The organism is Paenibacillus sp. 05T425, assembly GCF_056396205.1.
This window is the reverse complement of record NZ_JBFTLA010000005.1, coordinates 334,768-431,206: the sequence shown is the minus strand read 5'-3', so window position 1 is coordinate 431,206 and position 96,439 is coordinate 334,768. Positions and strand designations below refer to the sequence as shown.

Genomic DNA, 96,439 nt, shown 5'->3' with positions numbered 1-96,439 from the left:
GAACAGGAGGCTGCTTTCTGCTTATCTAAAGAGATGTCTGGAGTAGATTTTTGTTAGACAAAGCACATCAAACACCAAACAGAAATAAAAGCTATAAAATATATGAACTAAAACAACAACACGATTGTGACACAAGCCATGTGAATGCAGCATTATCATAGGGATTTAACTATCTAGCCACATATGTATAAAATACGAGTTTTGTGAAGAAGTATTAGTGAGGAATAAGATGAGATAAAGTTTCCTGGATTTTTTTGCTGTTTCTCATTGTAGCTCATTTACTTCACTTTTGATTATTAATGCTTTCCTATTGTTCTATTTTAATCGATAATTGTTTTTCTCTCGGTCATTCTATCTTAGTGATTMTTTCTTTGTCTTTATTTCTGTAGTTATTTAATGACATCTCAGCAGCGACATTCGTTAAGTTCAAATTCATCTTACTGTGCAAACGTTCGTCAGATTCCATCATCCAATATTCAATATCTTATTATCATTATTTTACCAATTTACGGTAATTATTCGTTTGTCTAATGCTTATCCGTTTATTTTCTCAGCCACTGCGGTGCCCACCAATTCCATTTTCCTAGCAGCTTCATTAATGATGGCATCAGCAGCATTCGGATAATGGTTGCATCGATAAGGATTGCTGCAGCTATGCCAATACCGAGCTGTCTCACCCCGACAACATCACCGAATGCGAACGGTACAGTTACAGCGATGATGATTGCTGCTCCGCAGTTAATAATTCTGCTTATCGAGGACATTCCTATTAGGATGGCCATTTCATTGTCCTGCGTTCGCTCATATTCCTCGTAGATTCTTGATACGAGAAACACGCCATAATCCATGCTGATCCCAAATGCTAAGCCAAATATGAATACGGGTATCATAATGGCAATGCTGCTTGGCTCCATACCGAAGAGCCCTTCCTGATAGATCCAGCTTATAATTCCGAAGGCTGCCCCCATGCTCAAAAAATTCATGATGATCGTTTTCAATGGAATGAGAATAGAACGAAATGCGAGGAATAACACGATATAGTTGGATACAATCACAAATAGGAGCACATATTTCAAATTGTTGAAAACATCATCATACACCTCTTGCTGATACTTCGCTTCGCCGCCAAGTAAAAACGGGAAGTTGGATTGTTCACCTCTCCGCTCCCATTCCCTCAACCAGCTCCTAACTTTTTCTGAAGCAGGGTCTCCGTGCACCATAACTCGTATGAGCATTTCATGATCATTCACTTCTGGTTCGGCCATTACTGCTGCGACTAGTGGATCACTCGTTAATTGCTTTATAAGCTTAGATTTCTGTGACGCAGTGTCGTAACTCAACAGATCACTATTTCCTATAGCAACCAGATACACTTCCGAACTTCCTTGAGGATTGAATTGCGTTTGGTAGTCTTCATAGGCAATTCGGCTGGCATAGCCAGGCGGCAAAGAAGATGCATCCGGAATACTAATGGTCATGCGTGCTAGTGGTAGTAAACAAATGATCAATAGTAGTACAGCAACCAGGACATGCCGAATTGGTCGTTTAAGCACATAACGTGACATGAACAACCATTTATTGCCCTTGTTAAATATAGAAATATGCCGTTCTTCTTTTATAGCTGGCCACATAACGGTAAGAAGCGCTGGAACGAATGTTAATGCTATTAATAATGATATCGCTAATACAAGTGCAGCACTAATCGCAATCGAGGAGAACATCGTCAGTGGTACGAATAGCACTCCGATCAGTCCCAAACAAACGCATACACCGGAGAAAAAAACAGCTCTTCCTGCTGTCATCATTGTCATAACCAACGCCTGTTTGGCAGAGTACCATTGCAATTGCTCACGGAAGCGGCTGACAATCATCAGAGCAAAATCGATGCTAAGCGCGAATCCAACCATCGGGATAACGCTTAGCACAAAGTTGGATAACTCGGTTACCGTACCCAGTCCATACACGATACCCATCGTGCCCATTACCCCGATCATGCCGGCGATTATCGGAATAAGTGCAGAGCGTATGCCGCCGAAAGCTAGCAGCAAAATAACGAAGGCTGCGGGTAAGCCTATTCGTTCTGCTTTAATCAAATCCGTTAGGCTCACCTTAATCTCTCTATGACTAGGCAGTTGCTCACGAATCTGAGCGAACACAGCATTCATTTCATGGGTGCTTTGTTCGAAGGAAAGCAGCGCATATGCAAAATTGCCGTTAAACATCATTTCATTATTTACCGGTGACAGCAAGCCAATGAGCCCATCCAAACCCTGTAATTGGTTCAAGGATTGCTGAATATGTCGCTGAAAAGTCTGAGTAGAAACGTTTTCCTTTTTCTCGAATAGTAAAATAACGGGTTGTTCGGGGATATGAAAATCAGATGCCATTAGTTGTTCTGCTTCAATGAATGATCCATTAGGTACTAAGCCGTGATCATCCAGCACGCTAGGCAGTTTAGGCGCGAAATAACCAAAAAAGAGCATAAACAACATCCAACCTATAAGGATCGTTTTCGGAAATCGATACGCGACGACCGCGAGCAGTTGAAACATCAAGGCCAGACTCCTTTTTGCTTCGAATCACGTTAGACCTTCAATTCATTTCAAACGAGTAGCCTGAACCAACTTATAAGCCAGTCCCGGTGCAACGGGAGCTGCCGCAAGCATCAATCTCGGCAATATCGGCAAATCAAACAGCCATTGCAGCCTTCTTCCCCACTTCATAGGTCCATTGAAGTCTTTATGAATCGCTTGCGAGTATTGCTGTTCCCATTGTGCCAGCGTAATCTCACCTTTCAAGTAGCGGCCGACCAGCGGCGTACATAATCCAGCGGATCGCAAAGCCATCGACATTCCATCACCGCACAGTGGCGGTAGCATGATGGAGGAATCTCCGACACGAGCAATTGATTCCCATGTTAAAGGCTTCCGGCTTAGTCGGACGGGAGCGACGGCAGCTTGTGTTCCTGATAAGGGAACGGCATGAGCCAGTCGCTTGGCAAGCTTCGGATTTCGTCGACAAACTGCACGGATGAAGCCTAATATTGATTTATCTGAATCTACTAGATCAAATTCCTTTCGATCTAGCAGAGCAGCGACGTTAACCCGTCCGCCTTCGATCGGAGAAATGCCCAAATAACCGCCGTCAAAGAAATAGAGTTCAACAACAGAGTCCACGTCTATGCCGGTAAAATGTGATTTTACGCCAATATATTCGTTTTTAGAGTCATACACGTCATGTCTGCCAGGCAGTCCATTCCGATTCGTAGCTCCCCATGCCGCAATAACAGCACGTGCACGGAAAAGCTTCGGCACAGCACAGCCGGCTTGCCTCGTTTCTATCGAATAACAATTGTCACTAAACGTAAGAGCTGTCACGGTCGTTTGCGTATAAAGCTGAGCGCCTGAAGCAACAGCTGCATGGTGTAGTGCCGGATCTAGAGAGTAACGGCTAATCCCAATGGCTGAGCCTGGCAGTGCAATTTCAAGCGCTTGTCCATAACGAAAGTTTAATCGTGTTCGCTCAATGGACATCGGTCTTAGTTCTTCAACATACTGCTCCAAACCAAAGGATTGCAGCATACTTCTAGATTCTGGAGATAGAAATTCTCCACACACCTTATGCCTAGGGAATGCCTTCTGATCAAGCAACACGGTATCCAGACCCTGATCCGCCAATAGCTTGGCCAAGCTGCTGCCCGCCACGCCAGCGCCAAGGACTGCCACATCATGGATAGCCAACGTCATAGATGCTGCCTCCCAAGCTTAACCTGCTGCTCATGTCTAATAAGAACGGCATATCGGAACAACGGCCGCCATGAATAGGTCAAGTCTACCCCTTCGCCGAGTGATTCCTTTAATAGCTCCCAATCAGCGATTTGAAATCCTTTGGCCACGGATAGCGGACCGTCATTTACAATATAACGGTTGCTGGATATAAGGCGCGTCGTCACCCAAACGGCTGACCATGCCAGCCAGTGCCGATGAATGTCATTGATGACCACGCCGAGTCGCGAGAGAGATAACATTTTCAAGATTACTGCTGGCAGTTCTTCTTCCCCAAAATGATGCAGAAACTGCGTTCCGGTAACGATATCGACAGACTGTTCAGACATATCGAATAAATCGTATTGCAGCACGTTTACTCTTGGTTCATGACGGTAGAATTGCTTAGCTTCTTCACAAGCTTCCGTTGTTTTGTCGACAAGCGTAATTGATGCATCGATTCGGTTCATGTCTAACCATTGCAACAGCCGCCGATTAACGTCGCCTGAACCGGAGCCGATGTCCATGATGGATAGATGTTTCGGCTTATTCGCTTCGTTCCACAGCCTCTCGATTCCATACATAGTCGGCGCAGCAGCTGCGAAAATCCGATTCAGCCATCTAAGATGACGGAGCGCTTCCCGAAGCTCAATGCCTCCACTCGTGAAGTCGTCCATCAATTCCGGCGTTACAGCACGTTTGCTGCCTTTTTTAAGCATGAGCTTCAACTAATTTCACTTCTCTTCGTTGGTTGGATGGAACATAGCTGATTTGTACCATTTCACAAGTGAGTCCTGGCCCGAAAGCAAGTGCAAGACCGCTGGCAGGGCCAGCCCCTCGCTCTATTAAGTGCTGTCTCATCTCGTCCAGTACAAACAAAATGGTCGCCGATGACATGTTCCCGAAATCGCGCAGCACGTTACGGCTTGGCCTTGATTGCTCCTCCGTAAGCCCATAGCTATCAACTAGCGTATCGATAATACCTTTCCCACCGGGATGAATGGCCCACAATTCAGGCAACTTATTTTCACCGATGAGCTGCCCAATTTGCTCGGGGATCGTAGCGCCAATCAATTTGGGGATATTCGGTGAAAGATAAAGATCAAATCCGAAGTTGCCGACCTCCCACACCATTTCATCTGCACAATCCGATAAAAGAACGGATCGGTCCGTCCCTAATCGAAATACGCCCCTCGCATACTGTAGTTTCTCCTCTAACGACCCAATCACACATGCTGAAGCGCCATCACCGAAAAAAGACGCGCCAAATAACGCTTCGCGTTCGCTGGAGGGCTGAATGTGAAGCGTACATAATTCGACGCAAACCAATAACACTTTGGCCTTGGCATCACTTTCAATAATGTGCTTCGATAGGTTAATGCCTCTTAGCCCTGCGGCGCAACCGAGAAAGTTAAGCGGCAACCGGTTAACGGTGGCAGCTAACTCCAATTCTCTCACGATAACGGTATCCATACCGGGAAGAAATTGACCTGTACAGCTTACTGTTATCAAATGTGTAATCTCGGACGCCTGTAAGTTGGCAGCTTCCATAGCCTTTCTCGCAGCAACTATTGCAAGCGGGACGGATTCTCTCTTATACGTTTTCATACGATCAGCTGTCGTTGGAAGTTCTTCGCCGGACGCCTGAAGAAAGTAACGGCACTGATCAGCCGATTCCAATAAATTCGGCTCGCATGTATACCGTGTCTCTACGCCACATTGTTTAAATATTCGTTTGGCCCAGCGCGCAGAGTCGGGATATTCTCGTAGGGCCTCCGTCAAACGCTGGGACGTATTCGTTTGTTCAAGCTTATAAGCCGGTACGGCTGTACCTATTCCAACAATCGCAATCGCTTGGTTCAATTGGTTCATAGTCGTTCCATCCTCTCCATGCTCGCTTTGAATATATCTATTCGTCGCAGCATTTCAATATGATGGAAATCATAGAATCATATGGACGGATTTTGAAGTGCTGAAATCTTCGTTATTGACACCTCTGACCGATAAAAACAATCTCCAATGGGTAATATAAATAGTAAAAAAAGGAGGTTCAACACGTGCAGACAGTATGGAAAGGCGCAATAAGCTTCGGTCTTGTCCATGTGCCGGTGAAGATGTTCACGGCTACCGAAGACAAAGATATTCACTTTCGCACGATTCATAAGGAATGCGGTATGCCGATATCGAATGTCCGAACATGCTCCCATTGCGGCAAAAAGGTTGAGCAGGAAGATATCGTGAAAGGCTTCGAGTACGAGAAAGGAAAGTTTGTTATTTTCAACGAGGATGAGATCGAATCTCTGAAGCCTGAATCCGCGAAAGTGATTCAGATTCTGGACTTTGTTTCGTTGTCGGATATCGATCCGCTGTATTATCAGAAACCTTATTACCTCTCGCCCGATCTATCTGGCGCCGGAGCTTACAGCTTGCTTCTGGAAGCGATTAAGGACACAGGAAAAATAGGAATTGCCAAAATCTCGATCCGAAGCAAGAGCAGCTTAGCTGCGATTCGTGCAGTAGGCAACTGTTTATGTCTGGAAACGATGCATTATCCGGATGAAATCAGGCCAATCGCCTCGGTCCCGAATCTCCCCGAGCAAACGGTCGTGAACGAGAAAGAGCTTCAGATGGCGAAGCTGCTTATCGAGCAATTAACGGAAACCTTCCAGCCGGACAAGTATACAGATGATTATCGTATAGCACTTACGAACGCTATTCAGCAGAAAATCGCCGGCGAAGGCGTCGATAAAATAACGTCTCCGTCCGAGACTCGTTCCAATGTCATCGATTTGATGGCTGCCCTTCAAGCGAGCATCGAGGCGGCGAAGGCGCCGCCGGCATCACCACCAAAGCCAAAACGCAAAAGCTCGTCTAAACAAACGAAAGAAATCGTATGATTTAGATAAATCGCCCCCAATAAGCCTATCCCTCATAGCAGGCTTATTGGGGGCACTTTAATTGCTACTATTAGCAAGTTCAAGTATGTAAGTAATTTCATCCTTATGGGAATAGTTGTCCGATGTTGGTGTTTCCAATAGGATTGGAAGCTCACCGATGACCGAGGATTGTAATAGCTGCATCATCGCATTTGCTCCGATATATCCCTTGCCAACTTGAGCATGCCGATCCTTAAAAGAGCCGCTTGGATAGACCGAATCATTAAGATGGATCGCCTTCAGGTCGGCGAAATATTCTAATTGGGTCCCCTTCTCTACAAGATCAGCCCAATTATGTCCTGTCCATAATCCGCTGGCGAAGGCGTGGCATGTATCGAGGCAATAGCCGATTAGTTCGGGATAATCCGTCAGCTTGCGAATCTGCACAAGTTCTTCTAGCGTAATACCCATTTTCCCCCCTTGCCCAGCATTGTTCTCAATAAGAAGCAGTGTCTTCCCCTTATAGTTCATGAGCACATTGTTAATCATATTAATCATTAATTTATAGCCTGTAAGAGGATCTCCTGTCCCTTTATATTTGCCAAAATGGACGACCAATCCGATAGAGCCGCATGCATCGGCAATATCAAGATCGTTCTTCAGGGAGCGAATCGTTATCTCCTGCATTTCGGGGTCTTCGACCGAGAGGTTTGTCGGATAAGGCGTATGGGCAACGGAAACAAGACCTTGCTCTTGGCAATACGCTGCACATGCTTCTGCATCTTTGCGATTATAGTCCTTCACCGAAAGACTTCTCGGGTTTTTCGGGAAATATTGAAATGCCGTCGCGCCGATCTTAACGGCTTCCTTTGCTGCGTTAAGATACCCTTTGCTCATTCTCACATGACTTCCGAGCCTCACTTCACTTTACCTCCTCTGCCTATACCGTCTGACTTTTAGTTTTGTCCCCCGTCTCCTTTGTTATGCTGAATGCCACGTATGGGAAAGCTTGAGCTATACGTTTTTTGGGAGGTTATGAATGAATCTGAAACCTATTTCCCCATTTGAACCGATTAGTACAGCATTGCCCCCTGAAGGTGACGAGTGGATAGCCCAAATTAAGTGGGACGGCGTCCGGGTCCTGCTGTATGATGACGGCAGTGAAACAAAGCTTTACAATCGAAGGTTGAACGAAAGAACGTTGCAATATCCCGAGTTGCTTAGTCATAAAACGTTCTGTACAGCCGACTCCATCATTCTTGATGGAGAGATCATCGCGTTCGATCATCATAAACCTTCTTTTCATGAAGTGATGAAGAGAGACAGCTTAAGGCAGCCCGGCAGAGTCAAGCAAGCTGCCTCCCTTATTCCGATCACCTATATGATTTTCGACGTGCTGTACTATAATGGCGATTGGGTGACGGACAGAACATTACAACAACGTCATGCTTTGCTGGAGCAAATCGTCATACCGCAAACCAATGTTCAACTCGCACAAAACTTTGAGGATGGCCAAACATTATTCGAACAGATGAAGCAATATCAAATGGAAGGCGTCATATATAAGGAGCTTCAAAGTACGTATAGGATCAATGGCAAAGACGGTCGTTGGAGAAAACAGAAGGTTATGAAGGACTTGTACGCGGCGGTAGGCGGAGTTACATTCCGTGATAAGACGGTTAATTCTCTCTTGCTCGGTCTCTATACGAATGATCACGAATGGATTTATATCGGTAATGCCGGCACTGGAAAATTAACGCAGAACGATTGGTCGAACCTAACGGAATTGGCGAAACTAATGCAAGTCGACGAAAGTCCATTCACAAATGAACCGGTGCGGTCCAAAGATATCATATGGGTAAAACCTGCCATTGCCGTTAAAGTTGAATATTTAGAGCTAACCGCAAATCGAACGATGCGTCATCCCAGCATACAGGCGATTGTCAGTGTAGATAACACTTTAGAATGTACGCTAGAGCAAATAAAAGGTTAGGTTGAGGCCTAGCACCTTAACAAAGCGGAAGAAGATCCATAAACGGATCTTCTTCTTTGCTTATATGATGCTCGCGGCTAATGAGCACCTGAATAGGTAACCGCATCAGTTGTATCCGATGTTGTAACATTGTCAGCCGATTCCGCGCTCGCATCTAGCTTAGCCCGCCCCATGAACGAAGCGGCAAGCAAGGATAAGCCGACAGGAATGATTGCCCATGCGAATGTGCGAACGATAGAGTCGGACAACATGCTTGTAATCGTCTCGAGCAACTCACCAGGAAACAGCTGCCTCGTCTCAGGCGCAAGCAGCGCATGAGTATCTTCGAAGTTAAGCCCTTCCGGCAGCAGTGCGTCCGTAGATGTACCCTCTCCTGCCAAACTGCTCATTTTGTTCGAGAACGAATGGCTTTGAATTAAACCGAATACAGTGATGCCAAGTGTCATGCCAAGCGATCGCAGGAAGTTAAGCGTTGCGCTCGCCGATCCGCGTTGGCGGTAGGATAAACCATGAATGGCTGTGGTGCTTAACACCGAGAACGTTGCCCCAATGCCTAGACCGATCAATACCATATAGAATGTCACGAGAAGCCTCGATGAATCGGGAGTTAGCGTCGTGACGAGTGCCGTTCCTATACCGAGTAAAGCGAGTGTCGGAACGATGACGCTTCGATAGGAGATTTTCGAGATTAGCATTCCTCCAAGCGTAGCGGTAATGACCGTGCCGATCATCATCGGCAACAGGACGAGACCCGAGTTCGTTGCGGTGCCGCCAAGCACGCCTTGAATGAAAATCGGGATATAGACCGACGCCACGATGAATGCTGCACCGCTGAACAAAGCGGTAAGGATGCTCGTTGTATACAGTCTGTTCTTGAATAAGTTGAATGAAATAATAGGTTCTTCCGCTTTCCGTTCCGCCAGAATGAATGCGATCGCAAGTATCGCGAAGCCGGCGAACAATCCGATGATCTCCCATGAGCTCCAAGCGAATGTTTTGCCGCCAAGCTCAAGAGCGAAGATGAGGCACACAATTGCGCCAAGAAGCGCAGCCGCCCCTAGCCAATCGATCGGTTGTTTCGAGTGCTCATGCGATTCTTTGTAATTGAAGGCTACGAGCGCGAATGCGACTGCGCCAAGCGGCAGATTAATGTAGAAGATCCATTGCCAAGAAATGTGATCGGTAATATATGCGCCTAGTAGCGGACCGAATATGCTTGATAAGCCGAATACGGCGCCGAATAGTCCCATAAGACTGCCTCTCTTCTCGAGCGGGACAGCATCAAGCAAGATCGTGAACGCGATCGGTATAAGCGCGCCGCCGCCAATGCCTTGAATGGCTCTGTAGATCGCAAGTTCGGTAATCGTAGCTGCCGTTCCGCATAGTGCCGAGCCGATCATGAAGACGATAATGCCGAATACAAAAAAACGTTTGCGTCCGTACATATCCGACAGCTTGCCGAATATAGGCATACCCGCCATCTCAGCGACCATATAAGCTGACGTTACCCATACGAATTTGTCCATACCGCCCAGTTCGCCTACGATATTGCCCATCGCCGTTGCGACGATCGTGTTGTCCATGGACGCCATCAGAATGCTGAGCAGCAAACCGGCCATGACTAGCGATACATTTCTTTTCGATAATTGCTTCATTAGTTACCATACACTCCTTCGATTCCATTGGTTGTTTGTCTTGGGTTAAGTGTAAACAAAAAAGTATGACAACTGATTGTCATACTTCGGGATATAAACGGAACATATTTTCAATTTTATTTTTCATCTGCTGACGGAGTATCGCAGGCTCAAGCACCTCTACTCCGTCGCCGAAGCTAAGCAGAATTGGAATCAGCCACCGTTCGCCACGATTCGAGGGATAGCGCAKATCAATGATAAGCGAGCCGTCTTCCTTATACGTTTTGTCCGCGTTATAGAAGAAGTCCAGCGCTTTGGCTAGCGTCTCGACCTTGAAGTGCAGCAAAGCATGCTCGTATATCGTTTCCGTACGATTATACCAATGCCCGCTTTCGTCGGTAGACGGCGCTTCATGTTTGCGAGCGAAATACTCACCCAGCGCCATCAGCTCCGCGATTCGCGACAGCTTGAACTCGCGATAATCGCTGCGCGTTCTGCAATAGCCGAACAAGTACCAGGAATCATATTTGAACAACAGGCTGACCGGTTCAACATCTCGTTTCGCTCTTTCGCTCTTCGCATTAATATATTCGAACTGAATCACTTTTTGTTCCTTAATCGCATTGCGAATCAATCGAAGATTACCGTTGTAAGCCCGCTGCGAGCCGATATCCATTGACAGGCTCGGCATTCCGGACTCAGTTTGGAGAGTCTGCAGCTTATTAATCGTATCCTGCGCCTTGTCGTCTTCGAACACGGTAGACATTGTATGTAGAATCGTCACAAGCGAACCCACATCATGTGAGCCAAGCAAGCTTTTGTCCATTTTATACGTATCAATAATGCCAAACCCGCCGTTCACGCCTTGATACGATACAACTGGGATACCTGCCGCGCAGATCGTGTCAATGTCTCGATAGATCGTCCGCTGTGATACGTTATATTTGTCTGCTAGCGACGAGGCGGATACAATCTCGTTGTTCAACAGCATATAGACCATCGATATTAGTCTTTCCAGCTTCATGCTTACGCTCCTTCAAAAGTGTCAAAAACCACCGCGTTGTTAGAGCTGATGGCGGTGGTTTGTGATGTTGTGTATGCTATTGCTTGAGCTGAGTCGGATTCAAAATAAGCTTCATGCCTTCGACCTTAAGCTGATCGACACGAATGACCCAGTTTTTGAACGATTCATACGTTTCGTCCGAGAAGCCGAAGAGCTGCTGCATATCTCTGACGATTTGTTTCTCTTCATCATTATAGTCGCCGTCCGCGAAAATAAGCAGCAATATTTCAGCGAAAAAAATGTTCTTAATAGGTTCGTCTTTCAAGCCGCCTATAATATCGGCAAGCGGTCTCGCCTTTATGCCTTGCAGCTTGTTGGAATGCATGTCCATCTCACCCAAATACGTTCGCAAATATTCCTTTTCTCTACGGTTAACGAAGCCGTCGGCGTTGGCAACCACATGGGCTAATTCCAAAAACGCTTCCTTATGCTCATTCGATTGCAGGAAATGCAAAAACAAAGCGGTCCACTCCCTTGTAGGTTATCTAATTTATAAATCTTATCCCTTTACTTTCGACGGACAAGGAAGAATATCCTACAACGTATTTTGAAAAATATCAAACATTTTTTATTGATTAGGGGCTTAGGTGAGAAAAATACGGGTTGACATTGACGGAACGTAAAGGTGTACGATTAGCTTTGTCAGGAGGAATGACGATGGAATACACCGTTCAAAAGCTCGGTCAGCTTGCCGGAATCAGCACGCGGACGCTGCGTTATTACGATGAGATTGATCTTCTGAAGCCGGCCAGAATCAACTCGTCGGGATATCGGATCTATGGAAAGCAAGAGGTCGATCTGCTTCAGCAAATATTATTTTATCGCGAGCTTGGCGTTAGTTTGGAGTCGATTAAAGATTTGTTGACTTCCGAAGACTTTGATGCGGAGCATGCGCTGAAGGAGCACCGCCGACAGCTTCTGGAGAAACGCGAGCACTTGGATCGGCTTATCGAAACCGTAGACCTGACGTTAGCCCAAAGAGAAGGGAAGATTACGATGACTGACAAGCAAAAATTCGAAGCTTTTAAGCAAAAGCTAGTTGACGATAATGAGCAGCAATATGGTGCAGAGATCCGAGCCAAGTATGGAGATGAGCAAGTAAATCAATCGAATCGGAAAGTCAAGGGCATGTCAGAGCAACAGCATGCCGAGCTGGAGCGGCTCGCTGCCGATATTCACACGACGCTTGCCGCGGCGATTGCAACAGGCGATCCTGCTGGAGAGCTTGCTCAGAAAACAGCCGACATGCATCGCAGATGGCTAACGTTTTATTGGGATAAGTACAGCAAGGAAGCCCATGCCGGCGTTGCGCAAATGTATGTCGATGACGAGCGCTTCACCGCGTATTACGATAAGGATCAGCCAGGTGCCGCTGTATTCCTTCGGGATGCAATCTTCATCTATACAGGTACAGAGAAGAACGAATAGAGGTTATGCCAAGGCTGATGCAGCATGTGCATCAGCCTTGGTTTTATTTAGTCTACTTTTGCGGTTAACTCCGTTTGCTCCGAATCTCGGATTGAAGCTTCTCAATAAGCGAAGCTGCTTCCATTGTCTCGAGCACGTTCTCTCTTCGGCTTCTGACGGACAGCATCTTCGATTCTCTTTCGTTTCGGCCTAGCACGATTATATAGGGGATTTTCTCCAGTTGAGCCTCCCGAACCTTGAATCCAAGCTTCTCCGAACGAATATCGACTTGGACGCGGATACCAGCAGCTTCGAGCTGCTGCTTCACCTCAAACGCATAATCGATTTCATTGTCGGATACGGGCAACAGCTTAGCTTGCACGGGCGCGAGCCATAGCGGGAAGCTACCCGCGTAATGCTCCGTTAATATGCCGATGAACCGATCAAGCGAGCCATAGACGGCTCTATGAATAACGACGGGACGGTGCTTCTGATTATCTGCGCCGATATAGGACAGGTCGAATTTCTCTGGCATTTGGAAGTCGAGTTGTACCGTGCCGCATTGCCAGCTGCGCTTCAGCGCATCGTGAATGTGGAAGTCAATCTTCGGTCCATAAAATGCGCCGTCGCCCTCGTTGATCCGATACGGGAGTCCGCTGACATCGAGCACCTGCTGCAGAGACGACTCCGCTCGCTGCCACAACTCCTCAGAACCCATTGAATCGTCGGGGCGCGTCGAGAGCTCTATCGAATAGTCGAATCCGAACACCTTATACATATGGTCGATAAGCGAAATGACTCGTTTAATCTCATCCTCGATTTGCTCCGGAAGGACGAACAGATGCGCATCATCCTGGCAGAACGTGCGAACGCGCATCATGCCGCCAAGCGCGCCGGACGCTTCATGCCGGTGCACTTGGCCATATTCGGCAAGCCTTATCGGCAACTCCCGGTACGAATGCAAGCTGTTCTTGTAGATCAGCATGTGACCGGGACAGTTCATCGGCTTCAGTGCATATTTAATGTCGTCAACATTCGTGAAATACATATTGTCCTTATAATGGTCGTAATGCCCGGACATTTCCCATAGGGCATTGTTCATCATAAGCGGCGTGCGCACCTCTTCATATTCACGCTCCCGATGCAGCTCGCGCTCGAATTGCTCCAGCTCATTGCGGATAATCATGCCGTTGGGCAAATAAAACGGCATCCCCGGAGCTTCCTCGGCGAACATGAACAAACCTAGCTCCTTGCCGAGTTTACGATGATCACGTTTCTTCGCTTCTTCAAGCAAATGCAAATGTTGCTCCAGCTCAGACTTCTTAGGGAAAGCAGTCCCATAGATACGCTGCAGCATCTTGTTGCGAGCGTCGCCGCGCCAATAAGCGCCTGCAACGCTAAGCAGCTTGAATGCCTTGACTCTTCCAGTCGACGGCAGATGCGGCCCGCGGCAGAGATCAACGAATTCGCCTTGCGAGTAAAGTGAAATGACGCTATCTCCGGGCAAACCGTCAATAAGCTCCAGCTTTAGCGGTTCTTCCAAGTTAGAGAAGTAGGCTATTGCCTCCTCCCTATTCGCTACACGACGAACTATTGGCAAGTCTTCTCGTATAATGCTTGCCATCTCCGCTTCAATCGCAGCAAGATCATCTGTAGACAAAGGCTTCTCGATGTCGATATCGTAATAAAAGCCGCCTCCAATAACCGGCCCGATCCCAAGCTTCACAGCTTTATCGCCATACAGACGTTTGATCGCTTGCGCCATGATATGAGCCGTGCTGTGGCGGTATATTTCCAATCCATCCTTGCTGTCTTGCATGATCAATTCGAGTCTGCAGTCCTGCACAATCGGATGGTTCAGATCAACGAGCTTGCCGTCGATTTTGCCGGCGACAGCGTTTTTACCCACGCTTGATGAGATAGAAGTTGCGATTGCTGCAAGGGTCGTGCCTTGCTGATACCTCCTAATAGCTTGATCTGGCATTGTGACGTTGATTTCCATGATTGGCCTCCATTTCTGCATATTCGCTTCGTTTAATTATTTATGAACGCAAAAAAACGCATCTCTCCCGGAAAGGGACGAGTGCGTTCAAGCTCGTGGTTCCACCCTCATTCGATCATACGGACGAACAAACGCCTCGCGAGCGCGCTCATTGCCGGAATGATCCTTAGGTATCCTTTAACGGGGATAAGTCGGTGACCTATACTGTTCCAATCGCCTTATGAACGAGCGGAAGTTCCAGGTCACGGCTGCAAAGCGGTAATTCCACAATCGTAGCTGAAGAAGCTCACACCAATCGCTTCTCTCTCTGACAGCCCGTAAATGGGAATGTTGTCTTTGGTCAATGCCTCAATTTGTAATTCCGATCATAACGAATTGGTTTTGCTCATGTCAAGTGACATTTTCGGAACTTAATAAAATTGGCATGTGGTTGGCGCTTTATATTTAACATCATTAATCAATATTTAATTTAATCGCATTAAATAAATTCAAGTCCGATATACATAAGGGTCTTTAGGGGTGTCGATCTTATTCCACTCCGCAACTTTTAACACGGGTATCGTTTGTTTGAACGGTTGATACAGCTCCCAGCTCAGTTTGCCGGACACATGAACCCAATCATCATCTGCGAGCTGCGTGCCATTCGGAAACTCCACAAGCATGCCGAATACGCCGGAATCTGCGACGCAGTGAATGAATCCAAAGCGGAACACAAAATAATGGTTGCCGTCGACCTGAACGCCCTTATAGGCGAAACCGTCGAAACCGATTGTTTTGTTCATGAAAGCGGAGGGGTCATTGTAGATAGCCTCCATCCCCTTCAAATAATCGGCGTCCGTCAGTTTAATCATAGATCGGTTAATGAACTCCTCTCTCTCGCGCTGCGCGACATCCTTATAGCTGTCTTTATTGTAAAAGATGCTGGAGTCCGGCTTCAGGAATTGATGATTGCCGGGATTTAGCTCCACATTTTGCTCAAAAGTTGGAAACGAGAAACCTTTTGCCTTGACGAAGCTGGAATCAAGCGCATAAGCAGGTAAAAACAGTCCTGTGAAGATTGGTACGAACAGCACGGCATAACCAAGATATCGCTTGAGCTTGTTCGGCTCATCATGCGAATGACCATGATCATGTCCGTGGTCATCGTCATTATGATGGTCATGATGGTTATGATCCACCGTACAACATTCATTTTCCGATGCAGCGCGTTTCTCTTCGGCAACTTGCTTACGAGAGACGCGAATAAATTCGACTACGCCAAGAAATCCCATAATAACAATAGCGCTAATCGACAAATAGGCATATTTCATATTGATAAATTTATTGATATCGCCTGTATAATGCAGCATGAAGAACATGAAGGAAAATCCAATCAAAATGAAAAAACGAACCATTTAAAACAACCTCCCTACTACTAAAGAACCGGCTAGGGTGAAGCAAACGATCAGGCCAATCAATACGAGAACGAACTTGGTACTGAACGTGCCCAGCAGCATGAGCGTATTTTTGATATCTACCATAGGACCGAATACGAGAAATGCCGATAACGAGCCAACCGAGAACGTGCTGCGGAATGAGGCTGCAATGAAAGCATCCGCTTCCGAGCATAAGGAAATAAGAAAAGCAAGCGCGATCATGACAAGCGACGAAGTGAGCGGATTGCTTCCCAGGTGAAGCAAGTACGAGGTTGGCACGAACGTCTGCATGCTAGCAGCGATGAAAGCGCCAAGAACTAAATATTTGCCTACAGAGAAAAACTCCTCGATAGCATGGACGATGACCTCATATAGCTTCGTTCGCATAGGGATGCGCTTCTCTTCATCTGCTGCTTGCATGTGAGTTCCAGATGGAACGGTATCCTGATTCGTATGTTTGAAAGGGATTGTTTTGAACATATAGGATAAAAGAACGGCAACCGAGAAAGCGACTGCTGCGGCTAATCCTGCGCGAATCCCTACCATTTCCCAACTGTTGCCGAAGGCGATATAGGTTGAGAACAGTACGATAGGATTCAGAATGGGACCCGTCAACATGAACGCAATCCCCGCATGGAGCGGCATCCCCTTCTTCAGTAGTCTGCGTGTGATCGGAACGATACCGCATTCGCATGAGGGAAAGAACAGTCCTATTCCACAGCCGAYGAAGGCAGCAAGGAAACGGTTCCGGGGCATAATACTTGAAATGAAGCTTTCTTTAACGAAGGCTTGAATAAGTCCGGATATAAGCACACCTACGAGCACGAATGGAATGGCCTCCATAACCATGCTAATAAAAATCGTATTCAATTGGTAAAACGTTGTCACTCCATTCAACTCCACTAGTTTCAGTATTTCAAAAATAGGACTATCTATTAATATAGCTCTTAAACACTCGATAGGAAAGTCGGTTAAGAGAATAAAAAAGCGACATTCGTTAGGATCATTGATCTTAACGAACATCACTTTGATAATTGCATTTAGTCGATAGCTTGCAACTCCTGTTGGAGCCTTAACGGCATGATCGATACGGTCGATGTTTTGAAGCCGGGCATCTTGCAGTTTGGATCAAGCTCGGGGCTTGTTGCGCGATTAACGTTCTGAGCTCCGCCCCAGTGCATCGGTACGAACACCGTATCTTCGCGGATTTGATCGGTAATTCGGCTTCGTACGGTGAAGCTGCCCCGCTTGGATTGAACGACTACCCATTCGCCTTCCTCAATCCAATACTGCTTCGCTGTCTTCGGATGGATCTCGATGAAATTGTCCATGTTCCGAGCGGCTAATGTCTTGCTGCGGCGAGTTTGCACGCCTGTCAAATAATGCGACAGCACCCTGCCGTTCGTCATCGTCAACGGATATTGCTCGCATGGCGTTTCTTGCGGCTGTCTGCTCTCTACTGCCGTGAACACGGCTCTGCCGTCAGGATGAGCGAAGAAGTTCTGGAACATAATGCCTGCGCTTGGCTTATCAGGCGAAGGGCAAGGCCAGTAGACGCCGCCTTCCCTACGCAAACGATCGTAATTAATGCCGTAGTAATCGGCTAGACCGCCGCGGCTTGCTAATCGAAGCTCCTCAAAGATTTGCTCAGCCGTTTGGAACGGGAAGTAGCTTTCATAGCCGAGTAAGGATGCCAACTCGCACAGAATGGACCAGTCATGCTTCGTGCTGCCAGGAGCCACGACGTTCAATTCTCTGAGCAGTACACGTCCTTCCAGATTCGTGAGTGTACCGGTATTCTCGATATAGGAAGTGACGGGCAGAATAACGTCCGCCATACGCGCTGTCTCCGACATGAACATATCGGCGACGACGAGAAAATCGCATTTTGCAAGACCATCCTCGACTAGCGTTGCATTCGGATTGGAGACAACGGGATTGGAGCCCATTACGAAAAGCGAACGAATGACATCCTGATGGACGAGTTCCATCATTTCATAAGCAGAGACGCCTTTGCGGGGCAATCGCTCCGGCTCAATTCCCCATACCTTAGCCACATAGGCTCGATCATGCTCGTTCTCGATTGAGCGATAACCCGGCAACTGATCACTCTTCTGACCATGCTCACGTCCACCTTGTCCATTTCCTTGTCCCGTCACTGCGCCGTAACCGCAGCCAGGCTTGCCTATCTTGCCGGTAGCCAGCACGAGATTAAGGAAACCGCGAACAGCCATATGGCCGTCAGTCTGCTGCTCCACCCCTCTTGCCGTGAAAACAATACCTGTGTCAGCCTTACCGTAAGCAATAGCTGCCTTACGAATATCGGCTTCGCTAATACCCGTCAAAGCGGCAATGTCCTCGATATGGATCGTCGATAGATGTTTCTTCAGCTCATAGAAGCCGCTCGTCTTCTCTACAATAAATTTCTCGTTCAACAGCCCTTCTTCCTCAAGCGCTTTGAGCAGACCATTAGCAAGCGCGGCATCTGTACCGGGTCTTACTTGCAGATGAATATCGGCAATCGCCGCCGTTGCTGTTACTCGCGGATCAATAACGATAATGGTCGCGCCGTTTTCCTTCGCTTTCGTGAAGTAGGGCATGAGCGTTGGCTGGCATTCGGCGATATTCGTACCGGCAAGAATGATACAACGCGCCAGCGGAATATCTGCCAGTCGACACGTGAGTCCGCGGTCAACGCCGAATACTTTCGTTCCTGCCGATGCGGCGGCCGACATGCAGAAGCGGCCGTTATAATCGATATATTTGGTGCCTAATGCGATACGGGCGAACTTGCCGAGCAGATAAGCCGTCTCATTCGTCAGTGAACCGCCGCCATAGACGCCAATAGCGTCCGGACCGTACTTCTCGCTTGTCGCTTGGAATTGATCGMGAATCGTGCGCAGCGCTTCTTCCCAAGTCGCTTCGATGAACTGACCGCCTCGCTTAATGAGAGGATGCAGCAAACGTTCCGTGCTCGTCGCATGCTGGTGAGCATTCATGCCCTTAACGCATAAGCGGCCTTCAGAAGCAGCATTGGCTGCTCCTTCAATCGTATAGGATAGACGGTTCGAGCCTTCTGCTGGCTCCGTTATCGTTACTTGCATCTTGCATTGCACACTGCAGAAGGGACACTGCGTCTGTATGACGTTCAGTTTATCGCTGTTTGTTGCTTCAGTGACTAACGGCGGCATTGACTTCACCTATCCTCTCGGTTGATTCAAGTTGCAGATAAGGGCGATTCGCATGATCGAACAGTTCTCTTCTCGCTTCGAGATCAAGCAGCAATTCTCTAATATCTACGATTCCGTCGCGCTCGAGCCACTTCCATAGCGGCTCGCCGTAATACGCACGCTCACGATACAGCTGTATGCATGCGACGGATAATTCCAAGGCATCCATGTCGCTTTCCACGATACCGATCAATTGCCCTTGCTTTACGGGCAGCTCCATATGTCCGCCGGCATACAGCTCCCAGCCTGAAGGCGAGCCGGTTAGGCCGATATCCTGAACAAGGATACCGATTGGCGTCTTGACTCCGGAAGAAACAGCTGCTTTCAGAGGTGTAGGCATTGAAGCTTGCGACCACATCGAACGCAGCGCTTCACCAAGCCATACCGAGTTGAAGCCCTCTCCTTGACTCATAATCGCTGAGCTTGCGGAATGAATCGTTAGACGATTGTCTACTCCTGTAATGGCTGTAAATGATTGCGGATGTTTAAGCTCCATATAGTAATGAATGGCGTTATTGCAGAGACGGCAGCCGTTCATTTTACCCCAATTCAGTGCTAGCCTGACCGACTGCGCATTCGTAAATGAATGGCTTTGGATGGCGGTCTTAAGCGCCTGATGGCCGACTGTCGTACAACCGCAAATAGCCGGTTCTGTTGCTTGCGCCCCATCTTTGCCGCTGCGAAGCGCGAAACGGACGACTGCGCTAACCATCGGTCGGCATCCCCCGCAGGAGCTGGACGCTTTCGTCTTATCGCGAACTTGCTCCGCCGTATTCAATCCGTTCTCCAAGACCGCGCACATAATGGCTGATTTCGTAACGGCATTGCAGGCGCATACGGTCTCTCGAGGCGCCATGTTCTCTGCTTCGACATCAATCGGAGAGCTTCCGTCTTGCGCTTGACTGCTTGCAGCTTTCAAGGCGCTGATAGGCGCTTTTTTCTTAACGAGGTTAAGTAAAGTGGTCGCTTCATCGGTGTCGCCGTACAAAATAGCGCCGCATACTCTTCCGTATTGCATGGTCACTTTTTTGTAGGTGTTATGAATGCCATCGTATTGCTGGATTGCGGTATCTGCTTTATCCTCTTGAATGTCTCCGACGGAGAACACCTGCACACCTGATACTTTAAGCTGCGCATAAGGAATCGACCCTTCATAAGGAGGCGTTGCTTCGTCGCAAATCGTTCGAGCAAGCACCTTGCCCTGCTCATAGAGCGGAGCAACCAGCCCATAGGCGATTCCTCTGTGTTCGGCGCATTCACCTACGGCATATACGTTAGCGATATTAGTCCGCATGTAATCATCGACCATAATTGCGCGATTCGTATCGATGCCGCTGCGTTTGGCGAGATCAATGTTCGGCCKGATACCTACGGAAAGAACGATAAGATCGGCTTCAACGGTGAGGCCCGTCGTGAACCGAATGCCCTTCGCACGGTCACGCCCGATAATTTTGTCCGTTTCCTTGCCGAGCCAGAAGCGCATGCCCTGACCTTCCAGTTCCTTCTGCAGAAGCTCTGCTGATGCCAGGTCAAGCTGGCGATTCATTAAATAAGGCGCATTATGAATGACTGTGGCTTCCATACCGAGATTAAGAAGTCCCCTTGCAGCTTCAAGACCTAGCAATCCCCCGCCAATGACCGCCGCTTTGCGATATTTGCCTGCATAATCGATCATCGTCTTGCAATCGTCGATATTACGGAAGGAGATGACGCCGGGTTTATTAACGCCGATAATCGGTGGGATAAAGGCCGATGAGCCTGTAGCTATAATAAGGATATCGAACGGAATCCGTAGGCCGGATGCCGTTTCTACACTCTGTATATCGCCATGATGAATGCGTGTAGCGGTCTCGCCCGTATATAGCTTGATGCCTTTCTCCGTATACCATGACCAATCATTGATGACTATATCGTTAATGGAGGAATCTCCTTGCAGCACCTTGGACAATAAAATCCGATTGTAATTCGGATGTTTCTCGCTGCCGATCACCGTAATTTGGAATTGTTCAGCATTGATATTCAATATTTCCTCGACGCATTTGATGCCGGCCATTCCGTTTCCGATAACTACAAGCTGTTTTCTACTCATTATGTCCACATCCACTCGCACATTTTTTTCTATATCGTGAGCGATACCCATTGTACTTCTTGGCCGATAATAGCCCCCGTACCACCTGGCGGAATGAGAGCCAGCGCATTAGCTTTAGCGAACGCCGCGACATTTCCGGATTTATCGTTCGTCAGCGGTTCGACCATCCATTCTTTCTCTGAACGGTAGACGAATGCTCTTATATATCTAGGGTACGGGCAAGGCTTCAGTATGGAATCCATTAAGCGGCCATCCAGCCAGGTGGAGCGATATTCGGTTTTGCCGCTTGCTTTGAGAACAACTGGCTTAAGCAATAGCTCTAGTCCTGCGAAGCATGCGGAAGGATTGCCTGATAAGCATATAATCAATCGATTAGAACGTCGGAACGCTGAGGTTGGTGTACCTGGACGCATAATCGTTTTCGTAAAAATCGCTTCTGCTCCGATACGTTCCGCAGCTTCTTTCACATAATCGTAATCGCCTACCGATACTCCACCGGTCGTGACAACCATATCGGCCTTTGTGAGGCACTCCTGAATGGCAGCTTCTATCCGCTCTAGACAATCAGGCACAACAGGATAACGGATAACGGATGCGCCAAGCTCTTTCAAGCGAGCTCCTATCATATAACTGTTAGATTCGTAGATTTGGCCACCGCTTAGCTCTCGTCCAGGCGCGATTAACTCATCGCCGATGGGGAGAACGGCTACCTTCGGACGCTCGTATACTTCAATCTCCCATTGCCCGACAGATGCGAGAATGGCCACTTCTTTGGCCCTCAGCTCAGTCCCCCGATACAACAGCTTCATCCCTTGCGGAACGTCTTCGCCTTTCTCTGCAATATGCTGACCTATCGTACATGGCCGATCGAGTCTTATTCTGCGATATCCATTGCGCGCTTCGAGAGGTATTGCCGTTTCTTGGATGACGACTGTATCATAACCTTCCGGTACGGGCGCCCCGGTGAATATGCGAACAGCATCATTTAGATGAAGCGTTGAAGCAGTTGGCTGCTCATGCTGCGTTATATGTCCGGCACGCACTTCATCAATAATACGCAGCTCCACGGGGCGTTCCCTTGATGCGCCTTGCAGAGCTGCTGCCTGGACTGCATACCCATCCATCGCCGCTCTCCGGAATGGAGGCAATGAGACGATGCTTTCGAAGTCATTCGCAAGTACTCTTGCCCCAGCATCCTCTAACGAAACCGTTTCAATGGGAGGTTCTTTCACGCAAGCAAGCAGTTTCATCGAAGCTAATGATACGGAAGCTGTCATCGGATGCTGAACGTTAACGATTGCCATTATGATCCTCCCCTATCTTAACGTACATGGTTTTATAAACAGAAAATGCCCTCTCCCTGTTATTCAGGAAAAAGGCACCGTTGCCGAGTGAGCCAGCACAACGCTGTGCGAAGCTCTTATCATATGTTTAGAGTAGGTTATTTTTACGCTTATGTCAATATACATAACATAATTAAACATAAGCGAACAAAAAAATATTTCATGTTATATATATTGACATTAAGGTAACTCACCTCTATAATTCGAGTTGGGAACACCGTAAGACACTATAACGTAAACGACAGGCAGCACAATGACGTGCGCCGTTGGCAATGAAGCCGCGTTTCGCCCCTTTTTCAACAGGGCGAAGTGCGGCTTTTGTACATTTTAACCATTGAATGTGTTAGGCTTCACGAACGAAGCGTCGGTCCGGACCGAAACGCGAAAAAAAAAGAGAAGATAAAGGGAGAGATAGGCATGGAGAAAAAAAGTTTTTGGCAAAGCGGACACAAACCAACGTTATTTAGCGCATTTCTATATTTTGATATCAGCTTTATGATTTGGGTTCTCATTGGCCCGCTTAGCGTCATTATTGCTGCCGACTATCCGATGGACCCGGTTCAAAAAGCGAATCTTGTTGCTCTTCCCGTACTAGGCGGCTCGATCCTGCGTTTGGTGCTCGGCTTCCTAACCGATTATATCGGTCCTAAGCTTACGGCACAGATTGGCATGGTTTTGACGGTCATCCCTCTCGTGCTCGGCTGGCAATTCGTTCATTCGTTAGATCAGCTTTACATCGTCGCTATTCTGTTAGGCATTGCAGGCGCCTCGTTCGCGGCAGCACTTCCGTTAGCCGGTCAATGGTATTCCAAGGAACATCAAGGTCTTGCAATGGGTATTGCAGGGGCAGGCAACAGCGGTACGATCTTCTCCACGCTGTTCGCCAACCGCTTGGCGCAACATTTCGGCGGCTGGGAAGCCGTATTCGGCTTAGCTCTTATCCCGATCGTGCTTGTATTTATCTTCTTTACGATTTTCGCCAAAAACAGCCCGAACCGTCCCGCACCTAAGAAGCTTACGCAATACGGTTCTTTATTGAAACAACGCGACGCTTGGGTGTTCTGCTTGTTCTATTGCGTTACATTCGGCGGTTTCGTCGGTCTTACCAACTATTTGACGATCTTCTTCAATACGCAATACGGTCTCTCTCCAGTCAAAGCGGCTGATTTCACTACAATCTGCGTTATCGCAGGCAGCTTCTTCAGACCGGTAGGCGGTTACTTAGCCGATCGATTCGGCGGTACGCGCATGTTGACGGTTCTCTATGCTGTCGCAGGACTTATGCTGGCTTCGATATCAACGCTTCCGCCATTGCCTGTCGTTATCGTTCTCTTATTCATCGGAATGATGTCGCTTGGTATGGGAAATGGATCGGTATTCCAACTCGTACCGCAGCGTTTCGGCAACGAACTCGGCCTGATGACGGGTATCGTCGGAGCTGCAGGCGGTATTGGAGGATATGTGTTGCCGCTTATTTTGGGCAAGCTGTACCAATCGTCAGGTGCATATACGGCAGGTTTCCTAGTACTCAGCGGAATCGCGCTTGCAGCGCTTATCACTCTGTATGTCATTCAGTTCAGCTGGCGCAAACAGTGGATGGGAAAAGGCGGCAAGGCGCTTATCCAAACCAGCGGAGAAGGCTCCACGATTAATCTATAATCCTTACTGAGCGTTACGCATCGCTTGCGTTTTCATTGACCGCCCGACTTATCGCAACATGTCGATAAATAATTCATTCGAAGAGCAATAAGTGACAAACATCACGCATACAATCTGATAGTATGTTAATCATGTTGTCTCATCTTATGAATAGGAGCGTTGTCAATGAAAACAATTGCGAATGAAAATTTCAAAGACGAAACGATACAATTTGACGGATTCAACTTCGTCAGTTGCACGTTCACGAACTGTATCATTATTATCTCCACTCTAGATTTCAACTTCGAGCAGTGTTCGTTTTTCGAATCAACGCTGCACGTGAATCCGAAGCTGCCAATCTTTGAGATTTCGCATCGTCTCTCTCAATCTTCCTATGATAATGACACCAATTGCTATAGAAACGATTACAAATATCCGAGAACGACGATTCATCTTCCTGTCGTGACACCGCTCTAAAAGTCGTGCGCAGGCAAAATGAAACGAGCGAGCTGCCCGCAAAAATGCGGTAAGCTCGCTCGTTTTCGTTTACAACACATCAGTCAGTTGGCTTCGGCTATGGGTGTCAAGCTCCTGCCAATCGGCTATCTCGCAACGCTTGCCGTTAATATCGGTCAATATGACTCGATTGCCACCTGGGAACTGCAGATGCTCGTGCAGGTTGCGCATCGCCATGCTCGTCGGCCCGAGATTCGTCTGAAGCTCCCATATCCATAGATCGGATTTCTGCTTCACGCTCTCGACTCTCGTTACGGTTGGGAGAAAATAACGGTATCGCAGCTCCTGCTCAAGCTCCCTCTTGCTTTCGTCATCGAGTTTCTCTATGTCTTCGATGATGCCCAGCTCGTCGCCCTTCACATCTCTTACCGATATATAACGTGTCGTATACAGGAAAGGGAAGGAGCGGTGAATGACCAGCTCCTCATACGGCTTCCCTTCTACGATGCCTTGAAAGACGCCGCCGCCTCCCCTGCTGAACAATACATGTTCGGGGTCGAACACTTTGATGCTGTATTTGTCGTCCATCAGCCTTCAACCCCCTTAATCTTCGACAGCTCCTGCTGCGCTTCGACGAGCTTATGATAGGCGCCCTTCTTGTCGAGCAGCTCTTCATGGGTGCCGACCTCGACGATCTTGCCTCGCTCCAGAACGACAAGTCTGTTCGCGTTGCGAAGCGTTGAGAGACGGTGGGCTATGGCGAATGTTGTTCTGCCTTTAATGAGTCTCGTGATCGCTTCCTGGATTTGACGCTCCGTCTCGGTGTCCACAGAGGCTGTCGCTTCGTCCAGGATAAGGATGCGAGGATCATGAATGATCGCTCGCGCAATCGATACACGCTGCTTCTCTCCGCCGGAGAGGCGATGTCCGCGTTCGCCGACCCTCGTATCGTAGCCGTCCGGCAATCGAACGATGAAATCATGCGCATTGGCAATCTTAGCCGCTTGCATAATTTCAATCGGTGTCGCATTCGGCTTGGAATACGCGATATTCTCGGCAATCGTACCATCGAATAAGAAGGTTTCCTGCAGCACGACGCCAATCTGCCTGCGAAGGTCGCTCTGGCTTATACGGCGAAGATCGATGCCGTCGATAGAAATCGATCCTTCATCCGTATCGTAGAAGCGGCAGATCATATTAATGAACGTGGATTTGCCTGCTCCGGAATGACCGACAAGCCCGATCATTTCGCCGGCTTCCACATCAAGGTTAATGTCCTTAATGACCGGATGATGTTTCTCGTAACCGTATGTCACTTTATCGAAGCGCACATGGCCTTCAATCGTTCCTATTACGGCTGGATCCTTCACATCCGGCACCTCGGACGGCGTATCCATTATCTCGAATACCCTATCGGCTGCGGCAAGCGCATTGCTGGCCCAGTTGATCATTTGGCTAACCCATTGAAGCGGGCCGAATAGCATCGTCAGGTAAGCGATCAAAGCCATTAGTGTACCGAGTTGAAGCTCATTATGTATAACAGATTGCCCGCCGTTATACCAAATGAGCAGTGTGCCGATGCCAGCAATGAATGAGAATAATGGGAACATGCCTTGCCATAGGCCTTCAATTCTAATGTTGTGGCGCACAACCTCGCGGTTCGCGACCTCATAACGGGACATTTCCGTCTTTTCTTGACCGAATGCTTTCACGACCCGAACACCTTGCAACGAATCGCCCACCAAGACGTTCAGTCTGAATATCGCCCGCCATTGCTGATACCACCGCCGGCCTATCTTCGGCCATAGCTTCATTGACACCAGAACCATGAACGGCATCGGCAGCATTGCATACAAAGTAAGCTTCCAATCGAGGCCGAACATAATAATGAAGATCGCGATAACGCGCAGCGACTCGCCGCTTACCCAAATGACGCCGTCGGTCATGAATTGCCGCATGGCCTCCGAATCGCTGTTCACCCGTCCGATAAACTGAGAGGTCTGCCTTCGATCGAAGAACGCTAACGAAAGCCGCATTAATGAACTGTATACGTCTTTGCGCAAATCGCCCATCAACTTAGATCCAACCCATACGCCGATAAGCCCTCGTACCGTCTGCATAATGGTCATGAGCAATGCCGTTACACCTAGCCCAAGGACAACCATTAACAGCTTAGAACCTGTGTCTTTCGGTTGTAGAACATCATCGATCATTACTTTCGTCAAATAAGGCGGGATAAGCTCTACCAATGTCGTGATGACGAGCAGGAACCCGGCTGCCGCCATCTGAAGTTTATACGGTAAAGCATAGCTGAGCATACGCAGTATCACTTTTTTGTTGCTTTTGCATAGAGGGCATACTTGCGTGCCCTCGGAGAGCGGATTATTGCATTTCGGACAATATCTCGGAAATTCCTTCTCCGAGATGACGGGCCGTTCCTCTCCTTTGGCTAATGCGCCAATGAGCTTGGCAGCGAAGCTGAACACCGTTGTCAGGGCAGCGGTATACCGAGCGGCAACGACTGGCCCTTTCTTGGTATCGATCATAAGCATACCGCCGCCAACGCCGCCTGCGGCGCGTGCATCTGTTACATCACTAAGTGCGATGGATAACTGCTGCTTGCCTGCTTCGTTCCAAAGCATTAATTCCTGTTCCGTAATCGTCAGCCACTGTTCGCCGAAATGTCCATCCGTAAGCAAATCCGTTTTACCGCTGAACAACGGTTCGAGCTTCAGCTTCGATTGTATGGCAGTTGGTAATTTCTCTAAAACCGACAATTTAGCCCCCCCATTCGCAAGCGGCTCATTAACGAGCCTTTACGATTATTTTGCGAATGCTCTCGCCGGATAGGTGATATTTGCGCTCTAGGTCGGAAACCGTCCAGCCGTTTGTATAAAAGGAATAAATCTCGGCATTGCGCTCTGCGAGCAGCTTCCTCGTACCGCTTGCTTCGCCCCAGCCAATGCGTTGATTCGATGGTTTAGGGATGTAGATCAGATCACCTTGAATGTATTTCTGAAGCTCTTTCAATAAGCTAGGGGGAAGCACATCTCTCCCATTTTTGTAGTTCACGATAAACGTCCTCCTCGAACATGTTCAATTTTGTCGTATTTGCGTTACTGTTCATTTTTACTGCTGTAGCATTTTTCATTGCTTTACTGCCTCCTTTCGCGTATTTGGAATTCTTTTTTTAGAACAAAAAAAACCGTGGATGGTATTCCTCCACAGCAACGGGATACTACATGCCAATTGCGCGGCAGTCTTCTGCCGCTTGCTCGACTAACGCTGCTTCCTTGCAGCATAGATCGATACCGGAACGATACCGGCACTAGGAGATATTCAGTTAATATGCAACCACCATCATACCACCCAGCATGTTGTTCGACTCCTTTCGTCTCCATAATTTGTGTCGTGCACTTATTGATTATAATGAAAGCACTTTCACCTTACAAGAAAAATTTCTCAAATTTGTAGATTATTTTTTTCAGGTATTTCATCGTTATTACAAAAAATAGGGGGAGGCCTTTCGGCCTCCCGTTTATGGATGATTTCCGTCTATTGCTAGACGGAAATCACCTCAAGGTTGTGATACAAAATAGATCAACTCCTTTCCTAGTGATTCGTCGGCCCGACAACCATAGTATACTTCCATTTTATAGGATGGCGAAAGAGAAAGCATTTTTTATAAATAATCTTTACCAACCGTTGCAATCACTTCTGCCAATGTTAACTGTGTTTCGGTCGACGTATCGAGATCCTTCAACGTTGCTGTTCCGGTTGACTTCTCGTTTTCTCCAAGCAACAGGACGTAACGAATGCCGCTAGCCGATGCCGAAGCCAATGCTTTGCGAAGCTTGCGTCCGCTTCCATCTACGCGAACTCGAAGCCCGGCTTGACGAAGCACAGTAGCCGTTTCTAATGCATAGGACAGCGTATACCCAATAGGCAATAGTAAGAATGGAGGACTGGCTGGAGTGGAGATCCTCTCTGTCAATATAGCCATAATGGGCTCCATGCCGAACGATATGCCAACTGCAGGATAATCGATGTCATCTCTTCCAATGAGCTTGCCGATAATCGCGTCGTACCGTCCTCCCCCTCCTAGACTTGACGTATATTGACCAGTGCGATCGAATATTTCATAAACGGTTCCGGTATAGAAGGATAAGCCCCGTGATAAGAACGGGTCGAACCGGCATAACTCGTCTAATCTCGTTGCAGTTATCAAGGATTGCACGGCGATCACCTCATTTGCTCCCTCCGACTTCTCCAGACCATTCATGCGGACTAACTCCTCGAAGGTAAGATCGCTGCGTTCTAACCAGCTCCCTATCGTTTGTCTAACAGAAGGTGCAAGCCCTTTCTCCGCAAGCTCCTCTTGAACGCCTGCAGCGCCGATTTTGGCTGTTTTATCAAGCGTAAGCATGATGGAGGAAGCCTCCGCTTCACGTACACCGGCTGTAGCTAATAGCTCACTTAAAAACCGTCTGTTATTCCATCGCAGCTCGATATCGATATTCAGATCGGCAAATACATCCGCCGCAAGCTGCATGAGCTGGACCTCTGCTTCCGCCCCCTTCGTGCCGATCACGTCGGCGTCACATTGCAAAAATTCCCGCAGTCGTCCGCGCTTTACTGGTCCATCGCGGAACACTTTTCCGATTTCATATCGTTTGAAGGGAAGCATTAGCCCTGGATTCAGGGCTGCAACCTTGGCGAATGGAATCGTAAGATCATACCGAAGCGCAAGCGATCTGCCTCCTTGGTCGCTTAACTGATACATTTCCTTTAATATCTCATCGCCGCCTGCATATTTGGATGCCAGCAGCGACTGCTCATTCAGCATCGGTGTCACCATTGGATCAAAGTCGTAGCGCGCAAACCATTTCTCAAGCGTTCGCTCTACACGTTGTCTTGTAATTTGCTCCGTTCCGTAATAATCGTACGTACCTTTTACATTTTGCATAGCATTCATCCCTTTCGTTTAATTGAGAACATAAAAAAACGCGCAGGACCTCTTGGTCCTGCGCGTTGCTATGCCGCAGGGAGGCCAACGCGAAATGCGTTAGCCCGCCCTGATGTTCGATCAGGTGTGCTAACGCTGCTTGTGATGATGAAGTTGTGCGAACAGAAGTAAATTGGACATGTCGTTCGACTCCCTCAGGCTGTAAAGTAAACCCATTATAGCGAGTTCATCTCGAGATTGCAAATGAACTCCCTATAATTAATGCCGTTAAGCGATGTGATAGGCCTGCTTACTCCCTTTGCCGCGCTTCCACTTTAACAGTTCAGGTAAAGCTATTCCGATTAGGACGGTCGCAACGCCCGTCCATTGGAGCACACTAACGTACTCGTTCAGTACGAAGGCAGACATCATAACCGCAACAGGCAGCTCGGATGCGCCTAGAATGCCGGCCATCCCTTCTCCGATTCTCGGAACACCCACCGCGAACAGCACAGGGGGAATGAATGCGCCGAACAAGCCTAGCAAGAGTCCGATGACGAGCAAGCCTCCCCACAACGTTCCATCGAACAGAAAAGCTGGCGGGAAAATGACGAATACAAGCGTCAGTGCGCCAGCCAGCATCCATGCGCTGCGATACGCGGGGTGCGCGCTAGGAACGGCTTTGCCGCTAAACCATATGAATAGCGAATAGCTGATTGCGGACAGCAATCCCAAGATGACGCCAATGATATTGAATTGGGACATGCCCTGTTCAAGTATGCCCGCAGCCAGCAACGTACCGATAAGCAATACGCCTAGACCCAACATCATAGGACGGCTTGGCCGTCTGCGCTGGCGAACGGCTTGAGCAACGATGCTGATCCACGTGAACTGGAAAAGCAGAATAATGGCAAGCGAAGCCGGTATATGCTTCAGCGATTGGTAATACAGCAGCCCCGTCACGGCAGTCGGCATGCCTGCTGCCATAAGCAGCAGACGCTGTTTCCAAGTAAGACGTGATACGAGCGTCTTCTTTTCAGTAACATTTCTGCCTTTGCACTGAAGACGCTCCCTCCATTTCGTAAACAACGCTAATCCGCAAGCAAGAATAAACCCCATTAGCAATTGACTGCCTACTACTTCGCCAAGCTCATAGCCTTGGCCGTATGCATAGACGACGATGGTGGATAAAATGCCGTAGCTGGCGGCTCCTAAAAATACAGATAATAAATACTTCATGCGTAGTTGATGCTCCCTTCTAGCTGCTGCTTTTTCCTTTTGTACGCAAACAAAAAATCCTAACTCCGAATACGGTTTAATCGTGTGATTAACCGAAATTCGTAGTTAGGAAGTATAGGCTTCCAGTAGAGACCCTCACCCTGTTCCAGCTCATTAGCTGTGAGGTTATACGATTGATATGCGATTGTTTGCCGAACAGCAACAGTTCAAATCTTACACGACAAGTAAGATGTTGTCAATCGGTATTCGCTGTAAATTGCGTACTAAGCGGCCATAAGTAGGCCTGCTCCACTGCCATAGCTATACACTCCATGAGCAATCTGGCTTCGTCCTCTAGCATACGGCAAACGATTGCCGATGATACTCGACACCACTGCCGGTACAAGCTGCTCCTGTTGCATGAGCTCGATCAGCATCACAATATCGCTCATCTGATAGGCATTAGCCAGCGCTTGAATGAAATTCTTATCCGTGGCGGTTTCGCTGTTCCCAGACTCGCCCATTTTATCTTCTAGCAGCTCGCGCTTCACTTGCGTCAGCGTGTGGCGCGCACGATGCAAGGCTGCTTTGACCGCACCTTCGGTCGTACGAAGCCATTGTGCGGTCTCGCTTGTCGAGTAATCAAACACATCACGCAGTATGAACACCGTTCTTTGCAGGGGCGGCATATGCTTCAGCAAGGCTTGGAACAGCTGCTCGAGCTCGAAGAGACTGTCGCTATTGTCAACTATGGCCCCATTAGCGCTMATGGATTGATTTTTCAGCAACTTTAGGGTGACATCCTTCCGTCTAGTCTGATCGATCCACGTCGTCTTTGCTATTCGCAGAAGAAGCGCTTCCGGGTTGCTGTGCCCTTGTGTCCCGAGAATGGGCAGAGCCTTGAGCCATGTATCTTGAGCCAAATCCTCCGCATCATGTCCGGATTTCGTAATCGACAAGCAATATCGGCGTACGGTCGCGTGCAGCTGTTCCGTTGGAATTTCATTTGTGTGAATCGTTTCACTTATCGTAGAACATACGTGCTTGATGGACATGATGTGCCAGCCTCCTTGGCGCTAAATGCTAAATATAAAGGTAACTCGCCTACATTCATAGTGTCTTCTATATGGTAAACGATTGAACTCATCATAAGGATACGCCAAATAAAAATTTTTGTTAACCGTATCTTCGGCCGCATGCCATTCGTTTACGTATCGAAATCGAAAATACAGCCATATGGAGGTTATGAAAAATGAGTTCTTATGTACCTTATGTTGTGGAGCAAACGGGGCGCGGCGAGAGGTCGTACGATATTTATTCGAGGCTGCTGAAGGATCGGATTATTATATTGGGATCAGCTATTGATGATGGGGTAGCGAATAGCATAATCGCGCAGATGCTGTATTTGGCTGCCGAAGATCCTGACAAAGAGATATCGTTATACATCAACAGCCCAGGAGGATCGACGACGGCCGGCTTTGCTATCTTCGACACGATGCAATATTTGAAGCCGCCCGTGCATACGATCTGTGCCGGTCTGGCTGCATCATTCGCTGCAATTCTGTTGCTAGCCGGCGCTAAGGGCAAGCGATTCGCGCTTCCTAACAGCGAGATTATGATCCATCAGCCGCATGGCGGCGCTCAAGGTCAAGCAAGCGATATTGCCATTAGCGCGAAGCGGATTGTTGGTATTCGTTCTAGGCTCAACGCGATCGCAGCCGAACGGACCGGCCAGCCGATAGAACGAATCGAAAAGGATATGGACCGCGATACGTTCATGTCCGCTGAAGAAGCGCTTGAATACGGAATCATCGATAAGGTTATAACATCGTTATAGCCGTTATAATATCAGAGTGAATCGGGAAGCTGAGGCTTCCCTCCTTTCACTTCAATCGTAAATAAGCCATCAATTGAAGTGACTTCATAGATATCGTCAAATCCTTCGTCCCACGTCGGGGGCTGGAGTTTTTTCATGACGCTTTTGATCCCGATATCGGGAATTCTGGCTTTGCCTATTCGTCCTTCATTCCGTCTTATCGACTCCGCATAATCCGGGACGAAATAATAACATACAATACTAAATTGATGCGCTCGCGCTTTCTCGATATATCCTTGGCGTTCTTCGACCGTTGGATTCGTATTATCTACGACGAAAGGTTGCTTCGCATGCAATAAGGCGTCAAGCAGAATCGCTTCGCGATKGCGAGTTCGAAGCATATCCATATTGAGCCTCATATGAGTATCGTACCATTTTTCCTTAAAAAATGTGGATTTCCCCGCAGCTTGCAAGCCTACGAATAAGAGCATTTCCATCCTTATTCACCCTTATCCAGTTGTTGATTGGAATAAACGTATTGATTTATATAGGATCGGTCTTGCGAGAACACAGGCGTCTCGTGGTCTACCTCCCACCGGTTGCGAACAACTTCGCCTACCTGTATCGGTTGCTTTGTGATGCAAACACCGCGCTTTTTCCAAACCGGAAGCTCATTCCAGTTAATGCCCTTCTCGGTGAAAAGCTTGTCCTGCAACTGCTTACCATCGAGTCCTTGAAGCTCAGTTTGTGGGAAATGCGCCTGAGCTACCATCGAGATACTATTTTTGGTCGCATCCTGCTGCCGCCACAGAAAGTAGTTCGTTACTTCGTCCTCCGGAAGCACCCACGCGCGGCTGTCGAAGAATGCCAGTTCTTTGTTCGGATATACGCTGCGCATAATATCATTGAATTTTGCCGTTGCCATTGCTGCCGATACGGACACGATCTTCTGAATATTGTTATCGAACCAAGCTTGTGTCGTCAGCTTATCGTTATTCGTCAGCAAAATTGATATTTCATCGCTTTGGTGATAAATCAGCTTGCAGCCCATCATTTGTCCGGCCAAATATTTACTTGTCTCCCAGAACGCTTGCGTCAGTTTCTCGTCGAAAGGCTTGTMTAGACCTCTTGTAAACGTATGAAAATGACAGCCGTCAAGCCTTATCAACACAGGTAACCGTCTAGGTAAGCTGTAGCGAAACGTATACTCATACCCTTTCATCCGATTGCCGAAATCATCATTTTTCATCAACATATATCCTCCCTCTGAAGTTATACTCTATAATACTTCCAGTAAATGCAAATGGGAATACGTAATATGGATAGGCGCACTTAATTCGACAATGGCGTATATCCATTCAGCTCAAATAGAGTGGCCTCGAATGCATACTCAAATTACGGACCGTACGGCCCTTTAATAGTGATCTTTACGGCAAAAGTGAGTCGTAACGGACATGAGAGCCCTTATTTGATCACTGTTGGCGTTCAAGCGTATTCAAACGGTAGGTATGAATTAGTTAGTGTCCCTAGGGTCCGTAAAAGTTATATTAGTGCATTATAATGCCCGTTAGTGTCATCTGTGTCCGTATTGAAACGAGATGAAAGATTCGGAATAGGGATTTTTTCAAAAACCAAACAAGCCACCCCAACCTCTTAACGGTTGGAATGGCTCTCTGCTCTTATTATTTAACTACATAAATTAATCATGCAGCGCTGCTTGGCGTTTCATAAGATCCTCAAGTACGATGCATGCCATCGCTTCAATGACGGGTACGACACGCGGGCAAATGCATGGATCGTGGCGGCCTTCTGTTACAATAATCTGTTCTTCGCCGCGGACGTTCATCGTCTGCTGCGGCTTCGAGATCGAAGAGGTTGGCTTCACGACGACGCGGAAGACAATCTCTTCCCCGTTGCTGATGCCGCCGACGATGCCGCCTGCGTTGTTGGTCAGATACCCTTCGGCGTTCATTTGATCATTATGCTCGCTGCCCAGCATATCGGCTGCGCTGAAGCCAGCGCCGAATTCGATGCCTTTGATAGCGCCGATCGACAGCATCGCCTTCGCCAGCTCCGCATCGAGCTTATCGAAAACAGGCTCGCCAACGCCAGGTTTCACGCCGCGAATGCGGCACTCAACGATGCCTCCGCAGCTATCTCCTACTGCTGCCAGCTCCTCGATTCGCTTGACCATTTTCTCCGCGGCTGCTGGATCACAAGCACGCACAGGGTTTTTCTCGATTGAATCCTCGACGAACGATTCGCACTTGATACCGCCAATTTCCTTCGAGTAAGCAACGATGCTCACGCCTCTGCGTTCGAGCAGCTTGCGGGCAACCGCGCCTGCGGCTACACGTCCGGCGGTTTCCCGTCCAGACGCTCTCCCGCTTCCGCGATGATCCCTGATTCCGTATTTGCTCAAATAAGTGAAATCCGCGTGTCCAGGACGGAAAGCATGCTGGATATCGCTATAAGCTTCCGGTCGCATATCCTTGTTGTGCAGCATGATGAATAACGGTGTACCTGTCGTCTTGCCTTCGAATACCCCAGACATAATATTAATGATGTCATACTCCTTGCGCGGAGTCGTTACCGATGATTGTCCGGGCTTGCGACGGTCCATCTGGACTTGAATATAGGGCTCATCGATTTCTACGCCTGGTGTTACCCCGTCTATAATGACGCCGACCGACTCGCCGTGCGATTCACCGAATGTCGTTACTTTGAATGCTTCTCCATATGAACTGCCTGGCATAATATGTTGCCTCCTGTCGATGCTGCTTGATTTATAGCTCCATTATAATTTAGTATATGAAATAAATGAAATTCTAATTACGTAATCTTGCCATAGAGAGGATCTATATCATAATGCAAATGAATATGGAATGGTATCGCATCTTTCTTCATACAGCCCGTACGGGCAACCTTACCAAGGCTGCAGCCGAGCTGCATATTACGCAGCCGTCCGTCAGCTATGCGATCAAGCAGCTAGAGGAAGGTTTGCAGATTAAGCTGTTCGATCGGTTATCCAAAGGTGTTCAATTGACGGCTGAAGGTGCCGCTCTGCTCGATTATGTGGAAAAATCATTCCATTTGCTAGGAGCGGGTGAAGAGCGTATGCACGCTTTGCGTAAGCTGACAGCTGGCGAGCTTCGCATAGGAGCAAGCGGTCCGATTATGAAGCATGTGCTACTTGCGCCGCTGGACCGCTTCCATGCTCAATACCCGGATGTACGCGTCAGATTATCGCAGGGCAAATCTTCCGATATCCGCACGAGACTGAAGGAAGGCCAGATCGACGTCGGACTTGTCCATCTTCCGTTCGCCGATCCCGAGCTAATCGTTCGACCGCTCGTCTCCATCCAAGATTGTTTCGTCGTCGGCGACGCCTTCCTTAAGTGGACGACAGAGGTTAACGATCCGTCCGTCCTTACAAAAATACCGCTTCTGCTCTTAACGCAAGGAAGCAGCACAAGGCGGTTCGTTGACCACTGGCTGGCTTCTCAAGGTATACAAGCGGAAGCGGATATAGAATTAAGCAGTATCGATATGCTCATTGAATTTGCCTTGCGCGGCTATGGCGCAGCGTTCATTACGGAATCATTCGTACGGGATGAACTGGCTGAAGGTAAGCTGCACCTGTTAAAGCTTAACGTTAACCCGCCGCCGCGCGAGATCGGGATAGCCGTTAGAGCGGACCGTTCCATGCCGATGCCTGCGAAACGGTTCGTTGAATTGCTTGAGAACGACTAAAGGACTGGCGACTATCATCAACTAAAGCTACACGGTCTCCCAACGATGGCGATACTCCGCTAATCTTGCATGAAGCCTCTCAGGCTCAGACGAAATAAGGAGTCGAAGCTTCACGATCCACTCCTCGAAGGAGGAATACGAGGCGAACTGATTGGCAGTCTCCGGCGTCAAGTACAGAAAGTATGGCGCCGCATACGTCTCGGCAATATGCCGAAGGACGGAATCGATTGGCGTGTATTTCTTCCGCTTGCCGTCTAATCGATCGACGATAACGTCGCTTCTGCCATATTCCCGCTTCCATTCATGAAGCCTGTCTTCACGCTTGTAATAGGCGCTTACCGGCGACTTCGTCATCCGCCTAACGCTCTCTTCATGCAGCGGATACAGAACGAACTTCGCGAAAGCTTTGTCCCTGGCAACAGCTGCTGCAATCTCGAGTTCCTGATCACTAATCTGCTCGAAGGAATCGTAGAAAATAAGCGTCCCTTTCCTCGTCTCCGGCGGCGGCTCGTAGCCGAATGGAACTTTCATTGGATCGTTGCTCATTCATATCCTCCATCCTATCTTGTCTTGTCTATGCAACTCATTATACCCTATTAGAAGCAAATCATGGCAGTTCCGAGGCATGCGCTTTACTCACTTCTTCGTTCACCTCATGCGTAATTTGATTACCGCCTTGGTTATTCCAAGCAAATACAAATGGCTCGAAAGCATCGATGGACAGCTCCCCCGTTACTATTTTCAAATACGTTTCATTCTCAAGCTTCTGCAGCTCGGCCCAGCTCTTCTCCATCGTTGGCGTAGTATCGTAAAATAAACTTTCCACCTTGATCATCGGCTTTTTGCTGACGGCACCGCCCTGCAAGTACGCTTGGGAGCTGCTCCAAGCTTCAAGATTTTTGCGCGGGAGCTCAATCTCCTGCAGCAAATCATCATATAGCGACTTTGTCTCCGTATCGAGACTGTCCCGCTCCATTTCCCCATTCAACGCAAGAATTAATTGATCATGCCGCTTCACGACGGCATCCGGATAATCGAGCAGCAGATCAAACGGATAATAGTTGCGAAGCTGCGGTCCCAGCTGTTCGGCGATCGATCGGAGCTGTTCGGCCTCCTTCCAATCCGGGTCTTGATTGCGTTCCAGCTTCGTTAAGATGTTCAGCACCTTTAACGCGGCTTCCGGATAGGGGTAGCCTTTGCGAACAACGAGATAGCGGTCGGTAAGCGGCGCTGTCTTCGTGACGAACATCCCATCCTTATCAGTCGGCGCAGCATATACTCGCCATTCCGCCTTCGTATCGGTCGATACCGAACCGTTAAGCGGCCAATAAGGCGCCCACCAAGGCGCGAATACGACGCCGGCTTGATTGTTCGAGATTAGCTCCTGAATGTCTTTGCGCAGCAAAAATTGGGAGTCGACAATGCCCTCCTTATACCAGTGCGCAAGCTTAGCAAGCGCGTTCTTCGCCTCTGGTTGAATCGAACCGTATACGACGTTGCCCTGCTTATCGTATATCCAGCTTTGCGGAAATGAATGATAAGCCGCAAACACGCTATTAAGCCCGTGTACCCCCGTCTTCTCGCCATAGACGAGCGTTCTCTCTACGGGAATGCCCGTCGTGTCGGCTCTTCCGTTGCCATCGGGATCATCATTTACGAAAGCATGGACGATTTTCTCGATATCCTCGAGCGTGCTCGGGGGCTGCAGCTTCAGATCGTCGATCCAATCCTGTCTTATCCACAAGTATGAAGGGGCATCCGCTTCAATCGCCACGTTAGGAAAGGCGTACAGCCTTCCGTCTGCTGATGCTTCCCTTATTGCTTGACCGTCAGTCGCCTCATAAATTTCTTGCACGAGCGGCGAGGCATACTTCGGGTAGATATCAGTAAGATCCTCGATCAATTGCTGCTCTTGCAGCAGTCGGAACTGCTCGCGATTCACGATAAAAGCATCAGGAAGATCGTTGCTGCGGATTGCTAGATCAAGCGTGCTCTCATAGCTGTCTTCACCGCTTGCTTCCCAATCGTATTTGATGATTACACCTGTCTGTTCTTCAACATACCGTGTCAAAAAATTATTATCGCCATAATCGCCCTCAGGCAGCTCGATGTCTGAATAGGAATAGGCGACCCGCAACGTAACGGGCGGATTGAAGGCTGACTCTTCTGAGTCGCTATTCGTAGGCGAGGACTCGTTATTTTTGCAAGCTCCCATTAGTAGTAGCAAGGCTATGCAGCCGGCTAGAACCAAACGGTTCGCAGCTCGCGTTATTCGCTTCTCAATCATCAATGAAATCTCATCCTTCCGTCTTCGATAGCAGCCGGTATTTCAACGGAGAGTACGGTTCCTTGACCAGGTTCGCTTGTGATGTGGAGCAAATCGCCGTTGCCGTAGTAACGGTCGAGCAAGCGCCGTACGTAGTTAAGGCCTATGCCCATACCCCCTAGAACAGGTGTTCCCTCCCCCGTGTTAATGAGCCTCGTCAGCGTAGCCTCGTCCATGCCAGGACCGTTGTCGGCAACCTCCACGCGCATTTTCCCTTGCTCCGTCTGCTGAATGGTAATGCGGATGATGCCAAACTGTTCATTTTTGCCATGATAGATCGCATTCTCGACAAGCGGCTGCAGCAGAAACCTTGGAATTGGGATATGATTCGTCCGAGGATCAACGTCGATCTGGAAGTCTAGCTCCCCTTCGTATCGGATGCTTTGCAGCTCGATGTATTTTTGCAGCGCTTCGATCTCATCCCGTACCGTTACAATGAGTCCAGGCTTGCCCATATTGTAGTGGAGCACCTGAACAAGGAGCGTGACGATGCGGTCGATATCCTCCTGGCCATTGGATCTCGCTAACCATTGCACCGTATTCAGGGTATTGTGCAGGAAGTGCGGATTGATCTGGCTGAGCAGCTTCTCCGTCTCCAGCTGGCTCTTCATTCGTTCATTGCGGCCGACCTCGTGGATCAGCTCGTTCACGGTCGTCTTCATGACTTGGAAGTTGCCGAGCAGTTGGTCGAATTCCTCAATCTGCGTAAAGCTGACGGGCGCTTCCCGATCCCCGGTCATTTTGACGATTTCTTTGTTCACCTTGCGAAGCGAGCCATATACTTTGCGCCATATGAGCATCGCAATAAACACCGCTAACCCGGAAGAACCAACGAACAGCAAGCCCATGCGCATAAACCACGCATTGATCTCATGATTGAAAATACTTTGATCGACAGCCGTAACAAGCTTCCAGCCTTGTCCGCTTTCGTATCCGAACAAGTAATGGTCCTTGAACAGCTTGCTCTCGGACACGGCCATCTCCCAGCGGAGCAGCCTAGGATCGAACGGCGGAGTGCCGGTGTCGGCGAAGATCGCCTCTCCCTGCTCATTAATTAAATAATGCGACACCTTCATGCCGTACCATTCGCTGTTCATAATTTTGCGAAACAAATTATAATTGGATTCCAAATAGATGTAGGCCGAATCGACACGATCGGTCTTCAGCTCGCGCATCGAGGAGAATACGATATTTGTACTGTTTTTGTATTGCGTACGATGAGGACCGAAGTACACGGCGCCATTGTAGCGGACGAAGGCGGGAAGGTCATTAACGCCAAAACTGCCGCTAACGGCGAGATTCGTGAACAGAATCGGATTTTGCTGGCCAGGGCTGTAATAGACCGTTAATCCAAGATTCGGATTCGTAAAGTTAACGATGTTAAGACTCGCCTCAATGTCCTTCATCATCTCCGCTTTCTCGGTTAAACTCTCCGTGTTCAAATATTCGCTTACCTTCTCCGCGGTTTGCCCGTCGAGCGCGAATTGCTTGGATACAAAGTCGAGATTGCTGAGCAGATTTTCGAGACCAGTCGCTTCTTGCTTGAGGCTGGCATAAATGCCGGTGCGTATTTTGTTGGAGAGAATCGAATGCAAGGACGAATACGTATACACCGAGAAGAGAATAGGCGGGAATAAGCAGGCAATAAGCAAATAAATGACCAGCGTTCGCCGCAGGGTGCCTGTTTTGAACGGATGCGGCATTTGGCGAAAAAAACGAAGCATGTACAATCGATAATGCCCCTTTCGGAGGAAATCGCTTACATTATAGATTTTACCAGTAATAGCGATAGTCTGTAACTATAAAAATAGCGTTTAGCGTTGTCTAGGATTTGTCACGATCATGCTCAAGCGGACAGCCCGGTTAATGATATACTGGTCAGTAGATATTTCTTACATAGAAAGGGGTCGTATTGTTCAATGAATAAATCTATTCGCTCTKCTATTTACGCTCTTGTGCTTGCCGGGTTTGTGCTTGGGGGCTGCTCGAATAACGCGCATGAGGCCCATAATGGGGAAACCGCGCATGAGGAGCAGCATCATACCGCTTCCGGCGATCTTCAAGAGCAGACAGCTTCGCTTGCCGAATTTCCGTCCTTTCTTGTCGAAGCTTCACCTACGATACGAACGGCTTACGCCGTCGCAGCTTCTTTAACCGACACTCTACCCTATATTCCATGTTATTGCGGCTGCGGCGAGAGCGCGGGCCATCGCAGCAATCTTAATTGCTTTATCGCTGAAATAAAGGAAGACGGCACAGTCGTCTGGGATGATCACGGTACGCGCTGCGGCGTATGCATGGAGATTGCGGTGAAGACTGCTGCAATGAAAGAAAGCGGCATCGAGCTGGAGCGGATTCGCCAAATCATTGACGACACGTATAAGGAAGGTTACGCGAAACCGACATTGACCGAGCTTCCTCCATCCGCTTAATAGAAAATAAGGGCTGAACCAAAGTCATCGTGAATGACAATGGTTCAGCCCTTTTCCACACGTCCTATTTTACCCCTTCACCGGCGATAGTGTCGCTGCCAGCTCCTTCAAATCTTTACCTTTTAGCGCTCCCTCTACCAGCTCAGCTAACCGGTCCGGCGAGCAGGCGAAACTTGGGATGCCCATGCCCGATAATCGCTTAGCCAGATCTGCATCATACGACGGCGCTCCGCTATCGGATAAGGCGAGCAAGCATAGTACGCTTACCCCCGATTGCTTCATATGCTCCATTCTGCGAATCAGCGCCGATTGGTTGCCGCCCTCATACAGATCGGAGATGAGGATGAAAAGCGTTTTCTTCGGATCGGTAATAAACTGCTCGCAATAAACGACCGACTTATGAATATCCGTACCTCCGCCATGCTGTATGCCGAATAGCATATCGACGGGATCAGTTGCGCATTGCTCGCTTAGGTCGACGATTTCGGTGTCGAAGGCGACTACCCGAGTATCAAGCGACGGCAGACTGGCGAAGATCGAGCCGATGATTGATGCATAGATGACCGATTCCGACATCGAACCGCTTTGGTCAATATCGAGTATGACCGTCCACTCCCTGCTTCGTTTCGCCCGATCGAAGAAATAGAAACGCTCGGGTATGAGCAGCCCGCTGTTCGTATCGTAATGCCGAAGGTTGCGGCTAATCGTTCGCTTCCAATCGAGCCCCGAGAAGGAAGGCAGCGGGGAATGCTTGCGTTTGTTGAGCGCGCCGGTGACCGCGCGCGTAATCTGATCGCGCAGCCGCTTCATAATATCGTCGACGACTTCCTTCACGAGCAGTCGCGCCGTTTCCTTCGTCTGCTCCGGAATGCGTCCGCGCAGCGACATGAGCATAGCGACCATGCGAACGTCCGGCTTAATCTGTCTGAGCGTCTCCGGCTCGAACAGCAGCTGCTTCAGCCCTTTCCGTTCAATGGCATCCCCTTGGATGACGGATACAATATCCGAGGGGAAAAACGAACGCACATCGCCAAGCCACTTGGTCAGCTTGGGAGCGGACGACCCTAAACCAGCAGATCGGCGGCCTGAAGCGGCTGTGTTCTCCTCTCCTCCCGATGACCCGTCATAGATGGCGGCTAAAGCTTCATCCATCGCGATGCCTTCATCATCAAGCAGCGTACCTCCGCCTGCCATGTCTGCAAGCTTCTGCTCCGCGGCTTGGCCGAGCACGAGCCTCCATCTTCTCAACATCTCTAACCGTTGTTGTTCGTCCATATTAGAAGTCTCCAAAGTCGAACTCATCGAGTTCGGATAATGTTTGCTGCTCTTGCTCGTTCAGCGGCTGCGACAAGGCATCTCCGCCCTCTAAAGCTCCGACTCCCCACAACTCGCCAAGCAGCTCGGCTACCATGCTTCTGTCTCTCGCTTCGAAGCCGCTGAATGCCCGGCGCAGATAGACGAGCGATCGACGGAATTGGGTCTCATCAAGGGAATGGATATACAGATCAAGCTGTTCCCACAACTGTCTTCTCGACAGCAGAACGTAGCGGTTGCGAAGCGACATGCCTTCGAACCAGCCTGCGCCCATGTCGGCGTCCGTACCTGGCGATAATCGACGAGACACTTCGGACGCCAACCGATCGGCGTCGATCAGATTGCGCTCCAGCAGCAAGGCGAAAGCTAGACCGGACAGCTTCGCATTGCGATCGTCCCGGTAGGCGAGCAGCTCCAGCTGCTTCAGCCAACGCTCGTCATCCACATCGTCGTAATGCTGCTGCGAAATCGCATGCATATCGATCATCGCAGCCGCTATAGCTGTGGCAGCTTCGTCATTGCAGGCTGCACTGTCCACGAGCAGTAATGTTCCTCTCAGGAACATTTGCTGCAGCAGTGGAATGAGCACGCTTGTATCTGCTTTTCGCACATCGCCGAACTGTATGAGCGCGGACAGTTCCCTTAGTGCGCCGGCAACCTGATCAATAGCGCCTGCATCGACCGCAAGCTGCTGCAGCATGTGCCTGGCATCCTCCATTGACGTAGGGAGACCGCATTCCCAGGCTTGCTTCACAAGCCCCGCGGCCGTCCGCAGGTCGGGACTTTGCTCTAGCGCTTCCTTGATGGCGAATGCGGCTGCGAGTTCTACCGTCTCGCCTTTCAGTGTAGCCTCAACGATCTGAATTTCCGCTTCCGGCGACCATTGCAGCACCCAGTGCTCAGCCCAAGTCGCGCCATCCTGACGAATGGACTTCTTGCGGACGAAGCTGATCCCAAGCAGTGCCAGCCGCTGAAGGAAGAAGGAGCGGCGCAGATCGATGAAGGCCGCTTCTTCCGACTTGACTCGCCGATTCTCCCGCAGATCAAGCTCCAAATCGGCAGCTACGGCGCTTTTGTATTTCTCCAGCTTCAGCAGCTTCAGATTGCGATTCAAATCGTCTTGAATCGGCGTCTGGCTGACTCCTTCGGGCAAAGCGCCGATGACCGTCCCGATATCCGTTTTCACAAGAGCTTCCGATACAACCGACAGCTCCCCATGCCCCAGACACACGATCGCTGCATCGCGCAAATCACGCCATACCGGCAGTCGTCCGCCTCGCAGCGATGTCAGCGCCTCAGCAAGCCTTACCGCCTCAATGACAGAAGCAGCAGAACGATATGTGCCGTTCTCACGCATATAACCGGCAACCTTGGATAAATAAAGAGGCGCCAGCTTATTGGGATCATCGGCCTCCAGGCATTGCCACGCGAGGTCGAAGTAAGCAGGCGCATGATTGCCGGCGCCATAACCGGAATGATTCGACAGCTTATAGTTCGAATACGGCATGAGCGTTAGCTTCGTATCCCTTCTCGGGAGAGCTGCTGCTTCATCGTCCGACATTGGCGGCCAATCTGACGTTAACGCCGATATGTGGTAAGCGCCAGCTATAACGACGATTCGATCAGCCGGAACGCCGCTTGCGAGCGCCTCTGCAATTCTGCCCCGCATATAAGCTTCGCGTATATCGTTCGAAGCCGCTTCGAGCGGCAGGCTGCTTCGCTCCTCTTCCTCATTGAGTCTTCTCATCTGCTCGGAGAAGGCAGCAATTGAGGTTCTATACGTGTCGGAAGCGGCCGAATGCTCAAAGTATCGTTCCCAATACGAATCGTAATCCAACTCACCGGCAAGCTCGGCTACCTTCTCATAACGTTCGTTAACGTTGCTCCAATGCTGCTTCGCTTCCTTCCTATTTCCCTCATCCATAGCATCGCGCTTACCGAGATTCATACTTATCGCTGCGGAAGAAGGCAAATCGATGAAACGCGCTTCTGCACCGTTGCTTGCCGCCCAGCGAAACGCTTCATATTCCGGCGAATAACGCGCTAACGGGAAGATGAGCGTTCGGATCGGCAATTGATCGGTATACGCTAAGATGGCAACCGGCGGAATAACGCCGCTTCTCGTTAGATGGCCAATAAGCGGGGTTGCGTCTTCCGGCCCTTCGACGAGCACGAGCTTAGGCTTGATTTCATTCAGATAATGCCGCAGGTGAATCGCGCCTGCGGGAGACAAATGGCGGATCCCGAACAAATGTACGCCAGCGGTTTCCTTAACCATACCTACGGCTTTCATCGCGCTCACGAGCTAAGCTCACGGCAAGCGTTATACAGGCCGCGCCATGTAGGTCCGCGTTTCTTCATCACGTTCTCCAGATATTCCTTCCACACGGCGTCGTCTTTGCCGTCATCCTTGACGACTGCGCCGAGCAGACCCGCGGCCAAGTCTTCATCAGATACGCTTCCGCCGCCGAAGCTGGAAGCGAGCGCCATGCTGTTCACGAGCAGGGAGATCGCCTCGGCGGTTGAGATCGCGCCGCTTGGCTGCTTAATCTTCTCCTTGCCGTCGATCGTCATGCCTGCGCGCAGCTCGCGGAAGATCGTAACAACCTTATGCACCGCCGCTTCTGTTGGCAATGCATCGCCAAGCCGGTAATTGGCCGCAATCTCGCTAACCCGCTTGCGAACGATATCGATCTCCGTGTCCATATCGGCTGGAGCAGGAAGAACAATAATATTGAACCTGCGCTTAAGCGCGGCAGACATATCGTTAACGCCTCGGTCACGCGTATTCGCCGTTGCGATGATCGAGAATCCGCGCGACGCAGGAACTTCGCTGCCAAGCTCGGGGACGGTAATCGTCTTCTCCGATAAGATGGAAATAAGCGCGTCCTGCACTTCCGAGGCGCAGCGGGAAATTTCTTCGAAGCGGGCGATACCGCCAGTCTCCATCGCCCGGTAGATCGGGCTCTTCACGATAGCCTCATTCGAAGGCCCGTTAGCAAGCAGCATCGCGTAGTTCCAAGAATATCGGATTTGCTCCTCACTCGTTCCCGCCGTACCTTGAATAACCTTCGACGAATCGCCGTGTATGGCGGCCGTCAAGTTTTCCGACAACCAGGATTTAGCCGTTCCCGGCTCGCCAATAAGAAGCAGCGCCCGATCCGTCAACAGTGTCGCTATCGCAATCTCGACGAGGCGCTGGTTGCCGATATACTTCGGCGTGATCGGCGTGCCGCCAGCTTCGCCCCCAATAATAAAGGTTAAGACGGCGCGCGGCGATAATTGCCACCCTTCGGGGCGCTCGCCCTTATCCGATGCTCGCAACGCTTCAAGCTCATGCGCGTATAGCTTTTCTGCCGGCAGTCTTAACGTACTATGCTTTTGATCCATGATAGTAATCCCGCTCCTTTGGTTGATTCCTCTTCCTTCTTAGCAGCAACAAGGTCAGCCAGCTCCAGCAGCTTATTGCGTGTTTCTTCGTAGTAGAAGCGATCCGCAGTCAATCGCAGTCGTTCCGCATATCGGCTTGGGATCGATGCACACAAGAAGCTAATCTCTTCTTCTAAATAATAGATTTGCTTCGGCTTTGCTTTCTCAATCGTACTCAAGATCAGCTCCGGCGCCTGCTCACTGCCGAGACGGACAAGCGCAAGCAAGATGGCGGTTGTGCGATAAGTTGCGATATTAGGATTGACTTTCGCCTTATACAGCAAATAATCAACGACTTCCTGTTCCGGTTTTACTGCAAGTCTTGCGACAAGATCTTCTTCGTTCATTTTCACTAAACGGTGTACCTAACGGCTATCCCACGAAACTAAAGGCTCAGACTCATCTTTCTCTCTCAGATTTCGGAATTCATATAGCGGACCCGGTACCCATTCGTAGAACACTTGCAGCAGCTGCTTTGCGGCTGCTCCTTTGCGATCATCCAAATACGGCTTATAGGCTTCATACACATCCGCAGGCTGTTCAAGTCTGACCGCGGCTTTGAACGAGTAGCCAAGCAGGTTCGGCCGCTTATGTCTAAGCTCATGAAGGAACAAGAGAGCCTTAGGATGCTTCGATTCCAGCAGCGCCTCGGCTGCCTCGCTCTGAATTCTCGAGGTTTCCATGATATCAATCGCATCATCATGAAGCAGCCGCATGAGAAAATCGCGTTCAGCGGCATGTTGCCCCGGCGATCTCAACCCGCCAAGTACGGCCAGCATTCGCTCTAGCCAGCTTGCGTTCTTACGATCAGCCGCCATCGCACCGAGCAGCTCCTCGCCGAACGCAAGCACACGCTCCTTCAGCTTAGGGTTAACACTTCTGCGGATCGGTTCTGCCGCAATGGAGGTATCTTTTTTCATGATCGCTTCCATTAACCGCTCCAAAGCCTGCTCGCTGTCGCTATTGGATAAAGCAAGCAAAGCCGCGCTTCGAATCTCTTTCTTGCGGTCATATGACAGCTCCAGCAGCTTATCCTCGAAGTCGGCATCGTCAGCAGCGAGTCGGAGTGCTGCAATACGTACAGGCAGCGAGCCGTTATAAGCTGACTTATGGATAAGCTCTTTCGCGGCTGCTTTCTCTTCTTCGGCCGTTAACCGATAAATCGCCGTCAGCTTGCGAGCGTCTCCGCTCCCGCCTTCAAAGTTGAAGCTTGCATGCAGCACAGGCAATATACGTTGACCGATCTTCGGCAGTACTTCCTCTGCCACGTATTCAGCGATTTCCGAATAGGAATCCTCAAGTGCTGTAACGGAGGGAACAAATGTTCTCATGTCCGTAAAAATGCCATCGGCATTCGCTTGTCGAATGACCTCCAGACGACCTGAGCCGGTTTGCGTCAAAGCATCGATGACCGGTTGAAGCTTGCGATACGAAATGTGAGTAGGCGCTGATGCATTAGAATCTGTCAAACCGATCGAACGCAGTTCTCCTGCCGTTTCCGTTGATCCTTGCGTATGCAAGATCGCATGGAGCAGAACCGATAGATCCAGAAGCTTCGTTGCCGCTAGATCAGGCGAAGAACGTATGACTTCGCTTACCGTTTCGCCTACTTTTTTGAATACCGGAGCAGCTTCTCCGAGCCGTTCCAGCTTCGGCAGCATCGCTTGCAGCCGCAAATCGTTAGGCGCCAGGGCTGCGCCTGCTATCAATAAACGCCTCAGGTCCTCATGAAGCTCGCGTAATAAGGGTATGCTCATCGTTAACTCCTTTGCCTGTGAATGAAATGAATTAATATAGCAAACGAATCGTTTCTTTTTCGTTAATTAGCGCTAAAGGCTGCGCATGCAGTCGGCCTGAATCCAGTCGATCCTCGAACATGACGAGAACGGCGCAGTCCGTCAAGCTTCCTTCATGGAGAAAAGGCAGAGAATGCAAAGTGGACTGTCCGATTGCATCGATGTGGCTTAGTGCTATTCGCTTGCCTTGCTCATCCTCCATCGCATAACCTTCATCCGTTTGGCCGATTCTAGCGGCATGCAGCAGCATAACCGGATTTTTATCCGATAGCGGATTTTTCAGTACGTTTTTGATCGTTTTTATAGCATCGGGGTACGATTTGACCGCATGCTTACGTACCGCTTGCCGATCCTCGGCAGACGTCTCGCGAAGCGTCATATCTTCCCATCTTGCCCTGCGATTCCATTCCCCGGGGTATACCGCCAGCTCCTTCGTCTGAACAATGTGGAAGTACGAATCGTCTTCCTTAATGAACTTCGCGGCTCGGAACGGCCGATAGGTTCGAGTCGCTACCAACTGCCCGTCATTCAGCTGAATCCAGTACCCCTCGTCGACATATTCGCCGCGTGAAACATCGGTATAAGAGCGGAAGCTTAGCTGCATGAGCTCCATCTGTTCACGGACTTGCCCGGCTTCTCTCAACTCCGCGAACTGCCACGCATGCCCGATCTTCTCCTCGATCGCGCTATCGRTATTTATTGCAAGCTCGGGATCTCCTATTTTTGCAGTCAAATGATCTCGGCCCCGCTTCAATAGCGCATAAAGCGAAGTTAACTGCTCGGTCGCTTCCAGGTACCCGGAGGAGGCGCTTTTCTCCGATCGAAGACATTCGATCAGCTCGCGGAACGACGCTTGCAGCCCAGGCACAAACGAATTGCCGAGCTGCTTCGCTTGCTCCTCATATTGTCGCAACGCCCTCGCGTCTGCTGCCGCTAAGCCCGTCGTAACTAATTGCTTCAGCAGCTTCTCGGTCAGTTCGATGCCTTCTAGCTGAGCGGCCAGCTTCTTGGCCAGCGCGGACTTATTCACCTTCCGCTTCGAAGGCGCGGCATCTCCCGCTTCAGCAGTTTCTTTCTTTTTCTCCTCGCGTTTCTCTGCTTTCTCCCGCTTCTCGGCAATGTCGCTTGGAATGTCTGCCACATGGAAGGTCTGACCGGCTGCGGCTGCGTACAGCAGACCAAGGATATGCTTGCAAGGAAACTGCCTGCTCGGACAGGAACAGCGAAACACGGGCTGATCGGGAACGATAAAGTCTGCGGAACAGCGATAGGGCTCCTTGCCGCTGCCCTTGCATTCCCCGAACAGAAGCGTATCGTCTTCGGTACGGTTCAACAGCGGGAAACTATTTTTGCGAACGAGGTCCTTGCCATTCTTAATGGAAGCCGCGTTCAGCGCTAAAGAATCGATATAGGCTTCAGTTAATGCGATCATAATTCCCCTCGCTTGTCTAAATTGGATTTCCCTATACTTCCACAAAAGCAACTTCATTTCCTGCCGCAACACAATAACCCGAACGGTCACGACCGTCCGGGTCCTTTCATCTATATGCTTGCTTTATTTGCGAATATGCCATTTTTCGCCTATGAGAACAATTGTTCGTATTACATTTTTTGATCGTATCGTTTCAAGGCGTCAATGTCTTTGAGCAGATGACCGGTTAACAAACAGACCGCCGTTTCATCCTTGTCGATGATGCCATTCGCAATTAGCTGCTTCAATCCGGCTAGCGAAGCGGCCGATGCGGGCTCACAGCCGATTCCAGAACGATCAATGACCGCTTTCGCGTCAAAAATCTGTTCGTCCGTGACCGATACCGTTACTCCGCTCGTGAAGCTTAGTGTTCGAAGCGCCTTGCGCCAGCTTGGCGGATTACCGATATTGAGCGCGCTCGCTTCCGTCTTCGGCTCCGAACAAGCAACGAGAGTGTCCGCTTGCTGTTCAACCATACGGTGGAACGGGCTCGCTCCTTCCGCTTGCACGACTGCTACGCGAGGCACTTTCTTGATGAAGCCGAGTGTCTTCAGCTCCTCCAGCCCTTTGCCTAAGGCAGACGTATTGCTTAGCGCCCCGCCAGGCAGTACGATCCAATCTGGCAGTTCCCAGTTCAAATATTGGGCAATTTCGAACACGATGCTTTTTTGTCCTTCGATTCGGAACGGGTTCACTGAATTGCATACATACATCCCAAGCTCTTCGGCATGCTGCTCCAAATAAGCGAGTCCATCGTCATAGGTGCCCTGAAAGCGAACGAGCTTGCCGCCATACGCAATCGTTTGGCTTATTTTACTCGCGGCAACTCCCGCTTCGGGTAAATAGACATACGATTCGCTCCCAGCAATCGCTGCATACATCGCAAGTGATGCCGACGTATTGCCAGTCGATGAACACGCGAATCGGTCCATGCCGAGCCAGTTGCCATGCGATACCGCAACCGTCATTCCGTTATCCTTGAAAGAGCCGCTCGGATTCTCGCTTAAGGCTTTCAGCCATACGCCTCTAATTCCCGCATATTCCGCTGCCCCCGCTGACCGATACAAGCCGGTATTGCCCTCATATTTGGTGACAATATGCTGGGTTGGCAATTCAGGATGTATAAGCTCCTTGTAACGCCATACGCCACCTGCATATGGAGACATCCGATCCGATAAACGTTCGCGGAATAAAACCTTCAAATAATCGCAGTCTAGCCCCGCTAAATTCTGTTCAATCTGCAATAAGCCACCACAGCTGCATCTTGTCCGAGGTTTATAAAGGTCCCATTCCAACGAGCACTCTGAACAACATAGCTTCATCATAACGCCTCCTCTTGATAGATGAAGAACGGCTTGCAGCTTCTTCTCTTGAGGCTTACAATAAACGATATTGACTCATAAAAATAATACATATTTATTAGCCATTCATAAATCAGATTTATACTTTGAGTGAAGGGGGACGTAAAATTGAATCTTCATGCGCTTAAGCTGTTCCATACCGCTGCTAAGGAAGGAAGCGTCACTCGCGCAGCGGAGCTGCTGCGCATCAGCCAGCCTGCTGTTACCATGCAAATTCGTAATCTTGAGAAAGAGATCGGAATGCCGCTGCTGCTGCCCAAAGGCAGAGGTGTGATGCTTACGGAAGCGGGACAATTCGTCGCCGAACAAGCCAGCCGGCTTTTTGCTTTGGAGAGTGAGATTGACCGCTCTTTAATCGATTTCAAGTCAGGCGTGACCGGCAAGCTTCGTATTGCCGCAACCTACTTGCCTTCCAACTTCCTGCTCCCTCATTGGATTGCTTCCTTCAAGCGGGATCGTCAAGGCGTGCAAGTGCTGCTCCAAACGGCGAATGCGCAAGAAACGATGTTACGGCTATCCCGCTATGAGGCTGATCTCGCCATCATCGGCGGCGGTATCGAGTCCGCACCTGGGATCGTCCGCAGCCTGCTCTTCGAGGATCCGATGTGGTTCGTTGCGCCTAAAGGCCACGCGCTTGCGAATAAACGAGAGTTGACGCTTGCTGAAGTGCTGCGCGAGCCTTTCATTATGCGCGAGGAAGGCAGCCGAACACGCGAGATGCTGCTGGCCTTATGCAAGTCGGCTAATATGGATCCGCCTCGTGCTGCAGTACAATGGAACGGGATGAACGAAGCGGTTCGTGCGGTCAAGGCGGGAGTCGGCCTCCTATTCGCCTCTGCCTCGGAAGTGCGGGAGGATGTGCAGCGCGGCGATGTGGCGCTTGTACACGTAAGCGGCAATCATGCGGTTAACCCTATTGCCATCTATTATCGCGAGGGAGAGAAGTTATCTCAGCAAGCGCAAGCTTTTCTTGCTATTGCCAGTCATCATCATGGTCACCCTTAATAAAAAAAGGCAGCTATGGCGCCGCTTGCGATCATAAGTATGATTGCGCAGGGGCGTATAGCTGCCTGTTGTTTTTATATTATTACCAAGGCACATCTCCGATATTGTGCATGATGCGGTCAATCTCGGCCAGCTCGTCCGCCGTTAGCGGCGCAAACGAAAGCGCCTTGACGTTCTCCTCAATCTGGCTGACACGGCTGACGCCGATTAATGCCGATGTAACGCCGCCTTCACGCAGTATCCAGTTCAAAGCGAGCTGGGACAATGTCTGACCGCGGCCTGCTGCGAGCTGCTCAAGCGCGCGGAACTTCTGCACGCGCTCTGGCGTCAATGCTGCCGGTTTAAGGCTGCTTGTTTCCGGCGACTTCGACTCTTGCTCGATACGGTCGACGTACTTGTTCGTCAACTGGCCTCTGCCAAGCGGACAATACGCAATCGAGCCTACACCCTCCGCTTGCAAAATGTCCTGCAAGCCGTCCTCGATCCAACGGTTAAGCATCGAATAGTTCGGTTGGTGAATAAGGCAAGGCGTACCTAGACGCTTCAATATATCAATCGCTTGCTGCGTCTGCTCCGCGCTGTAGTTGGAAAGACCGACATATAGCGCTTTGCCGGATCTTACCGCATAATCGAGCGCTCCCATCGTTTCTTCAAGCGGCGTCTCCGGATCGGGACGATGCGAATAGAAAATATCAACGTATTCGAGTCCCATACGCTGCAAGCTGCGATCAAGACTGGCCAGCAGATTTTTGCGCGAGCCCCATTCTCCGTATGGACCTTCCCACATGTAATAGCCTGCTTTTGTCGAAATGAGCATTTGGTCGCGGTATGGCACAAGATCCTTCTTATAAATGCTGCCGAACGTCTCTTCGGCCGATCCAGCAGGCGGGCCATAATTGTTCGCAAGGTCGAAGTGCGTGATGCCCAGATCGAATGCGCGCGTTACCATCGCTCTTGAATTTTCGAGCGGCTGGTTGCCGCCAAAGTTCTGCCATAGGCCAAGGGACAAAGCCGGCAGTTTAAGGCCGCTTCTGCCGCTGCGCTTATATTCCATTTCCTTATACCGGTCGCTACTTGCTCTGTATGTCATGATTCCAGCTCCTCTTCTACAGTTCGTTGCGAATAATTGCTATGCAATAATGAAAACGGTGATTTTGTMGACATTTCAAAGTATACTTATAAAGACAAGACATTGGAATGTCGACAAGCAAGATCTATATGGCATAATGCAAGTTGTCATGCCATTATAATTATCCATAAAACTACGGAGCTGATAACCATTGATCGAACGAATGGATCTGACTTATTTTTATAGCGGCAAGGAATCGTGTGAGCCCGGCTATACGTGGGGACCTGGCGTGAAGGATAGCTATAAGCTCGTATTCGTACATGAAGGCCGCGGCACTTACTCGCTTAACGGGAAGCTTCATCATCTGCACGAGGGCCAAGGCTTTGTCGTTTATCCGGATATGCTTCTTTATATGAAAGCGGATGAAAATGAGCCATGGACACATTCCTGGCTCGCTTTTCACGGAGAATGTGTGGAATCGCTTCTTGATCAAGCGCATCTTACGATAGACACGCCTGTATTCGAGCTGTCCGATTCCAAATGGTTTGATAGTTGGCTTGATCAATTGGATGCCGCCCATGCAATGGAACGCAACGGAAGCCTTATGATCCATAGCCTGCTCTATCTCATTGTAGCGAACTGGCTCGAGGAGCTGCTTGTTCCGATCGGCCAACAGCCTGTGCTTAAGGCGAAGGAGAAGTATGTACGGAAAGCAACCGAGTATATGAAAGCCAATTATTCCAAAAAGCTCAGCATAACCGATCTAGCAAGTCGAATCGGCATTGATCGTATTTACTTGTCCGCTTTATTCAAAGAACTGGATCTGCAATCGCCACAGGCTTATCTCCTCCAGCTTCGGATGGACAAAGCAAGTGAACTGATGGCAAACCCTGAGCTGACTGTGTCAGAGATCGCTCATTCCGTCGGATACCAAGACCCGCTGCTTTTCTCGAAAATGTTCAAAAAGGTAAAAGGCGCATMGCCTTCCCATTATCGTCAGACAATGAATCCGGAAAAGAAACAATTCTTTCGACTTCCTTGAGAACGATGGGGTTTAGTTAACGATATTCGTTGCTTGACAGACATCTAAAGCTGCTCCTATAATGATTGAGTTATCTAATTGAAAATTATTATCACTTCCAATCATAGGAGGGTTTTCGATGACGACCGAATTGGACTTCTCGCTCATCAAATATTTTTTTCATATTTCGCCTGAAGGTGCTGAGCATCCATCCTATTCGTTGCCGGCAGCTTCGTTCTACGATCTTGAGCAAGCGAAGCAAGCGGTTGAATACACGGGCGAGTTCGTGCAAGCGATCGGAACGAAGACTGCTTCCTCGTTCATGGGCATGTCATTCTTCAACCTCGCCATCACGAAGCTCCTTATTGGCGTACTTCATAACCGATCGCTTGATCTTCCTATCGATAACTTAACCTATCAGCTTGAGAAACATGATGATCATGCTCACCTTGGCTATCGAATCAACGAAGTTCGCAGTGTCGAAATTCCGGACGGAGAAGCGCGAACAACTTTTATATACAATGAAATGGCCTCATACATAGAGAACACGGTTACTCCGGGCATTGAAGCGATCGCCGCTGCCGGCAATGTGAAGACGGCTATGATCTGGACGCAGTTCGGAACCCATGCGCTAGAGGTTCGCGATTATGTCGTGGACTATATCAAACACCCGGGACTACTTGAGAGGTTCTTGCATGATTTTAATATTCTAATGGAGCTGCCAGCCGAGCTGTTCAAGCGCAGCCGCAATCCATTCATCCATACCCCGCGTTTCATCGATAATCCTTGGCATCCCGAGAAACCGCTGATGATGAAGTCGGCATGCTGCTTCTACGATTGCAGGGTAGACGGGGATAAATGCTACGCCTGTCCAAGGATGCTCCCTGAAGAGCGTGAAGAGAGGAAAAAAGTCGTTCTCGCAACCGCTGCAGGCGAATAAGAGCATCGAAACACAAAAGGCTGACAAAGGATGCTTTATGCATCCTGTCAGCCTTTTGTGTGCTATTTGTTCAAATTTGCCGCCGATTGGGCCATTCGAATAATTTTCTCAAGTCCATCAATATAGTCTCGAAACCGTTCGATGCCAAGCTTAGTTGCGCTACAACTCGTTTTTGGCTTCTTGCCTTCGAATAATTTCGTCACTTGAATATAGTCGGCTTCTTCCAGCACGCGGATATGGCTGCCAAGATTGCCCTCCGTCAGTTCCAGCTCTTTGCGCAGAAATACGAAATCGCATTCTCCGTGTACGGTAAGCAAACTCATAATGCCTAGACGTGCCTTCGCATGGATTGTATCGTCAATGGCATCAAGAATATTGTCACCCATTCCTCTTCCTCCGTTGCTGCAGCAAATATCCGAATACGATAATGCTTCCCCCGCCAAACACACCTAATACGATGTATTGATAGTCCAGCAGTATTAGCCTGGTTACGATGGCTAGCACGATAAACCATAACCCTAAGTAGACCGGGCCTTTGCCTGCCATAGAGCCCATCGCGATATAGGATAATGCAATCAGTATCGTCCAGAAGAGCGCTGTATAATCCGTGTTAATCATATTCGTCAAAAGCATAAAGCTGCCTGCGGCAAACATTGCAGTAAAGGGCAGCACATACATCCAAGTGCTGAATCCTCCCTCTCCCCCGCTTTGAGTCTTCATCATTCTACTTCCGATTATTCCGGATATCGCACCGCAAATGACTGCCGCAATGCCCCAATACCATATCGGCCATTCTTTCTGATCGAAATGCATGCCTATGAATCCGACCGTCAAGTAAGCCCCCCATACATACATAAATGGAGATGCTTCCCCAAGCTTGCGTTCATTTCTCGCAAGCAGTCCCTTAATATACTCAATATCCTGTAAGGCGCGTTGTTGCTCGCCCTCTAACTTACTCACGCAAACTCCTCCTCAAAAGGAATGATGAATCATGCCTAGTTGTATTAATGCTCCCATTTAAACATCATTAAAGCAAGAACAATAACGACCATGCCGAATCCGCCCATAATGAGAAGATCAGTGCCATAACCGGCAAGCGTGCCGCCTTGCCACACCCCTTGCGCCAATTCGACGAAATGAGTCATCGGCAGCCAGCCGCTTGCTGATTGCATAAATTCTGGAAGCACCTCAACTGGCATGCCTACCCCGGACAAGAACAGCATCGGGAAGAAGATGGCCATCGCGAAGCCGCTGGCCGCACCCGGCGTCTTCGCCAGACCCGACATTGCAAAGCCAAGTCCAAAAAAGCAAATACAACCGAATAGCAAGCAAGCCAGCAATAAGAATAAGCCTGATACAGTGATGTTAATATTCCAGAACAGCTTTGCCACTACGATAATTTCCAGCGCACCGGCTAATACAAGCAATAGACCTTGCACCGCATGCGAAGCAAGCACCGAAGATTTCCTTACCGGACTAACACGGAAACGTCTCAAAATCCCTGCCTCACGAAGTGTAATGATGTTAATATTTAACGTGAATACAGAGACGGAAATGACATTTAATACGCATAAAGCGGGCACGTATGATTCGATATAACGCATACCACCAGGCTCACTCGTCGTATTTCCGAATATCGATCCGAAGATGGCTAGCATAAGTATCGGATAGACTAGCACCCAGAAGACGGTCAACCAGTCACGCAAGTAAAGCTTCATATCGAACTTGACGAGCTTAGCGAAAGCGATCATGACGCAGTCTCCTTTTCAGTTGCAGTTAATTGGTTGAATACATCATTCATTGAAGCATCCTCCAGCTTCAGTTCGCTAATGAGCCAATCACCTTCGGCTGCATAGGCGTACAAATGTTTCAACGTTTGATCGATATCATTAGTCTGAAGCTTGATAAACGGTTCTGTTATTTCCACATGCGTGGTATAAGGCAAAGCTTGCAGCTTTTGAACTTCAGCAAGGCTATTGTTTTTGAATTGAATCGATCTTGTTCCGCCAATTTTGGCGATGAGTTGTCTGGGCGTATCAAGGGCAATGAAACGGCCCTTATCGATAACGGCAATCCGGTCACAGAGATGCTCGGCTTCTTCCATATAGTGCGTCGTTACGACAATTGTTCGTCCCTCGCTTCGCAGACGATGGATCATTTCCCACATTTCTTTCCTCGCATTCGGATCAAGGCCCATGCTTGGCTCATCAAGAAACACGATCTCCGGATCGTTAATGAGCGCGAGCGCCAGCGATACTCGCTGTTTCCAACCGCCTGACAATGATTTTATATACGCGTTCTGCTTATCCTCAAGCTCCAGGAAAGAATTGATTTTCTTAAGATCAATTCTTTTGTCATAGAATGAGGCGAACAGCTCGAATACTTCTTTCACCTTCGCCTTTTGGGGAATGGCCGTCGATTGAAGCAGAACACCAATTCTTTGCTTTACGGCAGAAGCTTCGGTACGAATGTTGCGGCCAAGAACAGTCGCTATTCCGCTATCTGCTTTGCGCAAGCCTTCAATGATCTCGATTAACGTTGTTTTGCCTGCCCCGTTTGGACCGACTATCCCGAAAATTTCACCCTTCTTCACCTGCAGCGACAAGCCGTGTATAGCGACCTTACGGCCATACAACTTGCGTACGTTGTCCAGTTCAATGACATATTGCAATCGTTAGCCCTCCCCAATCTCTTTCGTATAGATCACTCTGTAATTCAGAGTACTTTGTTGAAAGAGAGATGTCAATCCTAATTTTCCAAACTTTTCTTGATTCGGAAATGAGATAAGAGCATACAAAAATGCCAAAATTGCTACATATATTCTTTGGTTGCAAATGATATGCTAGATTCAATGTTTAGAAGAAATGACAAGGTGAGGTGGTTGAGTCAATGTCCTATTTATCCGTAAGTACATGGAGCTTGCATCGCATGCTCGGACCTCTTCGCTGGACAGCATGGGATACCGAGCAAGGCCAGCACATAACCCAAGTGCAAGAACAGCCTCAAGTGCATACGCTGCTAGAACTGCCTGCAGTTGCCGCAGAACGGGGCTATCAGGCGATTGAAGTATGCCATTTTCACTTTCCAGATACGAGTCTCGCTTATTTGCACCAATTAAGAGCCGCGTTCCAGGATGCCGGTTTATCCTTCGATACGCTTCTGCTAGACTACGGCGATCTTACCTCTGAGGAAGATGGTCGTCGCACAGCCGATTTGCAACTGATGCGTGAATGGATCGATATTGCTTCCGAGTGCGGCGCCAAGCAGATTCGAATCGTTGCCGGCGAAGCAGCACCGGATAATGAACAAGCGATTCGTCAGTCCGCGGAGTTATTGAAGACACTTGCAAATTATGGTGCCCCTATTGGAGTACGTGTCGTTACCGAAAATTTCAAAGCGCTTACTTCCACGGCTCATTCAAGCGAGCAGCTATTGAATCTAGCAGGAGAGCAAGTCGGATTTATTACCGACTTCGGCAACTATAAGGGAGCTGCAGTAGCTGCAGAAATTGCGCGAACGACACCTCTGAGCGTGTCGATTCATGCGAAAGCCGATTTTGACGAAGCGGGTATTCCGAATGAACCTCTCTTCGTGCAATATCTTGAAGCTGCGGCAGCACAGAAGTTCGACGGCGCATATGTACTGATTTATGACGGTCCGGGAGATATGTGGGAAGGGCTTGAGCGTGTGAGACGTATTGTCGAGCCTTATATCAATTAATGTAATTAATTAGTTATCTCAATTTATAAAATAAAAAACCGATGCCTATTGCATCGGTTTTTTATTTTATGTCATTAAGTTTACATAATTATAGTTATGTTCTTTTATTAGCAGGAACATGAATTTGCGATGCAATGTTATTCATTGCCGTTTGCAGCTGCTTGTTATCGATATGCGTATAGATTTGCGTCGTTTCAATGCTCGCGTGGCCTAACAGCTCCTGCAATGTTCGAATATCCGTGCCGCTGCGAATCTGCATAGTTGCGAACGAGTGCCGAAGCTTATGACTGGACATTCTCTTAGGCGCTAGCGAAGGCATATCTGCCTTAAGCTGCCTGAACGCATCGTCGGCTACGGTCTGAATCATCCGCACGGACAGCCGTCTGCCGAATTGCGAAACGAACATCGGCTGCTCCTTGCCCTGCTTCGCTTCTACTCTCTCTTCGATCGCTTGCCGCATGACGCCTTGGAGCGATTGCGGCAGCGGGATTACTCGCCATTTGCGTCCTTTGCCGAGTATATGGATCGATCCGTCCGCCTGGAAATCATGTACATTCATGCGATGAACCTCGCCAACTCGCAAGCCGGCATAGGCCATGAGCAGCACGATGCATAGGTTGCGGCCATAATGCTTGCCGCCTAGCTTCTTTATGAAAGCTTCCAGCTCACCTGCCTCAAGGTAAGAAGGAATTTTGTTTTTCTCCTGCTTGGATTTGGCGATTAGCGCTGCAGGATTAGCTTCAAGCTGCTCCAATTCGATGAGCGCTTTGAAGAAAGCCCGCAGAGCAGACAACTTTCTATTTCGTGCTTCGTCTCCCGCTCCATTTTCGCGGCAGGCTGACATGAACCTCATCACATCCATCTTTGTTAGCAGCTTCACTTTAGACGGATAAGCCGAATGAAGGAACTGAGTCGTATCGCTCAAGTAAGCACGCTGCGTCGCTTTCGTCATTCCGTTATTTTTCATCCAAATCGAGAACAAATCCAATTCATCGCTGTAGCTATCAAGCAGCTCATGCTGTGTATGTACCAAGCGTTACTTAACCTCCGTCAAAAATCGTGTTTTCACTCTGAAACAAGCTCTATAACTGCTTATATCATACCGAAAAAATGCCTTACAATGCAAATTGCATGAAATATGTATTTCACGCAATTATTTTCTCTAAAAAAATGAAGGCTTTACGCCTTCGAATAGTCCTATTTAGGTGTTGAAAGAATAGGAACGTAACAGGTTACCGTATGACTCCGTTCTTCATCCGGATTGTAGCGGGCATACCATTTGCGCTCTGTATCGGGTTCATAGGCTTCGGATGATGCGAGCCACAGGTAGATGCGTTCTACTACCCCGGTCATTAATCCGTAAACGCCAGTCGTTAAGCATGCATATAGCCCGCCTTCCAGTCGTGCAACGAGATGTTCATCATGCGGTTTCGATGCGTACTCCTCAGGCAGTGTAATAAATAGTTCGTAGCAGTCGTTGCTGTCGTTCGGAGGAAAGGTGCAGCTCATAAACAGTTCAACCTTGTCCCCAACCTCTACGCCGCTCTGGTTCAGCCAATTAACGGAGTCTTCATTCACCTGAGCGATCCGATTATGACCAACAGCTCGAAAACATATAACCTGAGCTTCTGAGCGCTCAACGATTTCAATACTTTCTAATTGTTGCTTGCGTCTAACAGGCAGGTAGAGCTTCAGTCGCAACCTTTTATCGCCAAAATGCTGAAATTCATCGACTAAACGTTGCTCCCCAAGCTCGAATGTACTTCGCGGCAGCCAGTCCGACAATAAACGATTCCAAGCTTCAACGATTGTTGTATCGGACTTAGCCGTAACGCGGGTTGCAGCATACAATCCGCCCTCCCATTCGATAGGAAATAGATCAGGTGCATCCGCATAAGCCGTTTCCTTCGTTCCGACGGCCATCAGTTGATAGCCAAAACGATGAGGTTTGTCGTTAATATCAACGTTCCAGCCGAATATTCTCAATGGATTGCTGTCAAGCTGGCATTCAGCAAGCCGCATTCGGAATTGCCGCAGTGCATCGGTTTCCAATCCATCCTCCCGATCGGCTGTATACAAGTAACCGATTCMTTTCATGGAGGCGAGTCTAATGACCTTTACGTCAGAAAACCGTTCGGATATTTCGCGCTCCTCCATGTAATTCACAATTTCATGGAGATTCATTTTCTCAAAGCTGAAGATCATTTCCGCTTGCCGATACTGGCCAGGTGTCATTCCCAAGCAGCGCTTAAACGCTTTAATAAAAGCTTGATACGTATCAAAGCCAGTCCGAAATCCAATGTCGTTAGTCGGAAAGTCGGTGTAGCGAAGTAAAATTGCCGCTTCGCTAATTCTTCGTTTGCGAATGTACTCTTTGATGGGATGACCGGTCGTTGCATAGAACATTCGGTACAAATTGGGCAATGACATGGAAGCCGATTTGGCAATTTCCTCAAGCGCAAGTACCTCGAATAATCGTTCTTCGATATAATCAATGGCACGCTGAACCGTATCCGCCGTATTCATCTTATCCCCCTATTCATTCCGCGGTTGAAAAACCCCTGATCCTGTCCGGAAGATTCCGAAACGTGAAAAGGGGTTTTGGCTTTTTAGATCGTTTGGGTGTTCACGCCTGCCGGCAATACATGCTTGACTTGCTCGCGAACATGCTCGCTAGCGAGCATGTCGCCGAAGATGACAATAGAGCCGCTGTCTTCGCGAGTACGTATCAGTCTGCCAATTCCTTGTCTTAAGCGAAGCAGCATGTAGGGCATATCCACCTCGTCGAACGGATTAACCGCATCTTCCCGACGTGCATCGAAGACAGGGTCGTTCGGAGGGAACGGCAAATCCCAGATGATGACTTGCGACAATGAATCACCGGGTATATCGAGTCCTTCCCATAGCGTAACCGCGCATAGGATGCTTTCGGTCTTCTGCTGGAACTGGGCGATGATATGGCTAATCTCAGCCGAGCCTTCGTAAAGGAACGGATACTCGCATTTGTGACTTCCACCATCTTGCACGGATTGTTTGAAGCGCTCAAGCTGCTCCATTGAAGGGAACAAAATTAATGAGCCTCCCTTGGCTTCGCCTAACTGCCTAAGAGTGCGTTCTACTTTGCTGTCGAAATCAATCTCCGTATCCATGCCTTGTATGAATACGTCCATTTGCTCGGCATATTCGTAAGGCGAATCAACGGAAAACGATAACGGATCTTCAATGCCTAAGATTTGCGTCATATAGTCGAAAGAACCATCTACGGACAGTGTGGCCGACGAGAAAACGATCGGCATTTGAAGACCGAACACTTGCTCTTGCAGCACTTCCTTCACCCACTTCGGCATAATGACGAGCGATATGCCTTCCTTATCTGTCGTAACCCAGCTAATCGGCTGTTCCTGCCGCTTGTACAGCGACAAAGCGAATTGGAGCATCTCGATATGCTCCTCAACGATCTTCAATTGATATTCGTCGATCGTAAATAGGCCGCTTTCAAAAACGAGCTCTTCTTCGATCTCGGACATCATATCTTGGAACCGGTTCACCTGTTGCAGCAGCTCGGCGTTCCAAATGATCTGCTTGCGATTCGATGCCTGCACACTGCGGCTGTTACGTTCAATCAGGGAAAACAGGTGCTCGCTCTGGGTTAGCGCGTTCTCAATCGCATAGGCTAACGATTCCCGAATATCATCCTGCAGCAATCTTGTAATGATACTTTCGAATACATGATGGTTCAGCTTGTACGTTAACGCCTGCTGTGCAGCCGTTTCAAGCAAATGTCCTTCATCGAATACGACTGAGCTATGCGGTGGAAGCAGCGGCAGCTGACCTTCACGCTTGCGCGCCTCAAAGGTCCATATATGCTCCATATAGAAGTCATGCGAACAGATGATAAGATCGGCCGCCTTGCGATAGTCATCGCGGGACAACGTCTGGCCGCAGCGATGTCTTCGATCGCAAACGAGGCAATCCTGGAACACATCCCAGCCGACCTTGCCCCATTGCGAATCGTTTAACTCCGGATATTCCTTGCGATTGCCGTACGGATGGAACGACTGCATCGTTTCCGGCTTGTAGACGAACGATGGCAGCTTACGGAATATGTCATCATAAAGCTCGGCTTCGCCGTCGAAATCACTTCTCGCATCATCCAGCTTATTCAGGCATAAATATTGATCCTGCGACTTCGCCATTCTAGCATCGATTGTTAAACCGAGATGACGCGAAAGCTTGGCAATATCGCCTTCCGGCTTTAGCAACTGCTCGATGAGCGATTCGTCGGCGCAAGCGATAATCGCCGGCTTTCTCGTATAGCGCGCATAGCTGAGCGCATATAACAAGTAAACGAATGTTTTGCCCGTTCCAACGCCTGCCTCTGCGAAAATCGTTTTTTTATCCGCATACGCTCTCTCCAGCTGAAACGCCATATAAATTTGTTCATCGCGCACTTCGAAGCCGGCTTCGGGCAGCTTCTCGTAKAAAACATCGGCAATCCAGTCGCTTGCCTGCTGAATGTAAGGCTCTTTGGGGTTAAATTCGAAAGGGTAATTATTCACTTCTACTTGTCTCCAATGGCTGCTTGTATAGTTGAACTTTTACTCCATAATGCAGCACGCTACCATCCATCTTAGGATGGAAGTCGCTGCACTTGGACGATAATAATAAAAATGTTATTGCGGATATTGATGCAAGGAGGATATACAATGAACGTTTCGACTAGTAAATCAACTCGCATGATGTTCATTGGTCTGCTTGTGTGCAGCATAACGGATGCGATATTTACGGATGTAGGCTTGCGGCTTCAGCTCATTGAAGAGCTTAACCCGCTAGTCAAACATATTTACGAAACGAATCGGCTCAGCTATTACGGCATCAAGCTGCTGCTGCCCCTCCTTTTACTGTTCCTCTATCCGCGTTTGAAGCCGTATAGATGGATTCACGCTTCAATTTCGGTCACGTTTCTCATCTATTTGGCTGTTAATGTGTATCATGCGCTTTGGCTGTCGATCAGCCTTAGCAAAGGACTGTTCTAACTATACCATATTCGATTTGGACATGTCGGTGTATAATAGCAGATAGCTGCGAGAATGTACAGGTTCTCACAAATAATTGTGCTAGGAGTATATTCCTTTGTCCTCTATTCGAACTAAACTACAATACGCGATTAATCGTTTCACCCCGCTAGGCGTTGCTGCATATATGCTTAAATGGGTATTGCTCGCCGGCATTGTCGGGGTGCTTGCCGGTTCGGCTTCGGCATTATTTCTAAATGGCTTAGAGTATGTCACGGATACGAGACTAAGCCATGGCTGGCTATTGTGGCTGCTGCCGTTCGGCGGTGCTGCGATTAGCTATCTATATATGAAATATGGCGGCAAGTCAGGCAAAGGAAATAATCTTATATTGGAGCAAATTCACAAAGGCGACGGCATCGTTCCCTTGCGTATGGCTCCGTTTGTATTGATAGGAACGTGGACGACGCATCTGTTCGGCGGCTCCGCCGGCAGAGAAGGAACGGCTGTCCAGATGGGCGGCAGCTTGGCGGAGTGGATCGGCAAATGGTTTCGACTGCAAGCGCCGGACCGTAAAATTGTTTTAATCTGCGGAATCGGCGCCGGCTTCGGTTCCATTTTCGGTACGCCTCTATCCGGCACGGTGTTCGGCCTTGAAGTGCTGGCGATCGGATTGCTTAGCTATGAAGCGCTGCTTCCTTGTTTTATTGCTAGCTACACGGGCCATCTTATCACCACGGCATGGGGAGTTACACATGTTCATTATGCAATGGGAGAGGTGCCTGACCTACAGCCAATGGTGCTCTTAAAAGTCGTCATCGCTTCGATTTTATTTGGATTAATGGCATTAACTTTCATCAAACTGACACATGCAATGAAGGCTTGGTTCGGAAAGTTGTTCAAGCATGCGGCTCTCCGCAGCTTCATTGGCGGCTTCATCATCATTGGTTTGGTCTACGTGGCCGGATCGAGAGCATACATCGGTCTTGGCATCCCGCTCATGCAGCAATCGTTCGAGGAAGCTGCATCACCGCTCGCTTTTATATGGAAAACCGTATTTACTGCCATTACGCTTGGCGCGGGCTTCCAAGGCGGCGAGGTTACGCCATTATTCGTAATCGGCTCGACGCTGGGCAGCTCGCTTGCTGCACTGCTGCAGCTGTCCGTCCCTTTTCTCGCTGCTATCGGCTTCGTATCCGTATTCAGCGGAGCAGTCAATACACCTCTTGCCTGCTTCATTATGGGCATTGAACTGTTCGGCGGCGAGGGCGCGATCTACTTGTTCATCGGCTGCATCATCAGCTACCTATGCTCGGGCCGCTCCGGCATTTATTCAGCTCAACAACTTGGCATCGGCAAGCCCAAATGATAATCCGAAAAGTGGCGGTCACAGGAATCAGTTCCCGTAACCGCCACTTTTCTCATGCCATCAACCCTGTTTTAGAAATAAACGATATAAATAATTGCTGCGAGCACGATACGGTAAACCGCGAACGGGACAAGCTTAATCCGATTAATGAGCTTCAAGAAGAAGCGGATCGAGATCAAAGCGAATACGAAAGCCGCAATAAAACCAGCAATAAAGTATGGCAGATAATCGAGCGTGAAATACTCCCAATTCTTAGCAAGCGACAGAAGGCTCGCACCCGCCATGATCGGAACGGCCATAATGAACGTGAAGTCCGCCGCTGCGCGATGGCTTAGTCCGAGTAAGACGCCGCCGGAAATCGTCGAACCGGAACGCGAGAAACCCGGCCATAACGAGACACATTGTATAAGTCCCACGCTGAACGCTTGCTTGTACGTAATTTGATCGACCGTCTCGACCTTCGGACGCTTAGGTCCGAATTTGTCTGCGATAATCATGAATACGGCGCCTATAACCAGTCCTACAAGCACGGTGCGGATGGAGAACAGATGCTCATCAATGTAATCGTCGAATAGTAAACCAAGCACACCTGCAGGAATAAGCCCGGTAATGACATGGCCCAGCTTCAGACGGCGACCGCCCTGCTCTCCCCCGTTCTCATCTCTCTTTCCTCTGCGCAAACCGAGCATCTCAATGAATCGTTCACGGAAAATAATAAGCACAGCCAGGATCGAGCCTAGCTGAATGACAATCTTGAACGTATTCGCCACATACTTTGTTAAAAACGCCTCGGAATGAAGCCACATGTCATCGACGATAACCATATGTCCGGTGGAGGATACAGGAGCAAACTCCGTAAGACCTTCTACAATTCCCAAAATAATCGCCTTGATAATCATTATGAAATCCATGATGCACGCATTCTCCTATCTTCTCATCTCTCTATTATCCGAACCGCTTGCGATAACCGCACTTGCGGCACAGCTCCTCTACAGCCTCACGACGCGAGAAGCCGTCATACAGCTTCGTTGCGCGTTCTCCCTCCACGATGTCTGAGAAATGCCCATCGTGAATGTTGCCCAGATTAATGACCCCTTCGCCGTCAAGACAGCAAGGAATAACCGTTCCGTCGATCAGGACGCCAGCTTGATTGCGGAGCGCGTAACAGAACCCTTTCCCATCGTCCTCAGGCGCATTCAAATCCGGCCAATCGAATTCGGGATCTTGGTTCAAATATATACGTTCAGCAATCTTCACTCCCGTGCCTGGGATGAACTGCTCGTCGATCCTATAATCCAGATCGAACGCCTTCTCAATCATCGCAAGCAGCTCACGATTGCGCATCTTCTGCAGATTGGTTTCATTATCCATGTCGAGATTCCACAGACGGAACGAGATGATAATGTTGCTGCTCGCTACCGCTTCCTTCACGAAACTTAATATTTCTGCGAGATAACCTTCTTTATCGGTTGAGCCGGGATGGCCGTCGAAGCTATGAAGCGAGAAATTCATTTGGCGCAATGCCGGCTTGTTTATAATCTTAGGCTTGGCTTTCTTAATGAGCGTACCGTTCGTCGTAATATTAACCTTGAAGCCCTTCTCATGGCTAATATCGAGCAGCTCCTCGATCTTCGGATGAAGCAGCGGTTCGCCCTTCACATGGAAATAAATATAGTCGGTATGCGGTTTTATTTGATCGAGCGTCTTCTTGAAATCTTCCACTTGCAAGAAACCTTTCGCGCGCTGCGTTGGCGGGCAGAACGTGCATGAAAGATTGCAAATGCTCGTTGTCTCGATATAGAACTTCTTGAACCTCTTCATTAGTAATATGCTCCATTCGTATATAGCAATGGCTGACAGCTTGCGAGTGCTGAAGCCCTATTCTGTGTAGTCTATTGCCATTATACAACGTTTACTAGGAGCGTGACAAAAAAGGATTATTAAAAAGCTGTTATTCGCGGCTTTCATTGCGAAGCGGTTTAATACCGATTGGAATGGCTTCCTCGTCCGTGGCTATGAATGAAGCCTGGAATGCACCCTCGTAACGAAACACCGTCCCGAGCAGCTTGTTGCGTACCTGTACCGTAATTCGATAGCAAGCCTGCTCGTCATCATACCATTCGCATACATCGGCGAAGCCCGTTAGCAGACTCGGGAAAACAAATTGCAGCTTTCCCTCATAAAACCGCTGCTCACCGGAGCAAATGCGCAGTCCGCCGTTAGGTGCGACCGACAGCTCAAGATCGACCGCTAAATGCTGCTTGTTGCCTAGATAGTCAACGATCGCTTGACGGCGCTTGCTGAATACCATTGTCGCATCAAAATGTCTAACGATTCGCGGGAATTCGAACTTGCGGATCCAAGTTACCGTCTCTCTGCCCGAAGGATCGACATATGCGTAGTTCTCTATCGTGAACGGAATGTTGCTCCCGCCATTCGGAAACATAATATGACGGAACGTGCCTAGAAATAACGGCAGCAGCGCCCACTTGGAGTACCAGATTTGTTTCATAACGCCATGTCCGATCGACGCCTTACGATCGCAGCTGCTGAACCCGAACCGCTGCTGGATGCGCGGGTGAAGTTTGCCAAAGTCGGCTCCAAGCGCTTGTTCATATATGGACTTCATGGACTTTCCCCCTTCCCGACTTACGTGTTGCAGGCGGTTTTCTAATACATCTGGCTGCACTTGGAAGGAAGTTTCGAGTCTTGTAGGCTGCGAAGCAGCAAGCAAGCATGGGCAGTGACACGGTAACGGGGTTAAATGGGGATTGCAGCATTTCGGGATAGACGATACAGATCGGAACCGTTAACAGAAGCAATAATGCAGCTTGTAGTATGGAAGACCATGCGGAACGATGACCGATCGCAGCGGCTAGACCAAGGAATAGCTCGAGTACTCCGAGCACGCGGATCATCGGCACTTCGTAGCCTCCGAACATGCCCGTATGCTGCATAATATCGAACTCTCCGCTTGTCTCTGTATAGAATAGCTTAGGAACAAGACCCATATAAAACCAAAGCGATACTAATGTAATGACACTTGTATAATGGACAAGAGCTCTTCCCGCGGTGACGGACGGCGGAATACGATGCTCCAGCCATATCCGCAGACGATCGAAGCTCCAAGCCGTCGCGAAGCCGAACAGCGGTCTAAACACGGCGGTATCGAATAGCTTACCTAGGAGGCCGAAGCGGGTTTGATAGTCGTATAGAGTGATGAACTTTACGATTCCATCCCCTTCAGGTTTGTAGCTCCAATATCCCCCGCCTTGGCTGATCAGAGACATAGCTTGTTCCGAGCGGAAGGAAAGCGTCGATAGACGAGTTTCTTTCCCGTCTTTCCCTGCTTTCTCTTTGCTCGTCGTTATTCCCGTCCCTTCAATCTGCAGACCAAAGCCAATTCGCGTACGATATTGAAAATGTTGTTCAGCCTCTTCTTGTTCACGGGGCAAATAGTTAATCTCAGTGAATCGCAAATCCCATTGCTGGTGCAGCTCGGGCTGCTGTGTATGAACCCACAGTTCTTCCAACGGCGCTTCAATATTCAGCTCTACGTAGATCGGCTTCCGCTTCACAACGTTCACTCCTTGTCATTGTTTATAAGTGGTTCATCGATAAACCGCTCGCGCAAGGCTGCATTCGGCAGCAGACAGCTTTCCGATCTGCCAAACCAACGATAGCGATTGCTGGCGATGAAGCTATACACGACATTTCGAATTGGCGCAGGTACGATAATGAACGGATAGAGCAACGGCCACAGGCCGTTCAACTGGCCAAGTACTCTCAAGGCGGCTCCCGACTTCGTATAATAACGTCCGCCGCGGATGAATACGAACGTATCCAGGTCGTGGAGCGGAAGACCGCCCTCAGCAAGCAGCTGCTGTCCGATCTGCGATTGAAGCGAGGCGAATTGGAACTTAGCCTCCTTGTCGCGCTTGATGACGAACTTCGTGATGGCGTTGCATAGGTGACAATGCCCATCAACGAGCATGATCATTGGTTGTTTCAGTTTATTGTCGCTCATCGTGTTCAACCCTCTCTGCTTGCTTCTATCTTAATGCTGACCCTGCATCACAGGGCAGACCTAACTTTTGTAGTACGATCGACAAAGGGGTACTACGATTTGTAGTACCCCTTAGTTTTTATTGCCGTCTGATTCATCCATTAGACCACGTTTCTTCACTTTCTCGATCGCTTCCTTGCTGCTTTTGACACCAAACTTTTTGAGCATTTTGTTAACCTGATTTTTGAGCGTGCTTTCCGCTTTATACAGCTTCTGCTCGATTTGGCTCTGCGTATGCCCGGTTTCAATAAGCTCGAACACTTCTCGCTCGGCCGGAGTTAAGTCTTTAAGCTGCTCTTCTCGTTTGAGTCTGGCGAACTCCTTAAGCAGCGCCTCCATTGGGGCTGGGTAGAGGTGGGCATTCCGAATCGTCTGCGGCAGCTCCTTGAACTGGGTTTTCTCCAAATATTGAATCGCTCCAGCGGTGAAAGCTTTCGTCATCGATTGTTCATCATTTAATGACGTTAACATAATAATCTTCGCCGACGTCAATCCGTGCAATTCCATCGCGGTCTGAATGCCGTCAAGTCTGCTGCCAGCCAGCTGTATATCCATTAATATAATATCGATCTGCGTCGTCTGCGCTCCTCGTACCGCGTCATCGGCATTCGTGGCTGCACCAACAACGAGAATATCCTCTTCTCGGTTCAGATAGGAAGTGATTGCTTTAATCCAATCCGGATCGTCTTCAACGACGTACACCTTGATATGATTCATCTTAGCACCCTCCTGGCGCGCGCGTTCTGCTTAGCCTGACTCTTAACCCATTCGGACTACTTTATGGCGGGGAAAATAAAACGATACGGCAAGTCCGCCTCTCTCCCCGTTCGCAAGCTTCACGCTGCCGCCGCTTTTCGCCATCACATTGTAGACATACGATAAGCCAAGACCGAAGTTTTTGCCTGATTTGCCGCTGCTGTAGAACGGATCGAATACTCGGTTCAGTTGCTCCGGCGGGATACCTTTCCCGCTATCTTGAATCGTAAGCACGACTGCGCGTTTGACAGCTTCTATCTTAATGTTTATATTTCCTTTACCATCCGCAGCCATTGCTTCACATGCATTCGTTAACACGTTGCTGATCGCTTCAGCCAAGTGGAACGGATCGCATACAACGACCGGCTTAACCTCATAACTGCTTGCAACTTCCACATCATATTTTTGGAAAAGACCGCTGTGATGTACGATACATTGCTCCATCAGCTTATCGAGCCGGGTCGATTGCTCCTGAAGCTCGATCGTCCTCATTTGATTGTGAATGCGCGATACGATGCCCAGCATATGCTCGGTCGCATTTTCGATAATTAGCATATGCTGCTGTGATTGCTCGCTGACTACGCTATCGCCGGTGTAGATGCTTTTCAAATTTTCGGTGCTTATGGCGATTTTGCCAATCTCGTTCTTAATGGAATGATTAAGCAACGCCGTACCTGAGCTGACCGCCTGCATCGTGCTTTGAAGCGGGTCTTGCTCGAACTTAAGCCTTACGCCAAGCACTCCGTACAGAAACGTACATAGCAGCGCCAGTGCGAAGGAATAGATCATAAATACTGAAATGTATTGAAAGAAATCAAAAGATGGATAGATCACTTTAGCAACGTAGATAAAGATAAGAACGCCTAGCAAGGGCGGCACGATGATCAACATCGAGATGAAGCGATTTCGTTTCATGCGAGCATCTGTTTCTTGCCAGAACGACGTAATCAGCAGGTAACAGGTCATTAAATAATAAGGTGCGCTGCATAGGAGCAGTACGATATAAAAGAAACTGCGATTCGGCATGGTATATTCCAGAATAGCCATAATAACTGAAGGAATAAGCAACAGCAGCTTCGCCTTTCTATTGCCTCTCCCCGTACGAAGCTTGTCCGCATACAATAAGCTGAATATAAGAACGCCGTACGGTGTTATCGTATAGTTTAATAGCTGAACAAGTCTAGCTTCATGTAGAGCATTGTGACTGACTAGCCAATCTGTAGTACCGCCAATTGCAGCGAAAAACAGGAAAAACGATGCCCAGCGGCTTGATTCGCTGCTTCGATTGTTTATCCATACAATAATGGCAGCCAGCAGCAGCGCGGCAAAATAAAATAACATGACGTTGTACCGTCCTTATTTTTCGAAGAATAACTTTATCCTACCACAGATTGGAAGCGCTGAGAACGATAAAGCCCAGCCGCTTAGTGAAAGGGCTGGGCTTGCTAGGCTCGTATAATTAATTTAAAAGTCGGATTTAGGCTTGCGCGGCTGCGGCTTCGCTTTGTTCTGTACCGCTGGCAGATGTCTCATGCTGCGAAGCATCGGCCCTTTGCAGATCGGGCATGCTTGCTCAGTCGCAGACGCGAACTCATCTCTTACCCATGCTTTGCAGTCACTGTTTTTGCATTTCCATATTTTCGTCGGTTTAAGCTTCGGTTTTGCTTCATCGCTAGTAGTCACGCTTGTGTAATCCCCTTTTTCATTTCAATGCTCTCTATACGGTTATATATACGGGTTGAATGCATACCGGCTTGGATACCGATACGTTATTTCCTGTGAACGTAAGCTCCCCGCTAGGTTGATCTACGGCGAACGTCGCAATATTGTTCGTGTCGCGATTCGCTGCGAGCAAGTAACGTCCACTTGGTGTTAATGCAAAATGACGCGGATGTCCGCCTTGAACGGAAATATGCTGAATCGTCGTCAGCTTGCCCGATTGCTCGTCTACCGCATAAACAACGATACTGTCATGACCACGGTTGGAGCCATACACATATTTACCGTCATTGCTAATTGTGATTTCGGCACAGGAATTGTCGCCTTCGAAGCCTTCAGGCAGTGTCGATACCGTCTGAATCGTCGATAACTGACCTGATTGAGCATCATAGGCAAATGCGGTTACGGTTGAATCTACCTCATTAATGACATACGCATAGCTGCCGTTCGGATGGAACGTCAGATGACGAGGTCCTGCTCCAGGATGAAGTGCTACTTCCGCTACAACAATCAGTTTACCAGCTTCCTTGTCTACCTTGTAAGTGACAATTTTGTCCAAGCCTAAATCTTGAATGAGCAAATAACGTCCGTCCGGGCTATAGAACGAGGAATGCGGATGCGGTCGGTCTTGCCGCTCTGGATGAACACTGCTGCCTGTATGCTGTGCTACGTCCAGTTTCTCTCCGATAAGCCCATCTTCTGTTAGAGCATGTAAACCAATCATTCCTCCATGATAGCTCGTAACTGTGGCAAATCTTTTTGAAGCATCCAATTGAATATGGCATGTCGTTGAATCGACCGTTATAGCACGGTTAAGCAATGTTAGCTTGCCTGCAGCTCCGTCGATGGCGAATGCTGCCGCTTCCCCAACCTTACGRCCATCCTCCATCGTTGTCTCCGAAATGGCGTACAATCGATTGTGTTCTGCATCCACTTGAACAAATGTTGGATTTTTTAATCCCGCATATTCGTTTAATAGCGTTAATTGTCCGGTTTCTTCATCAAAAGCATACACGTAGACTCCGCTTTCTTCGGCCTCCGAATAGGATCCGGCGAAGACAAGCAAGCGCTGTTGCTCTGCACTCACGTATTATTCCCCCCAAACCATTTAACAAGCACGTTCCCTATTATAAGTTGAATATCGCAGCAAAACAAATCTTGACGGCGATCAATTTATGATTATTGATCGCTGCTTCTGTCTTCCGCCCTCTTCGCTAATACCCATAATCGTCCCGACCATTCGATTGTATCGCCGACTTGTATGCCCGAGGCGAGCTTCTGCAATGCTACTTTGCTTATCCTTCCATCACAATTAATTTCTGCGCAGTCAAAAAACAGACGGCTCACTATCGCCGTCCGCTTTATTTGACATTTGCTGTTGTTCTGGTCTGATTCAGTAGGATCGATTCTGTCCATTACGAGCGTTTAGCGTCTGGCGCGCATACACCATCCGTACATAATACATCATCATCCCCATCAACTTGAACGAGCGTCGGATGTTTTTCCTCCCAAGCTTTGATCAAAGTACTAAGGAAGGTTTCAGGAGATTGCGCTCCGGATACTGCATACTTACGGTCAAATACGTAGAACGGAACGCCTCGTATGCCTAGCGTACTGCCTTCGTCTTCTTCACCGCGCACGGCGTCCGCATAGTCGTTAGACGCAAGTATTTGAGCCGCAACTGCTGCATCAAGCCCCACTTCTCCCGCAAGCTGAGCCAGTGTCTCATGGTTGCCGACGTTGTCATTGTCTGTGAAATGCGCTTTGAATAGTCGCTCCGAAAGCTCCTTGTCTTTGCCCTGTGAAGCAGCGTAATGCATCAGACGATGCGAGTCGAACGTATTCGTAACGATTTGACCGTTAAAATTGAATGTGAGACCGACTTCTGCTGCTTGTTGCGCGACATTCTCCGTATTCGCTTTCGCTTGTTGAATCGACATGCCGTATTTTTTGGAAAGCATTTCAAGCGTACTAATACCTGAATTCGCATCCGCACCTGGATCAAGCTCGAAGCTGCGGTATACGACTTCGATATTCTCCTTATGCTCGAACTTACTTAATGCCATTTCGAATCTTCTTTTGCCAATATAACAGAACGGACATACATAATCCGACCATATTTCTACTTTCATTGTTTGAAGCACCTCCGAATAATGGTTGTAAAATCACTTAATATCAAAACGAGAGTTACTTTCATTATAACCTATTCATACAAAATTGCGAACCTTGAGAATTGATATTCCAGCTTTGTTTACATAATTATGTTTATGTCGTTATTGTGAGTTGCCGAACATAAAAACAGCGTCTAGAGATTATTAATCTCTAAACGCTGTTCATTTTAAACTGCGAAAATATGGCGGCCAATCTTCAGTGTCTGTTGTCTCGACCAGATCCACTTAGATGTAGCGGTATCCGGGTTAAAGTAGTACAACGCGCCATTAGTCGGGTCGTTGCCGCGAATCGCTTCCAATGCGGCTTTGTATGCCGTCGAATCCGGCTTCATATAATATTGCCCATCATCAACAGCAGTGAAAGCGCCTGGCTGTTCAATTACGCCTTGAACCGTATTCGGGAAGCCCGATGCGGCAACACGGTTCATCACGACAGCTCCGACTGCGATCTGGCCTTTATAAGGCTCTCCGCGCGATTCTGCATAAATGATACGAGCAAGCAGATCAAGCTCCTTCTGATTGACGGATACTTTCTTCAGCGTCTCCCACGTTTGTTTGCCGGCAATGCCATCCACCGCAATGCTGTAGTCCTTCTGGAATTTCATCAATGCATCGTACGTATCATCGCCAAAAAACATCGTAATCGAGCTGTCGAAATAACCTAATGTTTTCAGTCGGTATTGCAAGTCCGGTACGTCAGGACCAGTGCTACCGTACTTTAATGTTGCCGGAGCAGCCGCATTCGCTTGTGTTGTTGGTATCGCTAGAGCGAGCATAATACCGATCAATAATGCCATACTATAGTTAATCAATCGTTTATTCATCGTTATGAATATCCTCCTTATTCACCGAATCGTTTATCGTTCCAATCGTGTAAAACGATCATCGGCCGTTGGTTTTTACGAGTGTAGCATAAGCTCTTGATTAAATGTAACCTCAATCTAGAAATTACATATATTTACTAGTATTCATTTTTCTCATTTATTGATATAATTTCACGTCGTTTATGAGGGCATATCCTTAGAGCCCCAACGGTTTAGGCAAATAGGAACATACAGGCGCATCGTCCGGCTTAGTCGGATGCTGTGCCTTATTTAATTTTGCGTTTCGCGTTGTGACTTGGCGAGGTGATTGCTACAATATAGGAGATTCGAAAGACTACTTATAAAGAAAATCGGACACGAGTTTCGTGTGATAACATAACAATAATTATGTAAACTTTATATCATTAATAATTAAACACGTGAATTGAGGGGTGCAAACGAATGAACATCATTAAGCAAAAAGACCGGTTGGAGCTCGACAAAAAAATTCTCACTATGCCCTGGTTCATCGAAAAATTTATCAACTATAAGCTGCCGGACCTGTCCCCCTCCTCGTTGCTTGAATACATCCGAGACTATGATACTTTCCTGAGATGGTTGATGGCTGAAGGCTTGTCCTCGGCAAGCGATGTCAGGCAAGTAACACTGCTCGAGCTGGAACAGCTTCATATGGACAGCATCGACGGCTATCGGATGTTCCTGTCTACCTATAAGGAAGAGCGTAACAGCAAGACGACGATCTCACGCAAGCTGTCCTCCCTTCGCTCCTTGTTCCATTACTTAAGCCAAATTGCCGAGGACGAGCAGTTCTACCCGTTATTGAAACGGAATGTAATGGCCAAAGTAACGATCAAGCGGACACATAAGCCGAAGGATACAGCCGCCAAGCTAGAAGGAAAGCTGTTGCAAGAAGAAGAAATATCGGAGTTTATGTACTATGTGCAACAGCAATACGAGACGGATATCGCTTCTAATAAGCAAGCGCTGTACTCCTATGAGCTGAACAAAACAAGAGATGCGTGCATAATCAGCTTCATCCTGCACTCAGGGCTTCGCGTGTCCGAACTCGTTAATTTGAATGTGGACGATGTGGACGTGAAGAAGAAGCTTGCTCATGTGTACCGCAAAGGACGCAACGACGATAACTTTAAGACGCCGGTCTATTTTCGCCAAGAAGCGGTAGAAGATTTACAAGCGTATTTACAGCTGCGTGAGACGAGATATAAAGCTCCTAAACGTGAGAAGGCTTTGTTTTTGGCGATCGCCAATGGCAAAAACGAAGGTGCGAGGATGACAAAACGTGCGATCCAKGAGATGGTTATTAAATATGCCAAGCGTTTCGGCAAGCCATACTTATCTGTCCATAAATTAAGGCATTCGTTCGCAACGGACTATTATCTCCGTAACGATATTTATAAAACACAAGAGCAATTGGGCCATGCCTCACCGGAAACGACACAAATTTATGCGCATCTCACCGATAAGACGATGGCCCTTGCCATTGATCGAACGAAAGAATAGGAATAAGTGCAGCAGATTAACTAACTCGTCTGCAAAATAACGGATTCCTGCATCGACAGCTGCGTCAACACGAGGTTCGCATACAGCCCGCCCTGCTTCATTAGCGCTTCATGCGAGCCTTGTTCCGCAATACGGCCGTCCTGTACGACGAGAATAATATCTGCGTCTCGTATCGTAGATAACCGATGAGCGATAATGAACGCCGTCCGTCCAGCAAGCAACGTCTGGAGCGCTTCCTGGATATGCTGCTCTGTCTCCGTATCGACGCTGGATGTCGCCTCATCGAGAATGAGGATGCGCGGATCGGACAACAATACCCGTCCGAATGCAAGCAGCTGTCGCTGTCCGACCGACAGCTTCGAGCCTCGTTCCTCCAACTCTGTTGCATAGCCGTCCGAGAGCTGCGCGACGACACGGTCTAATCGTACGCTCTCCCCCGCTTTGCGAAGCTGTTCATCAGTCGCATCCTCGTTACCGTAGCGCATATTTTGCTCCACTGATCCCGCGAAGATGAAAGAATCCTGCAGCACGATCCCCATTTGCTTGCGCAAAGACTCCAGCGTTGCATCCTTCACATCCATACCGTCAATTCGAACGCTGCCGTCAGTTGCGTCATAGAAACGCATGAGCAGATTGACGATCGTACTCTTGCCAGCGCCGGTTGGACCGACGAGGGCCACCCGTTGCCCCGGCTTCACCTTAAAGCTGACGTCATGAAGCACATCAGGCTTACTCTCTTCATAACGGAAGGAGACATGCTCGAACTCCACTCCTCCTGCTATTGGCGGCAGCTCGCGGGCGTCGCTGCTGTTTTTCACCTCGGAGTCGGTGTCCAATACTTCAAATATACGTTCCGCGGATGCCATAGCCGAGAGCAATTGACTGTACACCTTCGACAAGGCGCTGAGCGGGCCCCAGAAACGCCACAAATAGTTGATGAACGCCATAATGAAGCCTAGCGACAAAGCGCCGTCGATGACGCGAATAGCGCCGAACCAAACGACGATACAAGTGCCGATCATCCCGATCATCTCGACAAGCGGATAGACAGTCGATTCAAGCGTAATGGCGCGCATGAACGCTTTCTTATTACGCATGTTGATTTCGTTGAACCTGTCGTTATTTTTATTTTGGCGCGAGAACGCTTGAACGACGCGTGTTCCTTGGATCGTCTCGTTCAGGTTGCCGTTGATTGCGGACATCGTGGAACGCGAACGCGACCAAGAGCCCTCGATCTTCGGCCTGACTTTGGCAACGATTAAATACAATAAAGGCATCATAACGAACGATAGGATGGCAAGCTGCCAATCCATCCAGAACAAGATGATGACAATGCCGAGCAAATGCGTGACTTCCATTACCATCGTTATTAAGCCGCCGTTGATCAACTCGCCGATGGCGTTCGTATCATTCGTTATCCGCGACATAATCTTGCCTGCCGGACGACCGTCGAAGAAACGGAACGACAACGATTGCAGATGATTGAACAGCTGTTGACGCAAATCGAATAAAATCCGTTGGCCGGTGAAGTTAATCCATCTTGTATGCATCCAGCTGAACAGCCAGCTTATGATTCGGATGCCGAGTAATGATGCCCCTAACGCGGTAATGACGGCATAGTTTTTGTCTCCAATGCCTTTATCGATCAAATAAGCGAGTATAATCGGCTCGGATAAGCTTAGCAGCATGTTGAGCAGTACAATGACAACAACTAAGCTCATCAGCTTGCGGTACGGATATAGGTAGCGCAGCATTCGCCGCATATATTTCATATTAAACGGTTTTTCCTCGATATCTTCATCCATATCCCATTCGACTTGACTCATGAAGCACCTCGTTTCTTAAGTAAAATGGTTATTTATGCAGCGCAATCTGCTTCTGACGGTTGAATAGCTGGCTGAAGAAGCCGCCTCGCTCATTCAGTTCCTTATGCGTGCCTTCTTCGGTTATGCGTCCGTTCTCAAGTACGATAATCCGATTCGCATGCTGAATGGAGGACAAGCGCTGGGCAATAATGAATGTCGTCCGCCCTTCCATAACCTCCAGCAGCGCTTCGTGAATCGCCGACTCGGTTGCGGTGTCAACGCTTGCCGTCGCCTCGTCCAGGACAAGGATCGGCGGATCCATGAGGATCGCGCGCGACAGCGCTACACGCTGACGCTGACCGCCGGAGAGACCAACGCCTCGTTCACCGATGCGCGTATTGTAACCGTCCGGCAAACCGACGATAAAGTCATGTATTTGCGACTTTTTGGCTGCATTCTCGATCTGCTCCTGCGTTGCATCCGGGCAGCCGTATGCGATATTATCACGAATTGAAGCAGAGAATAGGAACGTTTCCTGCGGCACAATGCCGATGCTCTTGCGCAAGCCATCGAGGTCGTAGTCTTTGACATCAATGCCGTCTATGAGCACCCGTCCGCTTGCCGCGTCATAAAATCTGGACAACAAGCCGATCAAGCTGCTTTTGCCGGAACCGGTCGAACCTAATACGCCGATAACCTCGCCTCGATCAACCGTGAACGATATGCGGTCCAATATCGGGCTGTCCTTCTCTTGATCTTGGTCGTCGAAATAAAAAGAAACGTTGTCAAACACAACATTGCCGCTCATGCCGTCAGTTGAAGCACCGTTTGCTGGCGATTCGATATCGACCTTCGTGTCTAACACCTCGAACACGCGGGGAGCTGCCTTCATCGCCTGTTGCATAATGTTGATCTGCCAGCCAAGCATGTTGAGCGGCCATATAATTCCCCATGTGTACCATTGGAACGCCATGAACGTTCCGAGCGTCATCTCACCTTTCACGACGAAGATAGCGCCGATCCATATCATGAGCACGAAGGTAAGTCCGCCGTAAAAGCCCATCTGAGGGAAGGCGCGTGCCTCCAGCTTGGCGCGCTCCATGTTCGTCTCGAAGTTCTGTTCGTTGCGCTCGGCGAACTTCCGTTCCTCAACCTTCTCTGTAGCGAACGACTTTACAACTCGTATACCCGAAATATTTTCCTGAAGCGTCGTTGTTAACCGTCCCATCTGCTCCCGTATATTACTCCAAGCTGGACCGACTTTATGATTGAATCTCCACAGTACGAATAAGATCAGCGGAATCGTCACAAGACTTATCAACGTAACCTTCCATTGCATCGACATCATAAAGATGACCGTTCCCAAAAAAGTAAGCATGCCCGTAATGAGATTCATCGCCCCGAAACCGACGAAGTTTTTGACCGAATCGATATCCCCGGTCATTCGGGACATTAATTGCCCCGTCTGAGCACGATCGTAATAGGAGAAAGATAGCCGTTGCAAATGCGCATATAATTCCTTGCGTAGCTGGAACACGACATTTTGCCCGACAAGCTCCTGCGAATAGCCTTGTACGAACATCGCTCCGCTCTTAATCGCCTGTACGCCGATGAGCGAGAGCGTCAACCAGAAAACGACAGACATATCTTTTTTGTCGATCCCCTTATCGAATATTTCCCTGAGGATCCATGGCGCTACTAGATCGATCAGTGTTGCTACCACCATAATGGTTATTGCGGTTACGACCCATTTGGCGCTTGGCCTTACGTAGACCATAATTCTCATAAGCGTTTTCATTTCGATTTTGCCAACCCCTTTCTGAGCAAACCCTTATACTTTCCTATACGTCAAAAAGACCGCAAGCCGTAGATAGGCTCGCGGTCTTCGTATTAACGGCTGACAGCATAGCGATCTCGCTATATGGTCACCGCTTTGCGAAGGCAGGCCGGTCGGCATGTTTGAACCATTGGTTGGGACTGATTCGACAACGCGATGTTACGGCCTTGCTCACCAACAGTCCAATTAAACATACGATGACCCCCTTCTTCTTTAATTACGGTAGTATTGTTTTCTAACCCAACCAAATCTTAACACCTTGGCAAATAGATGCGCAAGAGGCTAAACAAAAAAAATACGCCTTGACAGCCGCCCATCATTCATTGGCAAGCGGCCTCCAGCGCTTCTTCTTTTATGGCTCGTTAGACATTTCCAAATCTTCAGTCGATATGCCTTCTTCTACCGCAAACTCGAAATCCTCTATATCATAGACCTGCACCGGAACGCCTGCTTCGATGAGTCGGTCTTGAAATTCGAATTGATCGGATAAGAGCGGAATATGGAGCTTTATGCCTGTGAGCAACAGCTCGGTTTCGATCGGGTCGAACGTCTCTCCATAATGCGCATTATCTACCCCATGCACAACCGTAAACTGGATCATCTCATTCAGGAGCAACGGCGAGCTCTCGCGCCATGGCACTTGCATCGCCTTCTCTATCTTCTTGCGGTTGAGCGGATCCTCGAAGAAAGCGATGAGATCGTTAATCTTCGCTTTAACGTGACCGTCATCATCCGGATCATCCATGACCGGATCGGCTCCGTCCCGCATCTCATATAATTCGGCAATCGAAGAATAAGGAACGACATAATCTATGGGCCGACTCGGTACGAGCAGATGCCCATACGTTGCTACTAATACTGCTTCTATCACAAAACGCCGCTGCATGCTGGCTCCTCCTCACGTAAGAACGGTTACACATTATTATACAATATTCCATTGCCTGTACAAGAGAGTCAAACGCCAAATTTGCATAAACACGGTTGACCCAAGTAAAATGATCGATAGATAAATAAAGATGACGACTGGTTTCAGGAGGGAACATCATACGATGCAGAAGGAAGAAGCTATCATTATCGGAGCAGGTCCTTGCGGTTTAGCTGCGGCAATAGAGCTGCAGAGAATCGGCTTGAATCCGCTCACCATTGAGAAGCGGAATATCGTTTATTCTATTTCGCAATACCCGACCTATATGCAATTTTTCAGCACCCCTGATCGGCTGGAGATCGGGGACATCCCTTTTACGACGGCTAGTGAAAAGCCATCACGTCTTGAAGCGCTTCATTATTATCGTGTAGCTGCTCAGCGCCATCAAATACGCGTGCAAGCCTATGAAACGATCAAAAGCATTGAACGCGAGGACGATGGCTTCATAGTCAAAGGTGAAAATCGGTTCGGCGAACCGCGTGCTTATTTCGCCCGCTACGTCATTATCGCTACAGGCTATTTCGATAATCCGAACGTTCTCGGAATACCCGGCGAAGAGCTTGATAAAGTGAGCCACTTCTTCCGCGAATCCCATCCCTATGTCGGCATGCAGGTCGCCATTATCGGCGGCAGTAACTCGGCCATCGATGCTGCACTGGAGCTGGAACGTGTTGGAGCTAAAGTAACGGTTATTTATCGCGGTGAATCTTACTCCTCCAGCATCAAGCCATGGGTTAGACCGGGCTTCGAGAAGAAAGTGGCTCAAGGACTCATACAAATGCGATTCAGCTCCACGGTTACAGCCATCGGCAACAATGACATTACGATACAAGGACCGGAAGGCGCCGAGCTCATTCCGAACGATTTTGTCCTTGCGCTTACCGGCTTCCACCCCGACCGCAACTTCTTAACACAAACGGGCGTAACGATGGAAGCTGAAGGTTATCCGACCTTTAATGAAGCGACGATGGAGACGAATATTCCTGGCATTTACCTCGCCGGCGTCGTAGCTTCCAGGCACGAAGCGAATGAAATCTTTATCGAATCAGGCCGTTATCACGGCAACAAAATAGCAGACCATATCATGAGCAAACGGGACTAACCCAGCTCGCATAATACAAATATGGCGGTGCCGGGGAAGTTATCCCAGCATCGCCATTTCTGACTCTCGGTCTATTGCCGTTCTCGTATCAGGAAACGCCGTAATCCCCCCGTTGAGGTTGAGTGGATTTCATCCAGTCAAATGGGCTAAATAACATCAGATCAGCAGTTTGATTGGATTTCCTACAGGCTAATGCGGTCAGTTTGATGGAATTGAGCTGCAAGAGTGAATTAGGCTGTATATTTTCCACTCAAAAGTGATTGACCAACGTTCAACAGTCTGTTTGGCTGGATGATTTCCACTCTAAACAAGGAAAAATACTCGTACGTTACCCACTACTGTATATCGAGCTTCCGCTTTAGATCAGCTACCGTCTCGTCGCTTGGTGACTTGTCACCGTAACGAACAGCTTCATAGACATCGATAAGCGGTGATACATGTTCAGATGCAATAACGGTTTGTTTCTTCTTCTCCATATCGGCAGCCGTTTCACGAGGTGTCAAGCTAGGAATGACCGTATAGCCTGTCTTCATTCCGCCACTCAGCAGTCTCTTGTACAAATAACGAATCCGCTCGGCGTTCGACTTCAGATCCTGCCAGCCAGGCTCCTTGTCCTTCCCTCGAAGGCTCAATCTCCGCAGCGAGCCGTTTAGTTGATCCTTCAGCTTTGTATACGACATTAAGCTTTCGACTTCATCCGAATAGTTCGCGTCATCACCTTGTCGATCCGCGCTTCGCTCCCATATCTTTGAGATGAAGGACTGAACGAGCCGATACAGCTTTTTACCTAAGTAATAGAGCAGGAAACAGACGACTACAATGACGAGAATCGTTGCAGCGATCTTCAATATCTGCTCCAATAGAACGACCCAATCAGCAGGAGGCTTGGTCTCGGTCTGAGGCAATGCCGGCGGCGGCGCTTCACTAGGCGGCTCGCTCTGCACCTCGTTCTCCCGAGGTCGATTCATCCATTCCATAATCGAATCGATGATTTGCTTAATGAAGCGCTCGATAGCATGTTGAATTTGCCTGAACATCGTTATTATGGCTATGACCACGAGCAGCAAAACGATCCAAAGCCGATTTTGACGCTTGAAATCAAGCGTTGTCTTCGATTTGCCCGTGTCGGCTGTCTCCGCGCCAATATGTCTCTCATTCGCAATAAAGAAAAACAAAATTACGGCCGCAATTCCGCAGCAAATGAGCACGACATTATAGGAGGATAGCTCTTTTAACAAAAAAAGCTTGAGCGGCTGAACAGCTATATATACGCATACGGCTGTTAACAGCTGCGAGTTTGGAAAAGAATTGTACCATCCACGTATCGTCGATGCCATGCCTCGATAGGCAAAAACAGCACCAATGAGGCTGCAGATCACGACAGGTACTGGGCTTAATGCTTGTTCAACAAGCAAGAAAGTTAACACCGTTAAAAATAAACCTAAGCCTGCTGAAAGCAGCAGACGATATATTCTTCGCTTGATCGGCTTTGCCCCTATTATGGCGGAGCCAGCCCAATAACCGATACCTAACGAAACGCTCCAAGGCCAGACGGCGCTATCGCCAAGCGTGTATACGGCTGCGGTTAAGACGAAAGGCAAGAAAAATAGAAGCTCCACGTAGCCTTGGACGAGGGATGCCATCGAGCCTGAACGCATCATAGACTTCATTAAGCGATCACCTCTTCCGCTTGCCCGCTTGCAGCTTGATTCGACCGTTCTGAGCTGCGCTTATCAGATGGGTCGGTTAAGTGCCACACAGCAACGGCATTTCCGTTGTACCGCAAATGCTCCGCCGCCTGCTCCAGCGACTCATTCCAATATGCGGAGATGACCAGAATATCCATATCGTGCATTCCGCGGGCTGCCTCCGTTTCCAACAAACGATCGAATAGCTCCGTTCGCTCGATCTCCAGCTTGGCCATGTTCTCAAATATAGTCATAAGCTGCTCGTGGCCGCCTCTTGGCTCAATGCGAACGCTGTCACGCTCCCCGAATAACGGCATATTCGTCGCGAAGCCCACTTCGCTTCCCTCTGCGATAACGGCTTCAGCAGCACCGGCCGCCCACTCGATGCCTTGTTCAATGAGCGCATCATTTGATACCGAACGCCACATTCCCTCCGCATCGTCCACGTTCAAATAAATCATTAGCCGGCGGTCGGCGGTAAAGTCATGCTGATGCACCTGCAGCTTCCCCGTCCTCGCCGTCGCTTTCCAATTGACCTGCTTGAAGTTGTCGCCAGGCTGATATTCTCTAACGCCCGCTATAACGAACGGATCGCTGACGATCCAGCGCTTGACCGTTTGCTCGCCCTGCCAGCTATGATAGGGCAGCTCTTGTACAGGTACTTGTGCCGGCTTCGGATAAACGATCAGCTCGCTCGAGAGCGGAATCTGTCGCGATGCGCTCGTAAGCCCAAGCAAATCGCCGCCCGTCAGCGTCACGGTCTGAAGACGATACCAGCCTCTTCTCGCACAAGTGAAGCGATGTTTGCGAGTCACCTTCGTATACGGCCGGAAGGTGAAGAAGCTCTTATGATTCTGGGAGAGCTGCCCGCTGCTAACCGCAAAGTTGTCATCGTGCTGGAATCGCAGGAAAGCGGACAATTGCGATTCTACGCGCAGCCAAGGAACGGGCAGCCACTTGCTGTTGGAGATCTGCTCGACCAGTTCAACCTGCTCGCCGCGATAGCTTGTCTTTTGCTGAAAATGTCTTTCATAGCTAATATGCTTAAGCGCATATCGGCGAAATACACGGCTCTGTATGAATAAAATGATAACAGTGGCGACAATGAACCAAAATAATAGCATCGCCTGCCGCCTACTTCACAGCTAAGCCGGCTTCCGCTGGCACGGGCGTCTGGCGAATAATATCATCTATAATCGCCTCCGCATGGTTATGGCTGCGCTGCAGACCGCGCAAAGCAAGACGATGCGCAAGAACTGGCCTAGCCATCGCCTTAATATCGTCAGGCGTTACGAAATCGCGGCCGCGAAGAATGGCATGAACCTGAGCGGCGCGCAAGAGCGCTTGGCTGCCGCGAGGGCTGACGCCGATCGCGACCTCTTCTCTCGATCTTGTCTGTTCGACAAGTCGAAGCAAATAACCAAGCACGTCATCCGAGATCGTTACAGCCGTATAAGTCTGCTGAGCCTGCACAATAGCGGCTTGCTCTGCAACAGGCTCGAGCGACTGCAACGGATCATTGTCTTTGAACCTTTTTAACAGACGTATTCCCTCTTCAGTTGTCGGATAGCCCATCTTTATTTTGAACAAGAAACGGTCTAGCTGCGCTTCCGGCAGCGGGAACGTACCGTGGTGCTCGACCGGATTTTGCGTCGCAATGACCATGAACGGCCGTTCAAGCCATTTTGTTTCTCCGTCTATGCTAATCTGCCGCTCCTCCATACATTCGAGAAGACTTGATTGTGTGCGCGGAGTCGCGCGGTTAATCTCATCCGCCAACAGCAGATTTGTGAACAATGGTCCGGAACGGAACTCGAATTCGCTTTGCTTCTGGTTATAGAAATGAATGCCGCTTAGATCCGACGGCAATAAGTCCGGCGTGAACTGAATCCGCTTGAATTGCAAAGACAATGACTTCGCTAGCGACTTGGCCAGAAGCGTTTTGCCTGTTCCCGGCACATCCTCAAGCAGCACATGTCCTGATGTGATTAGTCCAATCAGCAGCAGATCGATTACTTCTTCTTTTCCGATAATGACGCGGCCGATGTTGCTTCTAACGGTTTCGGCTAATTGTTTGACAGATTCGAATGACATGTACGCAGCTCCTTCTTATTGGCTAGCCTGATCGGCTAGTTTTTGTTGCAGCTCTTGCAGCTGGCTCCAGCGGATCATCTTGATTCCTTCGGTTTCTAACGTACGCAATATATCTGGATCGCGGAATAATTCCAGCTCCATCCCGCGTTTCTCAGCTTGAAAGTGATAGGCCCGCAGCTCATCAGTCACGACGGATGGATGTATAATGACCTCGCTTACGCCAGGACGCAGCCCTCGCAGCAAGCCGATCATATTCGCTTTAAAGCTTTCATACGTCTCGCCTTCTTGCAATTGGAATGGCAGCCCAAGCAAATAATCAAGCACGACTACGCCCTTCGATGCTGCATAATCGGCAAGCTGCTTCGCTTGCTCCGCCATCTCGGGAGGCGCCACCTGACCATCTTCCTGCAGCAGATAACGTGGCAAGCGGAACGGCAAACCGTATGCAGCGCATACATCGAATACAATTGGCAAAAAGTTGCGTCCGATTGTCAGCCCATAGAGGCTGCCCATATGATTGTCGGCATGTGTCGGCTTAACGCCGAGCTGCAGAGCCATCTCCACTTGTGCGATCAGTTCCGCTCTTACTTGCTCCTCATCGGCTTGTTGCTCGAATGTCTTGCAGTCCGGCGGAAAGTAGCCTTCATTCGTAACGAGCGAAGAGCTGTCGCCATTGCGATTCACAGGACCCCAACGATAAGCATCCCACTCGCTTGTGAACGTAAAGTGGATACCTACATTGAGCTCCGGATGCGAAGCGCTCCATAAAGCCGCTTCACGCGCCCAAGCGCAAGGAAGCATTAACGTTGCCGAGCTGATGGCGCCTTCCTCCAGCAATTGCTGGATGCCGACATTAACGGAATGACAAGAACCGAAGTCATCCCCGTTCACGATTAGAAGCCGATCCTCTTCCTTATATCCGAGGGCTTTCGCCAAGTTCATGTTGCATACCATCCTCTCTGAAAGTATTGAATCTTTATGGCTGAAGCTGATGAAGCAGCTCATTACAATTAAGTTCTACCCACTCGCAGCCATAAGCAGATTGATCGATAATGCCACACAGCACATCGTCCGCATCCAGTCCATCCTTGAACCTTATTGCGAAATGCAGCGCAACGTCGAGCAGCCTAAGTTTAATAATCGCCGGCAGCAGCTCCAGCTCTCGAGCCGACAGCTCTATGATCTCGGAATAACCCGCAAATAGCCGCTTAATCCGATCGAGTACATCCTCCCGCCCCGGTCTGATCATATCGACAGCTGTTACCGCCAGCTCCATCGCCCGTACATCTACGGTGCAGAACTCGAAGTCCAGCACTCCTGATATCCTCTCATTTCGGACTACAGTATTATTGAAAACGAGATCGCCATGGATCCACTGCTTTGGCAGCTTCGCGACGCGTTCGCTTAACGGTTTCAGCTTCTGCCGTTCTGACATGAGAGCGATCATCCTATTACGCCTTGCAATCAGCTCGTCAGACCGATCACTTAACGAAATGAAGCTCTCTTCGTCCATTGCCGCATATGTTTCTTCGAGCAAATAATAGGGACTGTAGATGGGCGGTTTCGAAGGTTGCGCATCCTTTAACGCAACGGTCAATTCACCCGCAGCTCGACCTAGCAAGAACACATGATGGTTCTCCTCAGCATCCGTTCGATCTCCTTCGATGAAACGGAATAACGAAGCGATCGTTTCGTCACCAGCCCTTGTTACGGTCGAACCAAGCTTATTGCGAATGGGCAGCGGCACTTGAAAAGGCAGCGCTTTCGTATTAAGCCACGCCAGCAGCTCATGCTCGAGCGCAACAATGTCGATGTCCTTATGATTATTATAAATCCGCAGAACGAATCGTTCGGTGCCCGCCGTTACCATCCGAGTTGTATTATTCATGCCGCTTTCCTTATGCTCGATGCGCCAATCGTCTTTGAACGAATATTGATCCAAAAATAGCGCAAAATCTATGTTGTCCTTCACTGCCGGTTGTCCTCCTTAAAGCTAAGCAACGATTCTTGTAATGCGTTTAAGCTTCCTGCTGTTCAAGCCGCCGCAGCCGCTTGCCAAGCTGCTCCTGCCAGCTAATCGAGAGCTCTTCTACCGATAAAAGCTCGCGCAAACCTGCCGCATCCTCCTTGTCGATATACATGAGCCGGTTCGCTTCGGCAATCGATTTGGCTGCCGGATGGCGCCCAATGCGATTAAGCTCCAAGCCTGTCTTCAGCATACCTTCCTTAATCACGCGAAAATAAAACCCGGTGTATCCGCTGAGCTGAACGTCCTGCGGGAGCTCCTGCAATTCATGTCGCAAGCCAAGCTTATAGCATGGCTGCCTAGGCTGGCTGACTTGTACGATAACATCGCCAATCTGCACGATATCACCAATACATAAGTCATGCTCCGTCCACTCTGACACCGTTAAGTTCTCCCCGAACGCACCGGCTTCGAATGAACGATTGTATTTATCCGACCAATGCGGCAAATGCCTCTCGAAATAAACACAAATAGCTTTGTCGCGCCCGCCGTGATGAACGGTATCTCCCTGACCGTCCCCCTCCAAACCGGTATACGACAAAGCATGCGCTTGTTCCGATGCTTGCTTCACAATTCCTGATACAACTTCTTTCGTGCCATGAGCCATCGCAACCGGCATGCCGACATTAAGCGATACGACTTTCGGCAACGGCAACGATACAACCGGTTCCACCGACATGATCTGCTTCCTCCCACAAGTTGATTGCTATAGTCCTATTATAATCGGGGAAGGGAGAAGATGGCAAAGATAACATCCTTCAATTCATTTACGGCATTAATAATTAATGTTGTAACCCATGTCGAATATAGGCGGAAACGCGATCGGAACTCGATGTCGAATTCATTAATTTTGTGTAGCTTCATGCGCTTCCCCGGGAAATTTTTATCTTCAACAATCATTATTTCCCCGTTATTGCAGTGGAAACTTTTTCTCCATCCGTAACAGCTCCTTGCGGCTTCGCTTGGCGCGGCTTTGCATACTGACGAGGCGACGTTTCTCATATCTGAAATCCATTATCGTTGCCGCCAGCAGAACAAGCGCTGCTCCGATTGCTCCCCAGCGATGGAGATAACCTGCTGCAAGCGCCGCGGAGACGACAAGCCATATAACCGCAATCCAGCTAACTACCCGGCTMCATCGTCCCAGATGCCATGGCGCGCGTTGCTCCGCCTGCAGCTGATTATTCTGCTGCAGCTTCATCGCGATTGGAATGGCGTAGGAAGTATGTATGCAAATGACGCTGAAGGAAACTAGCAGCATAACATAACCAGTTGATGTAATTAATTGTGCGGCAGCGAGAATGACAACCGCCATACTAGCGCTTAACCAGACCGTGCTAGCGGGTGTTTGATGACGCTCGGATACTTTCGTCCACCATTTGCTTAACGGGAGCGCTTCGTCCCTTGCCAAGCTTAACAGCGCTCTCGAGCAAACCGTCAAAGTCTGCAGTCCGCTCACCCACAACGACAGCAGAACTATCGCACCAATGATCCATGCGCCTCCCCAACCAGCAAGAGCGCTATTGATGAACAAACCTGCACCCGCATTGCCTTCAGCCGTATAGGTCAAAGTCAATGTCATAAAGGCTAGCATCGCGAACCCGACGATATAGGTGTATGCAGTGGACAAATAAATAGCCCAAGGCACTTTCACGCGAGGCTCAATCGTCTCCTCCGCTCCTTGGCTCGCCGCATCCATTCCGATGAACAGCTTCTGCAGCAGCAAGGTACCGCCGATGAACGCGCTGGCGTTCACCGTTCCGCTCAGTTGCGCATTATGGAACTGGAACAATTCAATCKGCGAATAGCTGCCAGGCCAGAACAGCCAAACGAGTCCGCCGACGATTAGCGCGGCAGCAATCATTTGAAGCCACACACCGCCTGCCAATATGTATTTAAGCCCGCGCGTTCCCCAGTGGTTGGCGGCCGCTTGCGCAATCGTAAGTGTCACGACCATAGTCCAAAATGTGAGGAGCGATGGATCATAGTGAAGTCTGGCCGATAGGAAGGCATCCAGCAATCCGGCACAAGCCGCATTAAGCAGCGTTAAAGTTGCAAGCTGTCCTGCGGCATGAAAGGCGCCTGTCCGCCAGCCCCACTTGCGGCCGCCCATGGCCGTAGCCCAATGGTAGACCCCGCCGGCTGTTGGCACCGCTGATGCCAGCTCCGCTAGCGAGGCGCTGACCAATAGCGCCAATAAGGCCAAGATCGGAAAGCCGAAACCGATAACCGATGGTCCGCCTTCCTTTAATGCCGGTCCATACAGGAATGCCGCCCCGCCGACTAATGCCATCACGTTGAATGACAGGCCGAAGATGGACATCCCGCCCAGATGCCTGCGAAGCTGCTGAGCGATGCCGAAACGATGCAATTCATGCTTATCCTGCAGCAATTGGGTCGAAGCCCCGTAGCTGATCATGCTCTGATAACCGGAATTTTTCACGCTTGTTTGCGCTTTGAGCGCACCTGCTAGAATCGCCGCGAATACCGCCGCTGCTAACAGCAACCCAATTAGTGCAACTACCAAAACGAACACCTCCATACTTTAATGTATGAGCGGCAATCCTCGGACATGCTCTATTGGACCACCAATTGAATAGCTACCGCAGAATAGGAAAGAGCCGCATCTATAGGGATGCGGCTGCGGTATGATCTCGTAATCGTTTAATCATTCGGAACCATTTGTCCAAGCGGACCATCTTCATTGATAATGTCCTCGATATCGTACACCGATATCGGAAAATAAGGAAAGCCGAACACATATGGCGTTAATTCATAGATTTGGAAGTAGATGACGAGCGAACGATCGGCGATATAGAAATCTTGATCAGGACGAATCGACTTGAACGGTTCAATCGGAGCGATGTCCCTCTCCTTGATTTGCGCCGCGATAATCTCGTTCAATCGTGACACATAGTCGCTTCCAGGCTTAAACAGTTGAGCGAGTGTATACGTTTCGCCAGTCGATTGCTTGAACGTTAGCGAATCCTGCAACGTCAGACCGTGTGCTCCGCCCGTATAAGCGTAGTTATATAGCGATAAGCTCAGCACGTCTTTCTCGTTCGTCTTCTGTTCATAATAACCGATCATTTCGGCGTTCGGGTCTTGAAGCGAACCTTGGCTGTCGACTAACTTCTGAGCGCTTTTCTTGATTGCGTCATTGATTCGTTTGTCAGCCGCCGAGCTGACGCCTCCGGATATATGCGGCACCGCAAGGTCCGCTTTGTGAAAATGAGCCTTGGCGGTCTGCACCACGACGGGTGATTGGAATGCCATCCTTAAGAACACCTTCCTATTCGGTAAGATGCTCCATTGTATGCAGGTCTAGGCTCATCTCATACCATACGATGCCTCCATGATTGGAAGCCGATCGCCCGTGAAGAGCGAAGCCTTCCTGTTCGTAGAAGCCGATCAGATGCTCTTCGCACATGAGGACGATGGAACGCAGCTCATCGCTGCGGCACTGGCCAATAAGCTTCCGAAGCAGCATGCCTCCTATACCTTGCCTGCGATAATTCGTATCGACTGCTACGGTGAGTACGCAGAAGCTATGACCTGCCGGATCATCGCCATGCGCACCTTTCATCTCATCGCCGCACTCCTCTTGTGAAGTTCGAACTCCGTTCGCGATGCCTACGAGCTTCCCGTCCGCCCAAGCGGACCAGAAATAAGCAGGATATACGCGATTCCGATGCTGAAATCCTTCGAATGTTGCTGCAGCCTCAGGCGTATAGCAGCTCCGCTCCAGCGTAATCGCTGCAGCCATTTCCTCTTCGGCTATGACGCGCAGTTGAATCTCCGTCACAGCAACTGCTTCTCTCTTTCCGTGAGCCTGCGGCCCTTCACATCAAGCACGATCTTGCCGGCATTCAAGCCGATTATCCGGTCCGCGAACCGCTCTGCCCAATCTCCCTGATGAAGAACAGCAATAACGATGACGCCTTGATCGCGACAAAGCGCTTTCAAATCGGAAAGAACTTGATCGGCCGTGTGCGGGTCTAATCCGGATACAGGCTCGTCCGCCGCGATTACCTTCGCGCCATGGACAAGCGCTCTTGCAACGGCCATACGCTGGCGCTCGCCGCCGCTTAACGTACTCGCCTTCTGATGCGCCTTATCAATGAGACCGCGCTTCTCGATCATATCCATCGCGCCCATATAGTCGTCATTGCGGACCATTCCCGTCCAACGGCGCCAAGCAGGCGTCTGAGAGACCGATCCGATAATAACGTTCTTAAGCCCTGTCTTGGAAGGGAACAAGAACGGCTTCTCTTCGAGGTAGGCAACCTGCTGCCGTACTTTGCGCTTCGCCATGATCCCTTGCTTGAACACGTCGGCCCCGTCGAAATAATACGTGCCTTCCGTCCAATTCTCTTGTAGCGACAAGCACTTAAGCAGCATGGACTTGCCGCTGCCGCTGCTTCCTTTGATCGCTATAAATTCACCTGGGTGCGCCTCGAAGCTTACTTGATCAAGCACCTTCGGTCCGCCAGGAATTTGTTTCGTCAAACGCTGAATTCTTATCATTGCTCGCGCTCCTTCTGCTTGCGACAGTCTTATCTATAAATCTAGTTTACGGGAAACAAAAAATAGTTTCCATACGAACAAATGTTTGGTATAATGAAAACAAGAACAAATGTTCTTAATTGCGTATAAATTACAAATCATTTAAGGAGGATCGATCATCATGAAAAAACTTTGCGAAAATTACCGTTATGTAGAGAAAGGACGCCCTTATCGCGACCTAACCTTTAAGTTCTACCCGGACGGGCGGCTTGTCATTATAGACAATAACGCAGAGGAGGTGATCGCTCCGAGAGACTTGAAGGGTGACAGCCTAGACTTTTATGTACGTCGAAGAATCGATTTCATTAAGAATCAGCTTGCTGCCTCGCAGCTCAAATACGCTTAATTTCTAATCTATAGAACGCGGATGGAGAGGTGCTTAACCTCTCCTTTTCGCGAAACCTTCTATCCCCGTTAAGGCAACTGTTTATTAATCCCGTTCAAGCTCGGCGGCCTCTTTGCGAACTTCTCCGATTTCAGCGTTATCGATTGCTCGCGGAAGCTGGAATGATTTTGCTGATTCTTCGTTTTGCTGCTTTTGTTGAATGGCATGCTTATCACCTCCAGTATCATTATGCGAATATAGCTGGATATTTATGTGAAATCATAACCCTCCCATAAATAAACATCGTTACATTGACTCTGCGTCTTCATTGCGGTAGATTGTTCATACAGCAGCCAATCGCCCTACAAAGGAGACGCTCCCTATGAAGCAACAAATTATGTTCGACCTGGACGATACGCTTATTCACTGCAACAAATATTTTTATCTCGTTGTCGATCAATTCGTCGATGCGATGACTACATGGTTCCAAGGCTTCCCTGACATTACAGCCGATGCCATTCGAGACAAGCAGACCGAGATTGATATTGCCGGCGTTGCGGTGTTCGGCTTCAAGAGCGAGCATTTTCCGCAGTCGTTCGTTGACACCTATGTTCATTTCTGTAACTTGAGCGGACGCAGACGCTCCAAGTCAGAAGAGGACTTGCTATGGAAGCTCGGATTAAGCGTGTATGAGCATGACAATGAGCCTTATCCGAACATGGAGCAGACGCTGTATGAGCTGGCTAATACCGGCCATGAGCTACACTTATATACTGGCGGCGAGATGCTAATCCAGCGGCGCAAGATCGAGAAGCTGCAGTTGGAGCGCTATTTCGATTCGCGCATCTATATTCGTCGATTGAAGAATAGTGAAGCGCTGGAGACCATATTGTCTGAAGGTCCCTTCGACCGCAAACGAACATGGATGGTCGGCAATTCGATTCGCACGGACGTTGTGCCTGCCTTGACTGCAGGTATCCATGCCATCCATATGAAAGCCAAGTCGGAATGGCAATATAACGTCATCAATATAGACGTCGAACCGAAAGGCGCTTTCTTCACGCTCGATCAGCTTAAGGACGTGCCGGATACGATTCATCGCTACATTGGACGGTAGACTGTAGATACGAAGAGGCCGTATGATTAGGTGTTTTCCTCCTAACCATACGGCCTCTATTGTGTCTTATTCGATTGCTAATTCTCCGGTCGATTCATTTCTTAATACGATTCGGCCCTCCGTCTGGGTTCCATCCGCAAGGGTCACCTTTAGCTTCGTCGTCTTGCCTTTCTCAATCAATGACTTCACTTGACCGTCGGTTAAGCTTCGACCGTAGCTTTCCTTCCAAATAACGAACTTGCAGCCTTCCTTATAATGCGAGCAGCCGTAGCCCTTCCGCCCCATGAAGATCGACCCTCCGCATCCGGCACTTGGACATACACCGATTACAGACGGCTCAGAAGCCGCAGATGGGGATTGAACGGCAACACCGCCCTTTGATCCGGATGAGGACTTCGCACTCGCTGAACGAGCGCGTGAACCGCCTAAAGCGGATGCAGACTGTTCTCCTCCGGACTTGCCTTTGCTTCTTGTAGTTTTGCTTTGAGCAGGAGCTTCGCTTTCGAACGAGTTTTTATTCGCCCGCGACTGTACGCGCACTTTATCGACAATCATCGTAGCGAACTTCTTAACATTGTCCATAAACTGCTGATCCGAAGCTGAGCCTCTAGCGATCTCATTCAGACGACGCTCCCACATCCCGGTCATTTCCGGTGAAGTTAGCAGTTCGATACCGGCACCGCGTATTAATTCAATGGCCGTACGGCCCTTTTGTGTAATAAGGATCTTTTTGCCTTGCATTTCGACATAACCGACATTTTTGAGTCGCTCGATTGTAGCCGCGCGTGTAGCCGGCGTGCCTAGACCCGAGTCCTTCATCGCATCTCGTACATCATCGTCCTCGATCTGCTTGCCGGCGCTCTCCATCGCTTTCAGCAGCGTACCCTCCGTATAATGCTTAGGAGGCTGCGTATCCTTTTCCTTCACAATGGCGTCGGCGCAAGTGACACCTTCGTTCGCTAATATCGAGAACGGCTCGCTGACCTCGATTTCTTCGTCCTCGGCTTCTTCCTTGTCTTTACCCTTCGTCGTCTTAGGCTTGTCCTTCTTCTGATCGGCGTAGATCACTTTCCAGCCTAAGCTGAGCAGCTCTTTCACTGTCGTCTTGAAGTTCTCGTCTTCAACCTCTGTAATGACCGTATGCACCTTATATTCAGCTGCAGGATAGAATTGCGACAGAAACCGGCGCACGATCAAATCATACAACTTCTGCTCATCCGGGTTCAATCCGTTTGCCTTGCGGTAAGTCGGCAATATGGCATGATGGTCTTCCACTTTGCTCGGATTGCAGATGAATTTATTCCCTTTATGGACGAGACCGCGATTTGCGCCTTTCACGAATTCATCGTAAGCCGTCCCTTGCAGCGCGTTCAACGTTTTATGCATTTCCGGAATGTTCTGCTCGGTCACATAGTTGGAGTTCGTCCTCGGGTAAGAGATCACTTTATGTTTCTCATACAGAGCCTGAGCGACGTCGAGCGTCTTCTTTGCCGAGAATCCGTATTTGCCATTGGCTTCACGCTGGAGCAGCGTCAAGTCGTACAGCTTGTTCGGGTATTCCTTCGTATCCTTTACCTCATAGGAAGCAATCCGCCCAGGCTTATCCTTCACCTTGGCAGCTAAAGCGTCAGCCTTCTCCTTATCGGTCATTCGCTCGCCCTGCCACATGCCGCGATACGTCATTTCGCCTTGGGCGAAGTGCCCCTCTAATTCGAAAAACTTTAGCGATGAGAATGCCTCAATCAGCTTCTGCCGATCATAGATCAGAGCAAGCACCGGAGTCTGTACGCGTCCGACGGACAGCAGCACATTATGTTTTGTCGTGAATGCCCTTGAGCCGTTCATGCCTATCAGCCAGTCCGCTTCGCTTCGAGCCGTAGCCGCCTTCGTCAGGTTTTCGTATTCAGAGCCCTCGCGCAGCTCCTCGAATCCCTTCCTGATTGTCTCAGGCGTCAAGTCCGATATCCAAAGCCGTTTTACCGGCTGCGAGAGCTTCAGATGCCGCTGAATGAGCGAGAAGATGTATTGACCTTCCCGCCCTGCATCGCATGAGTTAACAAGTCTATCACTGCGCTTCGCCAGATCGGCGATCACCTTGAGCTGGTCCATCGTTTTCCGGTTCGGTATGAGCTTGAACTTGTCCGGTATTATAGGCAGATCATTAATATTCCATTTTTTATACCGATCGTCATAGGCGTCAGGCTCGGCAAGCCCGATCAGATGGCCGATCGCCCACGTAATAATATAATGCTCTCCTTCTATGTAGGAACGGTGATTTTTCGCCTTCGGATCTATTGCGGCCGCTATATTTCTTCCCATATCGGGTTTTTCCGCAATAATTAATGTCTTCAATACAGAATCGCTCCTTCATTACGTTCATTCTTTTACCTATTTTACAGATAATCGTCGGCTCTCGCCATCACTTTGCGACCTATTCTCAAGAAAAAAACCTGATCGGATCATCATCCGAATCAGGTTCATTCCTGAATAACATGTTATAAAATCCTATAATAGCTAGTATTTTTTAGTCTTCGACATAAGCGGTAATCGTTCCGAATATCGATCGAACGCCATCCGACCAACGCGGATCCTCGGCATATTTGCGGTTAATCCAAGAGAATGCATCGGCATCCGCCGGTCTATCCTTGCTTAGGTTAAAGATCGTTCTAGCCGCAATTTCTGCTGAATCATGGATCGTCGTATTGTACTCTTTCCAGCTATGGAACACATTGAAAGGATTGTTCGCTATCTCGTCAGCTAGCTTATTCGTCTTAGGAACGAAGCCCTGCTCCTGCCCTGTTATGGCGAACAGCAGGATCGGATGAATATCGAATGCATGAGCGGCATCAATAATCGCATCGAAGTAAGGCTGCTCCGCAAGTACGGATGATTTTGTCTCTAAGTAGCGAATAAGCATATCCTCATTAATCGGCGTATAACGAAGCTCCATCGGCAGCCCGCCTGCGGCCATCTCGACTTTCTGTACG

Annotated in this window: 86 protein-coding genes (1 of these 86 cut by a window edge); 18 read left to right on the top strand and 68 right to left on the bottom strand. The window is 49.1% G+C overall.

The genetic code is table 11. The features are described 5' to 3' along the window. Positions 1 to 542 precede the first annotated feature (542 nt). Genes AC1DF0_RS13890 through AC1DF0_RS13875 form a run of 4 tightly spaced genes read right to left on the bottom strand, consistent with a single transcriptional unit; the run spans position 543 to position 5,636 of the window. Positions 543 to 2,552 (bottom strand): MMPL family transporter, encoded by a 2,010-nt coding sequence (locus AC1DF0_RS13890; protein ID WP_477574385.1) that lies wholly within the window; start codon positions 2,550 to 2,552, stop codon positions 543 to 545. A gap of 45 nt (positions 2,553 to 2,597) precedes the next feature. After that, positions 2,598 to 3,746 carry an NAD(P)/FAD-dependent oxidoreductase gene (locus AC1DF0_RS13885; protein ID WP_442053274.1) on the bottom strand — a complete coding sequence of 383 codons (1,149 nt, stop codon included), beginning with the start codon at positions 3,744 to 3,746 and terminating at the stop codon, positions 2,598 to 2,600. Further along, entirely contained in the window at positions 3,743 to 4,483 is a 741-nt protein-coding gene (locus AC1DF0_RS13880; RefSeq protein WP_477574398.1) for a methyltransferase domain-containing protein, read from the bottom strand. Before AC1DF0_RS13880 ends, AC1DF0_RS13885 begins: the two co-directional genes overlap by 4 nt. Continuing rightward, the gene (locus tag AC1DF0_RS13875) at positions 4,476 to 5,636 is read right to left on the bottom strand and encodes a type III polyketide synthase (protein WP_477574384.1); all 1,161 of its coding nucleotides are present in this window, start codon (positions 5,634 to 5,636) and stop codon (positions 4,476 to 4,478) included. Before AC1DF0_RS13875 ends, AC1DF0_RS13880 begins: the two co-directional genes overlap by 8 nt. 185 nt (positions 5,637 to 5,821) lie before the next feature. Here AC1DF0_RS13875 and ku point away from each other — a divergent pair, with 185 nt between their 5' ends. Then, positions 5,822 to 6,661, top strand: coding sequence for a non-homologous end joining protein Ku (gene ku, locus AC1DF0_RS13870; RefSeq protein WP_477574383.1), 840 nt, complete (start codon positions 5,822 to 5,824; stop codon positions 6,659 to 6,661). 57 nt (positions 6,662 to 6,718) lie between these two features. On the opposite strand, the gene AC1DF0_RS13865 is transcribed toward ku, so the two are convergent. Beyond that, positions 6,719 to 7,561, bottom strand: coding sequence for a deoxyribonuclease IV (locus AC1DF0_RS13865; RefSeq protein ID WP_442053277.1), 843 nt, complete (start codon positions 7,559 to 7,561; stop codon positions 6,719 to 6,721). 118 nt (positions 7,562 to 7,679) lie between these two features. Between AC1DF0_RS13865 and AC1DF0_RS13860 the strand changes: the two genes are divergently transcribed. Continuing rightward, complete coding sequence (locus AC1DF0_RS13860) at positions 7,680 to 8,633, top strand: ATP-dependent DNA ligase (RefSeq protein ID WP_477574382.1); 954 nt, start codon at positions 7,680 to 7,682, stop codon at positions 8,631 to 8,633. Positions 8,634 to 8,710: 77 nt separating this feature from the next. Here AC1DF0_RS13860 and AC1DF0_RS13855 read toward each other — a convergent pair whose 3' ends face one another. The 3 genes from AC1DF0_RS13855 to AC1DF0_RS13845 all read right to left on the bottom strand — a co-directional run bounded on the left by AC1DF0_RS13855 (position 8,711) and on the right by AC1DF0_RS13845 (position 11,790). After that, positions 8,711 to 10,288: an MDR family MFS transporter gene (locus tag AC1DF0_RS13855; protein WP_442053279.1), complete on the bottom strand. Its 1,578-nt coding sequence runs from the start codon at positions 10,286 to 10,288 to the stop codon at positions 8,711 to 8,713. A gap of 79 nt (positions 10,289 to 10,367) precedes the next feature. Next, the gene (locus tag AC1DF0_RS13850; protein WP_477574381.1) at positions 10,368 to 11,291 is read right to left on the bottom strand and encodes a helix-turn-helix transcriptional regulator; all 924 of its coding nucleotides are present in this window, start codon (positions 11,289 to 11,291) and stop codon (positions 10,368 to 10,370) included. Between the two features lie 76 nt (positions 11,292 to 11,367). After that, on the bottom strand, positions 11,368 to 11,790 hold the full coding sequence (locus AC1DF0_RS13845; RefSeq protein ID WP_477574380.1) for a tellurite resistance TerB family protein: 423 nt from the start codon (positions 11,788 to 11,790) through the stop codon (positions 11,368 to 11,370). A gap of 197 nt (positions 11,791 to 11,987) precedes the next feature. On the opposite strand from AC1DF0_RS13845, the gene AC1DF0_RS13840 reads away from it, so the two are divergent. Then, positions 11,988 to 12,758: a MerR family transcriptional regulator gene (locus tag AC1DF0_RS13840; RefSeq protein WP_477574379.1), complete on the top strand. Its 771-nt coding sequence runs from the start codon at positions 11,988 to 11,990 to the stop codon at positions 12,756 to 12,758. Positions 12,759 to 12,822: 64 nt separating this feature from the next. Here the strand turns inward: AC1DF0_RS13840 and thrS are convergent, their stop codons facing one another. The 6 genes from thrS to AC1DF0_RS13810 all read right to left on the bottom strand — a co-directional run bounded on the left by thrS (position 12,823) and on the right by AC1DF0_RS13810 (position 22,777). Beyond that, positions 12,823 to 14,739, bottom strand: coding sequence for a threonine--tRNA ligase (gene thrS, locus AC1DF0_RS13835; RefSeq protein WP_477574378.1), 1,917 nt, complete (start codon positions 14,737 to 14,739; stop codon positions 12,823 to 12,825). A gap of 488 nt (positions 14,740 to 15,227) precedes the next feature. Continuing rightward, the gene (locus tag AC1DF0_RS13830; protein WP_442053252.1) at positions 15,228 to 16,133 is read right to left on the bottom strand and encodes a TIGR03943 family putative permease subunit; all 906 of its coding nucleotides are present in this window, start codon (positions 16,131 to 16,133) and stop codon (positions 15,228 to 15,230) included. Further along, positions 16,134 to 17,042, bottom strand: coding sequence for a permease (locus AC1DF0_RS13825; protein ID WP_477574377.1), 909 nt, complete (start codon positions 17,040 to 17,042; stop codon positions 16,134 to 16,136). It lies immediately after the preceding gene. Between the two features lie 152 nt (positions 17,043 to 17,194). Beyond that, entirely contained in the window at positions 17,195 to 19,345 is a 2,151-nt protein-coding gene (gene nasC, locus AC1DF0_RS13820) for an assimilatory nitrate reductase catalytic subunit NasC (RefSeq protein WP_477574376.1), read from the bottom strand. Then, complete coding sequence (nirB, locus tag AC1DF0_RS13815; RefSeq protein ID WP_477574375.1) at positions 19,326 to 21,473, bottom strand: nitrite reductase large subunit NirB; 2,148 nt, start codon at positions 21,471 to 21,473, stop codon at positions 19,326 to 19,328. The genes nasC and nirB overlap by 20 nt, the downstream gene beginning before the upstream one ends. Before the next feature lie 29 nt (positions 21,474 to 21,502). Beyond that, positions 21,503 to 22,777 carry a molybdopterin molybdotransferase MoeA gene (locus AC1DF0_RS13810; RefSeq protein WP_477574374.1) on the bottom strand — a complete coding sequence of 425 codons (1,275 nt, stop codon included), beginning with the start codon at positions 22,775 to 22,777 and terminating at the stop codon, positions 21,503 to 21,505. Positions 22,778 to 23,233: 456 nt separating this feature from the next. Here AC1DF0_RS13810 and AC1DF0_RS13805 point away from each other — a divergent pair, with 456 nt between their 5' ends. Both AC1DF0_RS13805 and AC1DF0_RS13800 read left to right on the top strand, forming a co-directional pair. Then, positions 23,234 to 24,475 carry a nitrate/nitrite transporter gene (locus AC1DF0_RS13805; protein WP_477574373.1) on the top strand — a complete coding sequence of 414 codons (1,242 nt, stop codon included), beginning with the start codon at positions 23,234 to 23,236 and terminating at the stop codon, positions 24,473 to 24,475. Between the two features lie 165 nt (positions 24,476 to 24,640). Next, positions 24,641 to 24,931, top strand: a complete 291-nt coding sequence (locus AC1DF0_RS13800) for a hypothetical protein (RefSeq protein WP_477574372.1) — start codon at positions 24,641 to 24,643, stop codon at positions 24,929 to 24,931. A 69-nt stretch (positions 24,932 to 25,000) separates the two neighbouring features. On the opposite strand, the gene AC1DF0_RS13795 is transcribed toward AC1DF0_RS13800, so the two are convergent. The 6 genes from AC1DF0_RS13795 to AC1DF0_RS13770 all read right to left on the bottom strand — a co-directional run bounded on the left by AC1DF0_RS13795 (position 25,001) and on the right by AC1DF0_RS13770 (position 32,128). Continuing rightward, positions 25,001 to 25,498 carry a DUF1854 domain-containing protein gene (locus AC1DF0_RS13795; RefSeq protein ID WP_477574371.1) on the bottom strand — a complete coding sequence of 166 codons (498 nt, stop codon included), beginning with the start codon at positions 25,496 to 25,498 and terminating at the stop codon, positions 25,001 to 25,003. After that, positions 25,498 to 27,687, bottom strand: a complete 2,190-nt coding sequence (locus AC1DF0_RS13790) for an ABC transporter ATP-binding protein (protein ID WP_477574370.1) — start codon at positions 27,685 to 27,687, stop codon at positions 25,498 to 25,500. Before AC1DF0_RS13790 ends, AC1DF0_RS13795 begins: the two co-directional genes overlap by 1 nt. 28 nt (positions 27,688 to 27,715) lie before the next feature. Further along, on the bottom strand, positions 27,716 to 27,982 hold the full coding sequence (locus tag AC1DF0_RS13785) for a CD3324 family protein (protein WP_337101319.1): 267 nt from the start codon (positions 27,980 to 27,982) through the stop codon (positions 27,716 to 27,718). Positions 27,983 to 28,592: 610 nt separating this feature from the next. Beyond that, positions 28,593 to 29,876 carry a histidine--tRNA ligase gene (gene hisS / locus AC1DF0_RS13780; RefSeq protein ID WP_477574369.1) on the bottom strand — a complete coding sequence of 428 codons (1,284 nt, stop codon included), beginning with the start codon at positions 29,874 to 29,876 and terminating at the stop codon, positions 28,593 to 28,595. Positions 29,877 to 30,143: 267 nt separating this feature from the next. Continuing rightward, on the bottom strand, positions 30,144 to 31,094 hold the full coding sequence (locus AC1DF0_RS13775) for an EamA family transporter (protein ID WP_477574368.1): 951 nt from the start codon (positions 31,092 to 31,094) through the stop codon (positions 30,144 to 30,146). Between the two features lie 263 nt (positions 31,095 to 31,357). Beyond that, positions 31,358 to 32,128 carry an RNA polymerase sigma factor gene (locus AC1DF0_RS13770; protein ID WP_477574367.1) on the bottom strand — a complete coding sequence of 257 codons (771 nt, stop codon included), beginning with the start codon at positions 32,126 to 32,128 and terminating at the stop codon, positions 31,358 to 31,360. Between the two features lie 197 nt (positions 32,129 to 32,325). Between AC1DF0_RS13770 and clpP the strand changes: the two genes are divergently transcribed. After that, complete coding sequence (gene clpP / locus AC1DF0_RS13765; RefSeq protein WP_442053339.1) at positions 32,326 to 32,910, top strand: ATP-dependent Clp endopeptidase proteolytic subunit ClpP; 585 nt, start codon at positions 32,326 to 32,328, stop codon at positions 32,908 to 32,910. An 11-nt stretch (positions 32,911 to 32,921) separates the two neighbouring features. Here the strand turns inward: clpP and AC1DF0_RS13760 are convergent, their stop codons facing one another. The 3 genes from AC1DF0_RS13760 to aroC all read right to left on the bottom strand — a co-directional run bounded on the left by AC1DF0_RS13760 (position 32,922) and on the right by aroC (position 35,644). Beyond that, positions 32,922 to 33,290, bottom strand: coding sequence for an AAA family ATPase (locus tag AC1DF0_RS13760; RefSeq protein ID WP_477574366.1), 369 nt, complete (start codon positions 33,288 to 33,290; stop codon positions 32,922 to 32,924). A gap of 98 nt (positions 33,291 to 33,388) precedes the next feature. Continuing rightward, complete coding sequence (locus AC1DF0_RS13755; protein WP_477574365.1) at positions 33,389 to 34,138, bottom strand: tRNA(His) guanylyltransferase Thg1 family protein; 750 nt, start codon at positions 34,136 to 34,138, stop codon at positions 33,389 to 33,391. A gap of 450 nt (positions 34,139 to 34,588) precedes the next feature. After that, positions 34,589 to 35,644 carry a chorismate synthase gene (gene aroC / locus AC1DF0_RS13750; RefSeq protein WP_442053107.1) on the bottom strand — a complete coding sequence of 352 codons (1,056 nt, stop codon included), beginning with the start codon at positions 35,642 to 35,644 and terminating at the stop codon, positions 34,589 to 34,591. Positions 35,645 to 35,757: 113 nt separating this feature from the next. On the opposite strand from aroC, the gene AC1DF0_RS13745 reads away from it, so the two are divergent. Next, positions 35,758 to 36,642, top strand: a complete 885-nt coding sequence (locus AC1DF0_RS13745) for a LysR family transcriptional regulator (RefSeq protein ID WP_442053108.1) — start codon at positions 35,758 to 35,760, stop codon at positions 36,640 to 36,642. Between the two features lie 27 nt (positions 36,643 to 36,669). On the opposite strand, the gene AC1DF0_RS13740 is transcribed toward AC1DF0_RS13745, so the two are convergent. The 3 genes from AC1DF0_RS13740 to AC1DF0_RS13730 form a co-directional block, all read right to left on the bottom strand. Beyond that, the gene (locus AC1DF0_RS13740; protein ID WP_477574364.1) at positions 36,670 to 37,188 is read right to left on the bottom strand and encodes a hypothetical protein; all 519 of its coding nucleotides are present in this window, start codon (positions 37,186 to 37,188) and stop codon (positions 36,670 to 36,672) included. A gap of 61 nt (positions 37,189 to 37,249) precedes the next feature. Then, a complete protein-coding gene (locus AC1DF0_RS13735) occupies positions 37,250 to 38,929 on the bottom strand; it encodes a type 2 periplasmic-binding domain-containing protein (RefSeq protein WP_477574363.1) in 1,680 nt (559 codons plus the stop codon). After that, positions 38,929 to 40,692: a sensor histidine kinase gene (locus AC1DF0_RS13730; protein ID WP_442053116.1), complete on the bottom strand. Its 1,764-nt coding sequence runs from the start codon at positions 40,690 to 40,692 to the stop codon at positions 38,929 to 38,931. The genes AC1DF0_RS13735 and AC1DF0_RS13730 overlap by 1 nt, the downstream gene beginning before the upstream one ends. Positions 40,693 to 40,887: 195 nt before the next feature. On the opposite strand from AC1DF0_RS13730, the gene AC1DF0_RS13725 reads away from it, so the two are divergent. Beyond that, complete coding sequence (locus AC1DF0_RS13725) at positions 40,888 to 41,400, top strand: PCYCGC motif-containing (lipo)protein (protein ID WP_477574362.1); 513 nt, start codon at positions 40,888 to 40,890, stop codon at positions 41,398 to 41,400. Positions 41,401 to 41,469: 69 nt separating this feature from the next. On the opposite strand, the gene AC1DF0_RS13720 is transcribed toward AC1DF0_RS13725, so the two are convergent. The 7 genes from AC1DF0_RS13720 to thrC all read right to left on the bottom strand — a co-directional run bounded on the left by AC1DF0_RS13720 (position 41,470) and on the right by thrC (position 50,732). Beyond that, positions 41,470 to 42,675: a VWA domain-containing protein gene (locus AC1DF0_RS13720; protein WP_477574361.1), complete on the bottom strand. Its 1,206-nt coding sequence runs from the start codon at positions 42,673 to 42,675 to the stop codon at positions 41,470 to 41,472. Between the two features lies 1 nt (position 42,676). Beyond that, a complete protein-coding gene (locus tag AC1DF0_RS13715; RefSeq protein ID WP_477574397.1) occupies positions 42,677 to 45,007 on the bottom strand; it encodes a DUF5682 family protein in 2,331 nt (776 codons plus the stop codon). Positions 45,008 to 45,012: 5 nt separating this feature from the next. Beyond that, the gene (locus AC1DF0_RS13710) at positions 45,013 to 46,104 is read right to left on the bottom strand and encodes an ATP-binding protein (protein ID WP_477574360.1); all 1,092 of its coding nucleotides are present in this window, start codon (positions 46,102 to 46,104) and stop codon (positions 45,013 to 45,015) included. Beyond that, positions 46,080 to 46,496, bottom strand: coding sequence for a hypothetical protein (locus AC1DF0_RS13705; protein ID WP_477574359.1), 417 nt, complete (start codon positions 46,494 to 46,496; stop codon positions 46,080 to 46,082). The genes AC1DF0_RS13710 and AC1DF0_RS13705 overlap by 25 nt, the downstream gene beginning before the upstream one ends. A 12-nt stretch (positions 46,497 to 46,508) precedes the next feature. Next, on the bottom strand, positions 46,509 to 47,900 hold the full coding sequence (locus AC1DF0_RS13700; RefSeq protein ID WP_477574358.1) for a hypothetical protein: 1,392 nt from the start codon (positions 47,898 to 47,900) through the stop codon (positions 46,509 to 46,511). Positions 47,901 to 47,931: 31 nt separating this feature from the next. After that, positions 47,932 to 49,371, bottom strand: coding sequence for an SWIM zinc finger family protein (locus tag AC1DF0_RS13695; protein ID WP_477574357.1), 1,440 nt, complete (start codon positions 49,369 to 49,371; stop codon positions 47,932 to 47,934). A 170-nt stretch (positions 49,372 to 49,541) separates the two neighbouring features. Then, positions 49,542 to 50,732 (bottom strand): threonine synthase, encoded by a 1,191-nt coding sequence (gene thrC / locus AC1DF0_RS13690; protein WP_442049786.1) that lies wholly within the window; start codon positions 50,730 to 50,732, stop codon positions 49,542 to 49,544. 147 nt (positions 50,733 to 50,879) lie between these two features. On the opposite strand from thrC, the gene AC1DF0_RS13685 reads away from it, so the two are divergent. Beyond that, the gene (locus tag AC1DF0_RS13685) at positions 50,880 to 51,776 is read left to right on the top strand and encodes a LysR substrate-binding domain-containing protein (protein WP_442049702.1); all 897 of its coding nucleotides are present in this window, start codon (positions 50,880 to 50,882) and stop codon (positions 51,774 to 51,776) included. An 82-nt stretch (positions 51,777 to 51,858) separates the two neighbouring features. Here AC1DF0_RS13685 and AC1DF0_RS13680 read toward each other — a convergent pair whose 3' ends face one another. Further along, positions 51,859 to 52,866: an aldo/keto reductase gene (locus AC1DF0_RS13680; protein WP_442049703.1), complete on the bottom strand. Its 1,008-nt coding sequence runs from the start codon at positions 52,864 to 52,866 to the stop codon at positions 51,859 to 51,861. Between the two features lie 190 nt (positions 52,867 to 53,056). Between AC1DF0_RS13680 and AC1DF0_RS13675 the strand changes: the two genes are divergently transcribed. Together AC1DF0_RS13675 and AC1DF0_RS13670 are read left to right on the top strand one after the other, a co-directional pair. Continuing rightward, on the top strand, positions 53,057 to 53,887 hold the full coding sequence (locus AC1DF0_RS13675; protein ID WP_477574356.1) for an AraC family transcriptional regulator: 831 nt from the start codon (positions 53,057 to 53,059) through the stop codon (positions 53,885 to 53,887). Positions 53,888 to 54,005: 118 nt separating this feature from the next. Continuing rightward, positions 54,006 to 54,806 (top strand): hypothetical protein, encoded by an 801-nt coding sequence (locus AC1DF0_RS13670; protein WP_442049705.1) that lies wholly within the window; start codon positions 54,006 to 54,008, stop codon positions 54,804 to 54,806. A 62-nt stretch (positions 54,807 to 54,868) separates the two neighbouring features. Here the strand turns inward: AC1DF0_RS13670 and AC1DF0_RS13665 are convergent, their stop codons facing one another. From AC1DF0_RS13665 to AC1DF0_RS13650, 4 genes are read right to left on the bottom strand one after another with little or no spacing between them, the layout of a single operon-like run. Next, complete coding sequence (locus AC1DF0_RS13665; RefSeq protein WP_477574355.1) at positions 54,869 to 55,192, bottom strand: winged helix-turn-helix domain-containing protein; 324 nt, start codon at positions 55,190 to 55,192, stop codon at positions 54,869 to 54,871. Further along, positions 55,185 to 55,766, bottom strand: a complete 582-nt coding sequence (locus tag AC1DF0_RS13660) for a hypothetical protein (protein ID WP_477574354.1) — start codon at positions 55,764 to 55,766, stop codon at positions 55,185 to 55,187. The genes AC1DF0_RS13665 and AC1DF0_RS13660 overlap by 8 nt, the downstream gene beginning before the upstream one ends. A 44-nt stretch (positions 55,767 to 55,810) precedes the next feature. Beyond that, on the bottom strand, positions 55,811 to 56,557 hold the full coding sequence (locus tag AC1DF0_RS13655; RefSeq protein WP_477574353.1) for an ABC transporter permease: 747 nt from the start codon (positions 56,555 to 56,557) through the stop codon (positions 55,811 to 55,813). Beyond that, on the bottom strand, positions 56,554 to 57,477 hold the full coding sequence (locus AC1DF0_RS13650; RefSeq protein ID WP_477574352.1) for an ABC transporter ATP-binding protein: 924 nt from the start codon (positions 57,475 to 57,477) through the stop codon (positions 56,554 to 56,556). Before AC1DF0_RS13650 ends, AC1DF0_RS13655 begins: the two co-directional genes overlap by 4 nt. Before the next feature lie 218 nt (positions 57,478 to 57,695). Between AC1DF0_RS13650 and AC1DF0_RS13645 the strand changes: the two genes are divergently transcribed. Next, complete coding sequence (locus AC1DF0_RS13645) at positions 57,696 to 58,526, top strand: sugar phosphate isomerase/epimerase family protein (protein ID WP_477574351.1); 831 nt, start codon at positions 57,696 to 57,698, stop codon at positions 58,524 to 58,526. A gap of 94 nt (positions 58,527 to 58,620) precedes the next feature. Here the strand turns inward: AC1DF0_RS13645 and AC1DF0_RS13640 are convergent, their stop codons facing one another. The 3 genes from AC1DF0_RS13640 to AC1DF0_RS13630 form a co-directional block, all read right to left on the bottom strand. Continuing rightward, complete coding sequence (locus AC1DF0_RS13640; RefSeq protein WP_442049711.1) at positions 58,621 to 59,559, bottom strand: site-specific integrase; 939 nt, start codon at positions 59,557 to 59,559, stop codon at positions 58,621 to 58,623. A 164-nt stretch (positions 59,560 to 59,723) separates the two neighbouring features. Further along, positions 59,724 to 61,052 carry a helix-turn-helix domain-containing protein gene (locus AC1DF0_RS13635; protein WP_477574350.1) on the bottom strand — a complete coding sequence of 443 codons (1,329 nt, stop codon included), beginning with the start codon at positions 61,050 to 61,052 and terminating at the stop codon, positions 59,724 to 59,726. 83 nt (positions 61,053 to 61,135) lie between these two features. Then, positions 61,136 to 63,085 carry an ATP-dependent DNA helicase gene (locus tag AC1DF0_RS13630; protein ID WP_477574349.1) on the bottom strand — a complete coding sequence of 650 codons (1,950 nt, stop codon included), beginning with the start codon at positions 63,083 to 63,085 and terminating at the stop codon, positions 61,136 to 61,138. Positions 63,086 to 63,232: 147 nt separating this feature from the next. Here AC1DF0_RS13630 and AC1DF0_RS13625 point away from each other — a divergent pair, with 147 nt between their 5' ends. After that, positions 63,233 to 63,562 (top strand): DUF5658 family protein, encoded by a 330-nt coding sequence (locus AC1DF0_RS13625; protein WP_442049714.1) that lies wholly within the window; start codon positions 63,233 to 63,235, stop codon positions 63,560 to 63,562. A gap of 166 nt (positions 63,563 to 63,728) precedes the next feature. Further along, a complete protein-coding gene (locus AC1DF0_RS13620; RefSeq protein WP_442049787.1) occupies positions 63,729 to 64,910 on the top strand; it encodes a voltage-gated chloride channel family protein in 1,182 nt (393 codons plus the stop codon). A gap of 71 nt (positions 64,911 to 64,981) precedes the next feature. Here AC1DF0_RS13620 and AC1DF0_RS13615 read toward each other — a convergent pair whose 3' ends face one another. The 11 genes from AC1DF0_RS13615 to sleB form a co-directional block, all read right to left on the bottom strand. Continuing rightward, a complete protein-coding gene (locus AC1DF0_RS13615; protein ID WP_442049715.1) occupies positions 64,982 to 65,821 on the bottom strand; it encodes an undecaprenyl-diphosphate phosphatase in 840 nt (279 codons plus the stop codon). Positions 65,822 to 65,855: 34 nt separating this feature from the next. Then, positions 65,856 to 66,731 carry a radical SAM/SPASM domain-containing protein gene (locus tag AC1DF0_RS13610; RefSeq protein ID WP_442049716.1) on the bottom strand — a complete coding sequence of 292 codons (876 nt, stop codon included), beginning with the start codon at positions 66,729 to 66,731 and terminating at the stop codon, positions 65,856 to 65,858. 130 nt (positions 66,732 to 66,861) lie between these two features. Next, positions 66,862 to 67,539: a DUF4166 domain-containing protein gene (locus tag AC1DF0_RS13605; RefSeq protein ID WP_442049717.1), complete on the bottom strand. Its 678-nt coding sequence runs from the start codon at positions 67,537 to 67,539 to the stop codon at positions 66,862 to 66,864. After that, positions 67,523 to 68,488 (bottom strand): DoxX-like family protein, encoded by a 966-nt coding sequence (locus tag AC1DF0_RS13600; RefSeq protein ID WP_442049718.1) that lies wholly within the window; start codon positions 68,486 to 68,488, stop codon positions 67,523 to 67,525. Before AC1DF0_RS13600 ends, AC1DF0_RS13605 begins: the two co-directional genes overlap by 17 nt. 5 nt (positions 68,489 to 68,493) lie before the next feature. Beyond that, positions 68,494 to 68,937 carry a thiol-disulfide oxidoreductase DCC family protein gene (locus tag AC1DF0_RS13595; RefSeq protein WP_442049719.1) on the bottom strand — a complete coding sequence of 148 codons (444 nt, stop codon included), beginning with the start codon at positions 68,935 to 68,937 and terminating at the stop codon, positions 68,494 to 68,496. Between the two features lie 111 nt (positions 68,938 to 69,048). Then, positions 69,049 to 69,693, bottom strand: a complete 645-nt coding sequence (locus tag AC1DF0_RS13590) for a response regulator (protein WP_442049720.1) — start codon at positions 69,691 to 69,693, stop codon at positions 69,049 to 69,051. A gap of 42 nt (positions 69,694 to 69,735) precedes the next feature. Continuing rightward, positions 69,736 to 71,073 carry a sensor histidine kinase gene (locus tag AC1DF0_RS13585; protein ID WP_442049721.1) on the bottom strand — a complete coding sequence of 446 codons (1,338 nt, stop codon included), beginning with the start codon at positions 71,071 to 71,073 and terminating at the stop codon, positions 69,736 to 69,738. Between the two features lie 123 nt (positions 71,074 to 71,196). Further along, the gene (locus AC1DF0_RS13580) at positions 71,197 to 71,415 is read right to left on the bottom strand and encodes a cold-inducible protein YdjO-related protein (protein WP_337101356.1); all 219 of its coding nucleotides are present in this window, start codon (positions 71,413 to 71,415) and stop codon (positions 71,197 to 71,199) included. A 34-nt stretch (positions 71,416 to 71,449) separates the two neighbouring features. Next, positions 71,450 to 72,538, bottom strand: coding sequence for a lactonase family protein (locus AC1DF0_RS13575; protein ID WP_442049722.1), 1,089 nt, complete (start codon positions 72,536 to 72,538; stop codon positions 71,450 to 71,452). A gap of 328 nt (positions 72,539 to 72,866) precedes the next feature. Further along, positions 72,867 to 73,583 carry a DsbA family oxidoreductase gene (locus AC1DF0_RS13570; protein ID WP_477574348.1) on the bottom strand — a complete coding sequence of 239 codons (717 nt, stop codon included), beginning with the start codon at positions 73,581 to 73,583 and terminating at the stop codon, positions 72,867 to 72,869. Between the two features lie 206 nt (positions 73,584 to 73,789). Next, positions 73,790 to 74,446, bottom strand: a complete 657-nt coding sequence (gene sleB, locus AC1DF0_RS13565) for a spore cortex-lytic enzyme (RefSeq protein ID WP_477574347.1) — start codon at positions 74,444 to 74,446, stop codon at positions 73,790 to 73,792. 441 nt (positions 74,447 to 74,887) lie between these two features. Here sleB and xerS point away from each other — a divergent pair, with 441 nt between their 5' ends. Continuing rightward, positions 74,888 to 75,967: a tyrosine recombinase XerS gene (xerS, locus tag AC1DF0_RS13560; protein ID WP_477574346.1), complete on the top strand. Its 1,080-nt coding sequence runs from the start codon at positions 74,888 to 74,890 to the stop codon at positions 75,965 to 75,967. 20 nt (positions 75,968 to 75,987) lie between these two features. Here xerS and AC1DF0_RS13555 read toward each other — a convergent pair whose 3' ends face one another. The 3 genes from AC1DF0_RS13555 to AC1DF0_RS13545 all read right to left on the bottom strand — a co-directional run bounded on the left by AC1DF0_RS13555 (position 75,988) and on the right by AC1DF0_RS13545 (position 80,495). Beyond that, the gene (locus AC1DF0_RS13555; protein ID WP_477574345.1) at positions 75,988 to 77,793 is read right to left on the bottom strand and encodes an ABC transporter ATP-binding protein; all 1,806 of its coding nucleotides are present in this window, start codon (positions 77,791 to 77,793) and stop codon (positions 75,988 to 75,990) included. Between the two features lie 28 nt (positions 77,794 to 77,821). Beyond that, positions 77,822 to 79,570 (bottom strand): ABC transporter ATP-binding protein, encoded by a 1,749-nt coding sequence (locus tag AC1DF0_RS13550; protein WP_477574344.1) that lies wholly within the window; start codon positions 79,568 to 79,570, stop codon positions 77,822 to 77,824. Between the two features lie 391 nt (positions 79,571 to 79,961). Further along, positions 79,962 to 80,495, bottom strand: a complete 534-nt coding sequence (locus AC1DF0_RS13545) for an ADP-heptose synthase (RefSeq protein ID WP_442049728.1) — start codon at positions 80,493 to 80,495, stop codon at positions 79,962 to 79,964. A gap of 163 nt (positions 80,496 to 80,658) precedes the next feature. Here AC1DF0_RS13545 and AC1DF0_RS13540 point away from each other — a divergent pair, with 163 nt between their 5' ends. Beyond that, a complete protein-coding gene (locus tag AC1DF0_RS13540) occupies positions 80,659 to 81,636 on the top strand; it encodes a YpdA family putative bacillithiol disulfide reductase (protein ID WP_442049729.1) in 978 nt (325 codons plus the stop codon). A gap of 335 nt (positions 81,637 to 81,971) precedes the next feature. Here the strand turns inward: AC1DF0_RS13540 and AC1DF0_RS13535 are convergent, their stop codons facing one another. The 10 genes from AC1DF0_RS13535 to AC1DF0_RS13490 form a co-directional block, all read right to left on the bottom strand. Next, positions 81,972 to 83,306: a DUF4129 domain-containing protein gene (locus AC1DF0_RS13535; protein ID WP_477574343.1), complete on the bottom strand. Its 1,335-nt coding sequence runs from the start codon at positions 83,304 to 83,306 to the stop codon at positions 81,972 to 81,974. Next, positions 83,306 to 84,448 (bottom strand): DUF58 domain-containing protein, encoded by a 1,143-nt coding sequence (locus AC1DF0_RS13530; RefSeq protein ID WP_477574342.1) that lies wholly within the window; start codon positions 84,446 to 84,448, stop codon positions 83,306 to 83,308. Before AC1DF0_RS13530 ends, AC1DF0_RS13535 begins: the two co-directional genes overlap by 1 nt. Before the next feature lie 10 nt (positions 84,449 to 84,458). Next, complete coding sequence (locus AC1DF0_RS13525; RefSeq protein WP_477574341.1) at positions 84,459 to 85,418, bottom strand: AAA family ATPase; 960 nt, start codon at positions 85,416 to 85,418, stop codon at positions 84,459 to 84,461. A 15-nt stretch (positions 85,419 to 85,433) separates the two neighbouring features. Next, positions 85,434 to 86,360, bottom strand: coding sequence for a polysaccharide deacetylase family protein (locus tag AC1DF0_RS13520; RefSeq protein ID WP_477574340.1), 927 nt, complete (start codon positions 86,358 to 86,360; stop codon positions 85,434 to 85,436). A gap of 34 nt (positions 86,361 to 86,394) precedes the next feature. Beyond that, positions 86,395 to 87,390 carry a phosphotransferase gene (locus tag AC1DF0_RS13515; RefSeq protein WP_477574339.1) on the bottom strand — a complete coding sequence of 332 codons (996 nt, stop codon included), beginning with the start codon at positions 87,388 to 87,390 and terminating at the stop codon, positions 86,395 to 86,397. 46 nt (positions 87,391 to 87,436) lie between these two features. Continuing rightward, complete coding sequence (locus tag AC1DF0_RS13510; protein WP_442049735.1) at positions 87,437 to 88,123, bottom strand: MOSC domain-containing protein; 687 nt, start codon at positions 88,121 to 88,123, stop codon at positions 87,437 to 87,439. A 231-nt stretch (positions 88,124 to 88,354) separates the two neighbouring features. Continuing rightward, positions 88,355 to 89,971 carry an amino acid permease gene (locus AC1DF0_RS13505; protein ID WP_477574338.1) on the bottom strand — a complete coding sequence of 539 codons (1,617 nt, stop codon included), beginning with the start codon at positions 89,969 to 89,971 and terminating at the stop codon, positions 88,355 to 88,357. Between the two features lie 137 nt (positions 89,972 to 90,108). Continuing rightward, positions 90,109 to 90,720: a DUF3298 and DUF4163 domain-containing protein gene (locus tag AC1DF0_RS13500; protein ID WP_442049737.1), complete on the bottom strand. Its 612-nt coding sequence runs from the start codon at positions 90,718 to 90,720 to the stop codon at positions 90,109 to 90,111. Positions 90,721 to 90,736: 16 nt separating this feature from the next. Continuing rightward, complete coding sequence (locus AC1DF0_RS13495; protein WP_442049738.1) at positions 90,737 to 91,249, bottom strand: GNAT family N-acetyltransferase; 513 nt, start codon at positions 91,247 to 91,249, stop codon at positions 90,737 to 90,739. Beyond that, entirely contained in the window at positions 91,246 to 91,971 is a 726-nt protein-coding gene (locus AC1DF0_RS13490) for a phosphonate ABC transporter ATP-binding protein (protein WP_442049739.1), read from the bottom strand. Before AC1DF0_RS13490 ends, AC1DF0_RS13495 begins: the two co-directional genes overlap by 4 nt. A 160-nt stretch (positions 91,972 to 92,131) precedes the next feature. On the opposite strand from AC1DF0_RS13490, the gene AC1DF0_RS13485 reads away from it, so the two are divergent. Then, positions 92,132 to 92,356, top strand: a complete 225-nt coding sequence (locus AC1DF0_RS13485) for a hypothetical protein (protein ID WP_337101377.1) — start codon at positions 92,132 to 92,134, stop codon at positions 92,354 to 92,356. Between the two features lie 68 nt (positions 92,357 to 92,424). On the opposite strand, the gene AC1DF0_RS13480 is transcribed toward AC1DF0_RS13485, so the two are convergent. Further along, on the bottom strand, positions 92,425 to 92,562 hold the full coding sequence (locus tag AC1DF0_RS13480; RefSeq protein WP_337101378.1) for a hypothetical protein: 138 nt from the start codon (positions 92,560 to 92,562) through the stop codon (positions 92,425 to 92,427). Between the two features lie 155 nt (positions 92,563 to 92,717). Between AC1DF0_RS13480 and AC1DF0_RS13475 the strand changes: the two genes are divergently transcribed. Further along, positions 92,718 to 93,452, top strand: a complete 735-nt coding sequence (locus AC1DF0_RS13475) for an HAD family hydrolase (RefSeq protein WP_442049740.1) — start codon at positions 92,718 to 92,720, stop codon at positions 93,450 to 93,452. A 66-nt stretch (positions 93,453 to 93,518) separates the two neighbouring features. On the opposite strand, the gene AC1DF0_RS13470 is transcribed toward AC1DF0_RS13475, so the two are convergent. Then, complete coding sequence (locus tag AC1DF0_RS13470) at positions 93,519 to 95,804, bottom strand: type IA DNA topoisomerase (RefSeq protein ID WP_477574337.1); 2,286 nt, start codon at positions 95,802 to 95,804, stop codon at positions 93,519 to 93,521. Positions 95,805 to 95,976: 172 nt separating this feature from the next. After that, positions 95,977 to 96,439 carry the 3' end of a hypothetical protein gene (locus AC1DF0_RS13465; RefSeq protein WP_477574336.1) on the bottom strand. It continues 659 nt past the right edge of the window, so the window shows 463 of its 1,122 coding nt (coding positions 660-1,122); its start codon lies beyond the right edge, outside the window; it ends in the stop codon at positions 95,977 to 95,979.

Excerpts from the sequence above, each read along its gene's own strand:
- AC1DF0_RS13550 (WP_477574344.1), bottom strand. The coding sequence starts at position 79,570 with ATGAAAACGCTTATGAGAATTATGGTCTACGTAAGGCCAAGCGCCAAA.
- AC1DF0_RS13830 (WP_442053252.1), bottom strand. The coding sequence starts at position 16,133 with ATGGTTCGTTTTTTCATTTTGATTGGATTTTCCTTCATGTTCTTCATG.
- AC1DF0_RS13735 (WP_477574363.1), bottom strand. The coding sequence starts at position 38,929 with ATGATTGAGAAGCGAATAACGCGAGCTGCGAACCGTTTGGTTCTAGCC.
- AC1DF0_RS13670 (WP_442049705.1), top strand. The coding sequence starts at position 54,006 with ATGACGACCGAATTGGACTTCTCGCTCATCAAATATTTTTTTCATATT.
- AC1DF0_RS13720 (WP_477574361.1), bottom strand. The coding sequence starts at position 42,675 with ATGGACGAACAACAACGGTTAGAGATGTTGAGAAGATGGAGGCTCGTG.
- AC1DF0_RS13530 (WP_477574342.1), bottom strand. The coding sequence starts at position 84,448 with ATGCTATTATTTTGGTTCATTGTCGCCACTGTTATCATTTTATTCATA.
- AC1DF0_RS13590 (WP_442049720.1), bottom strand. The coding sequence starts at position 69,693 with ATGAATCATATCAAGGTGTACGTCGTTGAAGACGATCCGGATTGGATT.
- AC1DF0_RS13605 (WP_442049717.1), bottom strand. The coding sequence starts at position 67,539 with ATGAAGTCCATATATGAACAAGCGCTTGGAGCCGACTTTGGCAAACTT.
- AC1DF0_RS13890 (WP_477574385.1), bottom strand. The coding sequence starts at position 2,552 with ATGTTTCAACTGCTCGCGGTCGTCGCGTATCGATTTCCGAAAACGATC.
- AC1DF0_RS13810 (WP_477574374.1), bottom strand. The coding sequence starts at position 22,777 with ATGGCAATCGTTAACGTTCAGCATCCGATGACAGCTTCCGTATCATTA.
- AC1DF0_RS13710 (WP_477574360.1), bottom strand. The coding sequence starts at position 46,104 with ATGGATCAAAAGCATAGTACGTTAAGACTGCCGGCAGAAAAGCTATAC.
- AC1DF0_RS13730 (WP_442053116.1), bottom strand. The coding sequence starts at position 40,692 with ATGCTTCGTTTTTTTCGCCAAATGCCGCATCCGTTCAAAACAGGCACC.
- AC1DF0_RS13570 (WP_477574348.1), bottom strand. The coding sequence starts at position 73,583 with ATGAAAGTAGAAATATGGTCGGATTATGTATGTCCGTTCTGTTATATT.
- AC1DF0_RS13510 (WP_442049735.1), bottom strand. The coding sequence starts at position 88,123 with ATGTCGGTGGAACCGGTTGTATCGTTGCCGTTGCCGAAAGTCGTATCG.
- AC1DF0_RS13680 (WP_442049703.1), bottom strand. The coding sequence starts at position 52,866 with ATGACATACAGAGCAAGTAGCGACCGGTATAAGGAAATGGAATATAAG.
- AC1DF0_RS13855 (WP_442053279.1), bottom strand. The coding sequence starts at position 10,288 with ATGAAGCAATTATCGAAAAGAAATGTATCGCTAGTCATGGCCGGTTTG.
- AC1DF0_RS13490 (WP_442049739.1), bottom strand. The coding sequence starts at position 91,971 with ATGATAAGAATTCAGCGTTTGACGAAACAAATTCCTGGCGGACCGAAG.
- AC1DF0_RS13875 (WP_477574384.1), bottom strand. The coding sequence starts at position 5,636 with ATGAACCAATTGAACCAAGCGATTGCGATTGTTGGAATAGGTACAGCC.
- AC1DF0_RS13585 (WP_442049721.1), bottom strand. The coding sequence starts at position 71,073 with ATGTTATTTTATTTTGCCGCGCTGCTGCTGGCTGCCATTATTGTATGG.
- AC1DF0_RS13745 (WP_442053108.1), top strand. The coding sequence starts at position 35,758 with ATGCAAATGAATATGGAATGGTATCGCATCTTTCTTCATACAGCCCGT.
- AC1DF0_RS13625 (WP_442049714.1), top strand. The coding sequence starts at position 63,233 with ATGAACGTTTCGACTAGTAAATCAACTCGCATGATGTTCATTGGTCTG.
- thrS (WP_477574378.1), bottom strand. The coding sequence starts at position 14,739 with ATGGAAATCAACGTCACAATGCCAGATCAAGCTATTAGGAGGTATCAG.
- AC1DF0_RS13655 (WP_477574353.1), bottom strand. The coding sequence starts at position 56,557 with ATGATCGCTTTCGCTAAGCTCGTCAAGTTCGATATGAAGCTTTACTTG.
- AC1DF0_RS13840 (WP_477574379.1), top strand. The coding sequence starts at position 11,988 with ATGGAATACACCGTTCAAAAGCTCGGTCAGCTTGCCGGAATCAGCACG.
- AC1DF0_RS13545 (WP_442049728.1), bottom strand. The coding sequence starts at position 80,495 with ATGCAGCGGCGTTTTGTGATAGAAGCAGTATTAGTAGCAACGTATGGG.
- AC1DF0_RS13540 (WP_442049729.1), top strand. The coding sequence starts at position 80,659 with ATGCAGAAGGAAGAAGCTATCATTATCGGAGCAGGTCCTTGCGGTTTA.
- AC1DF0_RS13775 (WP_477574368.1), bottom strand. The coding sequence starts at position 31,094 with ATGAAGTATTTATTATCTGTATTTTTAGGAGCCGCCAGCTACGGCATT.
- AC1DF0_RS13615 (WP_442049715.1), bottom strand. The coding sequence starts at position 65,821 with ATGGATTTCATAATGATTATCAAGGCGATTATTTTGGGAATTGTAGAA.
- AC1DF0_RS13525 (WP_477574341.1), bottom strand. The coding sequence starts at position 85,418 with ATGTCATTCGAATCTGTCAAACAATTAGCCGAAACCGTTAGAAGCAAC.
- AC1DF0_RS13610 (WP_442049716.1), bottom strand. The coding sequence starts at position 66,731 with ATGAAGAGGTTCAAGAAGTTCTATATCGAGACAACGAGCATTTGCAAT.
- sleB (WP_477574347.1), bottom strand. The coding sequence starts at position 74,446 with ATGAATAAACGATTGATTAACTATAGTATGGCATTATTGATCGGTATT.
- clpP (WP_442053339.1), top strand. The coding sequence starts at position 32,326 with ATGAGTTCTTATGTACCTTATGTTGTGGAGCAAACGGGGCGCGGCGAG.
- AC1DF0_RS13800 (WP_477574372.1), top strand. The coding sequence starts at position 24,641 with ATGAAAACAATTGCGAATGAAAATTTCAAAGACGAAACGATACAATTT.
- thrC (WP_442049786.1), bottom strand. The coding sequence starts at position 50,732 with ATGAAGCTATGTTGTTCAGAGTGCTCGTTGGAATGGGACCTTTATAAA.
- AC1DF0_RS13535 (WP_477574343.1), bottom strand. The coding sequence starts at position 83,306 with ATGAAGTCTATGATGCGTTCAGGCTCGATGGCATCCCTCGTCCAAGGC.
- AC1DF0_RS13485 (WP_337101377.1), top strand. The coding sequence starts at position 92,132 with ATGAAAAAACTTTGCGAAAATTACCGTTATGTAGAGAAAGGACGCCCT.
- AC1DF0_RS13500 (WP_442049737.1), bottom strand. The coding sequence starts at position 90,720 with ATGGCATTCCAATCACCCGTCGTGGTGCAGACCGCCAAGGCTCATTTT.
- AC1DF0_RS13475 (WP_442049740.1), top strand. The coding sequence starts at position 92,718 with ATGAAGCAACAAATTATGTTCGACCTGGACGATACGCTTATTCACTGC.
- AC1DF0_RS13860 (WP_477574382.1), top strand. The coding sequence starts at position 7,680 with ATGAATCTGAAACCTATTTCCCCATTTGAACCGATTAGTACAGCATTG.
- AC1DF0_RS13555 (WP_477574345.1), bottom strand. The coding sequence starts at position 77,793 with ATGAGTCAAGTCGAATGGGATATGGATGAAGATATCGAGGAAAAACCG.
- AC1DF0_RS13740 (WP_477574364.1), bottom strand. The coding sequence starts at position 37,188 with ATGAGCAACGATCCAATGAAAGTTCCATTCGGCTACGAGCCGCCGCCG.
- AC1DF0_RS13665 (WP_477574355.1), bottom strand. The coding sequence starts at position 55,192 with ATGGGTGACAATATTCTTGATGCCATTGACGATACAATCCATGCGAAG.
- AC1DF0_RS13795 (WP_477574371.1), bottom strand. The coding sequence starts at position 25,498 with ATGGACGACAAATACAGCATCAAAGTGTTCGACCCCGAACATGTATTG.
- AC1DF0_RS13520 (WP_477574340.1), bottom strand. The coding sequence starts at position 86,360 with ATGAACTTGGCGAAAGCCCTCGGATATAAGGAAGAGGATCGGCTTCTA.
- aroC (WP_442053107.1), bottom strand. The coding sequence starts at position 35,644 with ATGCCAGGCAGTTCATATGGAGAAGCATTCAAAGTAACGACATTCGGT.
- AC1DF0_RS13480 (WP_337101378.1), bottom strand. The coding sequence starts at position 92,562 with ATGCCATTCAACAAAAGCAGCAAAACGAAGAATCAGCAAAATCATTCC.
- AC1DF0_RS13885 (WP_442053274.1), bottom strand. The coding sequence starts at position 3,746 with ATGACGTTGGCTATCCATGATGTGGCAGTCCTTGGCGCTGGCGTGGCG.
- AC1DF0_RS13620 (WP_442049787.1), top strand. The coding sequence starts at position 63,729 with ATGCTTAAATGGGTATTGCTCGCCGGCATTGTCGGGGTGCTTGCCGGT.
- AC1DF0_RS13645 (WP_477574351.1), top strand. The coding sequence starts at position 57,696 with ATGTCCTATTTATCCGTAAGTACATGGAGCTTGCATCGCATGCTCGGA.
- AC1DF0_RS13595 (WP_442049719.1), bottom strand. The coding sequence starts at position 68,937 with ATGAGCGACAATAAACTGAAACAACCAATGATCATGCTCGTTGATGGG.
- AC1DF0_RS13700 (WP_477574358.1), bottom strand. The coding sequence starts at position 47,900 with ATGAGCATACCCTTATTACGCGAGCTTCATGAGGACCTGAGGCGTTTA.
- AC1DF0_RS13880 (WP_477574398.1), bottom strand. The coding sequence starts at position 4,483 with ATGCTTAAAAAAGGCAGCAAACGTGCTGTAACGCCGGAATTGATGGAC.
- AC1DF0_RS13715 (WP_477574397.1), bottom strand. The coding sequence starts at position 45,007 with ATGAAAGCCGTAGGTATGGTTAAGGAAACCGCTGGCGTACATTTGTTC.
- AC1DF0_RS13805 (WP_477574373.1), top strand. The coding sequence starts at position 23,234 with ATGGAGAAAAAAAGTTTTTGGCAAAGCGGACACAAACCAACGTTATTT.
- hisS (WP_477574369.1), bottom strand. The coding sequence starts at position 29,876 with ATGCAAAATGTAAAAGGTACGTACGATTATTACGGAACGGAGCAAATT.